Raw genomic sequence first — 115,343 nt, 5'->3', positions numbered from 1 at the left:
CTTCAGAAGAAGCATTCGCAAGTAGCGATGATGAGGGCAGCAAAGCAAATATGATGAATAGCAGATATAACAAGTTTGCACATTTATTAGATGAGAAATGTAAGTATTTATTTAGCCGGATAACACCTTTCGACATACTGAATACCTTAGCGATAATCTAGATCCATACGCTATGAAACTTTCATCTAAACCGTTAATGAGTTCATCCTGAAACTATGACACTAACGATACCGATATACAGGGAGAGTGATACTGTAAAACAAACGAAAAATAAATATTTAGTATTTCATCCTTGATATAAAATCCAGCCAATCTATAAAGTGTTATGTCACTTAGTCTTAAAATTTGCTGAACTACATTGAGTATAGAAGATAAAAAATCCTTAGCAATTAGACTTTTGGTACAAAATTTCAAAAAGGTGAGAATCCCCGCAAAAAACTCAATCGACGACAATCAAACTTAGAACGAAGTCATTTTACGTAAATATCTTATAAAAAATGGCTGAAATATATAAAGAGCATTTAAGATTATCTCTCAAGTATTTCAGCCTTTTTGTCTCAGGCTTACGATAATATACGCCACAATCAGTCACGATGACCTAGTTTCTTACTAAGCCAGTTTGGACTTGAAAAAGGCCAATGTTCTCGACCAAGCGAGTTGTGCATTTTGTTCATCATAGCGCCCGGTCGAATCATTGTGGAAACCGTGCTTCGCTTTGGGGTACATATGCATTACATAATCAACATTCGCAGCCTTTAAATCAGCCTCATACTCAGGCCATGAAGCATTCACACGTTCATCTAATTCGCCGAGTTGGATCATTAACGGCGCTTTAATATTGGCTCTAAGCTCTTTACTTGCGGGTGTTCCATAAAATGGTACGCCAGCATTAATCAGGTCGCTCTCTATTGCGGCTAGGTAATTAACCATATAACCACCAAAACAAAACCCCACAGCGCCTAACTTTCCATTAGATTGCCCATGAGCCTTTAAGAATTTGGCAGCAGCTACAAAGTCATACTGAATTTTTTCACGATCAAGAGTGCGCTGCATCGCCCTACCTTCGTCATCATTGCCAGGGTAACCCCCAAGCGGAAACAACGCATCTGGCGCAAATGCAATAAAACCGGCTTTAGCTAATCGGCGAGCCACATCTTTAACATAAGGGTTTAAGCCTCTATTCTCATGTACCACCAGTACCACAGGAAATTTGCGGTTGTCATTGTCAGCATCTTTGGTCGGCATAACTAAATAGCCGCGCCCTTCCCCGTGGCCTTGCGGCGATGGGAAGTTCTGATAACTCGCGTTAATATCTTCATCATTGAACGACACCTGCTCCGCTAATGCGTAGTTAGGCATCAATGCACCTGTCAGCACTGTCATTGAGTAACCCAGCGCAACTAGACCTGCTAATTTATTCATAAAAGTACGACGATCCATCCCTCCATGGGCATATGAGTCATACCAATCAAAAGCTTCTTCTGGAATATTATTATTTTTCATACTGTTACCCGAAATAAGTTTGCGATTTATTTATACTGTCATGTGAGTTTTTGATTAGATTCACTTGAACAGCTAAATGCGAATAATAATCAAAAATCTAATAGCCTGAATTAATATGCGGTAACTATGATTAAAAAGCAAACAAAGGCGATAATATGAAAAATAAGACAGTAATGGAAATGTGTAGGAAGATCGTCAACGCTTAATAAACTATGATTGAGACAATCTAATTAACATCACCAACCTTCAGCTTCAAAACGTGCAACTCTGGCCTCTGCCTCGGTGCAGTGGGTCACTAATACCAGCTCAGATAGTGTGATGCTTGGAGTCTGTGTAATCAGACGAACCAACTTTTCTTCTAGGGTTTCTAATTTATCAGCATGTCCCAATAACCCAGTTTCAATCTTGTTAATAAGATAATGAAACTCACCATAGCCTTTTTTGTTGAGCTTCTTTGATATTTGCTGATGGGTTGTCAGGTGTGCGGCAAAGGATTGTATATTGATAGCATCACCGGTAATCCCCCAATTTCTTGAGCGACGCACACGTTTAAGTTCGCAATGACATTGCACTGCTATGGCTTTGGCTTCTTTGGCTGTATCTCCACCTATCCGATGGATCAGAGAAGGAAGTGCGATGGTAATATCTTCATTCATATGGGGTTGAATAGTTGACTCAATATCGTTAATTCAGTGCTTATTATACCTTGCTGTCGATAATCATAAAGCTAACGCGTTCTGCAGTTAATTTCGCAATCAGTTTAACCCGCTGTAGTGGTGCCAAACAGCCATAATAACTGAGAAGATATTAGAGATATCAAAGAGAAGATAAGGCAAAGTGGCTATCAAATTTAATAGCCACACAGATAAACTAATCTATCACCTTGGCTAGATCCTCAATAATATTCAGCGCATTTTCTAACTGCGCTTTAGCAAGGTATGGCGCTGGCCCGAAGCGTAATTGGTCACCGCGGCTATCACACAATATTCCTCGTTCTCCTAGGCTAGACACCCACTGATTCGCTTTTGAGCTAGTTAAAGATAGAAAGCCAGCATTATTTACTCGTTGGTGAGTTGGCAGAGCTAAACAGTCATCACTCAGTCCCAAAGCTTCAATCCCTTGCCACAACAACGTAATTTGCTGCTGACTTATCTCCCTCAACTTAGTATCAGTGAGTTTGTGCGCTTCAAAAAAGTCAAAAACTTCTGCTGCGCGGTAATGACTGGTGGGATCATAAGTCGAACCGGCAAATGCGCTTTGCCCCGTTCCATATCCCACCTTCCCAGGTGCTTGATTAAGTACATCAAACTCGGCATACCAGCCCGTTATTATTGGACTAGCTTGATAACCCTGAGGGATCCGTAGCATGCAATTGCCCTCACCTGCTTGGCAATACTTATAGCCACCAGCAACCACAAATGCCGATGTTAATTGCCAAGACTCAAGATTAAATGGCACCACATTGAGTGCATGATAAGCATCCACCAAACAAGGTATATTCAAACTTTTCGCCGCGTTCGCCACTAAACCTACATCATTAAAAATCTCACTGGTGCCAAAAAACACTGCAGATACCATCACGGCGTCAGTGTCATTATCAAGCTGACTAATAATGCGTTCGGCTAAAGTGTTGCTGGGATTAACCGGCACCACTTCAATACTGACATTAAGATCTTTTAAACGGTTTAACTGTCGACGTAACGAATGGAATTCCCCATCGGTAGTGACAATTTTAATGGGTCTATTGAGTGATTGTTTAAAGCAATTAAGATCGGATAAAAAGCGCAATATCAGCTCATGAGTTGAGGAACCTAGCGCAATTTGAGCTTGTGGCTCACCCAGTAATCCTCGATAAAATTGTCGAACTCTATCAGCTTTTTCAAAGGCAAGTTGCCACTTGTCATCAATATGTTTCGCTGCATCATCAAAGCATTGCAACATGCCTCGCTTTGCCACATCAGGCCATGCTTGATGCGAATGTCCCGACAGTAAAATACGTTCACTCACCTTAAAGCTTTCATAGTGAGGCTGCAGTGTTAGCGCAATATCATTAGACATGGTGCTTATCTCCAAAGCATGAGGTTATTATTGTTATGGGTTAAATCAATTGATACAAAAATAAAACTATATTAGTGTGATTAAAGGTGTGTTCTTAGCTCAAAAAGCTCAGGAAAAAAGCTAATATCAAGGGCTTTTTTCAAGAAGGAAACCCCTGAAGAGCCACCAGTGCCCATTTTATTACCGATAATGCGTTGCACTGTATACATGTGCTTAAAACGCCACTGCTGAAAACTGTCTTCAATATCAATCAGTTTTTCGGCGAGTTCATAGAGCTGGAAATGTTCATCAGCATTTTGGTACACACCTAACCAAGCATTTAATACACTGTCATTGCGGCTGTAAGGCTGGCTAAAGTCTCGGTTTAACTGCGCTGACTCAATGATTAGCCCTCTATCATGTAAGGCTTGCAAGGTCACATCATATAAACTTGGCGCATCAAGGATTTGTTTTAGTTCTTGATATGTTTCAGGATCGCTTTCATGCACCTTTAATAATGATTCATTTTTGTTACCCAATAAAAACTCAACTTTACGATAACCAGCGGACTGAAAGCCTGATGAATGCCCTAATGCATCACGAAATTTCAGGTAATCCACAGGCGTAAGGGTTGACAGAATATTCCAGGATTGGGTTAACTGATTAAGGATTTGTTTAACACGAGAGATAACTTTGAATGCATGGCCAAAATCTCCCTGTTGAATGTTAACGACCGCAGCACTTAGCTCATGCCCAGCAAGCTTTAGCCAAAGCTCACTTGTTTGATGGATAACGACAAACAACATCTCATCATGTTGATCAGATAGTGGCTGCTGCGCCGATAAGACTTGGTTAAGTTTAAGGTAATCACCATAGGACATATCATCTTTAAAATCGGTATGGATATCATCTTCCATCGCTCGGTAATTACTGTGCGGACAGCTCATACTCATCACTCCTGTAATTATTTTTATTTATCGCCAACTTTTATTTAATCATGATCACCTACTTAAGTCAGTGCAGGCGAAATATTAAACATACTATCGACTGTATGTTTGAGTTAACAGTCCGAGTACAAACTAGAGAGGCTGCGAGTTTAAGCCTGTAAAGCGCTTTTCAATCATGGGATTAAATATCCAATAAATACTTATTTTCAAAACAATAGATACTTAGACTTGTGTCAATATCATCGCGAAAAATTCAATTTGTTTGTCATTCATAAAGTTGATGCATATCCAAAGCCCTATAATACTCACGCTTATAGTGATGCGTATGGGATAAATCATTAAAAAAATGAGAGAAAATCATTATTACGCCTTGCTTAGCAAACGTAACTTAGAGACTGACAATGTCATTACAACCAATAATGAATAGCATCATGATTTAGTTTGGTATTTGGTCGTTGAAATGAAGCATATTTTCTAGTCGAGATAAAACCTCTTTTAACGCTATAATGCCCCGCATTCATCAGCGTGTTGTCATTGATATTTGACCAATTTAACGCCTTTATTTAACTGTACGAAGTAGAACTGACTCATGAGCCCAGAACGTTTAGCCCGAATAAATCAAATGCTTGATAATCGCCAAATCGACTTAACGATTTGCCTTGATAAAGTCCATAAAACCCAAAATATTGCCGCAGTGGTTCGTACAGCCGACAGTGTTGGTATTCATCAAATTCATGCGGTGTTACCCGATAGCAGTTTATGGGTTTCTGGCAATACAGCTTCTGGGAGCCAGCAATGGGTAGATACCGTTAATCACCGCACATTTGATGACGCAAATAAGATATTTAAACAACAAAAAATGCAGGTGTTAAGCACCACATTTTCTGATACTGCAGTGGACTTTCGTGAAATAGACTATACCCGCCCAACAGCGATAGTGATGGGGAATGAACATGATGGTGTTAGCCAAGAAGCGATAGAATCATCAGACCAACACATCATCATTCCTATGGTTGGCATGGTGCAGTCCCTTAATGTATCTGTTGCTGCAGCTTTAGTGATGTTTGAAGCTCAGCATCAACGCCAGAAAGCCAATATGTATGGCACTCGTCAATTAGATCACCAATACTGCCAAACCATACTATTTGAACAAGGTCATCCTATTTTTGCTAAAGCATGTCGTAGAAAAAACATCCCTTATCCAGCAATAGATGAACTCGGCCAAATCGAAGCTAACGAAGATTGGTGGCAGCGAATGCGTGCACCGTATCAAAAAGAATTAGTGGGTGAATAGATCTAAAGCCTGAAAACAGTAGAACCAATCAGAAAAATCTGACGTTATATGCCTAACGAGAACATGGATGTTCTGTTTTGATTGAATACTGTTTTATTGAGCACTGTTTATATTGAGTAAATATAAGTATTTAACCTAAGTAGTCATTCTCTACAATAAGCGCAAACAGTAACCCTACTTCTACTTCTACTTCTACTTCTACTTCTACTTCTACTTCTACTTCCACTTCCACTTCCACTTCCACTTCCACTTCCACTTCTACTTCTATTCAATTATCAATAATGGCTCCAAAGTAAACCTAGTGTAAATTATAAAAAATTAAAAATTTTTTATTGCACATAAAATCAGCCACTTAAGAAAATCTCGCCTTCCCCACTATCATGATATAAAAACCACTATTCCATGCATATAAAGTCATAGTCATAACCTTACTTATAAGGTTAAGTTCATTTAATCAGCATATCTATTCATTAAGTCCTTCAGTTAGAACATAAATTCAAGCCAATACTATTTTGTTACATTTATTTTACAAATGTAACAACTACAGATACATTGATCGTCGCAGCGAGAGATCTTAGAGTTTTAATCTGCAAAAAATATAATAAACAATTAATTATCCTGACTAACATGGAAGACAGTTATGACTACACGTAAAGTAACAACAGTATTAAGCCTGTCTGTGCTCGCACTTTCGATATCAGCAAGTGTAAATGCAGCTCCTTCTTTTAACCCAGCCTTGCATAGTAATGCATCAAGACTCACCAACGAAAACCCACTCCCTAAACGATATATTGTTAAGTTTAAAACAGCGAGCGCTGTAGCTGCGGGCTTCTCAATATCTTCTAATCCTATTGATGATGCACAATATGTACCGAGATCTAACGAAGTCTTCTCACATTTTCGCGCACTTAATAGCGTCGCAGCGAAAGAAATGAAGCGTATAGGACGCAGTAATAGTTACTCCGTCAAACTCGACAATAAAAATCTACAATCACTCAGATTTCGTGCAGATGTTGATTATGTTGAAGAAGATTTACCGCGTCGTTTACTCAGTGAATCAACACCATGGGGTCAAACCTATGTCGGTGCTACGGCACTGAGTGACAGCCAAGCAGGCAATCGCACCATTTGTATTATTGACTCTGGTTACGACCTTGGTCATAACGATCTCAATGCAAATAATGTTACTGGCACCAACAACTCTGGTACCAATAATTGGTATGAACCTGGTGCAGGTAATGCTCATGGTACTCACGTAGCAGGAACAATTGCCGCCATTGCAAACAATGATGGTGTCGTTGGGGTAATGCCAAATCAAAATGCCAATATTCATGTCATCAAAGTATTTAATGCTTCTGGTTGGGGTTACTCGTCAGATCTCGTTGCAGCAGTTGATATTTGTGTCAGCAACAATGCCAACGTAGTCACCATGAGTTTAGGGGGCGCAGGTTCAAATAATACCGAAAGAAATGCCCTTGCAGCTCACGAAAGTGATGGTGTTTTATTGATAGCAGCTTCGGGTAATGACGGCAACTCAACCCTAAGTTATCCAGCCTCATACGATGCGGTAATGTCTGTTGCTGCTGTTGATAGCAACAAAGATCACGCAGCATTTTCTCAGTACACTGCACAAGTTGAAATTTCAGGGCCAGGTGAAGCGGTACTGTCTACCGTTACCCGTGGTGAAGGCCGATTAGCTGATATTACCGTCAATGGTCAGTCTTATTTTGACAATGGTGTCGTACCTCATAATCGTTATGTTTTGTCAGGTTCAAACCACGTAAGCACGCCTTTCATCGGTAGTGTGACTGGTATTCTTGCAGAGTGTTCAGTCAGTGGTAGTAACTTTAACTGTGGCAATATGAGCAATAAAGTATGTCTGGTTGAACGTGTGGGTAATCAAGGTTCAACTTACCCTGATATTGATGCAGTTAAAGCATGTGAAACTGCCGGTGCTAGTGCCACTATCGTCTACAGTAATAGCGCTTTACCTGGATTACAAAATCCATTCTTAGTCGACAGTAATAACGAAGCACCGATAGTATCTGTGTCAGTTGACCGTGCTACTGGTCTTGCACTTCGTAACGAAATCGGCAGTTCTGTTACTGTCGCCAATACCGATAATGAAGATTATGAGTATTACAATGGCACATCTATGGCAACGCCGCATGTTTCAGGGGTGGCAACCTTGGTATGGAGTTATCATCCTGAATGTAGTGCTACACAAGTTCGCGCTGCATTGAATGCTACAGCTGAAGATTTAGAAACTGCTGGTAGAGACAACAAAACAGGGTTTGGTTTAGTCGATGCTGTTGCAGCTAAAACTTATCTCGACGCATCCTGTAATGGTCCTACCGATCCAGGTAATGGTGGCGGTGATAGTGTTTTAGTGAATGGTGTTGCTAAAACAAACCTAGCAGGGGCGAAGAGTGAAGAGTTATTTTACTCAATCGAAATTCCCGCTGGTGCAACCGACTTAAGCTTTTCAATGAGCGGCGGTACAGGCGATGCAGACTTATATGTACAGTATGGCGCAGCGCCTACAACAGCTAGCTATGATTGCCGTCCTTGGAAAGGCGGAAATGTAGAATCTTGCCCTATTACTACACCGCAGACAGGGACTTACCATGTCATGGTTCAGGGTTATAGTGCATTTAGCGGCGTAAATCTGATAGCTAATTTCACTGAAGATACGGGTGGTGGAACTGGCGGCGGAACAGGTGGTCCAGCAACTTACACGAATAATACTAGTTATAGCATCCCAGATAACAACGCGACTGGGATAACCAGTGCTATATCTGCAGCTAGAACAGGTGATTCAGGTACAGTGACAGTGAAAGTAAACATTAGTCATACCTATATAGGTGACTTGCAAGTTGAGCTTCACAGCCCTACAGGTCAAATTGCAGTATTGCATGACAATACTGGTGGCAGTGCTAACGATATCAATAAAACTTATACCGTTGATATGTCTGGTGTTGAATCTGCTGGTGACTGGGAACTCAAAGCCGTAGATAGTGCTAGAAGGGATACGGGAACTATTAACTCTTGGGAGTTAAGTTTCCTGTAATCACACCTTAAGTCATGTGTTTACGACAAATGCCTATCAGCTAAAACTGGTAGGCATTTTTATGGTCAATTTATAATACGATAAATTAATGTTAACTAATGATCTTCAAGCGCACTTCCACTCACCCTATCCCTTATATCCCATGCGATTAAAGTATCAGTAAAAAATCACACTAAACGATTAAGCCTAACAACCACTTACTGATTACAGCTTAATTTTCTTGCGAATGGTGACCATATTTTTTAAGGCTCCACTTAAGCAACAGTGGCCCAATGAGGGTGGTGATAGCGATGATGACCACTAACTCCGTAAACAATTTATTATCGATAATATTCATCTGTCTGCCCATTTCAGCAAAAACTAAACCCACTTCCCCACGCGGTACCATAGCACTGCCAACAATGAGTTTTGTTTGCCAGTTTCCACCAGCCAAGCCACCTGCAAGTAATTTACTCATAACGGCTAGCAACGAAATCCACATCAACAACAGTATTCCGCTAGCACTATAATCAAGTTGACTTAAATCTAAACTGATACCCACATAAACAAAAAATATTGGCGTAAATACATCGACTAATGCTTTGGTTGAGACTTCCATCTTATGAGTAAAAGCAAAGGGATTAACAAAATAGCGGTTTAACGGCGAGATAAATTGCCTGCTTAATGCCAACCCAACGGCAAAACCGCCGAGTAATGCGGGGGCACCAAATAAATGCGCCGCCCAAGCGAAAAAGCAAACCAAAATCATGGTAATAATCACTTCATAGCCTGAATTATCATTAACGGGTTTTAACGCTCTAGCCAAATACAATAATGCCCGAGCCAAAGGAGGGGTGAAGATTAAAAACATCAGCACTTTGATAATGAGGTATAAGGTACTCATTACATCGAACACGCCATTACTGGCAAAGTTAAACAAAATACTCAGTAATATCACGCCACTAATATCATCGAAAACCGCAGCACCTAAAATAATATTTCCCACTGTTGTTTTAGCATGGTTAGCTCTCACCAAAACACTTAAGGAAATACCGATACTGGTTGCCGTTAGCGCGCAGCCTAGAAAAATAGCGGTAAATGTCGAGTCTGTAAGATAATAAGCGCTGCTCAGTCCCATCACTATCGCAGGAATAATAATGCCCAGAATGGCAACACTCATCGCGCGACTTCCCGCTTTATGTAGCCCCTTAATTGACGTTTCGCAGCCTATGGAAAACAGTAATAAAATAACCCCTAATTCAGCTAACACGGTCAACGTGGGATGAGGAGTAATTACGCTCAGTAATGAAGGTCCTAATAACAAGCCCGCAAATATTTCTCCCACGACCACAGGTAAGCCTAACCGCTGAAAAACACCACCAAAAAGTTTGCCTAAAAACAGAATCAAACATAGAGAAATAACAAACTGGTCAACACTCATATGCCCTCTACATTCATTATTGTTATAGAACAAATATTGAGCGCTTTAATGATGAAGATCAAGGCTAAATGTCAACCATTTGCTATGTTAAATTAACAGCTAGGAGGAAATAAACATGGATAAGTTATTTATCATTTCACAGAAACATCAACAGCAAACCAATGCCATAACTGAGGGGATGGCGTTAGCAACAATGTTGGAATTAAAACCTGAAATCATGTCCTATTGTTACGAGTCATTAAGTGGAGATGCCTACTATAATCCACGTATTGCAGCAGTGGTACGAGCAGAAGTACTTGCAGAAGATAGTGCATCAGTTAAGCAGCAACTCAGTGATCTCAATGCCAGTAATACGTTATTTACCAATATTTGGTGTAAGAACTTATGTGAGCATGCTTGCGAGTATGTGACAGCAGATAAATACGCCATGATGGTTAAGTCTATCCATGAAACGGCAAATTTTCTTCCTATGGACTGGCAACTTACTCGCCATACCAAAGTCCCGTTAATGTTACTGAGTAACAATCCACTTAATCGAGCTGAATCAATTTTAATGGCGGTAGATTTGGGCAGTGATAATACCTCAAAACGAGCCTTAAACCGCACTGTTATAGCTCAAGCACAACGACTGGCCACAGCGACAGGGTTTGACTTACACCTCGGCTATGTCATCCGTTTACCCAAAATACTCCGCGATATGGATCTGGTGAATAGTCGCACCTTAGTGAAAGAGGCCTATCAACGATACCAACTGGAAATTGAGCAATTGGGACTCGATAAAGATCATGTGCATATTATGGCTGGAACAGCAGACCTGTGCCTGTTTGAATTAAGTTGCCGCTTGAAAGCCCAATATTTAGTGATGGGCGCCCGTCAGAAACAAGGCATTCTTGGCTTAGTGTTAGGTAATACCGCAGAGTCAATTTTAACGCGGATCAGAAGTAACGTGTTAGTGGTCCCCCAACGAACTGAAGCTTGATAAATTAATAGGTACAGGAGAGAGAGAAAGGGAGAATTTAGAGTTGAGCAATGGCAGTGTCTCTAATGGGCAAGTGAACTTCGGGATAAATACGTTAGCCATAACAAACAAGCAAATAACAAGGTTGTAGCGGTGTTTTATCAGCTTTAACTGATTACTGTGATATTTGGGCGATTCAAAGATTGAATAATGCCAATAAACTATCTAGGATCAACATATCTGATCGCCAACAAGAATTAACGTAATGACCACTCAGCTTTATTTTATCTACGACTCACATTGTCCTTGGAGCTATGCAACCACACCTTTGGTGAATACATTGCAGGAAGCTTATCCAGAAATGACTGTAAACTTATTACATTGCGCGAATTTCATCGGCAAAGACAGTGCTGGCGAAGAGCAAATGGAAGCAGCAGCAAGAATGAGTGGACTTAAGTTTGGCAGAGATCATATTCGTTATGCAAACAGCCCTAAAAACTCAGTCAAAACAGCAAACTTGATGGGCTGGATCCAAAGTAAACAAGCGGTCAAACAGCTGCCAGTGCTGAATGCTATTCAAAGAGCACACTTCATTGAAGGTAACCCGCTAGACAACAAACACGATTTTAATGCCATCGTTGAAAAGTTTAAGCTATCACCATCAAATAAAGTTTTTAAAGATGAGCTCAGTATGGATGCTGAATACGTACTTGAAGATATTGCTGAAATCCAACAAATCATTGGCACTAATAGTTTTCCTGCAATCATCATTACCGTTAATGATAATGCGATCTTTGTCGACCACTCAAAATACATCAGTAGTCCTCACAGTGTAGTGGCTGCAGTTGAGCAAGAAATCGCTGCATTCAAAAAGTAATATCATTGCTAAGAAAAATAACAAAAACCACGGTATTTACCGTGGTTTTTTGTGTCTAAAAGGTTCTATTCCACGTTAATAGCAGCTGCGCACTAATTTAACCTATGACTAACTTATTCATATAACCTCTTGTTTAACCTTAATGAAACAACAAGGTTTACAACAGTACACTTACCCCATTTCGCGAATTCTCAGGCTAGGATGAGATGTTCTGTTAGAATACCGCGCATATTGACATGACTCATTTGGGATCCATGAAAGAATTTATCATCATTGGCGCGGGACAGTCTGGACTGTCTATGGCTTACAACCTTTCCATTAATAATAAAGATTACCTTATTTTAGATGCGAATGAGCACATTGGCGCACCTTGGCTAAAGCGCTGGGATTCTTTAAAACTGTTTACCCCAACAGAGTATAACCATCTCCCAGGTATGCCATTCCCTTTCCCAAAAGGTTATTACCCCAACAAGTATGAAGTGGCAGAGTATTTAAAGAGTTATGTCGAAAAATTTTCAATGCCGATTGAGTTCAATCAACGCATCACCTCGATAAAGAAAGTGAATGGCATCTTTGAAATAACCAGTGCTACTGCAAGTTATAAAGCCAAGCAAGTGATCATTGCCACAGGGCCTTTCCATACGCCGTTTACACCGCCTTGCCACGCAGATATTGCAGCTGACATCACCCAATTGCATAGTGAAAACTATAAGAGCCCTGCTCAACTGCAAGATGGTGATTGTTTAGTGGTTGGCGCGGGCGATTCTGGCGTACAAATTTTATCAGAAATAGCCGAAACAGGACTTACGGTTCACTTCTCTGGCACTGATAACATTAAAGCTATTCCACAGTCATTTTTGGGTAAAACCCTTTGGTGGTGGTTCACTAAGATTGGCTTTTTATCGGTGACGCGTTATAGCAGAATTGGTAAGTGGCTCAGTAAAGGTGTGCAGCCCGTTATTGGTACCGATGTAAAATCACTGTTAGCAAAAGACAATGTGATTCATATGGGCAGAACATTATCGGCAGATGAAAGCAGTATTACCTTTCAAAAAGGCAGTATTAGCACTATCAAAAATGTTATTTGGGCGACAGGTTTTAAACCTAACTTCTTTTGGATTGAAGATATCTCATTCGATGAAATGAACTACCCAAGTAACTACCGTGGTGTAAGCAGTGATGTTGAGGGGTTATATTTTATTGGCCTGCCTTGGCTATACACTCGAGGCTCTGCAACGTTAGGCGGTGTTTGGAAAGATGCCCAATATCTCATGACACATATTCTAGAAAAGAAATAACTCAGATAATCAGATCCCTGATATTCAATCATATCAGGGATTGATGTTTAGCTAGGTCGAATTACCAATAACCTAGCTAATACTTAATCTAACTAATACCTTGCACTTGAGAAGCTAACAACCAGATTGCCAGCGCAAAGAATATCAGCCCCATAAACTTGTTTTGATAGGTTCTAAACTTTTCATTTTTCAGCAAAGGTTTGCCTAGACTCCCCACTAAAGCCACCAGCAACAAATTAAACAATAACCCCATCAAATTCAACTGCAGGCTTAACACTAACATCAGCTCAAAAGCACTCTTAAAAAAGAATATAGTAAAAATAAATATTACAACAGCTGCAGTAGTTAAAGTAATTTAGGTTTTTGGGTAATCGGTTACTGCAGCTTTATCAAACACTCTGGTTTATCAATTAATCCATCCAAAACACTCGGGAAATAACCTAGTCTTATTAGCTGTTCAATCAAATTATGTTCTGAAATCCCCTCTACAGGATAAAGATTAATATGCTCTATTCCTGATAGATATTCAGAATTTCTTTTATCGAGTATATGTTGAGCCCCATATAAAACGTGAAAACAAATATTTTCATTATTTTTTAATATGTGTGGCCGTAAATCGAGCACACTTTTAGAAAAAACCTGCTGTCTTTTAACAAATAGTTTACCTCTTGGATCCTTGTCCAAAAATTCAGAAGTCAAATTAAAAACAGATGAAAAAGTGCTAACACAAGTTGCATTTAAGGCTATTCCATACCTTACTGCAGCAAAACCACCAGCTGAAGAGCCAATAACAATTACATTTTTAGAATTTAACTTTTTAATCTGTTCCTTTAAATATAGAACTGCACCATCAAAACCATTTTCAACAGATTTAAGCCCGTGATTAAAAAAAGAACGGTTGAAATCTCTTAAATAAATTGAACTGATATTACGTTCAGCGAAAAAACGATCTATTGAAGGAAGAGGTATAGAAGCTCTATGAGCAAGCCCTGTGAATAAAATAACAACAGTATCAGAATTTTCAGCCTCTGCTATGGTTACCTCTTCAAATTTATCATCAATAATTTCTCTTTTTAAATGATGAAACTCAGGTAAATAATGATAAATATTATCCTTTCCTTTGCTAATGTTTTTTAATAATTTTAGCTCCTCCTCATCAAAAAGTTGTAGCAATATCCCTTCAGCAACATTACTTATCTCAATATCTTCATTGGAAATATTTACAGTTGCCCATTGCTTTAAGATTAAAATATATTTAGGTTCTAGCGATAGAGTTAGTGCAAATTGAAACACTTGATAAGGTAATTTATTTTGTTCAATTTTTATAGAAATATAGTCAATCGCAAATTCTATTTTATTAATTTGATGAAAAAAATCAATTACTCTAACAAAGAAATTAGGTTTTCTCCCTAACGAATCAAAACTTTCACAAGCTACACGAACCAAAAGCTCATCTTCAGATAATACTGCAAAATTAAATAAAACATGTTGCAAATGAGCATTTTCGAGAGATTGAGAAGGAATGTTAGGGATAATAGCCTTAGCTTCATCTAAGTTGGAGCTATTTATATAACATTGTAGTAAGTGAATCCACCAAATAGGACCTAACGGTAACTCTCTAGTTAAAAAAATTAATTGCTCTATCTGTGATGATCTATCATCTAAATAAACAGCAAGATGGTATTTAGCTTGTCGAATTAAAACCTCATTCGAACAAAACTCAATTAGCTGCTGTATATGGTACTTTGCTGCATCAATATCATCTAATTCTAAATAAATAAGAACCAAGTCAAAAAGTATCGCTGATCTATTTGGATGGTCCTTGTTAATTTTTGATAATTTCTTTAGTCCTTCAACGGCACCAAAATTTTTCAAAAAATAACGAGCTTCTAGCCTTAACCATTGAATTTTCAACTTATCATTTTTACTAAAGCCATTTAGTAGAAGTGATAACTTATCAAAGTCTTTTTCATTTAAAAGTTTATACCCTTCTTTTATCATTTCCTTCAAAATTAACGCCTTTTGTACAATGAATAACCACCTTAACTCGAGTTAGAAATAATAACACTCAACAAACAAAAAGCCTACATAGCAGCAACAGCAAGCTCAACACCTAAAATAAAAAACCATTGATTTAAATAATTAAAACATAAACTTAAACAATAAAAACATCACTTTAGGTACAATTTATATTGTATTAAACCAAATAGATCTAACTGTCGAAAATAATAATTTTTTGATTGTAAAATCTATCGGACCATTTAAAGCATTCCTGAGGCCATCAACGTACCAAAAACTATGGAGTCATAGTGAATTCTTCTGACAAGTTGGAAACTTATCAAGAATCAAAGAAGACATTGCTAAGAGATTTTCCACATAAAAGTAAGCTAAGTGACATTGAATATTTTAAGGGTTCAAGGCCTTTTACTGTATAAAAAATAACTATTCATATTCTCTATTAAAGCGCAAGGATAAAACTTAATGTTATAAAAATAGAAGTTCTATTATTCATCAATATTATTACAGGTTATCTTCTAAAAAAATAAAAATAGTGAGCAAATAACGGTATAAAAATATCAATAAGAAAACTCAATAGAGTAAGATCATTTTAGTATAAGAATACAACCGATGACTGCATTTCTATATAAGCTGTAACGGACTAATTAACTATTTTATTTGAGATTAATGAACCTAACTAATACCTTGCACTTGAGAAGCTAACAACCAGATTGCCAGCGCAAAGAATATCAGCCCCATAAACTTGTTTTGATAGGTTCTAAACTTTTCATTTTTCAGCAAAGGTTTGCCTAGACTCCCCACTAAAGCCACCAGCAACAAATTAAACAATAACCCCATCACATTAAGCAGTAGGCCTAAAGCTAACATCTGCTCACCAGAACTAGCACTAAGCTGGGTAGAAACAAACTGTGGCAAGAACAACACGAAAAATATCAGCGCTTTGGGATTAAGTAGGTTACTGAATACCGCTCGGCGATAGAGTAATTTAGCCAGATTATTCTGCTGCTTAATTTCTGGTGCATCAGCCGCGCTACTGCGCATGCAGTCCCAGCCCATTTTCAATAAATAAGCGCCGCCCAGAACACGTAGCACTTCTAATGCCATCGGGTTCATCGCCACTAATGCAGAAACCCCCATTGCAGCCAGTAGGGTTAAAATCAGTCCTGAAGTAGCATTGCCAAAGCTGGCATATACGCCCACTTTGCGGCCATAACTCAGGCTAGAACTGGCGATCAAAAGCATGTCAGGCCCCGGAATTAACAATAAGGCGACGACAGTGGTTAAATAAACAGGAAGTAAAGCCAGATCAATCATGATAAATACACGCTATTGATTAAACAGCCGCGGATTCTACAGTTATCCAACATGAATAAAAGTCATCTTGTGTATAAATGAGAGCTAGCGATGGCAGAGTTTGTTTACAGGGAATATTAGGGGACGCTGTAAGTTGCGATATGAGAGGGTAAAAATCAGCTTTAGTGAATAAAAACCAACGGTGATAGCGGCTTTTTGCTTTATCTAAATAGGATAAAGCAAACACAAAACCTATTGTTTATTGGCAGCATACTTCATCAAATTGATATATGAATCCACATAAAAACTATCGCGGTTATTCGCTAAAAACGCTAATAACTCAGCATGTGCTTTGGAAGACACCGATAAGTAATCTCCCCCTACTCCATGGAATACAATATTGACCAATAAGGTCTCTGAAGAAGCATTTCTAATATAATCGATTAACTCCTCTCCTGTTTCTCCTTCAGGATAAATTATCGGTGAAAATCGCTTGTCTGCACCATGGCCTTTTATCGCAGTAAATAGGTGGCTAATTTCACTGAGGTATTCTTGCCCGTCGACGAGCAAATCACCACAAGGAACGGTATAAGTTCGTTCTAATTTACCATCAATGGCTTTAAGGAAAGTATTGGCAAGAGTCAGCTCTTCAACCAATTGGCCCACGCTGTAACTATCAAGATCATGATGCGCAGGTACCCACTCCCGATTGGGTAATGATGCTCGACAAGGGTGATACATGCTGTGGTTACCCAGTTCATGGCCATCTTTAACAGTCGCTCGCCATTCAGCCATGCGAGCATTAATAACCGGAGAGTTTGGCACAATATAAAAAGAAGCTTTAAAGTTATGTTTTTTTAACGCCGGAATGACATTGTCTAACTGGCTATTAAGCGCGTCATCATAGGAAAGGCTTACAGCAAGTTGAGCCCCACCCGGCCAAGTGAATGGCTCACTTGGAGATTCTTCAACAGCAGCAACATTAGCATCAGCAACGACTGCAGTTGAAAGCAGTAATAACCAAAAAAACAATAACGCTTTAATCATTCTTATCAGCCTTTGTTACAATCATTCAAATCCCCTTTTAGCCATATATCAAGCACAGCTTACTTTGACACACTTAACCCAGATGTCACTATTACAATCTACTGACATTATTCAGTCTAAGCCAATAAACGCATATCTATTTTTCTATCTCTAACAAGGACTGAATATCCTACTTTAAAAGCACTATGATTAAAGAGAAGTATCCTTAAGGGGCGTTATCAGTTCAAATAAGATAATCTATTGAGTGCCTTATCAACGTAGTAAACCTAAGAAGCCAATGAAAATGCAGCCTAATGTTGATTTAAATCTGTTAAACATATTTATAGAAGTGTATCGCCTCCAATCCTTCACCTTGGCGGCTGAATCACTCAATATGACACAACCAGGCGTTAGTGGAGCAATAAAAAGACTCCGAGAACAAATTGGAACTGAATTGTTTATTCGTGAAGGGAGAGGGATCACACCGACGGCTACCGCGGTAAAACTTGCCAAGGATATCGAAGTCGGTTTAACTCTGATTAATAACGCCTTAAAAAATATCGACAGTTTTGATGCTCAATCATCACACCAATTTACGGTGATTGCCGATGAACCCGCTATGCACCTATTTCAGTCTCGAGTGGCGAATGATCCATCGATGGGGAATTGCTCGATTAAATTTATCCCCTCTCCTGCAACTGATGATGAGCTGTTTAACTTACTCAATTTTCAAAAAGCGGATCTCGCCATTGATGTTAGTACAACAGATAATACCGCCTTTGCATCTAAGGTTTTCTATCAAGAGCAGATGATGCTGGCTTGTAGAAAGGATCACCCTCTGTTTAAAGAACAAATAACACCAGAGGATTATTATGACGCAGAGCATGTCATTCTCAGATTCAAACGTTCTCGCTCCTCTGTCGCCGACCTCTTAACAACTGAAAATCTAAAACCGAGAAAAGAATCATGCGAAGTAGACTCCATCTTTTCTATGATGGCACTGTTATCAAAAAATGATTGCTTGGGCTTACTCACTAAAAATATTGCTGAAGAGCAGGCTGATAATTTTGGTCTAAAGCTAATCCCCTTCCCTTTTGAATCATCCCCAATGCGCCATCAGATGATTTGGCATAAAAGAAACCAACAATCCCTGCCGCACCAATGGCTCAGAAATAAGCTCAATGAGCTGCTTCCGACAGGCCTTTAAAATCACCAATCTAAAATCACCTCTTTGTGCTCACCTTTAAGCCTAGCGCTGATGGATACGTCTTTTTACAACCTAAATCATCACCAATAGCTATGTTAGATATAGACTTCCATAGCTATATCAAATGATTTAGATTGGGTATATTAACGGCATACACATTAAGTAGAAGCTTAGTGAGCCGATTAGACAGGTCTGATTAACAGCACTGGTTTAGCACTTTCTGACTGCAATGAACGGTTCAGAAACTCACTCTGTAAAGCCTCTTTTATTAGATAACTTTCAACATTGGGTATTATTATGAACAGATCTATCATTGCGTTATCCGTTTTATCAGCCATCTCATTTAACACCATCGCCGCCAATCACGACCACGATGACCACTCAGGTCATGATCATGTTGTTATCTCTGGTGATCTGACTGTAGCAGGCAAGCCAGCTTCACCGCATACGGTAAGCGTTAATAACGATTTCGCAGCTGAGCTTAACTTTAAAGATCAACGTGCATTCGAAAATAATGACCGTGGCTTATTGGTTGAACTAAACAAAGCATCAAAAGCGAGCTTACAAGACCGATACTCTCATTTGCATGAAGGCCAGGCTATTGCAGACAAAGCACCTGAGTCAGTGAATCCATCACTATGGCGCCAAGCACAGCTAAACTTTGCAGCAGCTGGGCTTTATGAAGTTAGAGAAGGTATTTACCAAGTCCGTGGTACCGATCTTTCATCGATGAGTTTCATCCGCGGTAAATCTGGTTGGATTGTTTACGATGTATTGATGACCAAGGAAGCAGCTCAAGCATCGCTGGCATTCTTTTTAGACAATGCACCAGAAAAAGACCTCGACGTTGTTGCAATGATCTATTCTCACTCCCATGCTGATCACTTCGGTGGTTCTCGCGCTATTGCTGAAGCTTTCCCAGAGGTCAGAGTTTATGCTCCTGAAGGTTTCATTAAAGAAACGGTTGATGAAAATGTCTTAGCAGGTAATGCCATGAGCCGCCGAGTTGGGATTCAATATGGTTCAACCTTAGGCCAAGCCTCATCAACCGGTGTGGTTGATGCCGCACTGGCTAACGGCTTCTCTCATGGTGAAGTCACTTTAGTGGCGCCAGATTACACCTTTAACAGCAGTGAAAAGTTTGAAACCTATGAGGTTGATGGCCTAGAAATGGTGTTTATGGACACAGCAGGAACTGAAGCGCCATCAGGTATGGTGACTTATATTCCAAGCATGAAAGCAGTTTGGACTGGCGAAATGATGGTGCAAGGAATGCATAACGTCTACACCCTACGCGGCGCTAAAGTACGCGACTCATTAAAATGGTCAAAAGACATCAATGAGATGATATCTGCTTGGGGTGGTGAGGCTGAGTATTTGTTTGGTTCTCATTCAGCACCGATTTGGGGTAACGAAGAGATCAATCAATATATGGCTCTTCAGCGTGACAACTATGGTTTCGTCCATAACCAAACACTGCGCCTCGCCAACAACGGTATGACTATGCAAGATATCGGCACCTTTATTTATGATGAGCTGCCTGAAGAAATCCGTACAAGCTGGCACACCAATGGCTACCACGGCACTTATTCTCATAATGCCCGCGCAGTCTACAACATGTACTTAGGTTACTTTGATATGAATGCGGCTAACTTAAATCCGCTGCCTATTCACGCTGAAGCGGTTAAGTTTACTGAATACATGGGCGGTGCTGATGCTGTTGTTAAAAGAGCCAAAGATGACTTTAAAAATGGTGAGTACCGTTTCGTGTCTACCGCGCTGAACAAAGTGGTCATTGCTGAACCGACCCACAAAGCTGCACGTAAATTATTGGCAGACTCTTTGGAGCAGCAAGGCTATCAAGCTGAAGGTGCAGGTTGGAGAAATACCTTCTTAACTTCAGCTCAAGAGTTACGTGTCGGTTCAATGCCTGGCACACCAAAGTCAGGTTCTGCTGACGTAATGTCTGAAATGAGCGTGACTAACTTGCTCGACTTTATGGCAGTTAAAATTGTCGCCAAGAAGGCTGCTAAAACCCCGTTCACTATGAACCTGAAAGTAGCCGATCTTAATGAAGTCCATTTTGTTGAAATGTCTAACGGTAACCTTAACAACATTATTGTTGAAAATGTACGTGAAGCCGATGCGACATTGAGTATTAACAAATCAGACATTAATGACATCGTACTGGGTAAAACAACGTTAGAAGCATTATTGAAAAATGGCAAAGCAAACATCAAAGGCGATGCGACAGTACTAAGCAAGCTTGCTGCTGCATCTATTGAATTTGACCCATCATTCGAAATATTACCTCGCCCATTAGCAGGTAACGAAGTTGATGCTCAACTGTATAAGTAACATCATTTAGTACACTTATATGATTTAAAGCCCTTTGCTTAACATTAGCAAAGGGCTTTTTTATCTTTAACAAACCGTTATTTTTGAAGCAAAGAAGAAGCCTTATCCAATACTTATAGCGATGAAACCATGAAACTGTTTTTAGCCTCAAATTTATGACAAAAAAAACCACGGTATATACCGTGGCTTATTAATTTAGTCAGCGATTTTAACGATAAAACGCTTCAACTGTGCCTTTCACTGTCATCAATAGCGGTTGGCCACGACGATCTAACGCTTTGTGTGATGCCACTTTAACCCAGCCTTCACTGATGCAGTATTCTTCAACATCAAAACGCTCTTTACCGTTGATAAGAATACGAATTTCATGCTCGAAAACGGCTTCCACATGATGCGGGCTACGAGGATTAACGGATAGGCGATCGGGTAAAGCGGGTAGTGAACTTGAGTCAGTCATAGTCTTTTCTGTAATGAATAAAGCGTACGCTATTGTAGGCAATACAGGCCTCATGCTCAAGAGCTGTGGTCATAATGTTCGTGACTTAGCCAACATCCAAAACCTTTTCTTCCAATGGATAAAGCTCATCAAAGTGTAATGTAAAGTAAATATGGTTGATAAGATCAACTACATTAAGGTAATTTCCCTTCCACAGAAATCACTGCCATAAATCCAGAGCGGTGAAATCAAGCTTTGTGAATGGAAAATATGAAAATAAAAACTTGGAAAGACAATTTAGTTAAAACCCGTTATGTCATGAATGCATGGCTGCTCATTGGCTTTGTTTTAGTTTGTGCACCAAAGGCAACTGGCATTGCGCTGCATGAATGGTTAAGCCTAGTGTTTATTGTCCCGCTAGTAATTCATTTATTGCTGCATTGGGATTGGTTGAAAGCGCTGCCCAAAAAATTTATTAAACAGCTATCAGGTGAATCGCGTTTTAATGCCATTTGGGATCTTATCTTTTACCTTGCCATGCTAATGGTCATATTAAGTGGTTTTTTAGTCTCAGAGGTTATTTTTCCCCAACTGGGTATCCCGTTAGATATTGAGCCTTTCTGGTCGATGACCCACCATAATTTAGGCAATATGCTGATGCCAATGCTTGGTATTCACTTAGCCATGCATTGGAAATGGATTAAAAGCATGACTAAGAAAATATTCAAAAAAACCAACACTACAAAGGTCTACAAATGAAATACATAACTCATAACTGGAAAAGTCGAAGCGTTATCATTCTCACTATTTCACTGGTCATTAGTGCATTGCTTTGGACTATTTCCATGAGTGAATGGGCTATGGGATTTAATGCCCTTACCAGTGAACCTCACAAAGAGCCCAGTATATCTCCAATTATTATCGGTATTGTGTCACTGGTAAAAGTCACAGTAATGACACTCGTCCCAGCCCTATTATGCTATGGGGTAGCGCGCATTATCGAATTGATAAACCGATTTTTTAAAGTTCGTAACCACAATCAAAATATGAAATCGAAAATAATTTTAACCAAGTAAATATAGTTAAAGATGGGCATTGAAGAATATGAGCAAACCAGTGATTCGCTCATATTCTTCAACATTAATAGCCAAAACAATTATTATCCCCAAGGTTATTTTTTAGTTTCCCTTATTCCGCTTCACTAATCACTAATCACTAATCTGTCATTTTATGATCTCAAGCAAATTACTAGATGCTAATACTTGTTAGTATCGCCGCAAATTTTAGTGGGTAATAAACATGCAATTAGATTTAAATGGTATGACGCCAAAGCAATTTCTTGAGCAATACTGGCAAAAGAAACCATTGGTGATCCGTCAAGGCTTTAAAAACTTTGAAGATCTCCTTTCTCCAGAAGAAATGGCAGGCCTTGCTTGTGAAGACGTGGTTGAATCTCGCCGTGTATTTAAGAAAAATGCTGACTGGCAAGCTGAGTTTGGTCCATTTGAATCTTATGAAGAATTGGGTGAAACAGACTGGACGTTAATTGTGCAAGCACTTAATAACTGGGTACCTGAAGCTGAAGAACTGATCCAATGTTTTGATTTTATTCCACGCTGGCGCTTAGATGATGTCATGGTTAGCTATGCCACTCCAGGTGGTGGAGTCGGCCCCCATATCGATCTTTACGACGTATTCATCTGTCAGGGTTCTGGCCGACGCCGTTGGAGAGTAGGCGACCTTGGACCACACAAAGAGTTTGCAGCACACCCTGCATTACTGCACACAGAAGCATTCGACCCTATTATTGATGTTGAATTGCTACCTGGCGATATCTTATATTTACCACCAGGCTATCCTCATGACGGCGTAACCCTTGAACCATCAATGAGCTTTTCTGTTGGTTACCGCACTGCATCAGCAAAAGATATGATCAGCTCTATGGCCGATCACATCATCGACAAAGATTTGTGTAATGAGCAAATTGCCGATCCTGACCGCGGCTTAAGCGAAAACTCAGGCATTGTTAACAGCAGCGATCTTGAGCGTATCAAACAGCAACTTTTTGCCACTCTTGATGACAAGCTAGTCAGCGAATTTAGCGGTCGTTACCTGACTCAATCAAAGTGTGAACTTGATTTACCTGAAGAGTGTTTAGGCTTCCAAAGCTTAGATGTAACTGAGCAACTTAAGCTGCAGCCTTTAGTTAAACTTGGTGGGCTTCGCACCCTTTATTTTGAAGCTAGCGTGGCTGACGGTGTGCTATACATCAATGGTGAACAACTACAATTATCAGCAGATAAAGAAGCACTTATTGCATTACTATGTGATACCCAAGAGCTTACCGCAGAAGACTTAAGCCCTTGGCTACAAGACAATCAAATGGTTGAGCAATTAACCACATGGGTTAATGCGGGTTATTGGTACTTTGACGAAATAGATTAAGCTGGCCTCATAGTGTACAACCTAGACACTATAAAATAGTTGATATAAATGGTTCAAAGACAACAGTCTCTGAACCATTTTTTCACCTATTATTTAACACTGCTCACTCAAATAATGAATCCTACTCCTATCAAATTTGATCAATAAGCAAAATTAAACCGATAAGTAAGAGATAGCCTGTACGAGGCATAACATAATGATACATCCTTAAAATATCCATATTTTCATATTGTTAAAACTTATAACTGCCCCTATAAAGCCAAGATGACTGATAGTTAATGAAGTAATTTTTACTGAAATGCTAACCTAGCCGCAAATGACTTATTGCGTCATTAGTAACCCTTATAAATCAAAATAAATGCCCTTGATTACCGCCCAATAGATTTAAGGAAACACCATGCTCGATATAATGCTTTCTATTTGGCATCAAGATTTTGATGTCTTACTGGACATGGTTTCAATTCACCATTTGATGTTAATTTTAGCGTTAATTTTGCTGTTAGAATCAAGCTTTGTATTTTTACCATTACCAGGTGATGGCTTGGTTCTTTTTGTCGGTGGATTAGTGGGTCTTGGAGTCGTAGATTTTCAGTATGCCTTTATTTTACTGAGCTTTACTGCCGGATTAGGTTCTATTGTGGCCTATTTACAAGGACGTTTACTTTCTCAGCATCCTATCATTAGTAAAGTTGAAAAATGCCTGCCAGATAACGCATTAGATAGAGCCTCGGGCTTATTAGAGAAATATGGCTTTTTAGCCTTATTTATCTCGCGCTTCATTCCATTTGTAAGAGTGATAACGCCTATGGTTATGGGGATCAGGAAGTTAAGCAGTAAACGTACTATATTGATGAGTTTTTCAAGTTCAATCGTGTGGGTATGTTGCCTGTTATTTGTTGGTCGCTGGGTGATGAATAATCCCATTCTCAGTGAGTATCAAGAGTTACTGAACAAAGCATTTATACTCATTAGTTTAAGTTTAATGATATCTGCGACCGTCGCTATGATCATTCGTTTTATGAGAAAAACGGCTAAAAGTAAACTTGTCTAGCCGCGACTTAATGTGTCGCTGTAGAGAGAAAAATTAGCTATCGCGCCTAAGAATACGATTCATAAAAGATAGATATTAAAAAAGGTTCAGAGACATAAGTCGCTGAACCTTTTTTAATATCACTAACAGAATCATTTACCACAATCACAAAAGACTAAGTTGATAAAAATCAAATACAACGGCTAAAAACACCGTAAAAATCAGTCTATGGTTGATGAATTACTCATTTTTTTACGATAGTTTTCTTCTACCAAATCAAGTCTGGCCGTAAAATCTAACAGATGTTTACGCATTTCAGCTTCGGCTGCAGCTTCATCATTGGCGATGACAGCTTTTATTATGGGATCATGAAGCCCTGCTGGATGCATTTCATCGTGATCGGGTTCAAATTGCTGAGCTGTACCACCGATAACTTTAAGTAGAGATTTGACTATTCCGGCTAAAAACCGATTACCCGACATATCAGCTAAAATGTAATGTACATTTTGACGTAATTGTACTGTTTCAGCATATTCAAGAATATTGACTTCGTTTGCACAGGCTTCTAATAATTTATCAGCCATTTCAGGAGTGCAATTTCGAGCAGCTAAACCTGCAACCATAGGCTCAATCAGTTGCCTGGTATTACATACTTCAGAAAAAGACATCTGATCCATGAGGAACAACTCTTGGCAAACATTGATAAGTCGCTCAAAAGTAATACTCTTAACAAAAGCACCGCCCATTGCCCCTTGTTTTATCTCAACAAGACCACTGGCTTCTAAACCTCTTATTGCTTCACGCACCACAGTTCGACTTACCTGAAAAGACGCTACCAGCTCTCGTTCTGATGGCAGCTTATCACCCGCAACATAATGGCCTTGAAAAATAGCATCTTTGAGTTGTTTACTGATTTCATCAGATGCTTTTAATTGTTTGACTGGCTTAAAGTCCATCACGCTTGGTCCTAAATTTTACAATGACGCTAATCATATCAGTCCATTCAATTCCATAATAGCGACGTTACCCCATATCACTACATACTTACGTTAAAACTTATTTAGCAACGACACACGATCAAGCTGCTGAATTAGTGGTTATTCAACCATTTAAACTATACATAACTCCCTTTCATTTTCGATTAGCACATCGATATGGCATGCAAACCAAAAAGCAGTCGATAACCATCAATGATCAACAGCAACGACTTCTATAGTCACATTTAAAGTCACATAGTTTATCAACACTCTGTACCTCGATTAAAATCATACGGTTATCACCCCCACAAACCACCAGCCAATTGCAAAAAATGAGATAAATTATTGTTTATAAACAAAATGTCAGAGAGTTACTGTTACTAGAATCCTACTGTTAGATATTCCTACCTACACCAGAACATTAGCAAATCACAATCCATTTACTTATTAGATCACAAAATAACTTTTTTTTGAGAGCTGTAGCAAATATGCAACAACTAATACTTTCACAGAAATGTCATATGTCATACATTAGCCCTAAAGAGGTATTGGATTAATGTTTAGCGATTGTCATGCAGCAACTTAATCCCTTCCTAAACCAAAATCGCTACCGCGAAACCTACTTTCTGATGCAAGTAGAACACAGTAGCTCTATGGGTTATGACCGGATCCAGTGTCGCTAATAAGGATGTTGCATCCACCCTGAACCACGAGAGCCAAAGGAGTACGAAAATGAGTCAAGACAATTCACAGAAACCTAAAGTAATGGATCAGTACACAGCAAATGTCCTTCAAAACGGTATTTCACGTCGTAGTTTCCTAACTCGTGCAGCAATGGGAACCAGTGCAGTAGCATTTACTGGCCTCACAGGTGGAACTGCAGCAGCTTCGGAAGCATGTAGTGCATCATCAGCGAAAAGTTCTGATGGCGGCGCAACTCTAGAATTCATGCCAAAGCCAAAGCAGATTTCAGATAGAGATATCGCTTCAACACAAACCTTTGATGTGGTTGTGGTTGGTGCTGGTGCTTCTGGTGTTCCAGCTGCGCTTTCAGCTGCAGAAAACGGCGCTAAAGTTGCGGTTCTGCAAAAACAATCAATTGTTGTTTCTCAAGGAAACACAGGTTCTGGTCTTGATTTAGCAAAATGTGACAAAGCAGGCGTCGAAGCGATGGTATCGCGTTTGATGGCTGACAGTGCCCATCGTTGTCACCCTGAGTTAGTCAGAGAATGGGCTTATAACTCTGGCGAAGCGATTAATTGGGTCATTGATCGTGCTAAGAAAGGCGGCGCTTCAGTAGAAGACCAAGGTACTAAACCACAGCACGGTATCCGTGGAGTGACAGAACATAAACTTAACTTTGTGACCTCATACTTTGGCCCTAAGCCATACACTGCTGGTGACGGTATGCGTGACTTAGCTAAAACAGCAGTTAAAGCTGGTGTTGAGTTCTTTTTCAACATGCCAGCACAGCAACTGGTTCAAGATGTCTCCGGCAAAGTTATTGGTGTTATAGCCAAAGATCGTGATGGTAAGTATCACAAGTACATGGCCAAGAAAGGCGTAATCTTATCTGCGGGTGATTATCAGAACAATGAAGCTATGTGTAACTTCTTTATTCCTGATTTGAAAAACTTTGAACGTAAGCAAATGGATCGTACAGGTGATGGTTTCTCAATGGCTTACTGGGCTGGCGGCGTAATAGAGCCCGTGGGTCACACTAAAATGTTACATGATTTTGATGCGGGTCCTGCTTCAATGTGTGACATGCCGTTTCTAGCGGTTAACCGCAAAGGTAAACGTTTCGTTGACGAAACTGTTGCCATGTCGCTAATGAACAACTATCTGCGTGATGAAGAAAATGCAGGTCACTATTCTCAAATCTTCGATTCAAACTACATGACAGGTGCAGCTGACTGGCCAGGAAAACTTTACTCTCCAGAGCAAATGAAAAAGTACATGCCTGAAGATCCAACACCTAAGAAAGGCGTGTATGCATCTCTGACTAATACCTACGTAGCCAACACCATTGAAGAACTTGCCGTCAAATTAGAGTGTGACCCTAAAACACTTGCAGCCAGTGTTAAGCGTTACAACGAGCTTTGTAAAACTGGTATGGATGACGACTTCGGTAAACCTTCTAGCAAAATGCTCCCAGTACTTAAAGCCCCTTTCTACGGCATCCACCGCCGTATGCGTGTCTCTACTCTTTGTTCAGGCATGTTGGTTAATAAAAACCACCAAGCACTAGATGCTGATGGTAACAAGATTGGCGGTCTTTTCGTCATCGGTAACTTGGGTGGTGGTTTCTACGGCGGAGTTGATTACCCACTAACAGTATTCGGTCTATCACTGGGTCGTTGCTACACCTTCGGTTACTTAGCGGGTAAATACGTAGCGGGTCTATAGGACACAAGGTCAACCAAAAATGGTTGCCTTAAAGTCAGGCAACCTTATGAAATAAATCATGAAAAATATGGAATAAAACAATGAAGAAATTATCTCTGCGCAACATCATGCTTTGTCTTGCATTGAGCGTTTTCGCAAGCGGCGCAATGGCTAAATCTAGCACCTTATTGGACCAAACTCATGCAGCAGAAGGGCTTAAATGTGCAAGTTGCCACGGTAAAGCACAAATCCGTGAAGCTGTGACGATGACTAAATGTATTAAATGTCATAACACCAAAAAATTAGCAGCTAAAACAAAGGATGTTAAACCTACAAATCCACATAAAAATCGTCACTTCGGCACTGAAACTGATTGTGCGAATTGTCATAAAGTACATCAAAAATCAGAAAACTACTGTAGTGGATGTCACGTCCGTTTTGACTTTGTCGTGCCTTAAGCAAACCACTTCAACAACTTAATATCTCGACCCAAAAAGTTAACAATAACTAGGATGAGAACAATGAAGATGAATACAAAATTATTACCATTAGTTGCTGCATGTTTAGCTGCTAGCCCAGCCTTTGCAGCAGACCCTATCGCCAACTTGTTTAACGATGCGACCGTGAAAGGTCAATTTCAAATGTTCGATTTCCAACGTGATTTCGATGGTGATACCACCGATAGACGCGATACCTCATTTGGCGGTTTGTTTTACTTACGTTCAGGTGAAGCTAACGGCATAAGCTTTGGTACTTCCTTTGCTTCAGCTAACCCTATTTGGGATGCTAACAGCGAAGGTATATATGGCTTAGTCGGCGGTGGTGCGCCAGGTTCGATGAACGAACGTGAAACAATTAACCGTCTTCAAGAATATTTTGTGACGGGCAACTGGTACGACACAAAAATTACCGTAGGTGCACAAGAGTTACGCACTCCTATGATGAATCCGTTTCCGTTACGTGCGATCCCATTCACGTATCGTGGCACCAGCATAGTCAATAAATCTGTCGATAACTTGGCTATTTCAGCCCTGTACATAACTGATTATATGGGTTGGACAAATGAATCGTTCGCCAGTGTTGCTGATGGTATTCAAGGTGAATTAGCCCGAAGTGGTGTAATCGTTGACGTTGAAGACAACCCAATTCTAGCGCTGGGTTTTGATTACACTTTACCGTTTGAAGCTGTAAAAGCAAAAGCAGGTCTATGGCACTACACCATGGAAGATGTCTACAATCAGACTCATTTCAAGTTAAATCTTAGTGGTGATATGGGCGCTGCCAATTGGTACTTTAAGCCGTCTTACTTGAAACAAGACTCTATTGGTAATCTAGATAGCAGCACTGCACAATTTGATACCTATCAAGCCGGTTTCCATCTTGGTATGAAATGGCAAGGGTTTGATGCCACAGTGAAATATGTCACCACAGGTGAAGGTAATATCATCGCGCCATTTGGTGATGAGAAAGTCATTATTCAACAAGTTGTACAGTCATCACGTGCAAATGAAGATGCATACGGTGCACAACTCGCTTATCGCTTTGCGCCGAGTTCAGCACTCAATGGTGTAAGTGCTTACCTAAACTACGCAAGCTATGAAATCGATGGTGATTCAAGCCAGGACATTGACGAAACCGATATATCAGTTCGTTATGACCTTGCTGAATACGTAGAAGGATTAAGTGTACGCGCTCGTCATGCCATTGTTAATTATGCAACTGGTGATGATTTAGCTGACACGCGTTTTTACGTCTACTACAAATTCGAGATCTAAGTTCGAAATTTACGTTTCAATTTCATCACTGTACTACCCTTTAAAATTTACTATCTTTGATTAAGCCAGTTGGGTCTTCCAACTGGTCTTTTTTTATCTGCATCCATCTTCGAGTGTAGAGCAAAATCAACTAACGACGATGAGTTGTTTTTTGTTCTATCAGACAGATACACATTCCTTCCTGGTGATAAATATCACGCTTTAGTATAAAAATGCCTAATGTTTACAGTCCAGAAGCCGTTATAGTTGATGCCTTAGATTTGGAACCAACCAAACCAACAAACACACAGCCTAGAAAATAGATGTGTAGGAGCTGTATTCATGAATTTTTTGTCTAACTTATCAATTCGTAATAAGTTAATAACTGCAATACTTTTGGCGGTTATAGTGTCGTCTGGTGTTGTCGCATTTGTAGGGCAAACGAGTGCCAAACAATTGCTATCAGCACGCATAGAACAGTCGGATATGCCTAACCTAGTACAACGCATCCGTAATGCTATTGATGGCGAAATCAACCAGATGAAAGTGATTACGCAATCTGTTGCTAATAACAGCATGATCGAATTATGGATTGAGCAAGGCGAAAGCGCCGAAGGTGAAGAGTATTTACTTCAATATTTAGCGCAAACTGCGCGTGATAATGGTTTTAGGAACGTCTCTTTTGCCGATAAAAACACCCATAAATATTGGAATCAAAATGGTTTTTTACGGGTAATGGACCCTGGTCACGATAAGTGGTTCTTTCGCTTTAAAGACAGCGATGAAAAACAATCAATTAGTATCTATCATGATAGTACTGGTGGCACCGATATTATTATAAATTATAAACAAACCAATGGATTGGGAATGGCTGGAGTATCGAAACCTTATGATGCTATGGTCGCTTACCTCAACAGCTTCCAGATTGAACAAACTGGCTTTGTTTATCTTGTGGATGGTAACGGTGTTATCAAGGTTCACAACAGCATAGGTTATAAAGAAGAAAAAAACCTTGCTGACATATACCCTTCTATTAATAGCCAACAACTGCTAAATAAAAATGACTATGCATTTACAACGGTCGATGAGCAACTCGTTGCATCAAGTTATATTCCAAGTCTGGGTTGGTATGTCATTGCACAGGTACCAACGCAAGAGCTATATGCAGGTCTAAATACCTCACGCAACAACATCTTAATGACCTTTATCGTCATCGCTGGACTCTTTCTACTGATTAGTATTTACCTAGGTAATAGTTTAGTCAGACCCATAAACCAATTGGCTGATACTTTTAAAGAGCTTGGTGAAGGCGAAGGTGATTTAACCCAACGCATCAGCGAGAATGGCAACGAAGAAATGCGCCGATTAGCCCAAGGTTTTAATGCCTTTATCGGAAAATTACATTCTGTTGTGCAGCAGCTCGCATTGACCTCAAATGATGTCAATGCGGCATCAAAGCAAGTTTACACCGATGCACAACATTCTAAAGATTCAGCGGATACCCAGCGTGATGGTGCACACCAAGTGTCAGTTGCCATCAATGAAATGGGCAGCACCATTGCAGAGATAGCTAACAGCGCATCGGTTGCTGCGAATGCGACCACCGAAGCAACACAAAAGGCGCAGCGAGCACAAATTGTGGTCGCAGAATCAAACACCACCATTAAAGAAATGGCCTCTAATATGGAAGGTGTATCAGCTAACATCGTTATATTGGCTGAAAAGAGTGACTCTATATCCAGCGTGTTAGATGTGATCCGTGGTATCTCAGAGCAAACCAACTTATTGGCATTAAACGCAGCAATTGAAGCCGCGCGAGCGGGTGAGCAAGGCCGTGGCTTTGCTGTAGTAGCTGACGAGGTTCGTAATCTAGCCCAACGTACCAATGAATCCACTGATGTCATCCATACGATGATATCAGAGCTTCAAAACGGGGCTAAAGATGCGGTATCTTCTGTTAAAGAAGGTCGCGAACATGCTGAATTAGGCGTTGTAGCATCTGAACGAACTCATCAAGCCCTTGAAGAAATCGTTGAAAATGTTCACCATATTTCTGAACTCAATATCCAGATTGCGACTGCAACTGAAGAGCAGTCAGCGGTGATCAACGAGATCAACCAACACGTGGTGAGTATTGGAGACAGCAGTGAAAGCAGTGCACAAGCCTCTGCCAGTATCGAAAGCTCAAGTGATTCGCTCAAATCGATGGCAAACGACTTAGATGGTTTAGTGGGACGTTTTAAGCTTAAATAATTTCAGCGCTATAAGCGTTAACAATATCCATCGCAATAAAGCCATAAGCCAAACTGCCATAGTTTGGCTTTTTATTACCTGACACATAGATGACGATCTAAGTTAAAGAGTAAACTAAAAGGAGTGAGTTAATCAGTCGATGTTTATTAGAAGGCTCAAAACGTGCCTGTCCAAATCTTTTGAAGTTACTTCCTAATAGAATTTGCTAAGACAATTGGCTGAGCTAATTGAATAAGCTTATCGCAATACTGTTATTGCACTTTTACTGTACTTTTTACAGTACCTTTAAGATGCTGCATGAAGTGTTTAAAGTGTGGCATAAAGTCAGCAAATAAAGAATGTTTGCGATTTTGCATCATCACCGGACCTAACAAGCGCAGTGCTACCCCGACTTTGGTTGCAATCGATTCTTCCAAACCACTACCTTGTTTAAGCTTTTCTACAACATCAAATAGATCTTCCCTGTCTTGATAATCAAACTCTAGCGTCCTAGCCGTTTCTTGATCGACATTCACTTCTTCAATCGTGATGCGATAGCTTTTGTCTTTTCTGATTTTAGGGATCATAGGAAGTACCTTGTATGTATATATTTATGTTTAGAGTGGAATAATTAAGTCGCTCAATTAACTTTTTAAGAAGCGTTCAATTCTAGGTTTTATTGTCATAGAAATAATAACAATCAGGATTAATGCCATCGGCAATGCAGTTAAAAAGCTCTCCAACCATACGGTTAAGAACATCAAAACATTATCAAAACCAACATTATTCAATGTGGTTGTGAGCGCCATAGCAGACTCCATCACCACAGCCATAGAAAGCCCAACCACAAGATTGCCAATTTTGTCACTCACGTTAGGGAACAGTGTTTGTATCAACTTAGTGAGTAATGTCATGACGATGACACCAGCAGGCATAACGGTCACAGCAGCGATTAAAAATGAACTTAACCAATCAGAGAAAAAAGTGTCGCTATAACCGACATTAGCGAATGTCATTACCCCCGTTAAAGAGCCTCCCATTAATGTCATCATCGCCAGCACTAGCAAAACTTTGTAAATTACAGGTGTTTTCTTTACCAGTGAATCTGTAGTGAGTTCAATATCAGAAATGGCAGTTGAAGATGGTGTTTTTTGGGAGTTTGCATTGGCTAGGCCTGTATTTATAGCGCTAGAAGTGGGCATGCCAGCCTGTATATTCATAGTGATTATCCATACATTAAATGCATTAATTTAGTTGATAAAATCAACTATAAACCAAATTAATTGATAATGTCAACTAATTTGATTTATTAATAACCACTTCCTCGTCTCACTAATGTAAAAACCTGATCCCTATAACCAGGCATAAGGACGGAATATTCATATTCCAGTCAAACAAAAATTGAGAACTAAATTAAGATCTAAATGGAGAGAAGAATCGAGGACTAAATGGAAAACGAGACAGAGTTTAATTTAAAAATAAGGCATGTCTAAAAGCCATGATGATAGCGTCTTATCATAATTTTCTTAAGATAATTATATTTCATTTTTCACAAAACAAATCTAAACAAAATAATATTACTCATTAAAAATCAATAATATATATAAAATTTAAGATTAGATCACAAATTAAGAAATTGTTGGAGTTGTTCATAACAACTAAAGTAAATATCGCGTTAATCTATTTATTTTAGACTGCTGCTTGCTTTGTTTTTATCTCGTCATTCCAATGCCTTGAGAGTCTTGCTTATCTTCTTTTATGTTAGAACCGTTATTATAGGTGTTGTTAAATGAATAAGATTGGCCTAACTGGTGAGTTTATCAATCCAGTGATAGAAACTGCTTTTCGAAAAGATGAGTGGGATAAGCTCCGTAACAGAATGGTATTTACCAGTTTTGTAGGCGGTTTAATCTACTTTTTAGCTGTCGTTGGCGATTACATGATTATCACCTCACCGCCCATGTTTCACCTCATAGTGCTGATGAGATTGTCAGTATTGTTAATGAGTTTTGTCGTGTGTATTTGTGGCATAAAACTAAAGCAATACACACCAATTCTGAACCTCGTTCTATGCAACTTGTTGTTGCTATTATTACTGGGTGAATCAGCAGAGTTGGTAATTAAAGGTGATTTAATTGAGTATGGCGGTATTCCAGGTGTCTCCCTCCTTGTGCTGCTCTTTTACCTCAGTTTTCCACCACGCTTTATCAGCATTTTAGCGGTATGTTTGACGGGTTCTGGTGCATTTGTCATCACCACGGCTTTATTAGGCTATGCATCCGTTGAATATATCTACACCTCGGTATTATTTCTAATGGTGGTAAATTGTTTCGGCGCTTATGTTTATTTGCAATTTTCAACCATTCGCCGTCGTGAATTCAGCGCACTTGAAGAGCTTAAAATAAATGCAGAGATTGATGGATTAACCCAAGTCTATAATCGTCGAAAGGTGTTAGAACTGGGCGATAATGATGTCGACAATGCGATTAATCATGGTCATGAATACTCGGTCATTATGGTTGATGTGGATAACTTCAAAAGCATTAATGATACTTACGGCCATGCTATTGGCGACCAAGTATTATCAGAAATCGCCAGCCGATGCCGAAATGTCCTGCGGGAATTTGATATTTTCGGCAGATTTGGTGGTGAGGAGTTTGTCGTTTTTTTACCTCAGACCAACATCAATACCGCACTTATTGTTGGGGAGCGCCTTCGCAATGAAATTTCAGCAACCCCTTTTAACACCAATCAATTTTCATTTTTTGTCACTATTAGCCTTGGTGCTGCGGCATTGACTGAAGTTAAAGAAGCCCCAAGAAAACTGTTAGAAATGGCCGATGAGGCATTATATACAGCCAAGAGAACAGGTAAAAATAAAGTCTGTGCATGCCGTTATCAGTAAAAAATAGACAACTATATGGAGATGATATAAATCATCAAACTGTCAACTTTAAGCCCATATCGAGGCCGCTAGAATAATTTATTCATATGCTAATAACGAGGTAAAAACTGTAAAGTCAGGCAAATAACGTTTAAAGCGATTTTTGTGTCAGTAATAATCGTTGACACAGTTTGACAAAATCTGATGATGTCACAATACCAATCACTTTGTTTTGATCATCAACCACAGGCAGACAGCCAAGTTTGTTATCGATAAAATATTGCACCACAATCGTTAACGGCTCATCTAAACCTAACTTTTGCTCCTGAGTTTCCATAACTTCAGCAATCGGGGTATAACGCTCTTTTCTATCTAATGCGCCTTTGCCATATTTATTGAGCATACTTAATACGCTGGCAATCATCTTTTTGTGGGTCAACATTCCAATGAACTGCCCATTCGTTTCTGAAATCACTGGCAGATGACGAACATTACGACTTTGCATCAGTTGATGAGCATCTTTAAGACTTGCTTCATCACTAATGCAAACAGGTTTGTGAGTCATGATATCGCATACTTTCATTGGCTTATCCCATTATCGATTAATGCTGAAATACTAATCAAAACCTCATTAAATAGCTAGCGATGTGTACTCATGCTTTTGAAGATAAATACAGAGGGTGGCCTAACCTAGAAAACGCCACCTAGCATAATAAACGTCATAAAATAGAGTAGAACAGGCAACACATTGTACGAGGACAAGAATAAATAACCACCATTCAAAGCTACCGAATATGCTTTATTCAGCTCCGCTTATTTTAACTCTTATTTTAAAAGTCAGAATAACAATTGCTCTGCCCTGAAATGCTTAAAATTGATTTACTACAATTCAATCCTCATGTGCAAATCATTGATTTTATGCCTGTAAATTTTTATTTACCTACGACTAATGTCTGAGACTTAAACGCGGTTTATTGATCGCTATGCCTACCGCGTTCAGATAAGGTATTTCTAATTTATACGAAGTAGCACTTTTTAGTGAGTGTGTAATAGGAATAATATGAGCAGTAATTCTGAATCCTTACTTGATCAAAAAAGTGAACCTCAAAATAATAAAACCCAAACAAACGAAGACGCACTGAACTACCAGCAACAACATAAACCCCGTTCAGCGTTTAATAGCCGCGATGAATATTTAGAACACGAATTACAAATAATGGACCCCAAACGCTGGCGTCCTAATCTTCCTTTTAAAGATTATCGCTTTGAACTAGAAGACTCGATTCCAGCCATGGCTGCCACAATCGGTAAAGTGGTGATGGTCGGCGCAATTGCCACCACCTTTGCCACATCCCTAGGACTTGATGAGAGCTTTATATTAGAAAATGTCAGATATGAATTAATCATTGCTTCATTCTTCATTATTATTTTTTCTGGTTTTTTATTACCTACAGCGAACTTAGCGGGCACCCATGGCCCACTCATTCCAATTATTCCTATTGTGGTTGCTGCAGGTGGTCACCCAATGGCTTTTGGGCTACTCATCGGTGCGCTAGGGCTTATCTTAGCGATAAGCAAAGGCGGTAGCATGCTGGCAAACCTAACCAGCAAAGGTGTTTGCGGCGGACTACTGCTGTACCTTGGTTTTGTCGGCACCGCGTCACAGGTTGATAAGTTGTTCAAATGGGCCAACGATATCGGCATGGCGCACATTGCCTTTGTCGTCATTTTTTGTACGATCATTTTATATGCATTGCTTGAACATTGGCGTAAACGTTGGTTAGCAATACCCTTAAGTTGCTTACTCGGCGGCACGATAGCTTTTGCCATGGGCGCACCTTTTGAGTTTCATACAGCACCAGGTTTACCGAACATGAACCCAATGTATTGGTGGGGTGACAATACTGGTTGGATGTTAGGTTTACCGACATTAGAAAGCTTTGTGGTGGTGTTACCTTTCGCAGTGTTAGCCGTTGCTATGTGGTCACCAGACTTTTTAGGGCACCAAGTATTTCAAAAAATAAATTATCCTGAGCGCACTGAAAAAGTACAAATGAACATTGATGACACAATGACCAGTGCTTCAATCCGCCAAACCTTTGGATCATTGCTTGGGGGCGCTAACTTCACCTCATCTTGGGGAACTTATATCGTCCCTGCTGCTATCGCTAAACGCCCTATTCCTGCAGGCGCGTTAGTCACGGCACTGTTTTGTATTATCGCCGCGTTATGGGGTTACCCAATGGATTTAGCCATATGGGAACCTGTAATGTGTGTGGCATTAGTTGTGGGGGTGTTTATACCGTTACTTGAAGCGGGCATGGAAATGACCCGAGAAGGTAAAACAACCCAATCAGCGGCGATAGTGGTGTTCTCATCTGTGCTGGTAAACCCCGCTTTTGGCTGGGCTCTGACCATGTTACTCGATAATCTGGGATTGGTTGGTTGTAAAGACCGTAGCGCAAAATTGACTAAGATGAATCGCTGGATCCTACCGAGCATTATGTTTGTGGTATTAACTGGCGTGATGGCATTAGTTGGCTTGTTACCGGGGATCCCAGCCATCATTCCAGATTTGAAATGATGCGAATTTATTATCATTAAAAAATATCAGGGGTCAGAAGCTGATCCCATTTTAATAGCTAATATCTATCACTGATTTAAATGGATGATTAACAATTTTTACAGGAGTTTGAAGATAACTATTTGCCAACCTAGCCCTATGATGAGTTAACACTCATAAGGATAGTTTGAACTGCTGAGAGATTATTTGTTTAACACAAATTGATCTATTTGATGTTGGGCTAAGGCTTGATCCATTGTGCCCTTGAGTAGTTTGTACATCAAAATAGACGCATCAATTTCAGTTTTACGGTTGGTTAAGCTTTCAATATTCAATCCTAATGGAATATTAAGAGAAATAACGGCGTCTAAAATTTTCAGCAAATTACTGTGATTAACCTTAATTGACTCATACAGAGGATCCGCTGCCGACAAAATACGCTCACTGGTAGCTTCGGGAACAGAGACGCCTAACCAGTTAATAAACTCTAAGGTTTTAGCACTGCCGCAAGGTGAGAATGTTAGAATTATCCTATTCGGCTTAATATTATTGAGCTCACACTCTTCTGCGTAGCTCGTTAACATATCAATAGTGGCTTCGGCGTTATACACCGCCTGAGTAATATAATACTCACAGCCTTTAGTCGCCTTACCTAATAGACGGATGTGTTCATTCTTTTTACTTAAATGGCGCTCAGCAATGGCCACCCCACCGAGGTAAAACTCTTTTGAATGTTCGGATAACACTTGGTAAGCGTCATTTAACGGTAATGAGCTTGCAACCTGAGTCGATGGCGAGCCCACCAGCACTATATCTCTGACATTATTTTGATACCAAGCGCGGGATAACCATTCACTAAACCCTTTTTCATCAAGGCCAGCAACACTCTTATAGGCAATAACAGGCTTACCTGACTTTTGATTAATCAGTTGGGCATAAGTGCCAGAATCATGGGTAGCTTTAAACGGAAAAGGCCTTGGGGTATCAATGCGGCTGGTTTCATCTTGAATATCGTAAATGATCAAACCATCAAAACTAATCTCATCAAGGCGGGCTAACAACTTATCAGCGATAGTACTGACCGATTCGAAATCTGTATCGATTTTTGGTGGGGTTGTACCAATAAAGTAAATCCCACGGTGATGATCGGATGAACGCTGTTTCAATGACTTCTTCATGTTTAGCCGTCTAGATGGATGTTATATCCATTGTGTCTTAAAAAGTGGCCGTTGTTAAGGCTGAATAAGATGATTTTTTGTAATGCTTAAACAAACTAGGTTAGAAAACGATCAAACAGGGTTATTTTTGATGTTAGCCATAGATGCCATGTTCCAATTTGGTTGGGGGATTTATCCCGTTAGTAAGTTCTAGATCTGTTGCTACACTATTAATTAATCCGAAATATTTTGAATTTTTTGAAGGGTGGGCTCCTTCATGTGGGATTCGTATAAAGGGTTGTTAATGGGTAAAAATAGCGTTAATAGCGAGAACTAACTCAACCGATATGGCATGCAGTTCATTAAAACGATAACAACCAACTGAGACAATCAATTTATGCCACATGTTTTTTCAAATAGACGACGTATTTTAAATCTCACCGCCGATAAAAAAGCCCTTAGAGCGCAATTTCGCTGGGAAACAATCAATGCTATTGCTTATAAACTCGGTGGTATCCTTTTTGTTATTGGCAGTTTCTTCTTTTTTCCAAGTCGAGCAGAATATGCAAATATCGGTGGTTATATTTTTCTAGCTGCATCGCTAACTTACTTAGTGGTGAATCTTCATGATATGGCCGAAATAAGGCGTTATTGGAAAAGTCATACCACACATAACCCCGATGAAATATTAGAGTATTTTGCAGGGGCATCTTATCTTTTAGGTACCCTATGTTTTGTGTTTGGCCGTCTCACCAGCTTCCCTCAAGTCGGTTGGCCGTTAATAAGTACCTGGCTGTTTATCATTGGCAGTATGCTATTTGTTGTTGGGGCAGCGGCTAATGTCTTTCTGATTATTAAAGCCGATACGGTAAAATTACTGCAGTTGATGAATCTCACTTCAATTTGTTTTATTGTCGGTTCAGTACTTTACGGCATGGCCTCTATACCTTATTTATGGGCATTTGAATCGCCAAACGATCATTTACTAATTCTTAATTTCCTTGCTTGGCAATATATGATTGGCAGCCTTTTATTCTTATTAGGCGGGGTGTTTAATTATTGGCGGGCGTACTTATTAATACAAGGTCATATAGCAAAACTTCAGCAGTCATAGTAACCGAATTCACAAGTTATCGAGCTCAGGAGCCTAATTCATAGCTCATTAACACCTCTTTTCTATCCAAAAAAAATGTAAAAAACCAAGTTAATAAACCCAGTTAGTAGGTGGGTACATAACTTGGAATATTTTCGAAATAACAAAAAAAAACGCTGTTTACACCTACTTAGTGTTTAAATCCAAACGATTTATGTTATAAAAGAACGATAAAGGTTAAATAAAAATTAATAAAATGTTAAGTGAAAACCCGCTTGTCGTGCAGCCTATGTTAATCAAGACGATTGCATTATTAGTTTGAACGCTGCAAGCATTTTGGGACCTCACAGCAAACTTATATTAACTATACGAAGCTTAAAAAGTACCTAATGAATACTGCACCGATACGTTCAATAGGTGAATTTGCAATGAATAGAATTATAAAATAAAGGGGTTTATATGCGAATCATCCAACTCTTAGCGCTATTAACATTTACTCTCACTTTTTCGCAATCTGCCGCCTCAAATAACGCTAATAACGAAGAACAATCAGTTCTATCGTCCTGCATGTCGCTAAACAAAGAATCTACAGCCATTTCAACTAAGCCCTGCGCCTACTATATTCAGGGATTTCTTGCTGGCTCATTCAACAACACTCAACAGTTTGAGCTTAGAAAAGGTTCAGAAGGATTTGCAGACAGAGCTTACCGCACTCGAGTCGGTAACCTGACATCAAAAAAAGCCCCAACAGAACTATGCATACCAGCTAATGTAACTCGTGATCAGCTACTTGAACGAATAGTCGATAGAACGATTAACGAACTGTCGTCATCGACTAACTCTTTGCAAGGGTTGCAAAGCCAAATTTATCAAGCATTAGTCAAAGAGTCGTCATGCGAACAAGATGACTAACGGGTTAATACAGCCAAAAGTAATAATTTTAAGACACGCTATGTTTTAAACAGCAATTAACTAACACAAAGTATTAATCAATATGAATAAAAAAAATAAAAGCAGTTTTGTTCCAAGCCATAGGCTTAGCCTGATATTAACACTTGCTCTTTTTTGGTGGATTAATTCAAATTACAGTAACCCCCTTTTATTATCACTGGGTGCGGGTTCAATCATGCTGGTTCTTTATATCGCCCAAAAAATGGATGTTATCGACCAGGAAACTCACCCAATTCGTCTCAACGTCAATATGGCAAAGTACACCCTGTGGTTAGTCAAACAGGTGATTCTATCCAACATCAGTGTGGTTAAACATATTTGGATGGGTAATAAGAGCATCAAGCCAACACTCACCACGATAGACACTCGTCAGTGTTCAGATATAAATAAAGTCATCTACGCCAACTCTATAACCCTCACCCCAGGAACCGTAGCAATTGACTTGATTGAGGATCAACTCACTGTTCATGCTTTACATAAGGATGATATCGACACACTAAAAACCGGAGAGATGGATCGCCGGGTAAGGGAGCTTGAAGACTAATGTTAGCTGCTGCCACAATCGCCATTCTTGTTGTTATGTTGCTTGCGATAATTCGCTGTATCGTCGGCCCTACCCTGTACGATCGCATTTTAGCCTTCAATTTTTTTGGCACTAAAGCCATTCTGCTGATTTCAGTTTTGGGCTTTTTAATGGGACGCCCAGAGTTTCTCGACATTGCCCTCGTCTATGCCCTAATTAACTTTATCAGTGTTATCGGTGTGTTACGTTATTCAGATTCAGCCGAGTTCAAAATCACTCCTTATGAAACCCATTCAAACAAGGAGAGTAACAAATGAACTTATTACTCGAAATAAGCAGTGGTTTATGCCTGCTAATTGGCTGCTTCCTGTGCTTTTCTGGTGGAATAGGGATTATACGTTTTCCTGACTTTTACACCCGTATGCATGCTGCAAGCGTTACCGATACCTTAGGTGTAAGTTTAGTGCTGATTGGCTTAATGCTACAAAGCCCCAATGGCTTAGTGCTCATGAAGCTGATTTTGATCTTACTGTGTACGCTATTTATCAACCCATCTGCCAGTCATGCATTAGCAAAAGCAGCACTGCATAATGGCCTGTTACCGCTTCAGGCTAAGCCTGATGATGAGGGAGGGAACACGCCATCGAAGCCTTAGTTGATATAATACTGTTAATATTTTTAGTGGTCATCGCCATCGCAATCGTTCGCACCAGAGATCTATTAGCGGTTGTCATGTTAAGCGGCATTTATGGCTTATTATCAGCCTGTTTTTTCGTGGTACTTGACGCTGTGGACGTGGCTTTTACCGAAGCTTCAGTGGGCGCGGGAATATCTGGCTTACTCATGTTGGCGGCCATTACCATCACAGGTCGAACAGAAGCGCCAAAACGCCATAAACCCTTTCTGGCACTATTTGTGGTACTAGTCACTGGTAGCATGCTGATTTACGGCACCATGGATATGCCTTATTTTGGCGATCCTGATGCCCCTGTGCATCAACATGTTGCTCCTCGTTATATTAATGACTCAATGCAGGAAGTCGGCGTCCCTAATATTGTGACTTCTGTTTTAGGCAGCTACCGTGCATTTGATACCTTAGGTGAAGTCGCCGTTATTTTTACCGCAGGCATTGGTGTGCTTTCATTGTTATCACTGCCAAGGCGCCGTAAAAAGAGCCCATCAGATGAAGCCACCGAAGAGCAGATGCATGAGCGCCATATGGTTGTGCGTGTCGTCAGTAAAGCCCTTATCCCTTTCATCTTGTTGTTTGCTTTATATGTTCAATTTCATGGTGACTTTGGTCCTGGCGGGGGCTTCCAAGCAGGCGTGATCTTCGCAGCTGCAATTATTCTCTACACCATGCTATTTGGTTTAGATACTGCACAAAAGGTATTTAATCCATCGCTAATTCAACTGCTCGCTGCGGTGGGACTTTTGCTCTACGCCTCTGTAGGGGTTGTTTCTATGATAAATGGAGCAAACTTCTTAGATTATAATGTGTTAGCTGATGATCCTATTGCGGGTCAACATATTGGGATACTGGTGATTGAATTAGGGGTAGGTATCACGGTCGCATCGGTCATGCTGAGCATCTTTTTTAACTTTGACGCCCGCAGACAAGCCATTCAAAACAATAACAAACAAAAAGGGGAGCAGGATGTTTCTCGGACTCTATAACTATTGGATCGCAATTTTGCTGATGATGATTGGTTTTTATATCGTTATCGCCCATGGCAACTTGGTTAAGAAGCTGGTTGGACTCACTATTTTTCAAACCTCGGTATTTATCTTTTATATCAGCGTAGGCGTAGTTGAACGTGGCAGCGCCCCCATCTTAGCTGAAGGGATCAGCGACTACTCTAATCCTCTGCCCCATGTGTTAATCCTTACCGCCATTGTGGTAGGTATTGCTACTACCGCGCTGGGTCTGGCACTGGTCATCAGAATCAAAGAATCATATGGCTGTGTCGAAGAAGATGAAATACAAAAACTAGATCAGCTAAACGAGGAAGAATCATAGTGTTAGCTCACCTGCCTATTTTACAAGTCGTGGTGCCGCTAATGGCTGCACCATTATGCTGGTTCTTAAACCGTTCAAAACTGGTGTGGATATTTTCCCTATTGGTCTGTGCTGCGACTTGTGTCAACAGCATACTATTGCTGATAGAAGTCATGAAATCTGGGACCATTATCTACGAACTTGGGGGCTGGGAAGCACCTTGGGGGATTGAATTCCGCATAGATAAACTCAATGCCTTTTTACTGCTGATTATCTCGAGCATTGCTACAGTGGTGATGTTTGCCGCAAACACCAGCATTCAAAAAGAATTGAGTGAAGACCGCCACACCCTATTTTATAGCCTCTACCTGCTATCTTTAACAGGCATGTACGGCATCGTGGCGACTGGCGATGCATTTAATGTGTTTGTATTTTTAGAGATTTCATCCTTGTCTGCCTATGCCTTAATCGCCTTAGGTAATGACAGACGTGCACTTTGGGCCGCTTTCCAATACCTGATTATGGGAACCATTGGTGCCACCTTTATTTTGATTGGTATCGGCATGCTCTATCAAATGACGGGCACGCTAAACATGAGCGATCTCGCCATCAGATTAGTTGATGTTGGCCATACCCGCACAGTGTTTGCCGCATTCGCCTTCTTAATTGTCGGCATCTGCTTGAAGCTGGCTCTATTCCCACTCCACCTGTGGTTGCCTAATGCTTATGCCTACGCACCTTCAATAGTAACGGCGTTTTTAGCGGCTACCTCGACAAAGGTTGCAGTCTACTTACTGATCCGATTTACTTTTACCGTATTTGGCATCAGTTTCTCGTTTACCACCCTCCCCTTACAAAGCATTTTAATGGTGCTCGGATTGGTGGGCGTTTTTGTTGCTTCTATCACCGCGATATATCAGCAAAATGTTAAACATATCTTGGCCTACTCAAGTATCGCGCAAGTCGGCTATATGATCATCGGTTACTCCATTAATACCAGCACAGGCGTGATGGCAACATTACTGCATCTGTTTAACCATGCCTTAATGAAAAGCGCCCTATTTTTAGCATTAGGCGCCGTAATGTACCGCATCGGCAGCGTTCAATTGAGTCAATTCCAAGGCTTAGGGCGACAAATGCCATTAACTATGGCAGCCATTGTCATCGGCGGGTTAAGTCTTATTGGCGTGCCATTAACCGTCGGCTTTATCAGCAAATGGTATCTGCTTATCGCCAGTGTGGAAGCCGGTATGTGGCCAGTTGCCGTACTTATCCTATTGGGCTCGTTACTGGCAATTGTCTATATCTGGCGAATTGTGGAAATGGCTTACTTTAGGCCACCACTGCCCGGGCGCGATACGGTCGAAGAGGCACCTTGGACATTCCTCGGTCCTATTTGGGTTCTCGTCATCGCTAATATCTATTTCGGTATCGATACTCGCCTGAGTGTGCAAGTGGCACAGGCGGCTTCTCAAAGCTTGTTTGGAATAACCCCATGAATCCATCTTTAGCGCTGATGTTACAGCTAACTATCCTATTGCCTCTGCTGGCAACCTTTGCAATAGCAGTGACAGGAAAGAAACCTAATCTTCGTGAGGCTGTCACCATCAGTATCAGTCTTGCGGTACTTTATTGCGTGATAAACCTCTACCAAGCGCTTAAGGCCGGAGAGAGCATTGAGGTCTCTTGGTGGGAGCTTATGCCAGGCTTAGAGATAAGCTTTGTTGTTGAACCATTAGGGATGTTGTTCGCGCTAGTGGCCAGTTTTCTTTGGCTAATTACCACCATTTATGCCATTGGCTATATGCGTGGTCATGGAGAAGATAACCAAACCCGCTTCTACATTTGCTTCGCTTTAGCCATTAGTGCGGTTATGGGGCTGGCCTTTTCAGCCAACCTATTTACCCTATTTATCTTTTATGAAGTAATAACGCTATCAACCTATCCGCTGGTCACACATGCGGGTACAGACAAAGCGAAACAAGGTGGTCGTGTCTACCTTGGTATTTTACTTAGCACCTCAATCGCCTTCTTCCTGTTAGCCATTGTATTAACTTGGTTGACCAGCGGCACTCTTGAATTTACCGCAGGCGGAGTGTTTGACGACAATGTTGATACCACTCTCGCAGGCGCTATCTTAGTGCTATTTATATTTGGTATTGGTAAAGCAGCCATTATGCCCTTTCATCGCTGGCTACCTGCAGCCATGGTTGCACCCACACCCGTAAGCGCCCTGTTGCATGCTGTGGCGGTGGTAAAAGCGGGAGTATTTACGGTACTCAAAGTCTGTATTTTTATTTTTGGACTCGACTTATTACCCACTCTGCCCACCACAGAGTTTTTGCTGTACTTAGCGACGTTCTCAGTATTAGTCGCCTCAATAATAGCGATGCGACAAGACAACTTAAAAGCCAGATTGGCCTACTCTACTGTGAGTCAATTGGGCTATATCACTATCGGAGCACTGCTGGCGACCTCATCAGGTGTTATCGGGAGCGCTATGCATATTGCCTCCCACGCCTTTGGCAAAATCACCTTGTTCTTTTGTGCTGGTGCTATTTTGGTGGCTTGTCATAAATCTAAGGTCAGCGAGATGCGCGGCATAGGTTATACGATGCCAATCACCATGGCCGCTTTTTTCATTGGCAGCCTTAGTATTATCGGCGTGCCACCAGCAGGCGGAACATGGAGTAAATGGTTCCTATTGATGGCTACCGTAGAAACAGGCTATTGGGTCGTCATGGTCACCTTGATGCTCAGCTCTTTACTCAATATCGCCTACCTACTGCCTATCCCTTATCATGCATTTTTCCCTGGTAAGGGCGAGAAGCCAGAAAATAGCGCGATCAAAGAAGCGCCATTGCCCTCTTTGATTGCATTAACGATCACATCATTAGGCTGCTTGATTATGTTCATCCACCCACAGCCCGTTTATGAATTGGCGAAAGCTATCTTGACTGTATCTGGAGTTAGCCATGGACAATAACATCGACAATAACATGGACAATAAAAAGCAGTACATTTTTGATAACCCCAAAAATATCCAGCGAGTGTTATACCTGTTATACGCCTGCTGCACATTACTTGTGGTACTGGATTTTGTTATCCATCGTCATGTTTCTCATAGCTGGGAAAACTTACCTATTTTTTATCCACTCTATGGCTTTGTCGGCTGCGTAATCTTGGTATTGGTCGCTAGCTGGATGCGTACCTTTTTGATGCGTCCAGAAGATTATTATGGACCCGTTGAAGAACTTGATGACAGCAAGATTGAAATAGTAGACGTCAGCGATGGCCACGCCAAAGAAGCTAACGATAACAAAAAAGGTGATCGCAATGTGGATGCTTGAGTTACCGCCCTTTGTCCTGTTTTTAATTGGCGGATTGATCGCTGCTACAACTCGTGGAAAACTCCGCGGCGCATTGATGATTGCAATTCCGATCATCAGCGGATTGCACTTGTGGACCGTACCCGAGGGTATCCACCTGCAATTTATGTTTTTAGACTATCAATTAGTTCCCTACCGCGCTGACAAATTGAGCCTGATGTTTGGCTATATTTTTCATATTGCCGCTTTGATCACCATCATCTATTCACTGCACGTTAAAGATACCGTGCAGCAAGTGGCAGCCATGCTATACGCAGGTAGCGCCATTGGCGCGGTGTTTGCTGGCGACTTGATTACGCTATTTGTGTTTTGGGAGCTTTTGGCATTTACCTCAGTATTTTTGATTTGGGCTCGCCGAACTCCAGCTGCCTATAGTGCAGGAATGCGCTATCTCATCATGCAAGTACTCTCAGGGGTTATTCTGCTAGTCGGTGCGTTGTTTCATATCGCTAAAACAGGCAGCGTCTCCTTTGACTATATCGGCTTAGATGGCATAGCTGGTTGGCTTATCTTTATCGCCTTTGGTATTAAGTGTGCGTTTCCTTTTGCTCATACTTGGCTTACCGACGCTTACCCAGAAGCTACGCCAACGGGTACCGTTATTCTCAGTGCTTTTACCACTAAGGTGGCAGTATATGCACTGGCTCGAGCCTACCCCGGTACAGAGCTGCTAATTTATATTGGCGCAGCAATGACCTGTTTCCCGATTTTCTTTGCGGTAATTGAAAACGATCTTCGCCGCGTACTGGCTTATAGCTTGATAAACCAAGTGGGCTTTATGGTGGTCGGTATCGGTATCGGTACCTCACTCGCATTAAACGGTGCAGTGTCTCACGCCTTTAACGATGTGATCTTTAAAGGCTTGCTATTTATGAGCATGGGCGCGGTATTACACATGACTGGACGAATAAATGGCTCCGATCTGGGCGGCCTTTATAAAACCATGCCCAAAACCACCATACTGTGTATTGTCGGTGCAGCCTCTATCTCTGCATTCCCACTGTTTAGCGGTTTTGTCAGTAAATCTATGGTGATGTCAGCCGCACTTGAAAATGGCAATGACTGGGTTTGGTTAATGCTATTGTTTGCCTCGGCGGGTGTGTTCCACCACGCAGGTATCAAGATCCCCTACTTTGCGTTCTTCGCCCATGACTCGGGCATTAGAGCAAACGATCCGCCAAACAACATGTTGTTGGCCATGTTTATTTCGGCCTGCCTATGTATAGGCATTGGTATCTACCCAGCTGCGCTTTACTCGCTGCTGCCATACGATACTGGCTACAACCCTTATGATGCGACCCACGTACTAGCACAGACACAGCTGTTGCTATTCTCAGCACTGGCCTTTGTTTGGTTAAACCTTAAAGGTAAGTATCCACCTGAACTGCGCTCAACTCACCTTGACGTTGATTGGGTATACAGGCGTTTAGTACCAAATGCTCTGCAGCGAATGTTTGCGGTAATTTGGAAAGTCGATGCTGACGTGCGCCAATCAGTACGTGGCAAGTTAAACCAATGTCAGGCATTTTTAGCACGCCAATACAAAGGCGGTGGTAGCTTTATCTCTACCGACTACCCTTCTGGCAATATGGTGCTTTGGGTAGCGGTTATTCTAGCAACCTATCTGTTTATTGGCTTTGTGAGCTAATAGGACTCATCAAGATAAAAGCTAGCCTGTTTGCTGACGATAATGGTAAATAGGCTAGTTTCAAAGTCTTGGCGTTAACGAAGGATTAAGTGGATAAATAGCCATGCTACCCAAACAAAAAAGCGACCCTAAGGTCGCTTTTTTACTCTCTAAATTCTAAATAAAGCCAGCAACTCATAATCGATAAGTAAGGGCAAAGATAATTGTATGCCATTTTAAGGCAAGAAATTAAATTCCCCCTGACTACTTACTCTTCGTTTGGTCATCGCGTAGTAGTTATTTATAGCTTATTCTATTGATGCTTTGTGCGAGTGCGACAACTCAAATTCTCCCCAATTAAATCAGAAAGTTAACAATTATTTATTAAGCTCATAATTTCGATAGTATTGTCACCATTAGATTTATGTTCAAATCTTTTCGCCTTAAGACCATTTGAGCAGATCACATCCGGTACCTTGTACATCACCATTTCTTTTCGTTCTATCTAAAGCAGGCAAATTAATGAACAGTGGGGCAGAGCCTGACTAATCCCTACTAAATACTAAGCAGAAACTATAAGATATTTATATTAGATTAAAACATTCATAGCATTTGGCGATCACATTTATCGCCAAACAAAAATAACCATGAGCAAATGCCATGAATGCGAAACAAATTTCGTCAAAATGTCTATCATTTGTCACCCAGTTAATGCACAAAATCAATGAATGGTGGTTCGCTTTCTAACACTGGGCTTGGCCGTGATATTGAGAGTAAAGCCATGGAAAAAAGAGATTAAACTCGTTAATAGGCTTTGTAGTAATGACTACTTACATCGTGATATAGATGTCTATATACACCCGCATGACCAGCTTACTCGTCGGAAAATGCAACAACCCATCATCCATATCGATTGGTCAGATCTTGATTACCGAAAATAGTACTTTCTCATTAGAGTCTCGCTTGTAGCTCAAGGGTGATCACTGACACTTTATGCAGAAATACATCCGCTAAATAGAAAAGATAAACCAAACACACATCGACTATTTCTGACCAAACTGAAGACAATGTTACCCCATGATTGCAAGCTCATCATAGTCACCGATGCGGGTTTTCGAATCCCCTCGTTTAAGCAAATTATGTCGCTAAACTAGGATTACGCAGGCAGATTTAGAAACTGAACACACGGCAAAAAGTCTCCAGTAGATAGCTGGTATCCCGTTGAGCAACGCTATGTTCAAGCAACAGCCAGTGCCGAAAGTCTTGGATTTTACTTTTTAGTTGATCAAGTCTCTTTTAAATCACGTTTACTCATTTTCAAGCGCTATGCAAAAGGTCGAAAAGATAAAGTGGTCACGGGTGAAAAAACAAGACGGAGCAAAAGTCGAGTGCAAGTGCAGAGTGAGAAAAAGAGCCTTGGCTATTAGCCACATCACTTTGTAACTCAAATGCTACAGTTAAAAGAATCGTTAAAATTTATGCGACAAGGACGCAGATAAAAGAAAGCTTTAGATATGAAAAAACAGGCCTAAAAATAAATGATAGCGGCACAAGCATCCTATTAAACTCGTGGGATTCCCTCAGACTCTGGCCCCACTCAATCCCAGCATAGATTGGAGTATTTATTGTTAAAAAACCGCTAAGGTATTAATATATAAAAATTTTTATAAAAACCTTTTTAAACCAACCTTAGAGATGATATCATTTTGTTAAAATAACCAGCTTAAAAGGATGTAAGCGTTATGCTTAAAGTTTCAAAAATATTTTCTATAATATTACTCACCTTGATACTCATTGCTTGTGGTAATGAAAATGAAAGCAATGGAGAAGAGATAACTCCACCAACAAATCAGCTACCAGATGTCTATGCAGGTAGTGACAATTCATTAGAAGAAAATATCATAGCTAAGCTTGTAGGTAGCGCAACTGATAATGATGGAACCATAGTGAGCTACCAATGGCTTCAAATAGCTGGAACCCCAGTATCGTTAGACTCTCCAGATAATATCAATACCACATTTAACACACCTGAAGTCACAGTTGATGAAGTCTTTACTTTTGAATTAACAGCAACGGACAATGACGGAGGTGAAGCATCTGACACCGTTGTGATTACTATACTTAACGTTAATCAAGCTCCTGTAGTCGAAGCTGGTGAAAATCAAACAGTTAAAAGTAATGATTTGGTAACACTTACAGGCAACGCTAGCGATCAAGACGGTGAGGTTGTAACCACAGTTTGGAAACAAACTGTTGGTACTGCAGTCATACTTAGAACGCCTAACCAAATCAGTACAGAATTTACTGTTGACCATTTCACCGAGAATGAAGTGCTGAAATTTAGTTTTAGCGCAACCGACTCTTTAGGTGCGCAGTCAACGGAATATGTTGAGGTTTTCGTTAGCGTTACCGATATTACTCCAACTGTATCGGCCGGTGAGGAACAACTTATATTCAATGGTAGTACAGTCTCTTTGATAGGCACTGCTTCGGCTAATAATGGTGGCACAATTGCTAGTTATCAATGGGAACAGGTATCGGGCACGCAGGTTGTATTAGATGCCCCCAACGCTGAAGTCACGACCTTTGAAATACCAGAAGGGCTAACCGATGAAGTACTGATTTTTGAGTTTAAAGCTACTGACAATGCAGGTAATACAGCAGATTCAATAACTAATGTAGTCATTTCCAGTCAAGCTTTACTCGCTGACGTTGGCATACCCGATAATATGTTTGATAGCTGTATTGTTTACAATATTGATGGCTCTGACTTTGGCTTAGAGTATGTGCACGAAGCTAGGTCATTAATCTGTTTTTACGACGAATATGAAGGCTATAGCTCACAATTAAGTTCTTTAGATGGTTTATCTAAGCTGTTTAATCTAAGAAATTTAGGCCTACACTATCAAGGTAACCTTACTAAAGAAGAGTTTGGTCAAATGATCGCTCTAAATGCGCTTGAAAGCTTAACTATTACTGAATCTACATTCCAAGACTTTACTACTATCTCCAATAAAGTTGCGTTAAACCAACTGTCACTTTTGGATACGAGTATTAACAATCTTGAGGGGCTCGGTAAACTTAAAAACCTTACCCAAATTTCAATATCAAATGGTGATATAGACCAAATACCTAACATTCAAAACCTAAAAAGTCTTGAGTCTCTAGCCATCGTTAATAATAATCTGACAGATATTAGTGCAGTTGGTGCACTATCAAACTTAGGCAGTCTCGACTTAAAAGGGAATGCCATCGTTAATTACAGTGCCCTCAACAATCTCAAGCAGCTAACCTACTTAAATTTAAGTGATAATGAACTGAGTGGTTCTTTTACAGTTAATGAATTGCCGAAGCTGCAATCATTGTGGATTGATAATAATGATTTATCAGAAATCACCAATATTACAGAACGTTTTCCTGAATTATGGAGTTTTCGAAGTGTGGGAAATCCGCTAACTGATATCAGTGGGTTAAGTAATAACACGGTATTAAATCAAATCCAAATTGAAGAGTCATTACTTACTGAGTTGCCTGCAATAGAGAATTTACCGGAACTAAATAGTATTAACCTAAGCAATAATGAACTACTCAATAGTGTTGGGCAACTTGAAAACCTACCCGAACTTGAACGTATTCATATACACACAAGTAATATTGATACTTTCCTCGATTTATCAGGCCTTGAAGCATTAAAGTCACTGGCAATAACAAGTTCAAAGATACATGAAATATCTGACTTATCTGGCCATGCTAGTTTAGCCAATTTAGTACTTTCTAATAACCTGATCGAAAGTATTGAAGCTGGCAATCTTCCTACAGCTTTGACTTATCTATCTTTATCAAATAATAAACTCACCACTCTTCCTGTGTTATCAGGATTTGACTCGTTATCTAGTTTGAACCTTGATAATAATGAAATTTCAACTATCACTTTAGGAAGTCACCTGCCTGAGCTCTATTCACTAGACCTAGAAAATAATGGTATTACAAGCTTGGATTGGGTGAGCGATTACAACCCTACTAGCGTAATCAACTTATCATCTAATGGAGTGAGCACAGTCACCGAACTAATTGATTTAACAACCAGTAATTTCTACTTACGCAACACGCAAATATCTTGCGAGGATATAGCTAAACTCCAGGAAACTAAGTGGGTTTGGAGCGATTGCCAATAGTTACCTTATTACTCGTCGTAAAAAATTAATTAAATGGGGCAGATAAGCCGGTTATTGGTGAACTCTGCTCCGGTGTAGCATTTAGTTCACCAACTCCAATAAGTGGGGTCTGAGTCTGACGAATCTCCACGAAATACTAAGCAGAAAAAATAAGATATTTAAATTAGGTTGGAACATTCATGGCATTTGGCGATCACATTGATATCGCCAAACAAAATAACCACGAGCAAATGCCATGAATGCGAAACCAGTTTTGTCACAATGCCTATCATTTGTCACCCCGTTAATGCACAAACTCACCGATAAAGTTTGTACTGTGTAATCGAAAGCTCAATGAATCGTGGTTCGCTTTCTATCACTGGCCTTGGCCGTGATATCGATAGTAAAGCCATCGAAAATATATGATTAAACGCGTTGATAGGCTTTGTAGTAATGAACACTTACATCGTGATATCACGTTTATATACACCCGCATGAGGTGTTTGCTCGTCGGGAAAATGAAACAACCCATTATTCATATCGATTGGTCAGGTCTTGATGACCGCAAACAGCACTTTCTCATTCGGGCATCGCTTGCAGCTCAAGGGCGATCGCTGACACTTTATGAAGAAATACACCCGCTAAATAGAAAAGAGAAAGCTAAAACACTGAAAAATCTCCGATAGATAGCTGGTATCCCGTTAAGCAACACTATGTGCCAGCAACAGCCAGAGTCAAAAGCCTTGTCGTTTAGTTTTGAGGTGAGCAAGTCTCTTTTAAATCACATTTAGTCATTTTCAAGCGCAGCGAAAAAGGTCGAAAAAATAAATTGAACAAGGGTGATAAAGGGAGACGAAGTAAAAAGTCTCGTGCAAATGCAGGGCGAGAAATGAATGATGGTGGCATCAGGAATCAAGATAAATTAAGCGTGCTCTTGCACATAGCCTGCTTATCACAATTTATACTTTACCAGCTTGGTTTGGCCATCAAAGCTGCAAATAACCACAGGCAGTAACGAGTAAATTAGATAAAGAATTGCAATTTTCTCTCAAACCAATTTATTAGCTGAGAGCCTAAAGGATAGGAATTTATAGCAGTTGAAATCACATTTACAATTAGCCTGCAGGATTTAGTGAGGGAACCACAAGCATCCTTTTAAATTCATGGGGTTCCCTCAGACTCTGGCATAACTTATTTTAACCGTATTGGTTAACCTGCTTTAGCTTGGATCCTGTAGGCATGTAGCAAAGGTTCTGTATAACCAGAAGGCTGAGATTTACCTTTGAAGATAAGATCGCAAGCAGCTTTAAAGGCTATCCCGTCAAAGGTAGGTGCCATATTGATATACAGTGGATCAGCTGCATTTTGAGTATCCACCACAGCAGCCATTTTTTTCAGCGCTGTCATCACCTCTGCTTCACTGCATAAGCCATGCTCAAGCCAATTAGCTAAGTATTGCGATGAGATCCGCAAGGTCGCTCTGTCTTCCATCAAACCAACATTATTAATATCAGGCACTTTCGAGCAACCGACTCCTTGGTCAATCCAACGCACCACATATCCCAGAATACCCTGTGCATTATTTTCTAGCTCAAAGGTAATTTGTTGTTGGGTTAATGTTGTCGCTTCATTAAGCAATGGAATCGTCAACAAGTCGTCAATGCTGGCACGTTTACGCTGCTTAATTTGTTGCTGAACTTCGGCAACATTTATTTGATGATAATGGGTTGAATGCAGCACGGCACCATTTGGCGATGGAACCCAGGCCGTATTTGCCCCCGCTTTTGGGTGAGCCACTTTTTGTTCTAGCATAGCCGCCATTTCATCTGGCATCGGCCACATGCCTTTACCTATCTGAGAGCGACCTTGTAAGCCACATTCAAGTCCAATATCGACATTCCAATCTTCATAAGCAGTAATCCATTTTTGCTGCTTCATCACAGATTTGGGGACAAAGGCGCCCGCTAACATTGAGGTATGGAGTTCATCACCGGTACGGTCGAGAAAACCAGTATTAATAAAGACAACGCGCGCTTGCGCGACCCTTATGCACTCTTTCAAGTTGAGTGTGGTTCTGCGCTCTTCATCCATTATGCCGACTTTGATGGTATTACGGGGGAGTATGAGTGCATCTTCTATCTTGGTAAACAAGTCACAAGTAAATTGCACTTCTTCTGGGCCATGCATTTTAGGTTTGACAATATTCACTGACCCTTTACGACTATTACTGCGACCATTATTGTTACCTTTAAGGTCATGCATAGCGGCAAGCACAGTGATCATGCCATCCAATATGCCTTCAGGTACTTCATTGCCATTTTTATCTAGCACGGCATCAATCGTCATCAAGTGACCCACATTACGCACAAATAACAAACTTCTACCGGGTAACGTCACTGTCTCAGTGTCAGCATTCACAGCGCTATAAACGCGATCATCATTAAGCTCTCTAATGACTTCTTTACCATTTTTAGTCAGTGAGGCAGTTAAGTTGCCTTTCATCAAACCTAACCAATTACGGTAAATTTCAACTTTGTCTTCAGCATCAACGGCAGCGACAGAGTCTTCGCAATCCATAATGGTCGTCACTGCGGCTTCAACCAACAGGTCTTTAACCCCTGCATTATCACTACCACCAATAACACTGTCAGGATCAATTTGGATCTCAATATGCAAACCATTATTAACCAGCAAAATAGCACTCGGCGCAGCCGCACTACCTTGGTAACCCACACACTTTTGTGGTTGGGTTAATGTTGTGGTCGTGCCATCTGTTAACTGCATACGTAATAAGTCAGCATCAATAAAATAACGCGTCACATCAGCGTGGCAGCCTTGCACTAATGGCGCTGCAGTATCTAAGTGATGTTTTGCAAACGCGATAACTTTTTCACCCCTTAAAGGGTTGTACTGTTTAGTAAGCTCAGCGCCACCTTGTGGTGATATTGCATCAGTTCCATATAACGCATCATATAAACTGCCCCAACGCGCATTGGCAGCGTTAAGTGCAAAGCGCGCATTTTTTACTGGCACAACTAATTGTGGCCCAGCTTGCGCTGCTATTTCATGATCCACATTTTCAGTGCTAATTTGAAACGCATCACCCTCTGGCACTAGGTAGCCTATTTCGGATAGAAAAGCTTTATATTGGGCAGGGTTAAAGGCTTTAGCAGGGTGCTTTGTATGCCATTGATCAATTTGTTGCTGCAGGTGCTGCCTTTTTTCTAAAATCGTCACATTAACCGGAGAAAACTCGGTAACAATATCTTCAAACTTTGTCCAAAATTCAGCAGAATTAATGCCAATATCAGGGCAGATTTCACGATCAACCAGTTGCCACAATTCTTGCGCTATTTGTAAACCGCCTACTTTAATTCGTGCTGTCATTTTTATCCCTACCCTTAATTCCAGTGCGCTGAACTTAAAAACCATTCAAATCTATTATTAATCGTTAATTCGCAGCAAAACTTTACTTTATATCAAAGCAGCATCATCTATCCAATTTATACTTGTTATCATCAACATTCACCAAATCTATGGCAAAACTGCTGTTTTTGGTTAATTTACAACGTTTCAGTAATTAAAATAACAAGGTTAAACATCCCCTCTATTGATTTCATCTGCCGTTTGAGTGATTAATTGACGCATCCATTTATGTGCTGGATTATGCTGAAGCAAAGGGCTCCAAGCCATAGTCAATGCGATGGGCGGAATAACAAATGGCGGCGCAACAATACTCACCCGGTCATTATTCTCGTGCTGACGAGCCATCTTACTTGGTATTGTTGCGATCAAATCCTGTTGCTCAGCCAACAAACACGCAGCTTGGTAATGGCGAGTAAATACCGTTATTTGCCGTTTTACGCCAATTCGAGTTAATGCTTCATCCACCCAACCTAAGCGCTGAACATCAGCAGGATCCATCCCGACGCCAACACCCATTCCGGTTTTACTCACCCACACATGTTTGGCTTGCAAATAACTGTCTAATGAAAACTGTTCCAAAACTGGATTGTTCTTACTAATCAAGCAACTAAAGTCATCATTCCACAAAACTTTCTGGTGAAATGATTGCGGAATACTGTCGAAACGATTGATTACCATATCGACTCTACCTTGTTCTACATCAGGGAAACTGACGTCACTTGGGGTCATGATATCTAATATAATGTTGGGTGCTTGCGTACGAAGTTTTGCAATTAGCGGAGGAAGTAAGGTCGATTCAGCATAATCACTGGCCATGACACGAAAGACTTTTTCACTTTCTTGTGCATCAAATTCGGTGCGTGGCTGTACGGCTTTTTCCAGCCCGAGAATCAACTGACTGATTACGGGTTGCAATTCATTCGCGCGTTCTGTCGGCGTCATGCCCTGACTGGTGCGAATAAGTAAGGGATCATCAAACAAGGTTCTTAAGCGTTTTAGGCCGTTACTCATTGCTGGTTGGCTAATCCCAAGTTGGTCCGCTGCTTTAGTCACATTTCTTTCACGCAACAAAACATCTAAATAAACAAGGAGGTTCAAGTCGATACGAGACACATTCATAAGATGAATACCGAAAATAGTAAGTATAAATTAGACTTATTTAACCAAATCTAACTATTATTTACAACGTAATCATTTGCCGCTTATCTATTTGTTAAAGGAATATACACATGACTAACTACAGAAGTAATATCGATGAAGCTGCTACCTTGATTAATTCAGAAGGTAGTGCATGGAATGCCATCAACCCAGAATCAGTCGCTCGTATGCGTCTTCAGAATCGTTTTCAAACTGGGTTAGACATCGCAAAGTACACTGCTAAGATTATGCGTGAAGACATGGATAACTACGATAAAGACTCATCGCAGTACACTCAGTCTCTAGGTTGCTGGCATGGTTTTATTGCCCAACAAAAAATGATCTCTATTAAAAAGCATCTATTAACCACCAAACGTCGTTACCTATATCTTTCAGGTTGGATGGTTGCAGCACTTCGTAGTGAGTTTGGTCCATTGCCTGACCAATCTATGCATGAAAAGACCTCTGTCGCGGCGCTGATTAAAGAGCTATACACTTTTCTACGTCAAGCTGATGCACGTGAATTGGGTGGCCTGTTCCGCGAATTAGATAATGCTAACGAGTCAGAAAAAGCGGCGATTCAAGACAAAATTGAAAACTTCGAAACCCATGTTGTACCGATTATTGCCGATATTGATGCAGGTTTTGGTAACGAAGAAGCCACTTACTTGATGGCAAAACAAATGATTGAAGCGGGTGCTTGTTGTATTCAATTAGAAAACCAAGTGTCTGATGTAAAACAGTGTGGCCACCAAGACGGTAAAGTGACCGTGCCACATGTTGAGTTTTTAGCAAAAATTAACGCGGTTCGTTACGCCTTTTTAGAACTAGGCATTGATGACGGTGTGATTGTTGCCCGTACCGACTCATTAGGTGCTGGTCTAACGCAAAAAATTGCTGTGACAAATGAACCTGGTGACTTAGGCGAGCAATACAATGCTTTCCTTCAAGTTGAAACCGTAGATGCAGCCAAACTGAACAACGGTGATGTGGTATTCCAGCAAGATGGCAAACTCGTTAAACCTGCTCGCCTGCCAAATGGTTTGTTCCAGTTTAGAGCGGGTACTGGTGAAGAACGTTGTGTACTTGATTGTATTACTTCACTGCAAAATGGCGCTGACCTATTGTGGATTGAGACAGAAAAGCCTCATGTATCTCAAATTGGCGCAATGGTTAACGAGATCCGTAAAGTTATACCAAACGCAAAGCTTGTGTATAACAACTCACCATCGTTTAACTGGACGCTTAACTTCCGTCAGCAAATATTTGATGCAATGCAAGAAGCAGGACAAGACGTTTCAGCTTACGACCGCGCACAATTAATGAGTGTTGATTACGATTCAACTGAGCTTGCGATACAAGCTGATGAAAAAATTCGTACATTCCAAGCTGATTCAGCTCGTGAAGCGGGTATTTTCCATCACCTTATTACGCTACCGACATACCATACTGCAGCGCTATCTACTGATAACTTGGCTAAAGAGTACTTCGGTGACCAAGGCATGTTGGGTTATGTTGCTAATGTTCAACGTAAGGAGATCCGTCAAGGTATCGCCTGTGTTAAACACCAAAACATGGCAGGTTCTGATATGGGCGATGCACATAAAGAGTACTTCTCTGGTGACCAAGCGCTTAAAGCGTCAGGTAAAGACAACACAATGAACCAGTTTTAACGACTCGTTTTACAGACTTGTTTTACAGACGATAGCGAGCTTTTAAACTCGCGATAACTGACTCCAAAAAGCCTGAAGCAAACCTTCAGGCTTTTTTGTATTTAACTCTCCTGAACAAAAAGAAGTGGGATTACAAACTGATTAAGAGGGTCAGAGTCTGAGTCCGCTTACTCCAAACAATGTTACGCACTCAACCAGCGCTGGCAATTACTCACACTTTGACGCCGTTTTCGCTGTAAATGCTCACAATATTCAGTTAATGCAGGTAACGCCCCTACTGCACCTTTAAATAAGGCTCCAAACTCAGTAGTGATTTTTAACCAGTTTTCAGTAGGAATATTCAACCTATTGAGAATGCCCTGACTACTCGCGCTTATGGCGCCGCGTTTGTCATTACGAATAATCCGCCCAGTATCTTCAACTAGCACAATGTAATCTTTAACGCTAAACATCAAACCATTAGGCATATCCAAGCGTTCATTACCTACAAAAGGCAGTAACTCCGCGGGTTGCTCACCTTTCATGGCTGAGTTGATTCTGCGTTGGATACTGGTGTAATCAGAGGTTTCTGGGGTTGCAGCCATCTTGGCGCGAATAGGGTTTAAGTCCACATAAGCCATGCATGCCAGCACTGCAGCTTCATCTAATAATGCCTGGGATTTAAAGCGCCCTTCCCAAAAACGACCAGTGCAGTTATCTTCTTTATTAGCCATTCGAGCAATGGGTTCACACAAGGAGCGCATAAACCAGCTGATGTCAGTCAAGCGTTGGCGGTATTGAGTAATACAATCATTAACCGTCTTTAACTCAAACTCATTAAGCGCTTCACCTCTAATATATTTATTCGTTAGCAATGTGCCTTTAAAGCCTTTATGCCATTGGGTAAGCACATATTCATCAGACCAGTTTTTAGCTCTATCCGCATCCACTTTTAACACCACATGCAAATGATTACTCATCACTGCATAAGCACATATATCAATGGCAAAAATCGTCGCCAATTCAATAATTCGGCTATCAACCCACTCTCGACGGTGTTCATAGTTATCGCCAGTACTTGCATCAAAACCACACAGAAAAGCTTTACGCACCACGCGTGAACAGCAGTGATAGTAGGGTGTGTCCTCTAAACTTACGAGTGTTTGCCTTGGTCTGGCCATCATCAATCACCGATTATTAAGCAATAAATAAAGCCTAGTTTAGTGTTGACTATTTAGCCAGTTGGAGTGGGTGGCCATGTTATTCTAATGAAAGCTAATTGATGAAAACGAACTCTAATCTACACACTTCTATGAAGTCTCTTAACACACCAATCTACAAACCGATGGTCGCACAAATCAGTCGGCCAAAAACAAAAAGAAGCTGCATGTGCAAAGGCAGACTAACGATACAATCTGTAACAGACTACTTTTTAATGATTTTATTTCAACATTTAGGACAAAACAGTGCGCTAAAGCATTGCAATAAATAGACCCAATAGCGTAATGTATAACCAATAAAAACACACGCAGGCCAAGCTCTTAATCTAATAAGAGAACGCCTTTCAGGGAAGAAGAAGCCAATCATCCGCTTGTAAAACTCAGTTCACTTGAACCACACAAGCACAAAATGAAAAGTTTACTCTAAGCCTGATTATTATTGTAAGGAATTTAAATGACTAAAATCGTAGTGCTTGGCGGTATCAGCGTCCCTTATCAGCAGGATAACCAGACCAAAAAGTGGAATTTTAGTAAAGTATATGATTGGAACTTGGGTAATCATTATGTCCAAGAGTTTGCAAAAGAAGCTGATCTTAAAGTAAGAAGGCGTTCAAAAAATCATGGAAAAATTGGATACCCACCAAAGATAAAGTCCCTTGCATCTTCATTAGAGATACATTTAAAACCTAAAAAAAATATAGATTTTAAAGAGTTAGTTGAAACAGTCCAGAAAACCAATAGTTTAGTTCTCAAGAGCTCAAGAGCTCAAAGTAAGCTTGTGCTCATATTCCTCAAATACAAAAAAGAGCATGAGGACAGCACTAGCACAACTCCAATATTTATTGAAAATTTATTGGTCATGTTATTAAAAGATAAATCTGCTTTAATGTTTGGAAATGATGGAGAACCTCTAGGTACTGAGATCATAGACTTTGATGATGTGATGCAAGCAGCGCTAATTAATATAGATGAATTTACTAATTCCATATCCCAAAAGGAAGATATTGACGTTTCTTTTATTAATGGAGTTGGCGGTACTACTGACTACTTTATAGACTTTTTTGATGCTGAAGATGTAATAAAGAATAAAGAAAGTGTCTCTAATGTTTTAACTGCATTAAATGATTTCTTATTAAAGAAAAAATTAAAAAGAAAGCAAAGAGAGTTATGTGAAAAAAATGTCAAGTCACATATAGAACGTAACGAAAGAAATAAGATATCGACTAAACTACAAGATTTGAGTGGTGTAATTTATAATACGTTAAGAATAGACAAAAGTTTAAACATAAAAAAAGGTTCATTCGAAGATTTTGTACAGAACAACGATTATAAAGTCAATGAAGAATTTAGTGTCAGCAAAAAAGAAAGAGAAACTTTAGAATTTATTACTATGGATACGGATGTTGGTAACCTAAAACTTAAAAAATCGCTGTTTAGTAAAAAAAGTAAAGTTGGAAATATTGTTTTCAACCCACAGAATAATGAACTTACCGTTAAGACAAAAATAGACAACCCCGATATTATTGCTGAATTAATAAAAATCCAGAATGGATAACTTACAAAGAGAAATAATAGAATACTACGCTAAGGGGGTATTCTCTTTTGACGGTGATTACTTTACATCAGTAGGCCTACCTAAAGAAAAGTTTGACATTCTATTCCCATTAGCTATTTATCCAAGTTCTCAATTCATTGCCGACAATGGCACTGTAGATATAGAAGAGATAAATTTTATTTTTAAAGATTATCACAAATTATTAGAACATATCGAATGTCTTGATTTGGACATAATTGATAACTCTTATAATAAAGTTATTTTAGATAGCGATGGTATTATCGAACTAGGTGAGTTTGCTCAACATTATAAGAAATGGATACAGATTTTTGATGAGATTGCAGATCATCAGTACCCTATAAATGATTTAAGCTCAGGTAGAACTTATATTTTCATAGAAAAAAATGATAATCAAAACTCTACAGTTTTAAATATAAATATTGATGACGTGTCAGAGAAAGAGATATGTAAATTAATAAAATCAATAAGTAATCCAAAATTGTTACTTGAATCTTGCTTACAAAAGGATGCACATCAAGGCGAAAAAAAAGCAACTCTAAAAAGTTCATTATTAAAGGTTATTAGAAATAAAAACATTCCACTTATTGAAATACTAAGCCTAGGAGAAACACTTCTAAATACATTTCACAAAAACTACGAAACCTATTTAAGAAGTTTCTCATTTGAGGATTTCATTAAAGACTTAGAAGATGATGTAGGCGATTTTATAAGTAAGGTTGAAGAGCAAATTCAAGGATTTTACGTACAAGCATTGGCTGTTCCTGGAGCAGTAATACTTGCTTCAGCATTCAGAGGGGCTGATAAAGGCATAAGTATAGCTTTATTATTCAGCACCGTCTTAGCGCTTACAATTGTCTTTAGCTCTCTTAAAAGCAAAACCAAATTTATTACACGAGTAACTGAAAATACACTTACAAAATTAAGTATTTATAAAAAAAGAACTACTGATATAAAAAACACCTTTGCACAACAAACAATTTTAGAAAAAATCAATGCTGCAATAAAATCAGTTGAAGATACTGCTGAAGATTGTAAAAGTGAAATAAAAAAGTTAAAAAACTTTATTATTATCTTAGTTTCAACTTATGTCATCGTTGCTGTTCTTTTTGAAAAAATGTAATTTTTATCTCTATAATTATCTAGTTAGACTATATGATCAAGAACTATTAAAACGATACAACAAAATGTAAAAAAGTGAACATCAGACAGTAGAATCGGCCAGAGTAAACTAAATTCGCCAACAAAAAAGCGACCCATCGGTCGCTTTTTTACTTTGATAAATAGCTAAACTTCAACAAAGCCAGCTACTCCTAATGGCGTTACCGCCGATGATAAGACAAGGAAGTTTGAGGTTTTCGCCGCGGAGTTGACTGGTGTCAATGAGCAGCGAAAAGCTTAAACTGAAGCCGTATTATCGAGGCCAAGTAGCCATTATCTTTATTCGTAGTCACCGATTGGCACACAACTACACATCAAGTTTCTGTCACCATAAACATCATCAATACGATTAACCGTTGGCCAGAACTTATTCGCCTTAACCGCTGCTGATGGGAACACGGCTTCTTCACGGCTGTAAGGACGTGAATCAAACGCTGGGTCCATAATGTCTGCCATAGTATGCGGAGCATTGTGCAGTGGGTTGTTGTCTTGTGGCCACTGGCCAGACTCGACTTTAGCCACTTCATTGCGAATGGCTATCATGGCTTCAACGAAACGGTCTAGCTCAACTTTTGACTCTGATTCTGTTGGCTCAATCATTAAGGTGCCCGCTACTGGGAAGCTCATGGTTGGCGAATGGAAACCATAGTCGTTAAGACGCTTAGCAATGTCCATTTCAGTGACGCCTGATGTTTCTTTAAGTGGGCGCAAATCAATAATACATTCGTGTGCTACGCGCTCATTACGGCCAGTAAATAATACTGGGTAATGACCTGACAATTTCTTCATCACGTAGTTAGCGTTTAGCAATGCCATTTGGGTTGATTGCTTAACCCCTTTAGTGCCTAACAACTTAATGTACATCCAGCTGATAGGTAGGATGCTAGCACTGCCGTATGGCGCGGCTGATACTGCGCCATTGTGGTCGCTTTCGCGGCCAGGTTTTACGATTTGGTGACCTGCTACAAACGGCGCTAAATGCTTTTTAATGCCGATTGGGCCCATACCTGGTCCGCCGCCGCCATGTGGAATCGAGAAGGTTTTGTGCAAGTTAAGGTGCGATACGTCAGCGCCGATAAAGCCCGGTGATGTAAGGCCAACTTGAGCGTTCATGTTGGCGCCATCAAGGTAAACTTGACCGCCGTACTGGTGAACGATTTCACAGATCTCGCTAATTGATTCTTCATACACACCGTGGGTCGATGGGTAAGTGATCATGATGCACGATAAGTTGTCTGCAAGCTCTGCCGCTTTTGCGCGTAAGTCTTCAACGTCAACGTTACCGTCTTTATCACAGGCAGTAACGACCACTTTCATACCAGCAAGCTGGGCAGAAGCGGGGTTAGTACCGTGAGCAGATTGCGGGATTAAACAGATGTCTCTGTGTCCTTCGCTGCGTGATTCGTGATATTTCTTAATCGCTAACAGGCCAGCGTACTCGCCCTGTGCACCCGAGTTTGGCTGAATACAGACGTTATCGTAGCCAGTAATGTTAACCAAGTAGTCTGACAATTCGTTAATTAACTGGGTGTAACCTTCTGCCTGGTTTAGCGGGCAAAATGGGTGCATGTTGGCAAATTCAGGCCAGCTTACTGGCAGCATTTCAACGGCTGCGTTTAACTTCATGGTGCAAGAACCCAGCGAAATCATTGAGTGATTTAAGGCTAAATCTTTATTCTCAAGACGCTTGATGTAACGCATCATTTCAGTTTCGCTTTGGTAGCTACTGAATGTTGGGTGAGACAATATCTTGTCGTGACGGATTAGCTCTGCAGGGATTGATTGCACTGCTCCAGCCAGAATTTCAGCATCGAGTATTGCTACGTCTAGACCGTGGTCAGCACCTAAGATGACATCAAATAACTGAGCGATATCGTCACGGGTGGTGGTTTCGTCAAGGCTGATGCCGACGATACCGTCGCTGTCGATACGTAGGTTCATTTCAGCAGTTAATGCACGTGCGTTAACCGCATCAACATCAAGACCTGATAATGAAAGAGTGTCAAACCAAGTGTTGTTAACTAACGCTACGCCTTTGGCTTTTAGGCCGACTGCTAAGATGTCAGTTAAACGGTTAATACGGCTGGCGATATTTTTAAGGCCAACAGCGCCGTGGAATACCGCGTAGAACGACGCCATATTCGCTAATAAGATTTGCGCAGTACAAATGTTTGAGTTGGCTTTTTCGCGGCGGATATGTTGCTCGCGGGTTTGCATCGCCATACGCAGGGCTTTATTACCGCGAGTATCTTTTGATACCCCAATAATACGACCTGGCATTGAACGTTTGTGTGCATCACGGGCAACGAAGAAGGCCGCATGTGGTCCGCCGTAGCCCATTGGTACGCCAAAACGCTGGGCACTACCAAAGACGATATCTGCGCCCATAGACCCTGGTGATTTAAGTAATACCAGTGACATGATGTCGGCAGCAACCGTGATGATGGCTTTCTTTTGTGCAAGTTTAGCAAACAACTCAGTGTTGTCGTTAATCTCACCGAAGCGGTTAGTGTATTGGAATAATGCGCCGAATAGCTCGTAGTTAGCAGCTTCGTTTGCTGGGCCAACGATAACTTCAAAACCAAAACATTCTGCGCGAGTTTGCACTACGTCTAATGTTTGTGGGAATACGTCGTCTGCCACGAAAAAGATGTTGGCTTTTTTGGCTTTTGATACACGCTTGGCCATGGCCATTGCTTCAGCGGCGGCGGTTGCTTCATCAAGTAATGATGCTGAGGCGAGATCAAGTCCAGTTAAGTCCATCGACACTTGTTGGAAGTTAAGAATTGCTTCTAAACGGCCTTGGGCGATTTCTGGCTGGTACGGGGTGTACGCTGTGTACCAACCCGGATTTTCAAACACGTTTCGTAATATGACATTCGGCACTTCTGTACCGTAGTAGCCCATACCGATATAGCTTTTAAAGACTTTGTTTTTGTCTGCTATGCCACGGATGTAGGCGGTGCCTTCTGCTTCGCCACATGAATCACCAATGGTCAATTCTTGCGGTAAACGAATTGAACCAGGCACGGTTTGTGCGGTTAAGTCTTCAAGCGATTCTGCGCCAACAAAATTCAACATTTCTTGCTGTTGAGTTTGGCTTGGGCCGATATGGCGGCTTAAAAACAATTCGTGTTGCTCTAATTGAGTTAGGGTCTGCTTTGTCATGAGAAATCGTGTTCCAAATCTGCCAGTATTTTTGCTGTAGGGCTGAATAGCTGGTCTAGGAAAAAATGTTGTGGTGCAATACTTTAATGAGTAACAAGTGGATCGTTTTTCATTAAAACTTTTTATAGGCTAAACAAAAGAAGCTCCCAAGGGAGCTTCTTTTAGCGTTGACGTTTATTCTTCGTCAATCACTTCTTGGTAACCTGCTGCGTCGAGCAAGTTAGCGGTTTCAGCTTCATCTGATGGCTGAACGCGGAAGAACCAACCTTCACCAAATGCATCGCTGTTTACAAGCTCTGGTGAATCTTCTAATGCTTCGTTTACGGCAATCACGTCACCTGAAATCGGTGCGTAGATGTCAGAAGCCGCTTTTACTGATTCAGCGACTGCGCAATCTTCACCAGCAGTGACGGTATCGCCAACTTCTGGTAATTCTACGAATACCATATCACCTAATAGCTCTTGTGCATGCTCAGTGATACCGACAGTGTAAGTTCCGTCTTCTTCTTTACGGATCCACTCATGAGATGAAGCATATTTAAGTTCAGCTGGAATGTTGCTCATTGTCGTAATTCCTATATCTATAAATTAACGCGTAATCGTTAGTGTTATTCGAGTATTTGGTATAAAGACTTAATCACTACTACTTTATTCATTGGTGATTTTACCTAAAAAATCAATATACCAAAATAGGTTAGTCGTAAAATGCGCTGTGAAATCGGTTTAATTTTAGGAGCCTGCACGGAGTTGATAGTTTTTATGTCAATATCAAGCCAATGAGTACAGGCGACAACAAAGTTAACCTATTTAACCCGCATTTAGCACTAACATTAAAATGCTTGTTTGCCGTTACGTACAAAGCTCGGTGCTATTACTTTAACAGCTACACGCTTTTTACGCATTTCAACTTCTGCCGTATCTGCGATGCCTTTTGGTACTCTTGCCATCGCAATTGAGTAACCTAAGGTTGGCGAGAATGTACCGCTAGTGATTGAACCTTCGTGCTCTACACCGTCTGCATCAGTAAAGAATACTGGCATGCCGTGACGAAGTACGCCTTTTTGTTCCATCACTAGGCCGACTAATTTGTCAGGTCCAGCGGCTTTTATGGCGGTTAATGCTGCGCGGCCATTAAAGTCACGGTCTGTTGGTTCCCATGCGATGGTCCAACCCATGTTTGCGGCTAGCGGGTTGACGGTTTCGTCCATGTCTAAACCATAAAGGTTCATGCCCGCTTCTAAACGCAGGGTGTCACGAGCACCAAGTCCACAAGGCTGTACGCCTGCTTCTAGTAGTGCTTGCCATAAAGCTTCTGCCTCTGCTTCAGGTACGATAATTTCGTAGCCGACTTCACCGGTGTAACCGGTAGTGGCAATAAACAGTGAACCAGCTTGAACACCAAAGAATGGCTTCATGCCTTCAACGGCTACGTTTTGCTCAGCGCTGAATACGGTCGCAGCTTTGGCTTTAGCGTTAGGGCCTTGAACGGCAATCATGGCAAGTTCAGGACGTTCGGTGATCGTCACCTCAAAGCCTGCAGATTGTTTATCCATCCATGCTAAATCTTTTACCCGTGTTGCTGAGTTAACAACCACTCGGTAATGGGTATCAGTTAGATAATAAGTGATAAGGTCGTCAATGACGCCAGCATTGTCATCTAGCATGCCGCTATAAAGCGCCTTACCAGCAACTTTTAGCTTAGCAATATCATTTGCTAATAATTTACGTAGGAATGCACAAGCATCGGTACCGGTCACATCGACAACGGTCATGTGTGATACATCGAACATACCTGCGTTTTGACGCACGGCGTTATGTTCTTCGATTTGTGAACCGTAGTTTAGAGGCATATCCCAACCGTGGAAATCTACCATCTTGCCTTTTGATTCTAAGTGCTTGTTAAAGAGTACAGTTTTATTAGCCATTATTATCTCTTTTTTATGAGCCTTCAGCAGGTAAAACTAATGAAGGCATTTTATAAATGCGCCAAAATTATACCCATAGAGTCAATTTTGTATAGTAGGAAATTTTCTAATCCGAGATTTTAACATTAGTTTAACTAATGCGAGGAATGTAGTTTTTTTACAAGAATTTCATCCACTTCCGCCCATCCCCTGATATATAACAAGTTTTAGGCCGAAGTGCGTTTGAATTTTAGTCGCGACAGAGTTTAGGAAGTTTCACTTTATTGCCTATAGCCTGTTTGATGAACACTGTTTTTAGTCCAGCGACATTATCAACCAGGTTTAAGCCCAGATCTCTAAAGGCTTTTTTGATGGGGTTGTTCCCAGAAAATAGTCTTTTAAAACCTTCCATTGCGCTGATCATTTCAATGGCATCGGCTTTTCGCCAGCGCTCAAGTGCACGTAAGTTAGCATAATCACCAATATCTTTACCTGCATCATGTAATTCGCTAATGGTTTCAATGATGCTAGCGGCATCTAAAAAGCCTAGGTTTACGCCCTGACCTGCTAATGGATGAATGGTATGGGCTGCATCACCAGCCAATAGCAAACGGTGGCGAGCAAAATGACGGGCATATCGCATACGTAGCGGATGAGATTGTCGCTCGCTGACCAGTTCACAAATACCGACGCGACCGTCAGAAGCGGCGGTTAAGGCTTTTGAAAACTCTTCGCTTGATAAGGCTAATAACTCTTCTGCTTGCTCTGGCGATACTGACCACACAATTGAGCTTAAGTTGTCTTCATATAATGGCAATAAGGCTAATGGGCCGTCAGCTAAAAACACTTGGCGGGCGGTAGCATCATGTGGCTCGCTGGTACGAATAGTGGCAACAATGGCATGATGACCATAATCCCAAAAGGTTAATGGAATTTGGCATTGTGTGCGTACCCAAGAATTGGCGCCATCAGCTGCAACCACGAGGGCGGCGCTTAAGTTGTCGCCGTTATCTAGGGTTAACCACGACTCTCGTTCACCAAAGGCGATGCGATCTAAGCGCTGACCTTCAAGGTGAGTAATATTGGATAATTCTGCGGTGCGTTTGGCCAAGGCAAAACTGATTGATTGGTTTTCGATAATTGCGCCCAAAGATGGCTCACTGATACTGGCGGCGTCAAAGGCAATTTTGCCTAAGCCGTCTTTGTCCCACACGGCCATTTTTGAATAAGGCGTAGCACGTTCGGTATCAATATATTGCCAAGCACCTAAATTAGTCAGGAGGCGCTCACTGGCTTTATTAATGGCGCTAACCCGCAAGCGAGGCTCACCTGATACCGCTTCAGTTTGGCCTGCATCGATAACCACGACCTTAAGATTTGCTTCGGCTAAACCGATTGCTGTTGCCAAGCCAACCATACCACCGCCAACAATGGCTACATCATAGGTTTGAGTTTGAAACATGTTAATCCTTCATTCTATTGGGTTATCAATGGGTTTGTTGAATGCGTTTTTATTTCACGGTAAAGAAACTGGTTTATCGTCTTTCAGTCTTCCTTCTTTGCTGCTTTGCTGTCTTACTCAAGCCTTAAACTTAAGCCTTAAACTTAAGCGCTTTTCCAGCCCATAGCCTTATGGGCAATAGGCGCTTTTAATGGCGGACACCAAGATAATAATCTTAACGCTAAACTGCGCCCTGCCACTAATGGCCAGTATTGATTTGAGAAGCCGCGCACTAAAAATTCAACATTGTTAATGGTGGTTTGTCTATCTTGTTCGCGCTTTGCTAGGTAAGCATGAATGATATCGTTATGGCCAAAGTCGAAAGAACTAGCACTTTTATTCGCTTCAGTGCTGGCTTTATTGCTTGCTTTAATGCTTGTTTCAACAGCATCTATTAATCCAACCACATCACGTAAACCCAAATTGAAACCTTGGCCTGCTATTGGATGTAATGTTTGCGCGGCATTGCCAATAAACACAGTGCGATGGTAAATAGGTCTTGGCATATACGATAAGGTTAACGGGTAACTGACGCGTTCACCAACATCTGTAAAGCGCCCGGCGCGATTGCCAAAAGCCTGTTGCAGCTTAGCTAAAAAATCGGCTTTATCGGTGTGTTTCAGTTGCTGGGCTCGCTCAGCATCTAACGCCCATACTAATGACAGTCGAGTTTTGCCATTGATGGTCGCCATAGGTAATAAGGCTAATGGCCCAGTATCGGTAAAGCGCTCATAGGCCCAACTATCATGGGGCTTGTCGGTTTGTACATTGGCCACCAGCGCCACTTGTTCAAATTCAACTTGGGTGACATCTTGTTTTAATGCCTGGCGTACTTTGGAATTTGCACCGTCTGCAGCAACTAATAATTGAGTGCGAATTTGCTGACCATTATCGAGGGTTAATGTGTGACCATCTGTGTCTAGCTTGGCAAGGCTTGCTGGGCAATATAGCTTAATATCTGCTTGTTGAACTTGTTCAAACAAGACTTTACCGACTTTAGCCAGCTCAACCACTTGTCCCATTGACGGTAAACCAAATTGCTCAGCATTGAGTTCGGTCATGCCAAAGTGGCCGCGATCTGAGATATGAATATTTTCAATGTCAGTTCCAAGGCTTTCAATGCTTGGCCAAATACCCAACTGAGTTAACTCAAACACCGAACCGTGAGCAATGGCAATGGAGCGAGAATCAAATCCCGGATGATTATCATCGGGTTTTACCGCTTCAATTAGGGCGATAGAAATAGGACGATTTAAAAGACCTGCATGTTTAGCGGATAATTTTTCTGATAATTTGGCTAAACCCAGCGCTAAACTGGCACCAGCCATAGCGCCGCCAACAATGGTGATATCGACCTGTTGTGGCAATGCTGATTTGGCAGTCGTTGCTGTGGCAGTCGTTGCTTTGGCAGTCGAAGGTTGGGCAGCATTAGTATTCGCGTTTAACTCAGTCATAAAGCCTGTTCTTTTTGTTATGGTTGCTGTTGGTCTTGGTGCAAGTTTTGCTGTTGCTCTTAGTGTTAGTCTTGATGCTAGTTTTGCTGTTGCTCTTGGTTTTGATACTGGTATTAGCTTTTTCGATATGATTAACGATCATTGCGAATCGACTTTCACTATAAAGTGAAGCAACGGCGTTATTACCATAGGCAAGATAGCCCATGGTAATAAGCGATAATCTGTTATCTATGTTGAACTAGTGTAATGGCGCTGCGGCTTCTTCATCTATTGGCATTTCTGGGCCAAATTCTGAATAACATAATATCGCGGCCATTCTGACAAACTCGTGCAGCTCAATAAAGGCGGCTTCAGATTCATCGTCATCGCTTACATCAAACTCAACTTGGGCAATAGCACCTAAATCTTGAATAATTTCACGTACGTCAGTTGAAGCACCATTTAGTTTTGGCTGAATAAGTGCAATAGCGGTTAGGTAGCTTTGCACCCATAATGCTAAACACTCTAGGCGTGTGCTAAGCGGCTCTTCTTCTTCGGGTAATAACGGCGTAAATCCATATTCAGCATCACCTAAACGGGTGGCGGTGTCTTGGAATAACTCATTGATTAATTGCTGCAGATCACTGCTAACAACTTGTCCGTCATTCATTAACTCAAGTAATGGCTTTTGCCAAGCGAACTTTGCTTGCTCTACCCCACCACAAATCAAGCCGACTAATGCGCCATGCACCTCAACGGGATGCTGACCAATTTCAGCTGAATCTAATGCTTTTTTAAGATTTTCAATACATAAAGAAGGAGGGGTTGCCATGATATTTTTCCGTTTATATTCGATCAGATGCAATGCTAGCAGAGTTAATATCTGCTACCAAACTCTTCGGTGTAATTTGGTAAGTATAAACCCAAATAAGTTAAAGATCTGTCCTGTGAATCTCAGTTACGCGTTTATTCAGTTACTAGAACGGTTAACCATCAGTCATTATTCAATCACTTAGCCTGCTTTAATAACCCAAGCTAATATTATTGGTCTCGAATATAACGCAATCAACTAAGCGATTTGTGCCAAAGCGAGTACTCTTAAGTGCGTCACCTTTTGCTGAAAATGAAGATAAGCGGGATTGGTATCAGGTTAGTTGATGTACTGCGCGTAAGTTGAATCGTAACTTAGTGATTAATTATGCTCAGACAACAAGCAAATAAGCCCTAAAGGCATCGAGTTACCTTGCACTTTTAATAGTAGCGCTATATAGTCCGCAAATAGACTTAAAACCGTTATCCTGTGTGATAAAAGCGTTAATGCTAACGCGTTATAGCTAGGTAAGTCGTTAACCTGCTACAATTTTTATTTTTTGACAAATAAGGATCTTCAGCGAAGCATGAGTAATAGTGCCATTGATATCTCCCTTTTAGGGCGCACCTACTCGATTAATTGTCCAAGAGGACAAGAGGATGCTTTGCGCTTGATTGCCAAAGGCGTCGAGCAGCAGCTTTCTACGCTTAAAACACGTACCAACAATTTAAGTCGCGAAGAATTAGCCATTATGGCCGCGCTAAATATTGGTTACGAGTTGCATGAAGAGCAGCAGAAGAATAAGCAGTATATGGCGCAAATGGATGAGCGTATTTCGTTATTACAATCAACGTTAGAAAACTCGCTGATTGAACGAACAGCTAAGACCGACTAAGAAAGATTAAGAAAGATTAACAATTTTAGAGTTATGTACTACGGTGTGTTTTCCCACTAAAGGTACCTGATTCAACCCTGTTTTGTTCCCTGGGATATTCGCTTGCTGGTTAAGTCCCTGTGCCGATACTTACAAACCCAGGGTGAATGCTTTCATTGACATTGTGCATGCTCGGCTCGTATCGAGAAGCCTTAGGATATGAACATTTACCCGTCTTGAACCTACGGTTCAAGGGCTGCGCCACGGTCGGTATCTTGGGGAACAATCTAATAATTTAAACCACCTTCTCGGTGGTTTTTTTATGTCTTTTTTAAACGTGATCACTCAAGTTAATAATGCTAATCCCTTGTTCTGAGTTATGCTCAAATGTAGCCCCAAGAGACCTGCATCATCTCAAGTTAACATCAGCCACTCAAACCACAAGCTAGATACAAAATCACACCCATTTACAACAATAATACCTACAAATATGAGTAGGATCGCAATTAAACCTAATACACTTGTTAAATTTAAAGTTGTTATTGTTTTAAAGAAAGCTATACGGTATAAACATTTGTAATATTAATAACTTGTAAATATGGATTATGACAAGTCGCGCCCTTTGTTCTGCTGCTTTTTACACCACCTTTTTTTGTTCACTCTTATTTTTGTCAGCATGTAAATCCACTCCTGAACCGGTGAAATCAACTTATATTATTCCTGCTGCACTCACGCACTTACCTGCTGATAGTGCCAATCAAGGTTTAGATATTATTGATATTCAACTTGCCCTTGGAGATCGTAACTTATATCTCACTAAGAATGGCAATATCAAATTATTAGACACTTCCCAATGTCAGTTAGATATTTCAGCTCACCGTGGTGATTTTCGTCAGCCAGAAAGCAGCTATAACGCTATCGCCTCTGCATTAAATGACAACTTCAACAGTGTTGAAATTGATGTGATGTTGCTTAAGGACGGCACTTGGGTCAATCATCATGATAGCCAAACTGGCCGTGCGACAGTTCATTACACGGGCGAACGCTATAAAGTTGAACGCATGAATCGCAAAGAGTTTGCACAATTAAAGCTTCGCGATAAAGACACCAATGCCTTACTTGATGAACGCCCTATTAGCGCAGCTGAAGCTTTTAAAGTCTTTGCGGCGTACCGGATGCCTAATCAAAAACTCAATGTCGAAGTTAAATCTGAGGCTAATGGCCAAGAATTAGTTGAACTCGATAATATGCTAAGAAAATATATTGGTGGTGACGGCTTTTATTATTCAGCCGCAGACCAAGATATCTTATATAAACTTCGTGGCATTAACCCTTACGTTTACCTTGGCTTTATTCAAGGTGGACACCCTACCAGTGTCGAAAAGTTGAGTGCTGACTTGCGAAGAGGTGTTAAAAATGATGCTTATTACCTCGATAATCAAAACAATATTGAATTAGCAGGCCGCTACGGTACTAAGCGTTATCGTTCTCGATATAAGGATTACACCAGCAGTTCGTCATTAAGAAAACTGCACAGTAAATTGGGGAGTAATTCCGGGATCCATCTTGATATCCGCAGCTACACACAACACTCAAGTGTGCAAAGCCGTGCTAAGAGTTTAGGGATGAAGGTATACACCTACTCGCTTAATGGCACCGATTACCATCAATCACAATTACTTAAACTCGGAACCAATAAATTACCTGATGGGGTCATTGTTGATGCTACGCCATACAAAATATGCCAACGCTTATTCACCGCAGCTGTTCCCGCTAAGCGCTATCAACCGCTGAGTAATGTAGGCCGTTACATTGCCTCATTGCCACAAGATGCCGACTTTGACCGCTTTGATGAAATGCTCGGTTACCAGCAAGAAGGCTATTATTTGTCGCTCGCTTCAGGCCTTAAATCTATCTATAGCAATAAGACCAAACAAGTGACCAATAACACACCAACACCCTTGCTAGAGCATGGTTTCCCTACGATTACTGATGAAAAAATTGATACCAATACAGGCGACACCATCATTTTGACGCTGCCCAATGGCAACACTAAATAACAATACTAATAATAAAAGCCCTTGAAACATTATGACTGAAAATAAACAGAGCCCATTTGCAACCAACTTGCTGAATAAGACCCCGACGCAGCAAAAGATGCAATCTGCCGAAAAAGAACTAAAAAAAGTCCAGAAAAAGCAAAAGACTATCGCTGATAAAACTGAAAAAGCCCAAACTGTTGAAGCGCAAATAACCAAAATGGGTAAGCCTTTTTGGTGGATGCTATTGATGTTTATTTGCTCGGTGGTTTATCTATTTCCAGAAGCGGTATTCAACGCTGCGTTAACTGATGTTGCCGGTGGACGAAACTCAAGCGAAGCCGATTTACGTGCTGTTGAGTTATTTGGCCGAACAATCAGTGGCATTGGTGTCACTTTACTACTGGCTGATTTACTCCTTAAAGGCAAACGCGTCGCGAAGGTCGGCCGCGCATTAGGTTATTTTACTTTGATTGCCCTTATTGTCTGGCCAACGGTATTTTTCGGTCAGAAATGGATGGTCGATCATTTTATTATCGATGCTTCTACACCTGAAGAACGTCAGCAAGCTTACTTATCGCAAGTATTACGTAGTGCCTTGATCGAGAACTCGATTCAATTTGAAGGTATTGATTACGACCCCAATAGAGAACATAACGCTACGGAAAAAACCTTTTTATCTGTATTTGGTGGGCTAGTGTATGCCGACGATAAACTGGTGGCAGATTTAAAACAGAAAAAACGCATGATCATGGAAAAGTTTGTACGCGACCGTGCGATGGCTAACTTTGATGAACATTACGGTAATTACGATGATTTTCGTCAAACCTTACGCGGTAAATACACTGAATATGCCGAAGGTTCTAACAAGTACAACAAAGCGCTTGCCAGCTCACCAAAACGTGCGGATGAGTATTGGCTAGAGACACAAAATCAAGTGAAACAAGGCTGGGAACAGTATCAAAAAGGCGTTAACGCTTATGAGGCGCGAGTAGAATCTCGAGCACAAAAGATTGCTCCTAAAATGCATGATTTTTTTGAGCGCCGGAATAAATGTGCTGATAAGAAAAAAGGCAGTAGCAAAGATCGCTGCTTTGAGCGTCTACAAAACGGTTATGACAAAGAAATTGCCAAATATAGCATCCCTTATATTCCACCTGATGACTGGTTAATCCGAGAAGAAATTTCGACGTCAGAAAACGTCGGCAACTCGATTTTAACCGGCATCATGACCTTTGGTTTGTTTACAGCCATGCAAGCGGCTGATGCTGTCACCGGTGGCGATGCTGGCTTCAAAGATCATCGCATGGTGTACACCAATGATGTGAACCATTATAAAAACGTCTTAATGGTGAAAATGGAACCTGATTTTATCAAGGAATCAGGTGGATACCCTCTGGGCATTCAATCCATTCATGCTTTTAGAGTCCACGAACTCACCAGCATAAAAGTGAATAAAAAGCTTAAACAAAAAGGCCTAAATTTACATGCCTCTTGGTCATTAACAGACCGTAATAGCTTTGATAATGCCGTGGATAAAAAGGTTCGCCAACAAGCGAATGCAGAGTGGCGTTCTGCAATGAAAAAACAAGGGAATGATATGCCGCCAAACCTTAGCTGGCAGCAATTCCAAAAAGAAGCTGATGTCCAAAAGCGTATTCAACGCCAAATGAAGGAACTGTATGTTAGCCCGACTTTAGCAGATTGGAATAACCGTGAATTTAAACAAAACATCATTGAACCCAATATCGCCCGAAAAACGACTGAATACCTGAATGTACTTGAGGCTCAAAAAGCTGAGTTTGCAGATGGCGGCGCTTTTGAATCGACGGCTAAATCTGCGTTACGAGCCACCATTATCCCGCCCATTTCAATGTCTATCAGCTTAGCGTTAGTGCTACTGACAGTATTAAAGCTACCAATGAAAGCAGTTGAATTGGTGCAAGTAAAACGCGCTGTTTCCCGCAATTCAGATCAAGACTCAAATGAGAAAAGCCATAAAGCAAAGGCCTTTATAAAGCCCGCCGTTTCGGCAACCTTGTTAATAGCCATTTTCGCAGTGCCATTAACCATGGGCAGTAACCAATACACTATGAAAGGCTCGGCATTACATTACTTTTTTGAGCAAATGGAAAAGAATGATTCAGCCACTATTTCATTTGCCCTTAAGTGGTTACTGGTCACCCAACCTATTGTGCAGCCTATTGGTTCATCCATTGATAAAAGCTTATTTATTACTGATGGGTTTGATGCCATCAGTGAGCCGATTAACCGTTTCGATTTAGCGATGATGCCAGAACATGACTCGACATCAACTGGCAGTAAAAAGAAGCCATCAGCAGCGGTACTACTTCCTTTAACCATTAGCACTAATGTCGCAAACGCTAATGTCGCTGTAATGAATATTAAGCCTAAGTATCAAGCAGGCATGATGTTACCTGCGGGAGGATACGACATTAAAGTAACAGCCCCAGGGCGCACAGCCATAAGAAAATGGGTGTATTTAAAAGATAATGAAACTGACTTCAACATCAATTTGTAAACGTCTGTATTTATTAGAATAGAGTATTAAGCAGCTAGCAGCCACGCATTGATTTATAGGAAGTATTTCGTGAGTAAATTACAACAATTTCAAGATTTTATTCGAAAAAATGGTAAAGAACTCACTGGTGTAGATGTACCAGTGACGTTAACCAATGAAGAAGCTAAACTGCCACAGCTTAAATTTACCTTCGGCTGGACGGTTGAAGTTGGTGTCACTAAACATGAACATGGTGGCCACTGTCCTTCTGGAATAAACGCTGGCTCTGCATCAAATGCCAGTAGTTATGCGAATGATAAAGCGAAAGAATATGTAAGTGGTCAAAACTCACTGTTTAATGACCGCTTCTTAAAAATTCTTGGCCCTGATATTTCTGAAAACTTCCTTATCAAAAATCGTGGTTTACAATCTGCACCCGAAACCTATGTTGGTAGCAAGGTTTGTTATAGCTGTAACGGCTCAGGTACCAATTCTTGTTATAGCTGTCATGGTTCAGGCAGTGATACTTGTTATAGCTGTAGTGGTAGTGGCCGTACCCAAGTTACTCGTCATGAAAACAACCGTACTGTCTATACAACAGAGTCATGTTCAGCATGTTGGGGAAGTGGTAAGAAAACCTGCTCTTCATGTGGTGGTTCAGGGACAGTAACTTGTAGCACTTGTAGCGGTGGTGGTTATCTTTACTTCAGTTATAGCATTGATGGGGAAGCCAAACGCAGTACCCAATGGGCTTATACTAGTAGCGATTATCATGAATGGACTTCTGACTTTGTTAAGAAAACAGGTTTAAAAGTGGTTCATAGTCTTACAGAATTAACTGAAGTTGATGTAGATGAGGCATTAGGGGGTTGCACCTTTATTTACGCTTTTACCGCTAAACTGCCAACACTACAATTTACTGCGAATATTGACAAAATTGATACGCAACTATGTTTTGCTGGTCGTAATAATATTACTCATAATGCTGGCGGCGTATACGACCCTGCTGTTTGGAGTATTGCTAAAGAGCTTGCTGGCGGAAATAAGTTTGATGACAAAACAGCACTCGCCACACCCGCTATCAAAGATATTATTGAAGCAAATGAAACTAATACCGCTATCGCATTATTAGATGAAAACTGGGTTTCTAGCGATATTAAAGATGCGGTGGTGTCGAATTATCAAACCTTAGTAACACAGCTTAAGAAGCAAAGCGTAAAAGGCATTGGCCCTAAAATGATTGGCGGCTTATTCAAATATGCTTTTCTATTCCTCACCTTAGGGATGTTGGTGTCATTGTTATTTCCAACCTTTGCCGAAGACACCAGTTATCGTATGAATATACTAAATTTACCGGAATGGTTCATGGCATTACTGACGATGAAATTTGGTTTGTTTGGACTACCAGCCTATGCCAATTATGGTTTTGTATTTGGCTTACTATGGTTAAGCCTTAAAGCGGTTGATAAGTGGTATTGGAAGAAAATTGGCCGTGCAAAAACTTGGATGCTGGCCCTTACCATTACTGTGTTTTTGCCTCATATCGGTTTTACGATTTTTTATAACGGCATGGAGCTTGTGACGAACCATACGCCAAAGTTAGCAAATGCCTTGGTTGGTGGTGCCTTATTCGTCGGTGCTTACTTGTTGGTGCTAGGCGCTAAATGGCCCAATAAATGGTATACAAAAATATTAGGAATTATTGTGGGAGCCGTACTTTATTGTGGATTACAGTATGGCTTATTTCTAATAAATCCTTCTTTTGGGCTTATTGAAGTACAAGAAAGCTACCCTCAATCAGTGAGTTCCTTGCTTGCTGTAGGCGCTCGATTCATGGAACACAATATTATTGAATGGGTACTGCTAACGATCTGTTTCGCGTACTTCCTGACCCGTCGTCAATTTTGGTTAAAAGCTAAAACGGCAGTGGCTGACTATGACAGTCCTGTGTTGCTTAAATCGATGAATATGGAAAAGTAGCCTGCCTTTGCGCAATTGTTATGATACTAAAAATGCAGTTTATGCTTGCCATAAGCTGCATTTTTTATGCATAACATCGATTAATGATTAGCTATATAAGTATTTGCTAGTTAGCCGTTGATTATCTTCTTTGAAATTTTCAAATATCACGCTAACCTGCAAACTGTTTATTTATTTGTTCATGATGCCTTTTTATCTTTTATTTATAAGTGATGGAGTACTTCCTATCTATGAGCATGACGCGTTTTATGACTGGTTCTAATGAACTACAAGCAACTCAAGCAACTGGCCAAACCTTAATTACCTACTTTTCTTCTAGCAGCCAGGCTTCTGAGTCAGACGCTGTGTTATCTAATCAAGAGATAGCTCGAAAAATCTACTCAGGTAAAAATACCGATATCACGGATTCATTTACTGACCCGACATTACCAGAACCTATTTTCGACAGTAATGATATGAGTCGTGACAGTATTCGTCGTCATATCAGACAGCAGCGCAATGGCATTTCTGAAGCAGATCAAAACCAGCTAGCCTTAATTGCTAGCCGTCATTTATTAGCTGAAATTCAACGTATTTCGGCTAAGCGAGTGGCTTTATATTTGGGTTTTGATGGTGAACTGGCCACCAGCAAGCTCATTAATGCATTATGGAAATTGGATATTGAAGTGTACTTACCTCGCTTACATCCTTTTGCCGTAGGTCACTTGATGTTTACTCGCTACACCTCAGATACAGTGTTAATTAACAACTGCTATAACATCGCTGAACCTAAGTTGGATATTCGCCACACAGTGACAATTAATCAGCTTGATATGATTGTCACGCCATTGGTAGCCTTTGACGATAAAGGTAATCGCATGGGTATGGGCGCCGGCTTTTACGATCGTACTTTGGCGCAAGTAAAAGACAATAAGCCTTTAGCCGTTGGCTATGCCCATGATTGCCAACAAGTGAGTTTTTTACCTGTTGAGTATTGGGATGTGCCCTTACCAGTGATTATCACTCCCACAAGACGTATAGCAATGACGGGGCCTTAACATCCCTAGATTTCATGAATAGATATCATGAATAGATTTATTAACAGACCAAGGGCTTAACTTATCTCACATCCAAGCCCTTACTGTTAAAAGCGCTATGACTCGCCCCTCCAGCGTTAACCACTTTACTGTGACTGAAGTAATCTGTAATCCTCCTCACTTTGAACGCGCAAAGCTGTGCAACTCAACTATGATTATACGGCGGCTGACTTTGAACATGTCACGACGCCAGTCATCACCAGTATTGGTTATAGCGATTTAAGACAGGCTGTTATCACTGTATTTGTGGTTAAATTTAAAGAATACGAGGATAAATTACGCTATGAAAATCTTACACGTCGGCGCATTAACTCTTAGTTTATTATCAGGTAATCTTGTAGCAGCAAGCATATGTGAACAATACAACTCAGCATATGACGTCCATAACACAGATGCCCAAAAACTAGTGGATTATAAAATCACTAAAGCAGCAACATTAATCATCATTGATCAATACGGCCAAGCGCGCTTTGATGACATCATCCGCTATTCCGTTGCCACCTGGAATGGATCAGGCCCTTTCAACTTGATGCTCAAAACCACAAGCCATGAATGTAACCTTGATATGAACGCCGACCTTGGAAAATTACTCGCTGATACATTAGTTGCTGATTACGACAGCAGAGTGAAATATTAATAAAAGCGTTGAATGTTGAATTTTAAATAGACGGACAACTGAGTCCGTCAAATTCATTGATTATCCTCTACTAGTCCTTTAATGACCCAAATAGTCCTTTAATGACCCAAAGCCCTAATGGCTGTTTGCATATCTTCCTCTGTTGTCACCCAGTTACTGATAGCAGCGCGAATAATGGGTTCACCATTCCAAACCCCTGGGGTAAAGAATATTTCGCCTGTTTGATTAAGCTTTAACATGCACTCATTGGCACTCATCGCTGTTAAACTTTCCTCAGCTAAATTCGCTTTAGGTTTGAATAACACCACGTTAAGTTCGCAAGGTTTAACCAATTCATATAAATCTGATGCCTCTAGCCATTGAGCTAATTGCTTCGCTTGGGCGACGTTGCGGCTAACTTGCGCTTTGATGCCTTCTTTTCCATATGCCTTTAAAGTTGCCCATACAGGGAAAGCCCTAAAGCGGCGTGAGTTTTCAATGCCCAGAGACATAAAGGCCACTTCGTTAGCATCGCTCATCATATAGGGTGCATCGACTTCACAGCTTGCTTGCAATAACCCTTGATGCTGCGTTAAAAACACCCCGCAATCATAAGGAACATTTAACCACTTATGACAATCAAGAGTGATGCTATCAGCAAACTCTAGCCCCTTAGTTTTGCCCTCAGCCCCATGCATTAATCGCTCGAATATGCCAAACGCGGCATCAACATGCAGCCAAGCATTATATCTTTTGCATAAATTGGAAATCGCGATTAAGTCGTCATAATCCGTTCCTGTTACCGTTGCTGCACTGGCAATAACAATGATGCTCTTTGGGCTGTTTTCAGCTTTCATGATGACAAGTTGTTGTTCAAGTGAATTCACATCCATGGCTTCTGACTCAGCTAGGCAATCAACTTTATGCCAACTGTTTTGGCCAAAACCTGCCATGCCTAAACTTTTCACCATACTGGCGTGAGGCGTAGCACTAAAAATAGCAACATCTAACTGACTCATGCCTTCAAGGGCGACATTGATGCCTTGCTGCATGCCAGTAAATTGCCTTGCAGTAAACGCACCCAGTAAGTTAGCTGAGGTAGCGCCCGTGGTCACTATGCCCTTAAAGCTGTCTGGTAATTCAAATAGCTGACATAACCACGACAGTGCTTGGCGCTCAATCGAGCTGGCTATCGAGTCACCTCCCTTGGCCACATTTTGATTGTAAGTGGTCACTAACCAATCCGCATAGGTGGCAACAGGGTTTGCACCACCAGTGACAAAGCCCCAATACCTGCCACCATTACTGGCTGATAGATTGGGTTGGATAGCCGAATCAATGTAGTTCACTAGCTCACTAAACTCACTGCCATTTTCAGGAAGCGGTTCGGTGGCGATTTCTAAGGTTTTACTGGCAACATTTCGACTTGGAAGGCCGTTATGAAATTCATCAAACTGTCTTTTAAATGCATCAAACAACTGTTGGTTGGTTTGTTGTGTAAACGTCATATTGGCCTCTTGCAAGTTTCTTTTTTTAACCTGCCGTGATTAAACTGGCTAGTATCAAACTTTAGCCTTGAGTATCTAATTAGTGTAATGTTTGCCAAAATAGATAACAGACACAGATTTTAAAAAATTTTAGATAACAGATGACTAGTACAAGTATGAGTGCGAGTGCGAGCAACTAAGAGAAATTGTGTAGTGGCGAGTAACTAAGAGTAGTTAAGAGTAGTTAAGAGTCACTTATTGAGTCTTAAAAAAAGTAGAGAGCTGAATGATTAAATATCGCCATGTTGCCGAACAATTCATATGCCGTATTAATGCAGGTCAACTGGCTGTGGGGCTTAAGTTACCGCCTTTACGAAAGCTGATGACCCAACATGATATCAGTATGACCACTGCACTTAGCTGTTATCGGTATTTAGAGCAACAGGGCTATGCTAGCGCTCAAGACAAGAAAGGCTTTTATGCCAATAAACCTTATCATGCCAGCAATACTCTGACCTTTCCACGCTTTAGCCCTGAGATAAAAACACTCAAATCCGAGCCCAATAAAATCGGTATGACCACCATCGCTAATAGTTTTGCCACCGCAAGTTTAGATAACCAATTGATTGACAGCCAATGCCTTAAACAGAGTCTCACCAGCGCCACCAAACATAGCCTATTCGATTTAGCTTATGAGCCTCCTCAGGGCAATATCAATTTGCGACAACAATTAGCCAAACATTTCACTCTTCAAGGTTTTACCAGTCATGCAGATGAGTTAGTGATTACTAACGGCTGCTTAGATGCGGTAGTGACGGCATTGAATACCTTTTGCAAGGCAGGTGATGTGGTCGCGGTTAGCTCGCCTTGTTACGTGGGGATTTTAGAAATTCTGTCGCTATTAGAGTTAGCCGTCATTGAAATACCGACGACCCATGAAGGTATTAACTTAACTCAGTTAACGGACATCATCGAGAACAACAAGATAAAAGCCTGCATTTTTACAGCGAATCATCAAAACCCTACGGGTCACAATATTAATAACCAGCAAAAACAGCAATTAGCCAGTATCGCCGCGCAATATCAACTGCCAATTATTGAAGATGATATTTTTAGAGAACTTAATCATCGCGGTGAAATCCCACTGCCGATTAAGCATTTTGATGAACAAGGCTGGGTGTTATGGTGCAGCAGCTTTTCAAAAACAGTAGCCCCAGGGCTAAGGCTTGGATGGTGTAAACCTGGGCGATTTATCTCGGAATATATTCAGCAGCGCCAGGTTAAAACCTTGGGCGTAAATCAACCCATTCAACTGGCAATGGCGGAGTATATTGCTAAAGGGCATTACGCGAGACACTTAAAGAAAACCAACAAACTGTTAAGCAATCACTGCATCACTTACCTTACCTATTTGCGCCAGTATTTACCCGCAGATAGTGAAATGATTATGCCCAATGGCGGGCTGGTTTTATGGGTTCGAGTGCCCAAGCTTGATAGCGCTAAATTGATGTTGGCTTTGCATCAATTTAGTATTTATATAAAAAGTGGTCATGAGTTTTCAACCACTGCGCTGTATAACGACTGCTTTAGGCTCAACATCGGCCTTATCCCCAGTGAGAGTAGCCTTAAACAGCTGGATAAAGTCATTGAATTGATTATGCTGCAATCTAGCACTAATACTTAAAACTGTGCTTAAAAATATGCATAAAATAAAAGTCTCGCTAAAGCAGGCAATGACAGCATTTAGATGTAAAAAAGCCTAGTGATAATCCACTAGGCTTTGGTCATTTTCGATATTATCTTTCAAATCATCAACAGGCCTTAAGCCAAATGCTCTAAGCATTAACCGAACATGAGCTAAGCCAAATGCCTGCCACCATCTACAGCAAAGCTGCGACCTGTGACGTATTGACTGGTGGATAGGTAATCAACCAACTCAATAATCTCAATATTACCGGCTTCTTTTGGCAATATCGCTTTAGCTAAGGCTTTTGCTTTGTAAGCATCGTCATCACCTTCATTAAACAAGATCATTGCAGGTGCAATAGAATTGACCTTTACCATAGGGGCCAATTTAGTGGCAAATGATAGCGTTAAATTATGCATCGCCGCTTTGCTGGCTGCATAAGCGATATGCTTTTTACTGCCTTTTTCAGCCACATAATCGGTGATATGGATGATATTAGCACTGCCGATATTGCCACTTGCAGAGGCGATTAATTTGTCTGCCAGAGCCAAGTTAATTTGGTAAGGCGCACTGACATGAATATTCATCATTCTGGTCATGATATCGGCTGAGGTCATTCCTTGCTTGGGCTTATCATTATGCCAATCTGAGGCATTATGAATAATGCAATTGAGCTCAGAATGAGTGTCATTAATTCGCACTAACATGTCGTCAATTTCAGCTGGTATACACAAATCACATTGATAGAGATCTGCCCCTAATTCGGCAAGTTCATCAATGGAGGGGTAATGGGTTCTAAATGTACCGATGACATTCATGCCTTTAGCAAGAAAGTCCTTAGCCAAGGCGTAGCCAATACGCTTACCTACACCAGTAATGAAAATAGTTTGCTTCATTGCAGTTCTCTTATAATGATTTTGACTTGAAGGCGAAGCCATAAATTAAGGCCACTAGCTTCTTATACATGATTCTATTGATAATCTCATGTAAAAGAAGCCAATGGCTAAGGTAATATGCTGTAATTTATGAGGGACTAATTCTTGGCAAAGAATTCCGCTCTTGAGGTTGGGTCTGTTTTAAAGCAGCCACCTAAAGCGGATGTTTTAGTATGAGATTGCGTATCCATAATACCGCGGGATTTAACGCAGTAATGGGTCGCATTGATACTGATAGCGACGTCATCAGTTTCCAGTAACGTTTGCAACGCCACCAGCACTTGTTGCGTTAGTCGCTCTTGTACTTGTGGCCGCTGGGCAAAGAATCTGACTATACGATTTATTTTTGATAATCCGATAATTTTACTACCGGGAACATAGGCCACATTCGCCACGCCATCAATGGTAATAAAGTGATGTTCGCAGGTACTGACCACACTAATATCGCTGACTTTGACCATTTCCTCTACGCCCATTTTGTTTTCAATTTGGGTGACTTTCGGGAAGTGGTTGTAGTCTAATCCTGAAAAGATTTCATTAACATACATTTTGGCTATTCGATTGGGGGTTTCACACAAACTGTCATCGGTTAAATCCAGCCCAAGGGTCGAGATGACTTCAGTCATCAATCCTTGTATGCGCGCCACTTTTTGCTCGCTAGTCATTAAATTTTCAACGACTGGGGTTTCTAGACCTCGCTCAATAAGTACTTGTTGCACTTTACGTGCTTCTTCAGAAATCATGTGTTTTCCTTATGGCAACTCGTGCCAAATTAAAACTCACTTTATTTTCGCTGCTCTAATGATAATGAAACAGAGTCGGCAAAACGTAATGCGTGTGGTTTGTCGATTGTTACGCGTGACATAGTAATAGACGGGTGTTCGCTACAAATAGCCAGTACATCCGCAACCAGTTTTTCTAATAATAAAAAACGACCCTCTTCAACATGCTGAATCACTTTCTTGGTGATTATCTTGTAGTTAAGGGCATCAGCAACATCATCAGTTTGAAATGACTTGTCTGCTGGGTATTGAATCTCGATATTAATAACAACATCTTGCTGCTTTTCACGTTCATCAGGATTGAACCCGATAAAAGTACGTAAACGTAGATTGGTAACTTTAATCATTGCTTGGCTGATTGACATAGAGAGCCTTATTTTGAATACGTTTTTTATGTACATTTTATTGTGTACACAAGCGCTATACGTGGAAACACACTATTAAGATCAAATAAAAAGAGCCAACTTTTAAAAAAGCTGACTCTTATATTTATAGCGATAAATGACTCACATTGCGAACTAAAACTCTTTGTAGTTACGGTACTTAACTTTGAAGATAATCAAATAGAACACAGGAACAATGATTAACGTCAAGATTGTCGCCACACCGAGACCGAACATCACAACCGCCGCTAATGACTCGAAGAACGCATCAGTAAGTAGTGGTAATACCCCGAGGATAGTGGTGATCGCCGCCATACAAACCGGTCTTACACGGCTAACGGTAGAGCTAAATACCGCTTCAAAGATTTCAATGCCGTTATTAATTTCAGTGTTAATTTGATCAAGCAATACGATACCATTTTTAAGTAACATACCTGACAAACTCAACATTCCCAGTAGCGCCATAAAGCTAAAGGGCTTATCAAGAATCAATAAACCTGAGGTAATACCGATAATCGCTAACGGTACACACAGCCATATGACTAACGGTTTACGTACTGAATTAAATAGGAATACCGTAATTAAGAACATAAACAAGAAGCCAAATGGCAAGGTCGAAAATAACGACTCTTGGGCATCATTTGACGATTCAAATTCACCGCCCCATTGAAGCTCATAACCCACAGGCAACTCAAGTGCATCGACCTTAGGCTTAATCTTAGAGAATAGTTCAGCAGGTAAGATATCGTATTCAAAATCAGTATCTGCAAACACGGTTAAGGTACGTTTACGATCACGGCGTTGAATAATCGGATCTTCAAACTTGATATCAAAACCATCAACCACTTGTTGTAATGGCACAAATGCCGCTAATGCCGGACTCCAAATACGGATACTTTCCATTGAGTCGATATCGATACGCTCATCTTCCGGTAAACGACCAACAATAGGCAGTAAAGTTGTCCCTTCGCGGTACACCCCGATTTGGGTTCCGGTGAACGAAAACTTAATTGCTTCATCCACTTCACTTTTAACAATCCCTAAGCGTCTTGCCTGGGTTTCATTAAAACGTGGCGCAATGTATTTAACCCGTTCACGCCAATCATGACGGACGTTAACAGTGGCTGGCGTGGCATTGAATATCTCCACTATTTGCGCAGCTATGGTTCGCAGCACATCAGGATCGGCACCACTAATACGGGCTTCAATTTTGGCATCTGTTGAAGGACCAATTTCTAAACGTTTAAACTTAAGCTGCGTCTGTGGGAATTTAACTTCTACCTTGCTTCTAAAATCGGTCATCACCTCTGTCAGCGTTTCAAATGCTGAAGTACGAATAGATATTTGCGCATAAGACGCATAATTTTTTTCTGGTGAGTAGGTCAATAGAAAACGTGGGAAACCTTTACCAATACTTGAGGCAACATATTCAACATTGTCTAACTCACTAGCAATTGATTCCATTCCTTCGACAACCGTTTGAGTTTCACGGATATCGGTACCTTCAGGCATCCATATATCCACTAAGAAAATCGGCGTCGTTGAAGGTGGAAAAAACGACTGCTTAACATAAGCAAAGCCATAAATAGAAATACAAAATGCAACCAAGACTGACACAACGCTGACCCAGCGATGCTTCATACATAAATCGAGGATCATTTTATAGAACACAAAAAATGCGCCGCCATAAGGGTCTTTAAGTTCACCATCGACTTTTTCACCTTCTGCACCAAAGAACATTTGCGCAAAAAATGGCGTGATAGTAATTGCGGTAATCCAAGATAAAAATAGTGAGAATAGTAATACCCAGAAGAGTGAACCTGCAAACTCACCGGTCGCATCGGGCGATAAACCAATGGGTGCAAAGGCAGTAATCGCAATCACTGTCGCGCCTAATAATGGCCACATAGTTTGCTTAACAATACCTTGTGCGGCTTCTAAGGTTGTTTGGCCCTTTTGCCTACCAATGAGTATCCCTTCGACGATGACAATGGCGTTATCCACCAACATCCCTAAAGCAATAATCAATGCCCCTAACGAGATGCGCTGCAGTTCAATTTCAGCTTGTAACATCAGCATGAAAGTACCGAGACAGGTTAAAAATAGAATTAACCCAATCAATACACCAGACTTAAAGCCCATAAAGACGAGTAGCACGCCAATAACAATGGCAACAGCGGCGATGAGGTTCCATACAAAGCTACCAACGGACACATCAACTTCATTAGGTTGGTTGTACATGGTTTCAATCACCATGCCCGCAGGACGGACGCTTTCAATGCTAGCGAGCTTGGCATCAATCGCCTTACCGACTTCAACAACGTTAACCCCTGTTGAAAATGCTATGCCGATATTAATCGCGTTGTGTTGATTGAATGTCAGAATGTTAGTGGGGATGTTTTGAAAACCACGTGACACGGTAGCAACATCTTTAAGATAAATGAGCTTATTGCCCTGAGTACCAGGAATAATCAGTTCTTCTAATTCACTGACAGACTTAAATCCGCCACTGGTACGAATTTTTAAGTTGTCGGCCGAAACACGGATATTACCAGCATCGGAAACCATGTTTTGCGAGTTAAGTAAGTTTTTAATCAATGACGGATCAATGTTAGAACTGGCCACTTTGTTTAGCGACATTTCAACAAAGACTTGTTCTTGTTGATTACCTGCAAGGGAGACTTTACCCACCCCAGGCACTAATTCTAATTCACGTTTTACGTAATCAACATAATCTAGAATATCCCGATAGCTGTAATCAACACCACTGACCATCAGCATGATGCCGTATACATCACCAAAGTCATCGTTCACCATTGGCGCTTGCACACCGGGTGGCAAACTTGACGACATGTCATTCACTTTACGGCGCAGTTCATCCCAAATTTGTGGCAATTCATCTGGACCATAGTTATTTTTCATGGTCACTGTAATTTGTGACATACCAGAAGTGCTTAGTGAACGGATTTCATCCACATAAGAAAGCTCTTGAATCGCTTTCTCAATGGGATAAGTCACCTCTTCTTCAACTTCTGTTGAAGTCGCGCCTGGATATAGGGTAACGACCACTGCATCTTTAATGGTAAATGGCGGATCCTCTAACTGACCTAAACCGGTAAATGCCATTAGGCCACCGATGAGTAGAATCAAAGTAAACATCCAGCTAATAACGGTATTTTTTACAAAGTAGCCTGCAATATTCATTTAACGATTCCCTTTGCTTCAGCTGATACCATGACGAATGAGTCAACACTATAAATAAAATTCATCAGCCTATACTCCCTCAACAACGTGAACTTGCTGACCTGCAACTAAGCGCCCTGCACCTGTTTTGATAATAACTTGACCATCAACAAGGCCAGCGACAACTTCAATTTTATCGCCAACTATGACCCCTAGAGTCACTTTTTGATATTTAATCGACTGGTCATTTTCGTCATAAAGCCAGACACCGCTATCTTGTAAATCGATATTGCTGCCATCTTGCATCACAACTGATTCAATCGGCACGAGGAACTCACGGCTATAGGTATAAGTTAAGTTACTTAAATTAACTTTAACTTTAGCTGGCATGCCTTCTAGCACTTTATATTTAGGATCTAAATCAACCGCTATAGTAGCGATGTAGGTAGAAGTGGTAGGATCTTTCTCAGTATTCACTTCTAAAAGATAACCATTGAATGTGGTATTAGGAAACGCTTCAAAGCTGACCTCAAGTAACGATTTTTTCTCACGGTCAGTCATTTTTTTGGACACTGCAATGAGCATATCAGGCACTTGCACATCGACTTCAATTCGCTCAATCTTTTGAACACTTAAAACTGAAATGCCCGGTTGTACGTTTTCAAATGACTCGACAAAGACATCACTAACCATACCTGTAAATGGCGCTCTTAATTCTGTGTACTGTAAATTAAGTTCAGCTTGTCTTGCTTCGGCTTTAGCCACTAAATATTGCGCATTCATTTGATCGTAATCAGACTCAGCCATAAGCTGTTTTGCCACTAACTGTTTAGCACGCTCAGCTTGTTTAAAGTTAACTTCCATTCTGGCGTTACGGTCACTTAAGGCGAAGTTAAAATCACGTTTTTCTAACACTGCGAGCAACTGCCCTTTCTTGACCATTTGACCTTTAGAGGCCGGTAATTGGGCTATTCGCCCTTCGACGCGAAATGACAAATTAGTGAGATCCTGTGCTCTCGCCACCCCATTAAACTCTCTTATCACTTTGTCCTCGATATGCGGCAAGGCATATGTGGTCACTTTGGTGATATTTGGGGTAATCTCTGGAGCAGGTTCACATGCGGATAAAGCCGTTGTGGCAATCACCAAAGCAGATATTTTTAACAGGTTATAGTTAAATTGAGTTTTCATATTATAACCCTCTCTCTTTAATCCATTGCACCGCAGCCTGACCGTCTTTAAGCTCAGAGGCCCCAGCAATCACTAGCCAGTCACCGTCATTAATACCCGACATTAATCGCGTCCCTTGTAATGTGACAGGTACTCTAGCCACCGAACGATCATTAGGAGACCAACGGAAGACAAAGGCTTGTTCATTCTCAATAATCACCGCTCCTGCTGGAATGATGGGATGGGAATCTGCAGTTCTCGCTGGCAATTTAACTTTAACTTGCGCAGACATACCCGGTAAGACGTTAAGTTGCTCTGGCATAGGCAAGGTTAAAATGAGGGTGTAACTGCCTGTGGTTGGATCGGCAACGGTCGTTAACTCTTTAAGGCTGGCAGTGTACCAGTGATCTCGACTATCAAATTTCACTTCTACATTCTGCATTTCTTGAAAGCTAGTATCGGCCTTTTGTATTGCGCCGATAAATTGCTCAGGCAACTGGAAGCTAATATCAATGGCAGACTCGGTTCTAATCCCCATGACTTCTTCTTGAGCTTGCACAAACTCGAATGCACGTTTACTGCGTTTTGAAATGATGCCTTCGTACGGTGCCAGTAACTTGGTGTAAGTGACATCCGCCTTTGCTTTGTCTAGTGCCGCTTGGGCAATGGTAAAGTCACTTTTAGCTTGGTCATAATCATTACGAGATACCACCCCTTGATCAACTAAGGACTCATTACGCTCAAATAACACTTTAGCCAACTCAAACTGTGCTTGTGCCACTGCGAGCTGCTGAATATAAATCGCGCCATCTAGGCGAGCCAGAACTTGCCCTTGCTCGACCGTATCGCCTGGTCTAACAAGAATTTCAGCTATCTCACCCGCCACACGAAACGATAATGCCGCTTTTTCTGACGCTCTCACTTCTCCGGGAAGAAACCGTTCTCGAAAGTCATTGCCAATATCAATTTGTTTTACTTTTACAGGACGAGGGACTTCATGATGCGTGACAGCATCATTGTCTGCAGCAGAACTATGAAAGGCGATAAATTGACTAGAATATGTCACGAGGGTGAAAGCGAGAACAGAAGTAAACTTACTGAGTTTCTTCATCTTTTGATCCATCAAAGAGTTACAATTACTATGATAGTAACATTCAAAAACAGATAGTAATAGCTGCTTAATTCCTCATAAAAGAACTAAACTGTGAATTAGCACGTATGTAACTGAGTGGCATTTAACCGTGCTTTTGAACAGTCATTGAGGTGAAGATATGGAACTTAGAATTTTTTACGATAGTGCATGTCCATTGTGTAGCAATGAAATGGAACAACTTAAGTACCATGATCGCCTGCACAAGATTGAGCTTGCTGATTTAAACCAAGAAGGTTTTGCAGAAAAGTACCCACATATTGACCTAGAAAAAGCCAACAAGGTTTTACATGCTGAGACTAACCACGGTGAGATTTTATTAGGTCTAGATGTAACAGCTAAAGCCTGGGCACTGACCGGAAAACACAAATGGGTACAGTTATTAAGATTGCCTTGCATCAAACCACTCGCTGATCTGGCTTATCTTGGCTTTGCTAAGAACCGCTATAAACTATCTTACCTGTTAACGGGTAAGCAGCGCTGTGAAGATGGTAGCTGCAGTATCAAATAGCATTTGTTAATCAATGATGAAAATCGATAAAGGAGCTTATATTGAGCGAGTTGAATTCAATTCAGTCTAACGTTGGTTCTAGTGCACTCATAATTGGTGCATCTTCTGGGATAGCAACCGCTTTGCTCGCCAAAATCACAGATAAAGCTGCTATTGGCGAATCAGATATAACCCAGATAATCACTGTTAGCCAGTCTTCAGAAACTATCGAATACCCTATTGTTGATGTTGGTAATGATAGTGATGTTGGTAGCGGTAATAATCCGATATCGTATCAGCATTTTAAAAGTGACTATTCAGTCAGTTCCATCGCCGATATCTGCCAACAATTAACACCTTACAAAGGCGCTTTCTCACGCATTTTTATTTGTAATGGTCGACTCCACAATATCCAGAATCAGCAACAAACAGAGGCTATAGACAATCCATCGATTAATACATCGATGACATTCGCCCCCGAAAAGCGCTTGGAAGATTTTGACCCTATAGCAATGCAGGCTCTGTTTGAGTCAAATACCATTACCCCTATGCTGTGGTTACAACATCTTGTCAAACTCGCCAATGGTAAACAACCTTGTATTATCAATATACTCAGCGCACGCGTTGGCAGTATTAGTGATAACCGTTTAGGGGGTTGGTATAGCTATCGCGCCTCCAAGGCCGCACTTAATATGCTAATTAAAACCACCGCTATTGAATACGCTCGCCGTGCTAAAAACGTTAAATTAATCGCGTTCCATCCGGGCACCACAGACACCGCATTATCCAAACCTTTTCAGGCTAACGTGCCAAGTGGAAAATTGTTCTCCACTGAGTTCGTGGCGTCGCAATTACTTAATATCAATAAGGCGATTAAAGAAATGGATAACGATAAGCATAGAGATGAACAAGCTGATTTAGACAGTATTAGCTTCGATGGACAAGCCAGTTTTATTGATTGGCAAGGTAAACAGATCAGTTGGTAAAAGCAGCTTGCTATAAACAGTTTTTGGCACTGTGATTTGATGAAAACACCGTTATTCATCATTAAGCACTAAGCACTAAGCGACACAAACAAAAATGCGAAGCCTGAGGCTTCGCATTTTTAATGGTAAAGATTAAATCACTAAGCTCAACTTACTTAACGAACTCAACACCAAGTTTGATATCTGCGTTTAATGTATCAAGCATTGCATCACGTGCATTAGCTTCAAATGCGCTAACGTCACCGTATGCTAATACTTTTTCTACGCCGTTCTTACCTAGTACAACAGGTTGTGCGAAGAATTCTGCATGTTCACTGCCGCCATCTACGTAAGCACATTCAACAACGTTAGCTTCGCCTTGCAAGCCGCGAACTAAAGATAGACCAAAGCGACATGCCGCTTGACCCATAGAAAGAGTCGCGCTACCGCCACCGGCTTTAGCTTCAACAACTTCAGTACCTGCATTCTGGATACGTGTAGTCAGTGCTGCAACTTCTTCATCAGTAAAGCTTACGCCTTCAACTTGAGAAAGAAGTGGAAGAATAGTCACGCCACTGTGGCCACCGATAACGTTGATGTTTACATCAGCAACGTTTAGACCTTTAAGATCAGCGATGAAAGTTTCAGAGCGGATAACATCCAGTGTAGTCACACCGAATAAACGGTTTTTGTCGTAAACACCTGCTTTTTTAAGTACTTCAGCAGCAATAGCCACTGTAGTATTAACCGGGTTAGTGATCACACCAATTAATGCTTTAGGACAAGTCGCCGCTACTTTTTCAATAAGGTTACGTACGATACCAGCATTGATATTGAATAAATCTGAACGATCCATACCAGGCTTACGAGCAACACCAGCAGAGATAAGAACAACATCAGCACCAACAAGTGCATCAGTAGGATCTTGACCAGCAAAACCAGTCACTTCAACATCTGTAGGGATGTGGCTTAAATCGACAGCGACACCTGGTGTAACAGGAGCAATGTCATACAGAGACAACTTTGAGCCTGCAGGAAGTTGAGTTTTTAATAGTAAAGCTAGGGCCTGGCCAATACCGCCAGCAGCACCAAGTACAGCTACTTTCATAATTATCTCCAATAACGTTCTAGTGTTTAACTTCTCAATTTATGATTCGCAGTCTGTGACATAGATCATATTTCTTGTGGCGTCACATTACTGCATCACGAGCATAATTTCAATTATCCCTTAGTAGATCCTTATTCTATGATATGTATAAAAATAGTGACTATTTAGGTACCTAAAGCTCAGAGTGAATTTTTATTCACGAATTTAGCTTATTTCTTGACTTAGTTCGTTTAACTATTCAAAATGAGCATGTTTTTTGAATATAATCTATTCTTTTTGAAAATTACTATAAGACGAAAAAAATATGCCAGCGACGAAGAATCAGGATGAACTTGTAAAGACGTTTAAGTCGATTTTAAAGGAAGAACGCTTTGGTAGCCAAAGTGAAATAGTGAACGCGCTGCAAGGTGAAGGTTTTGGCAATATTAACCAGTCAAAAGTCTCTCGTATGCTTAGCAAGTTTGGTGCTGTTCGAACCCGTAATGCTAAGCAAGAGATGGTTTATTGCTTGCCTGCTGAATTAGGTGTGCCAACTGCCGGAAGTCCAGTTAAAAACCTGGTACTCGATGTTGATCATAACCAAGCGATGATAGTGGTAAGAACCAGCCCTGGTGCTGCACAGCTTATTGCGAGATTACTCGACTCAATAGGCAAGCCTGAAGGTATCCTGGGTACGATTGCCGGTGATGACACTATCTTTATTTGCCCATCTAGTATCAAAACTATTGACGATACGTTAGAAACGGTTAAGTCATTATTCGGTTTTACTGATTAGCAGTTGCAGATAACAACCCGATAATTATTATTATTTCAGTTTGAAGCTAAATTTACTTTCAAACTGAAAACAAAAAAGCAATGCCGAGGCATTGCTTTTTTTTATGGCTTATTCTTATTAAAAATTAACTTTATATAACGTCATTTTTAATAAAAATTGCTTTAAATTAATCGCGTGCGTAGTTTGCTAAAAAATCCAGCGAAGGCGCAAAGAATGATGAACCAGCAACAGCTTTAGTAAACTGCATTAGGTGATCATGATTACCATGACCATCCCCATGTACCATACTTCGAAGCATTTCTTCAAAATTGGTTGGAGTACGGCAAGTAGAAATAAAGATTAGCCCTTGTTCTTTAAGCGAACCAAACGGCATACTTTGTCTCAAGATTTCCATCGAGTTACCTTGATCATCTTTAAGGTTTACACGCTTAATATGACTGGTTAATGGCTTATCTTCAGAAGCATATTCAATATCATCTTGCTTGGTACGCCCGATGATATCTTCTTGTTTCTTCTGCGGTAAACGATTCCATTTACTCAGGTTATGGGCAAATTTTTGCACATGGATATAACTGCCACCTTTGAAGCTAACATCTTCTTCACCCACTAAAGCCACTTCTTGACGATTACGGCCTTTCGGGTTTTCAGTGCCATCAACAAAACCAGTAAGATCACGGCTATCCATAAAGCGGAAACCACGTTCTTCTTCAATTAGCTCAACTAAGCCTTCAAACATTTGGTTAATTTCGTTGGCCACCAAATGCAGGATATCGTAGCGGTCACAACGGATATGGATAAAAAGATCATACTCAATCGCTGGCGCGTCACGGTTACCTTCTTGCATTGCAGGAAAAGGACGTAAATTATTTGGTCGCTGGTCGCTAAAAAGGGTATCCCAATAATTGGCGCCTATTGCAACGAAGCCGTTGAAAGCACTATCAGTATATTGATCAGTGAGTTCATAAATATATTGAGCAACATTAGCTAAGCAAGGGCGTAATTGAGCTTCGATACCGTCATTTGCATTAAACATCAAGTAGACACTATGCAAATTACCTTCAGCACAAACACCTAACTGTTCGCGTGGCATATTTTGAGTTTCCATGTTGGAATCAATCACCTTTATCAAATATAAGATTATTTGATTGTAAGGTAATTGAGCAATTAATTCCTTGTGCTCAAGACCAATTATTTACCAATTTTGATATTGGTCACTAAAAAATGACTAATGGATGTGGTGCAATTGATAAATTTACTTTTTGACCTAATGTCAGTTCGGTTAATTGACTTCGTACTTCGAGCGTTTGTTGTCCTACCTTAACCCAATAATGACAAATTGTACCGAGGAAACGACGCTCAACAATTTCACCATGACCTTGAGAAGCAGGTTGAAGATCAATTTGTTGCGGTCGAAGCAGCAATTGCCCTTGATAATTTGATGCTTGGCTAACGGGTTTAGTGCTTTCAATCAGCCCCAGAATTGATGACACCTGCAATTGGCTTTTAACCGTTACAGTTAAGTAATTACCTGCCCCTAAAAACTCAGCGACATAACGCTCTTTAGGTTCGCCATATAATGTTTCAGCCAAACCATGTTGTATGATGGCGCCATCTTTAAACAATGCTAACTTGTCAGCAAATACAAAAGCTTCATCTTTACTGTGGGTAACAAATACCGCACTCACATTACGCTGCTTTAGAATCTGTCTTATTTCTAACATCATTTCATTTCTGACTTGTGCATCAATGTTAGAAAAAGGCTCATCAAGTAGCAGCAATTCAGGCTCATAAGCTAATGAGCGGGCAATAGAGACTCTTTGCTGTTGACCACCCGATAACTCATGGGGGAAACGCGCTTCAAGTCCTTCTAGCTTCACTAACTGCAACATTTCTTGCAGCCGTTCTTTTCGCTGGTTTTTGTCTAAGCCTTTCACACCAAACAATACATTTTCACTAACCGTTAAATGCGGAAATAAAGCATAGTCTTGGAATATCATCCCGATGCCGCGATGCTCACTGGCCACAAACGTATTGTCACCACTTAAGCATTCACCATTAATCGAAATAGTGCCCTGACTGATTGCTTGTAAACCCGCAATTGCACGCAGCAAGGTGGTTTTACCACAACCGCTTGGACCAAGTAGCGCAACGATCTCACCTTGCTCTAAAGTTAAATCTAACCCATGGAGTATGACCTGTCCTTGGTAGTCACTTTTTACATTCTGAATAGTCAATGTGGACATATTAGCTCTCTTGCTCCAATGAACGGTTTAGATAAATTAGCGGTATTAATCCCACCAGCACAATAACAATAGCAGCCAAGGCGCCATGTTCTAATTGCTCATCGGAGACAAACTGAAATACATGGGTTGCCAGATTTTCAAAACCTATCGGCCTTAGCAATAAAGCGGCCGGTAACTCTTTCATACTTTCGATGAAAACTAACAATGCACCAGCAAATATCCCTTTGCGCAATAACGGTAAATGAACTCGCCAAAGCAGCCTTGTCGGCTTTTGCCCCATAGTGATGCTAGCCATATCGAGTGATGGAGAAATGCGTTTATAACTGTTCTCAATGCTGCCTATGGATATCGCGACAAAGCGAACGCAAAAGGCAAAAATTAACGCGATGACACTGCCAGTAAATAGTAGTCCTGGGCCGCGAGCCCCAAAGTAGTCATAGACATCATTAATCGCAAAATCTAAATAGGTTAACGGGACTAGAACACCGATAGCGAGGACAGTGCCAGGAATGGCATAGCCAGTGCTACTTAATCGTGAAGGTAAAACATCCGCTTTACGAGGGCTTACACGTCTAACAAACATGAGAATGAGCGCCAAGATGACACAAATAAAACTCACTACTACGGCAATATATAAACTGTTAAAACTGTATTGCCAAAAGCGGCTATTCCAACTTTCGTCAAAATAGTCAATCGCATAGCCCGTTAATACAATAAAGGGTACTAAAAAGGCCAATAAAATAAGTATGCTGCAATAAGCAAATGACAGCCAAGCTTTTAGCCCTTTGAGTTGATAGCGGTCTGATTCAGTTAATTTAGCCTGCTTTTGATAAAGTTCTTGTTTACGCCTAGCAAATCGCTCGAATCCTACCATGGCAAAGATTACCAATAGCATAATGGCTGATAACTTCGCTGCTGCCGATAAGCTGCCATAACCGAGCCAAGTATCGTATACCGCGGTGGTTAATGTTGGCACAGCAAAATAGCTTACGGTAGCAAAATCAGCTGCGGTTTCCATTGCCACTAATGCCATACCGACAGCGAGTGCGGGTCTTGCCATAGGCAAACCTAAACGCCAGAAACTTTTCCACGGACTACAACCCATTATTCTAGACGCATGCAACAGGCTTGAGGATTGTTCCATAAACGCCGTTCTTGCTAACAAGTAAATATAAGGGAATAGCACCAGAGACAGCATGATTGACGCACCTGTTAAGCTGCGAATATCAGGGAAGTAGTAGTCTTGAGGTGATGTCCAACCGAAGAATTGCCTTAAAAAACCTTGTACAGGGCCGGCATAATCGAGCATATCGGTGTAAACGTAAGCAACGATGTAAGCAGGCATCGCTAATGGTAATAACAGCGCCCATTGGAAATATCGTCTTGCGGGGAAGTTACACCTTGCCACCAACCAAGCAGCAGGGACTGCTATCACCAATGAACCTAGGCACACCTTCAACATCAGCAACAAACTGTTACTAATATAAGTCGGTAAAACGGTATCCATTAAGTGACTAAAAACAGCTTCGTCAGGGAGTGTAGCTTGTACTAAAAGTGCAAAAAGCGGCAATATTAATATTACCGCAATCGCATAACCAGCGAACGACCAGCCTCTGGTTAAGCCTAAGATCATAAATACTTTCCAGTCTATGCCGCGCTATTATTTCACGCGGCGAAATAAAGCATCCTTACAGATCAAATTTTACTTCATCAAGTAGCTTCACTGCCGCTTGATGGTTTTCAGCTAATTTATATATAGGAAGACTATCGGCTTTAAAGTCACCCCAAGAAGCAACCATTTCAGAAGGCGCGACATTGGCTTTAACCGGATATTCCATATTAACTTCTGCGTAAGATTTTTGAGCTACATCAGATGATAAAAATTCCATCAATTTTATAGCATTATCTTTGTTTGGCGCAAACTTAGCTAGTGCCATACCAGAAACATTAATATGAGAACCGCGATTATCTTGATTTGGAAAGTTGATTTCTGATGCATCAGCCCAGCTTTTTTGCTTAGGATCTACCAGCATTTTACCAAAGTAATAACTATTACCTAATGCGATATCACATAAACCTTCTTTAACAGCGCGTACTTGAGCACGATCATTACCTTGAGGTTTGCGGGCTAAGTTAGCCTTCACACCTTCTAACCATGTTTTAGTTTCAGCTTCACCGTGATGCGCAATCATTGAAGCAACGAGTGCGATGTTATAAGGATGTTTAAAGCTACGAGTACAGATTTTACCTTTGTACTCTGCAGAGGCTAAATCTTCGTAGTTGATATCTAGCTTACCGAGACGGTCTTTTGAAGAATACACATTACGCACACGCATGGTTAATGCATACCAATCATTATTAGGTGAACGGTATTGCTCAGGAATATTACTGCTTAGCGTGTCGCTGTTTACATCAACAACCAGTTTTTTATCCACTAATTCCATTAAGCGTGAAAAATCAGATGTTAATACAACGTCAGCAGGAGATAGACGACCTTCACGGGCGATACGTTCGGCAATACCGTCTTTAGCAAAAACCACATTCACTTTAATGCCAGTGTCTTGGGTAAATTGTTCTAAAATGGGTTCAACTAGAAAAGCTTGACGGTAAGAATATATTGTTAAGTCATCAGCGGCGGTTGCTGTCATTGAACTGACTGACGATACTGCTGCTAATCCTAACACTGCTAGACTCTTTAACGATTTCATTCCAAATTCTCCTTGGCGTTGCATGACTTATTGCGCTAAAGGCTGTTGGAAACCCAAACTTAAGCAGTAAATTTGGGTTTATAAATTCATAACAGCTTTAGTAATTGCTTATGGAAATGATAATAATTATCAATTACAAGGGAGGATAATAGATCAGTGTGCAAGGAGCAAGTGTTGTTTAAGCAGATTAAGTATTTAAATAGAATCTATAATCCGAAAAGGTTGAGATTGCTGGAATTGCCGAAATTTCTGTGTGACGTTTGGCTATGTGAATATACGCAAAAGTTGTTTAAGGGGTCTAATTGGTTAAATCTCTTTTAACTAAATATCCCAGCTTAATCTCTTTCAGAGATTAATGGCTTAAGCTGAAAGGGATGAGTATTCAATAATTTTGATCTCAGTATTTAACGACGAACATCAAACGCTGTAATTGCTGCTGTTTCTGATTAGAGACTGACAAACTTGAGTTACCAATACTTTTCAACCGTCACTTGACCGGGAGCTCGACGTAAATTCTTTACTAAGCCTTTTTCAGTCAATATGGTTTGCGCATCTGAAATCATTCCAGGATTACCACAAATCATCACTTGCGAGTCATCTTGGGACAATGACAGGCCTGCGGCCTGTTCAATGACCCCACTACTTAAACCATCCGGAATACGACAAGATAATGCACCTTTGCTTGCTTCTCTGGTGACACAAGGAATATAGATAAACTGATCAGGATATTTTTGCTGTAAGGCTTGTATCTGCTTTAGATATGCTAGGTCTTCATCCTTTCTCACGCCATAAACCAACACCACTTTTTCAAAACGTTGCCAAGGCTCTTCAGTTTCCATAATAGACATGAATGGCCCTACCGCTGTGCCAGTAGCAAGGAACCAAAGATGTGGCCCTTGTAAAGCGCCTGTAGGGATTTCATCTAATGTCATAAAGCCCGAAGCTTTTGTGGTGACTTCAATGGTATCGCCTACTTTTAGCGCCTGTAAATCAGGAGATAGTTGGCCATCCTCTACTGCGACAGCGAGCACTTCGACGTAATCTTTGCCTGGCGCATTAACTAATGAGTAAGCTCTCGCAATGCGCTTTTCATCTCTAATTTGGCTCAATTTAATAAACTGGCCGGCAATAAATGGTTCAACATCGGCGCGAATACGAAGCGAAAATAGTTTGTCATTCCAATCTATACGTTCAATAACGGTACCTGTTGTCCACATAGGGTTATTTCCTTGAATTTATATCAATCATTCTTCTGCTGCTGGTAGCGTCTTTAGCCTAAATGCCTCAAGACCTTCCTGTATTAAACTATAGGTATTATCTACCTCTTCGGCAATCTCACCTTCGAGCACTTTCAAACCAGATAATATGTCAGTGGCCTCTTTAAAGCCTTGATCAATGGCGCCTGAAATTTTTTCCATGAAAGTATCTAGTTGTTGCTCAAAGTCCATATCACTATTTTGCTGCTGATGAACTGAAAAGAAATTGGTCGCAAAGCTCACAATTCTTTCTGCTGTTGCTTCTGGAGAGTTATCAATATCAGTCTCTACCATTTTTTGAATGGCGTTCTCACCCATTGTGGGGGCAAGTTCAACATTAATGGCATCAATAGCGGCGCGATATAGCAGGGTCATTGACTGATCACCCGCTTCAATACTGACTTTTTCATTTGCCGCGAGAATACTGCTATTTTTCAAATCACGACTAATTTGGCTAACGGATTTTCCAGCACTATCAGCTAAAGAGCCTGCAGCTAAAGCATTATCCGCTTTTTTAGACTGTGCGTTATCACTCGCTGTCGTATTCGCTTGAGTATTATTTCTTGTCTTAGCGTTAATTTGAGTAGGGTTGTAAATATCCATCAGTTGCTCCACATACATTTACGGATAACATACTATCGGCAAGCTTCGCTAATACATTAACCATTGATTCATGTTAGTCATAGAATAAAAATTACTCATAAGCCATACTGAGGATAGTCAAAAAACAGCAATATTGGTTAATTTCAATGATTAAATATCGTTTTAAACCACTAGCTACTAACGATAATATGTCTTTGATAAACGTCTAAATCAACATTTTTAAGGAACAAAAATGCAGCAAAATTGGTTTATTGTGGGCTTAGAGATTTTCACTGGCTTATTTCTTGCGAGTATCGCACTGTTTTTTATTGCCATCGTTTATATGTATATCAGTGATAAATTACAAACTAAACAGGCCATTCGCCATAACTACCCCGTCATAGGCCGATTTCGCTACTTATTTGAGAAACAAGGTGAGTTTTTTAGACAGTACTTCTTTGCACAAGATAGAGAAGAACTTCCTTTTAATCGCGCTGAAAGAAGCTGGATTTATCGCGCAGCAAAAAACGTTGATCGCACTATCGCCTTTGGTTCAACGCAAACCCACGATAAGGCCGGCACCATCATGTTTATGAACGCCGCATTTCCTAAAATCGATTCCGATGAGCATGTAGATGAACTTATCACTATTGGCGAAGGCTGCATTCACCCATATTCGACGGCAAAAACTTGCCATATTTCAGCCATGAGTTTTGGAGCATTATCTCGACCGGCTGTTACGGCACTATCCCATGGTGCTGCTGAAGCTGGTTGCTGGCTTAATACTGGCGAAGGTGGCTTGAGTGAGCATCACTTAAAAGGTCATTGTGATTTAGTCTTTCAAATTGGCACAGCTAAATATGGCGTACGGGATGAAGATGGTAGGTTAGATGATAACAAGCTTAGAGAAATCGCGGCCCATGATAGTGTCAAAATGTTTGAGATTAAGCTAAGCCAAGGGGCTAAACCCGGCAAGGGCGGAATATTGCCTGGTGTAAAAGTCACTGAAGAAATTGCTGCGATAAGAGGCATACCAGTAGGCGAAGATTCTATCAGCCCAAATGGGCATGCTGAGTTCACTAACATTGCCGATATCCTGGATATGATTTCCCATGTGAGGATCATTACTGGGAAACCTACAGGTATAAAAGCGGTATTAGGTGACGAACAGTGGTTAAAAGATTTATGTGATGAGATACAACTGCGTGGGATTGAACATGCACCGGATTTTTTTACGCTTGATAGCGCTGAAGGCGGTACAGGCGCTGCGCCGCAAATATTAATGGATCATGTGGGCTTACCGATTAAAGAAAGTCTTCCTATCGTCATTAACCTGTTTAGACAAAAAGGCCTTAAACAACGTATTAAAGTTATTGCGAGCGGCAAAATGGTGGTGCCCTCGCAAATAGCATGGGCTCTGGCAACGGGTGCTGACTTTATCGCCTCAGCACGGGGAAATATGTTTGCTTTAGGGTGCATTCAAGCATTGCAATGCAACAAAGATACTTGCCCAACCGGCATTACTACTCACAATAAACATTTACAACAAGGTTTAGACCCACGCAATAAATCGACCCGAGTAGCAAGCTATAACAAGTCGTTACACTATGATTTAAAGATCATCGCCCACTCTTGTGGTGTCAGTGAGCCTAGGCTGTTAAGTCGTCATCACGCCAGAATAGTTACAGAAAGTGGTATTTCCGTTTCATTAGACAAATTTTACCGACAATATTAGCAAACGTTAATAGCTGATTGCATTGACGAACTTATTTATTAGGCTGGCTAATTTGCGTTTTAATAGACAGGTTTAATGAATGGTATAAATGGACTGGTCTGCAGCATATAGGGGGTTAATTAAGCAAAAATAGATTTTTAAGATTTTCTATTAGACTTATTGCTAATAAATTAACCAAATCTAATTTTGAATATGTTCACAATTCAGTGTAAAATATTGATCTTGATCATGTTTTAGGTAAAGGACTTTCATTTGAAAGCATCACAGTCATTAATGACATCAAATCATGCTGGTAAGACAATGTCGGTTACCTGTAATAATTGTGACCGTTTGTCTGAAATTGAAGGAGAGAAAGTGTGCTTTGACCAAGGTGAGATCAACCGTCTTACTTACGATACACGCTCTGATTCAATTATCCGCATGGTATGTAACAGCTGGGCAAAAAACTAAAATACTCCCTCTCAATTAAAGCTATTACTATCATTTCAGCATAGTGATCCTCGAAGGGAATATCATTTTCCAAAAAAAGAAAGTTATTGTTAAGCTTAGCGATTAACAATAACTCACTTTATATAAGTATATCTGCGGTACTATCATCAGCTTTCAATAAACTATCTTCGCTTTCACTATCATTAATTTTAGCTAACGTAAGCCCACGTGTAGTAACAATTAACCCTGCGCATAATTCATCATAAACTGTTTGTAGTTCATCCTGATTCATTTCTCGCGTTTCAAGCGTTGCCATAATTGCAAACCAATCAGTGGTAACTTTGTGCTGTGTACCTTCTAGGGCTGCGATTAAAGAAATGTTTTGCACCAACGACCTCCATACTTTGATTTAATTACCAGATAATGTCCTATTTACCTAAACGATCTCAATCCTTTCAAGGCAATTCTCGTTAATTATACACAAAAATGCCCCTATCAAAGAGATAAAACGTATTCAACGAATGGATCAAAGTTTTATTGCTTGCTCATTTTGAATTCGCCATAGTTTGGCGTACACCCCATTTTGCGCTAACAGTGCTTTGTGAGTCCCGTGTTCAGCCACTTTGCCATCACTTAACACCACAATTTTATCAGCATCGATAATGGTTGAAAGTCTGTGTGCCACCACTAAACTGGTGTGCCCTTTTGCTGCATCTTTAAGCGCTGTAAGGATCGCTTGCTCTGACTTACTGTCTAAAGATGAGGTTGCTTCATCAAACACTAAGATTGGCGCACCTTTTAATATGGCCCGAGCAATCGACACTCGCTGCTTCTCGCCACCAGAAAGCTTCAGCCCACGCTCACCAACTTTGGTCTCCCATCCTTGTGGCAATGCTTCGATAAATTGAGTCAAGTTAGCTAACTCAACAGCCTGTTTCACTTCAGTTTCCGTAGCTGTTGGACGTCCATACTGAATGTTTTGGAAAATGGAATCATTAAACAGCACCGTATCCTGTGGCACGATTGCAATAGATTGCCTTAATGCTTGCTGGGTAAGATCCTTGATATCAGTACCATCAATGCTGATAGAGCCTTTATCCACGTCATAGAATCGAAACAGCAGCTTTATAAGGGTTGATTTACCTGCACCACTTTCACCGACTACAGCCACTTTCTGGCCAGCTGGTACAGTGAAGTTTAAATCTTTGATTATCGTCCTGTCATCGTAATCAAAGCACACATGGTTAAATGAAAGCGCACCAACAGATGGACTAATATTAGAAGCCCTTTCGCTATTTTTAATGCTAGGAATTTTGTCCAATAAATCAAACATACGTTCAATATTGGCTAAAGCGCCCCGAATTTCACGATATACAAAGCCTAAAAAATTCAGAGGGATGAATAGCTGCATCATAAAAGCATTGATCAGTACGAAGTCACCTAAGGTCATATTACCTGCAGTCACCTCAAATGCGGCTAACCACATCATTGAAGTCATTGCCGTTGCAATAATTAATGCCTGTCCCGCATTCAAGGCAAATAAAGATAAACGATTTTTACGTTTAGCCACTTCCCATTGCTCTAATGCAGAATCATAGCGATTTGATTCGTATTGTTCATTATTAAAATACTTAACCGTTTCATAGTTTAATAAACTATCAATTGCCCGCGTATTTGAAAGAGAGTCAGCTTTAGCAGCGTCACGAACGTAGCCAGTTCTCCACTCTGTCGCCACCACTGAATAACCAATATAGGCGACCACCGCAACAAGGGTAATTAAGGCAAAACCAATACCATAATTGAAAAAGAAAATACCGATAACTAGCGCAATTTCTAATAATGTTGGGACAATATTAAACACCATAAAGCGCATGAGAAAACTGACGCCACTGGTGCCACGTTCAATATCACGGGATAAACCACCGGTTCGGCGATCTAGATGAAAATCAAGATCCAGCTTATGTAAGTGTTCAAATACCGCGAGACCCAAACGTCGAATTGCTCTTTCAGTTACCCGGCCAAATAAGGTATCTCTGATTTCACCGATGACGACATTGAGAAAACGCACTGCACCGTATGCGAGAACTAAAGCAAGCGGTACGGCGACAATAACCTCAGTGCTTTTCCCGTCTAAACTATCGACAATATCTTTCAAAATAAACGGTAAGCCAACACTGGCAATTTTAGCAATCACTAAGCACAGCATAGCTAACGTGATACGACCTTTGAACTCAAATAAATAAGGTCGTAAAAGGCCAATAACTTTCCAATTTAAACTGCCTACAGGCCCATCAAAATATGCCGACGGTCTCATTAATTTTCACCATTATTATTTTCGTTAGTTCGATATTAAAAATATATACAGCCGAATGTTCGCTATTCGACAAATTAACATTTTTGTTAGCATTTTAGTGTTTTTTAATAGATCAAGCAGTAAACATAGATCGTTTTCACTGAGTGAAACTTGTAAAAAGATCCTTTGCGGTGACCAACAGATAGCACTTTAATGCTATTGAAACGTATTTTTACTACCTAAAAGTCTATACTTTGTAAAAAAATCATCAAAAACATTAAAAATAAGCTTGTTTACAGTTCTGCAACTAAAAAGAATTTGATACTCTTTAAGCGATACTTTTTGGCGATTTATACTAGCCAACCACCTTTATTCCATTTCAAAGGAAGCAGTATGTTAGATGCAGCAAAAATCCAGCACCCACCATTACCATTAATTCAAACTTGGGTATGGATGATGATTGAATCAGGAAACCCTGAACTTCAGGATAAAGGAAGAAATAATCTTATCTCAGCTTTTGGTAGCCTTGCAAAAGCTAATGAATATTTATCAAACACCAATAAATAAGGCGCTCATAGCGCCTTATTTATGTCACAGATGAAATGAAGAAGCTTTAGCCGCGACGATTCAATACACTTTGGTTCAATGTTGCTAAAAGTTTCTCTGTATCATTCCAGCCAATGCAAGCATCGGTAATGCTTTGACCGTAACAGAGCTCTTTACCAACCACTAAGTCTTGGCGTCCTTCTTCAATATTGCTCTCAACCATCACACCAAAAATATTGCTATTGCCGTTACTTATTTGCCCAGCAACATCTTCAGCAACCAGCATCTGCTTATTAAAGTCTTTACTGCTGTTAGCATGGCTAAAATCTATCATGATATTAGTAGGTAGTTTTGCTTTGGTTAACTGCTCTTCAATTACGTTCACATGGCTTTGGCTATAGTTAGGCTCTTTGCCGCCACGTAAAATAATATGACAGTCTGGATTACCTTTTGTCGATACGATGGCTGAGTGACCAAATTTAGTAACAGATAAGAAATGATGTGGTGCATTAGCAGCCCCAATAGCATCTATCGCCACTTTAATAGTGCCATCAGTACCATTTTTAAAACCAACTGGACTTGATAAACCAGATGCAAGTTCACGATGAACTTGTGATTCCGTTGTCCGTGCTCCAATTGCTCCCCAACACATCATATCCGCGACATATTGCGGCGTTATCATGTCAAGAAACTCACCCGCTGCTGGCACACCAGATTCGTTCAAATCAACTAATAACTTACGTGCAGTTCTTAAACCATCATTAAGTTTAAAACTGTTGTCCATGTAAGGATCATTGATCAACCCTTTCCAACCAACCGTAGTACGAGGCTTTTCGAAGTAAACACGCATCACAATTTCTAGTTGATCTTTAAATTGCTCGCGTAAGGCAATTAAACGCTTACCATAATCTAAAGCCGCGACAGGATCGTGTATTGAACAGGGGCCAATAACAACAAGTAAGCGATCATCTTGTTTGTTTAAAATTCTATGAATGCTGTCTCGCGCATTAAACACTGTTGCTGATGCTGCTTCTGACGCCGGAAATCGCTCTAAAATAGCAATAGGTGGCAATAGTTCTTTTATTTCATCAATTCTAACGTCATCATTTTGGTAATACATAGTTTATACAACTCCAGCAAACAGTTATTTGTGCCAACTCTAATCGTTGAGCAGTAAAGCATTACGAACAGCCTTATAATTCAAACATTACCATACAATAAAACGTCCAAGCCATGGTTTTATCAAAATTAGTTGTTTAAATCACTGTTATTAAATAGCTTTAAATTTACATATTAAAAATATCTAACAAATTCATTCATTTCGATAAAACCGTCTATTTTAGCTTATTCAAAATAAATAACGTAAACCGCATTTTTGCCCCTATAAAACTGTATTGAGCAGCAATAAAAAGCCACTTCTCCTCTTTCAAAGGTTAGAAATGGCTTTTTCATGATAATTAGACTGAGATGTCATCCCTGAATAACTAGTGCCTCATCATGGCTTGTAGTTTTCCCTTATAACGATGTTGATTATTTACATCTAGACTTAAATCAATGGCTTTTTCCATACTCTTTTTCGCTCGTCTTTCATCACCCGTTGCCCAATAAGCCCGTGATAAGCCGAAGTAAAATTCATGCCTATAATCTGCTCTTTCAACCGCCCGTTTATACCATACAAGGGCCTCTTGATATTGTTTCTCAAAATAGGCTTGTTGAGCCATATCAAAGTAATAGAAAGGATTATTGATTCTCGCTAGCTCAAGTACTTTATGAACCTCTTTCCATTCCTCTAACCTGTTCTGTTCTCCTAAAATAATCGCGAGGTTATACAAGGTAGTCACATTTTCAGATTCTAATTTAAGGACATGTCGATATGCTGTTTCTGCTTGTGCGTCTAAGCCTTTATGGCGGTATATAACCGCAAGCGTATTAATACTATTGACGTAATATGGATCCAGATCAATGGCACGCTTTATTAACGCATAGGCCAAGTCATAGTCATTTCTCACCAAGGCTTCAGCGGCGACGTTGTTAAAATACATCCCAGCTAAAGTCTCTCTGCTAATTTTTTTGGTTCGGTATGCCCGCACAGAGCGTTCAGGTAAGAAATCGACTAATATTTCAGAAGTTTGTATGTTAATGGTATTGGGTTCATCACGATGCAGTAATTTCATATTCACGTGCCCATTGACCAAGTAAAAACCGCCTCGTCTATCCCAAATAGGCTCTACATCAATATCTTGAAATTTTACAGGTACATTAAATGCTTCAGCAATTGCGGTTGAAAGAATGACTAATGACATGCAATTACCCGCTCTCTCTAAAGCAGTCACACTGGCCATTCGAGTGTAGTGATCGCGATATTCAAAACCGCCATCTTGGGCATTAATATATTCAGCCAGCCATAGATTAATGGCTTTTTTCTGTCCATTCGTACCTGCTGAACGCGCATAATCTCGCTGAATTTCTGTAACCATCTCTTCAGGAAGCTCGAAAACCTCTGCTGTGGTAGGAATCATTACAGGTCTAAAATAACTGTCGTTATAAAGTACTGTCGCCTTTGCTACACCACTTTTAGATGTAGAGGTGCTTGAACAACCAGAAAAGATAAAAGAAAAAATCAAACAAAAACAAAGGCTAATAGTCCTGAAATTAACAATGCTAGAATAAAGTGATATTTCTGGGGATGCTTCATTATTTTGTAACATTATTCTGCTCCTCATTTATGCCATTGATTAAGCATAGATGCATGTACAGAAAATGCGATTTTTGAAGGGTTACAAAAGATGTAGAAAGGGGATCAAAAATATCTACACGATAATGTTATTTTGATTGCTCAGGAGAATCTATTTGAATAAACACTTCTTGATCTTGATAAGAATATGGCCGGTAAGCTCTGCCTGAACAATTGAAATAACGATAAGGCACTGCTATAGGCAAGCAGCCAATAGGCAGTGCTTGTAATATTTGGATCTGTTGCTGCATTCTCAACATCTCTTGCCATTGGTGATCTTGTTGAACTTGGTCCCGCACGGCAAAAGCATCAAAAGGTTCTGAAGACTTTCTTACAACAACTTTGCCAGCATCAGCAATAAAACTCACGGTTACCAGGCTACAAATCACTAATGTCTGAAAGTACTTATTCATCTGTGAGTCCTCAAAGTCGTCATCTTAAAATAATAAAAAAGCAGAACCTAATGGTTCTGCTTTTAGTATTAACACGCTTAAACTTTAAAGCAATTAATTATCCAGCTGATTTGATAGATACAAACTCTGGGTAGGCATCAACACCACAATCTGATGCGTCCATGCCGTTGTATTCTTCTTCTTCACTAACACGGATTCCCACTGTTGCTTTGAGGATATACCAGACAACAAATGAGGCTGCAAACACCCAACCAAATATCACAGCAGCACCATATATTTGCGCACCAAAGGTCGCATCAGCATTTGATAATGGTACTAACATTAGACCAAGGAAACCTGCAACACCATGTACCGAAATAGCACCTACTGGGTCATCAATTTTAATACGGTCAAAGGCAACAATTGAAAAGATAACCACACCACCGGCAACGATACCGATTACACCAGCCATTAAGAATGAAGGTGATAACGGATCTGCGGTAATAGCCACTAGACCTGCTAACGCGCCATTAAGTATCATGGTTAAATCTGCTTTACCCCAAACAATCTTACATACCATTAAGGCAGAAACAGCACCAAATGCAGCAGCAGAGTTAGTATTTACAAAAATCTTAGCCACTGCAGAAGCATTTTCAGCATCAGACACTAACAGTTGTGAACCACCGTTAAAGCCAAACCAACCCATCCATAAAATGAACATACCTAATGTTGCCATTGGCAAGTTTGAACCAGGGATCGGGTGAACCTCGCCATTTGGACCATATTTACCTTTACGCGCACCAAGCAATAACACACCTGAGATTGCCGCTGCGGCGCCAGCCATATGAACAATACCACTACCAGCAAAATCAACGAAACCAGCTTGTGAAAGGAAACCACCACCCCAAGTCCAGTAACCTTCAATTGGGTAAATAACTGCAGTCAGTACTACAGAGAACAGTAAGAAAGACCAAAGTCTCATACGTTCAGCAACAGCACCTGAAACAATTGACATCGCAGTAGCAACGAACACCACTTGGAAGAAGAAATCAGACTCTAAAGCATGATCAGCATCACCCGCTTGCGAACCAATTAATGACCCAAATGACGGTAACCAACCACCCTCGATGTTATCCACATACATGATGTTGTAACCAACTAGCAGATACATCACACAGGCTATTGAATACAAGCACACATTTTTAGTTAAAATTTCTGTGGTGTTTTTTGAACGAACTAAACCGGCTTCAAGCATTGCAAAACCGGCAGCCATCCACATGACTAATGCACCAGATATAAGAAAATAAAATGTATCTAGTGCGAAACGCAATTCAGTTACTGTTGCACCTAACGCTGCTAACTCTTCCATTACATTCCCCTTTAAAGTGCTTCGTTATCAAGTTCACCCGTACGGATACGGATTGCTTGTTCAAGATCGGTAACGAATATTTTTCCATCACCAATTTTTCCGGTATGCGCTGCTGAAGTAATTGCTTCAATCAACATATCCAAGTTTTCTGATTTAGTCGCAATTTCTAATTTTACTTTAGGAAGAAAATCGACTTGATACTCTGCACCACGATAAAGCTCAGTGTGACCTTTTTGACGACCGAAACCTTTTACCTCGGTAACCGTCATCCCTTCAATACCCATGCCAGCAATAGCTTCACGGACATCATCTAATTTAAATGGCTTGATGATTGCGCTGACGAGTTTCATCTCGACCTCCAAAAATGTAATTGTTGTAATTTTGTTGTTAATTACAATTCAATCATCAGGCCAATAATTCAAGTTATTGTAAAATAACAAAAATAATAAAATTCTTGTTGAAAGCACTCACAAAAACGCACCAGACCAGTGCAGTCATATTTAGGTGCGCACAATTTTAGAGCGGCATTCTTTATCAAATGACATGGCTAACTTTATTAACTAGTTGCGTAATTTTAGGAATTTATAGGGTCAGTTGTATGGGCTTGTGGACTGATAAATGGAAGTTGGTAGAGAGATTTATAGGTACTTTCTGAGTGATTAATTTAAGCTTATAGAAATATTCATAGGTACTTGTGGAGTGAGTGTTGAGCCAGCAGACAGAGTTTCTTAATTTAATAGCCAACCATGTAGACCTGAGCATTATTTACGATTAATGAAAATAAAAAAGGCCCTCATAGGAGAGCCTTTCTATAAATGAATTACCATTTGATAATTATAAGTTACCAGCTGTTTCTGTTGTTTCGGCAGAGTTAGCCACTTCTTCAGTGCCCTCTTCCGCTAAAAGATCAGCAAGTAAACTATCAACTTGGGTTTTGTTAACGACTTCATCTTCTGCTGGGAGCGCTTCAGTCAGTGTTTCAGCAACAACATCTTCTACAGATGCCACAACTTCATCAACTTGCTCTGCAACATCAGTTTCAGCAGAATCAATATCTGTCATCACTTCTGATTGCTCTTGCACTAATGAATTATCAAGCTCTTCTGTTGAAGTAAACAGCTCTTCTTCAGCATCATCAATTGAAGCGGTCGCTAATGTTTCAGTTACGACTGCAACATCTTGCTCAACAGATACCTTTGCTGCAGGGGCTTTTACTACAACTGCGGTCTCAGCTTTAGGCTGAACAATCTGCATTAATTCATCTTTTTTATACACACCACCAGCAATAGCAGCAACGGCTATTGCAGCGACAAATAACTTACCGCCAGAACCAGATTTTTTTTCTTCAGCCTTTTTGGCAGCAGCGGCTGCAGCTAATTGAGCTTGAGGATTAGGTTGAGGCTTTATTTCAAGTTTAGACTTCGGCTTAACTTCTGCTTCAACATTCTGCTTAGGTTCAGGACTAACTTTAGCTTCACTACGCAGTGTATCTTGAGCAACTGGGCTAACATCAGCTTTGACTTGTGGTTTTATTTCGGTCTTAGCTTGCGGTTTGATATTAACTATTGGTGCAGGAGTTGATGAAAATTCTTCTTTCAACTCTACTTGCTCTTGAATAGTTTCGGCTACAGGCTCTATAGGCTCTGGTTGTAGATTATTAAAATAACCAGTGCTTGCAGCTTGAGCTATCGGCGCCTCTGCAACAGGCGCATCAGACTTTGGGAAGGCATAGGCTTCGCTAGACTGTTCTTCAAATAATGCTTTATCTTCAACTGACGCTTCAGGTAATACCCCTTCTTCAGGACCTTTAGTACGCGCACCTAAAAATTGACCACCATCATAAATTTCCATTTTATGGCTAGATACATCACCTTCAACTACACCAGAGCTGACAATAACTAAGCTATTACAATGTAAAATGCCTTTAAAGACACCTGACACTCTTAGTTCTTGACAAAAAAGCTCACCGTCAATCTCACCACCAACTTCAATTTTAATTTGGTCTGTTGAACGAATAACACCTTTGACTTTACCAGCAACCAAAACAGGTCCTAATACAGTCATATCCCCATCTAGAGAAGTATCAGGGCCAATAAAAGTTACCCCATTTCCTTTGTTATTCATACCAATCAGTTTCCTTTATTATATATTTTGACGTTATAGTAAACCAACTAAGTTAAAACAACAAATAACATTGCATTTACATAACTTTTACCTAATAACCCTCAATTTTAACTTTGTTAGCTGAAACTTATAGTTTAAAATACATTTATAAAACAGCATCAGCTTAACTAAAAATAGCTATTGAACGGATTATCAATAGTCGTTGTAAATAACAAGGATGAGTTAGCATGATTTTTTCTGATATATTTTTTAAACAACTTCCCGATCCTCTGTCACAACAGCTTTTTCAAATTAGTGCATTGCTAAATATTAAAACCGTATGTAACGACCCATTAAATTTTAAATGGTTAGAGACTGATGAAAAGCAAAAAATACTCATTCATTATTTAGAAGATCCACATCAGCATGCCGCATTAATTTCTTCAGATATTATTGCCAGCGGCAAACATTTAGTTTTTTGCCCACACGTTGATACTGAAGCTGAAGCCTTGCTCATATCAAATGGCTTTCATGGTGCTTTAAAGGTCAACGCATCGGTCGTTGATATTATTGAAGCACTAAAGAGTATTGATAGTAATAAACTCTATTTTAGTCATGATGCAATGTCTCGTTATATTCAAACGAGAAAGCGTCAGCCTAATACACAACGACAAGCGGAATTACTTTCTGTCACCACAAAAAAAGAACAGCAAGTGTTAACCCTAATATGCCAGGGCATGTCTAATGACCAAATTGCTGACAATTTGAGTATTTCGGTCAATACGGTGAAAATGCATATCCAAAATATCTTCAAGAAAACAAAAATATCCAGCCGAGGTCAACTATCCTATGCCTTTGCGCAAGTTTAAAAAACAAACAAAGGTTAACGCATTAGCATTAGCCTTAGCCTTAGCCTTTATGACATTAAGTGAATAACAACGATAGCTGATATACTTTTGGCACTTATAATTAACCTTGTGAATATCGTTTGATGAATCTGAGCCTAATTGATATTTATCGCGCCAAATTAGTGCAAAAATCAAACGAAACTAACTTGTTTGTTGATGACCCTGCTCAAAGTACCGCTTTGAAAACCTTGAATCAGTTATTTGTCGATATTGAGACTAATCAGCCTTTACTAAAAGGTGTTTACTTATGGGGTGATGTGGGACGCGGTAAAACATTTTTAATGGATTTGTTTTATCAAAATATCAGCTCTACGAAGAAATTAAGACTGCACTTCCACCGTTTCATGGCCAACATTCACCAGCAACTTAATACTAGTTTAGGGATTCAAGATCCTCTGGTGCACATAGCCAAACAGCTTGCTAAACAATATCAATTGATTTGCTTTGATGAATTTTTTGTATCAGATATTGGTGACGCTATTATTCTAGCAAGGTTGTTTGAAAACTTATTTAACCAAAATGTTATTTTAGTTGCCACCTCAAATATTGAAATATCGCGACTTTACGAAGGCGGATTACAACGAGAACGTTTTTTACCCTTTATTGATATTCTAAATCATCACTGCAACCAAGTTCACTTATCAGGTGAAGTCGATCATCGAATTGAACATAATCATATTGATAAAGACTCACAACTTTCGCTCAAAATGTGCTTTTCTCAAATAGATTTCTCTGAGCTTGTGACAAAAAATAATAACCAAACTAACGAAATAATATCGACTGATGGCACAGTGACTATTTGCAATAGACAAATCACTTATACCGCCGTTCATGGCAATACCATTTGGTTTGATTTTACAGCTATTTGTGAAGGCCCGAGATCCCAACTTGATTATATTCAACTAGCAAGTCAGTTTACTCATATCATT

The 115,343-nt window shown here is 40.5% G+C and carries 94 protein-coding genes, 1 other RNA gene and 3 pseudogenes (2 of these 98 running past the window's edge); 50 read left to right on the top strand and 48 right to left on the bottom strand.

Going from position 1 to position 115,343, the window contains the following annotated elements; translation table 11 throughout:
- From FPK91_RS17945 to kynA, 5 genes are all read right to left on the bottom strand, one after another.
- On the bottom strand, positions 1-136 hold the beginning of the coding sequence (locus FPK91_RS17945) for an EAL domain-containing protein (protein WP_144212997.1). The gene continues 3,119 nt to the left of window position 1, outside the view; only the first 136 of its 3,255 coding nucleotides appear in the window; the start codon lies at positions 134-136; its stop codon lies beyond the left edge, outside the window.
- A 473-nt stretch (positions 137-609) separates the two neighbouring features.
- Positions 610-1,503: a dienelactone hydrolase family protein gene (locus tag FPK91_RS17940; RefSeq protein ID WP_144212995.1), complete on the bottom strand. Its 894-nt coding sequence runs from the start codon at positions 1,501-1,503 to the stop codon at positions 610-612.
- 236 nt (positions 1,504-1,739) lie between these two features.
- Positions 1,740-2,159, bottom strand: a complete 420-nt coding sequence (locus FPK91_RS17935) for a ribosome recycling factor family protein (RefSeq protein WP_144212993.1) — start codon at positions 2,157-2,159, stop codon at positions 1,740-1,742.
- Positions 2,160-2,373: 214 nt separating this feature from the next.
- Positions 2,374-3,561 (bottom strand): aminotransferase class V-fold PLP-dependent enzyme, encoded by a 1,188-nt coding sequence (locus FPK91_RS17930; protein ID WP_144212991.1) that lies wholly within the window; start codon positions 3,559-3,561, stop codon positions 2,374-2,376.
- Between the two features lie 80 nt (positions 3,562-3,641).
- Complete coding sequence (gene kynA / locus FPK91_RS17925) at positions 3,642-4,487, bottom strand: tryptophan 2,3-dioxygenase (protein WP_144214551.1); 846 nt, start codon at positions 4,485-4,487, stop codon at positions 3,642-3,644.
- 589 nt (positions 4,488-5,076) lie between these two features.
- Between kynA and trmH the strand changes: the two genes are divergently transcribed.
- Positions 5,077-5,781 carry a tRNA (guanosine(18)-2'-O)-methyltransferase TrmH gene (trmH, locus tag FPK91_RS17920; RefSeq protein WP_144212989.1) on the top strand — a complete coding sequence of 235 codons (705 nt, stop codon included), beginning with the start codon at positions 5,077-5,079 and terminating at the stop codon, positions 5,779-5,781.
- A gap of 130 nt (positions 5,782-5,911) precedes the next feature.
- Here the strand turns inward: trmH and FPK91_RS21190 are convergent, their stop codons facing one another.
- The gene (locus tag FPK91_RS21190) at positions 5,912-6,037 is read right to left on the bottom strand and encodes a hypothetical protein (protein ID WP_264371770.1); all 126 of its coding nucleotides are present in this window, start codon (positions 6,035-6,037) and stop codon (positions 5,912-5,914) included.
- A 384-nt stretch (positions 6,038-6,421) separates the two neighbouring features.
- Between FPK91_RS21190 and FPK91_RS17910 the strand changes: the two genes are divergently transcribed.
- Positions 6,422-8,851, top strand: coding sequence for a S8 family serine peptidase (locus tag FPK91_RS17910; RefSeq protein ID WP_144212987.1), 2,430 nt, complete (start codon positions 6,422-6,424; stop codon positions 8,849-8,851).
- A gap of 211 nt (positions 8,852-9,062) precedes the next feature.
- Here the strand turns inward: FPK91_RS17910 and FPK91_RS17905 are convergent, their stop codons facing one another.
- Positions 9,063-10,271 (bottom strand): cation:proton antiporter, encoded by a 1,209-nt coding sequence (locus FPK91_RS17905; RefSeq protein ID WP_144212985.1) that lies wholly within the window; start codon positions 10,269-10,271, stop codon positions 9,063-9,065.
- A 115-nt stretch (positions 10,272-10,386) separates the two neighbouring features.
- Between FPK91_RS17905 and FPK91_RS17900 the strand changes: the two genes are divergently transcribed.
- The 3 genes from FPK91_RS17900 to FPK91_RS17890 all read left to right on the top strand — a co-directional run bounded on the left by FPK91_RS17900 (position 10,387) and on the right by FPK91_RS17890 (position 13,404).
- Positions 10,387-11,250 carry a universal stress protein gene (locus tag FPK91_RS17900; protein WP_144212983.1) on the top strand — a complete coding sequence of 288 codons (864 nt, stop codon included), beginning with the start codon at positions 10,387-10,389 and terminating at the stop codon, positions 11,248-11,250.
- Between the two features lie 244 nt (positions 11,251-11,494).
- Positions 11,495-12,106: a protein-disulfide isomerase gene (locus FPK91_RS17895; RefSeq protein WP_144212981.1), complete on the top strand. Its 612-nt coding sequence runs from the start codon at positions 11,495-11,497 to the stop codon at positions 12,104-12,106.
- A 254-nt stretch (positions 12,107-12,360) separates the two neighbouring features.
- The gene (locus FPK91_RS17890; RefSeq protein ID WP_144212980.1) at positions 12,361-13,404 is read left to right on the top strand and encodes a flavin-containing monooxygenase; all 1,044 of its coding nucleotides are present in this window, start codon (positions 12,361-12,363) and stop codon (positions 13,402-13,404) included.
- 88 nt (positions 13,405-13,492) lie between these two features.
- Here FPK91_RS17890 and FPK91_RS17885 read toward each other — a convergent pair.
- From FPK91_RS17885 to FPK91_RS17870, 4 genes and pseudogenes are all read right to left on the bottom strand, one after another.
- Positions 13,493-13,702: pseudogene (locus FPK91_RS17885) on the bottom strand (LysE family translocator); the annotation flags it as partial.
- 77 nt (positions 13,703-13,779) lie between these two features.
- Positions 13,780-15,414: a tetratricopeptide repeat protein gene (locus tag FPK91_RS17880; protein ID WP_144212978.1), complete on the bottom strand. Its 1,635-nt coding sequence runs from the start codon at positions 15,412-15,414 to the stop codon at positions 13,780-13,782.
- 681 nt (positions 15,415-16,095) lie between these two features.
- On the bottom strand, positions 16,096-16,737 hold the full coding sequence (locus tag FPK91_RS17875) for a LysE family translocator (RefSeq protein ID WP_193559173.1): 642 nt from the start codon (positions 16,735-16,737) through the stop codon (positions 16,096-16,098).
- A 231-nt stretch (positions 16,738-16,968) separates the two neighbouring features.
- Positions 16,969-17,763: a polysaccharide deacetylase family protein gene (locus FPK91_RS17870; protein ID WP_144212974.1), complete on the bottom strand. Its 795-nt coding sequence runs from the start codon at positions 17,761-17,763 to the stop codon at positions 16,969-16,971.
- A 277-nt stretch (positions 17,764-18,040) separates the two neighbouring features.
- On the opposite strand from FPK91_RS17870, the gene FPK91_RS17865 reads away from it, so the two are divergent.
- A complete protein-coding gene (locus FPK91_RS17865) occupies positions 18,041-18,949 on the top strand; it encodes a LysR family transcriptional regulator (RefSeq protein WP_144212972.1) in 909 nt (302 codons plus the stop codon).
- A 297-nt stretch (positions 18,950-19,246) separates the two neighbouring features.
- The gene (locus FPK91_RS17860; RefSeq protein WP_144212970.1) at positions 19,247-21,307 is read left to right on the top strand and encodes an alkyl/aryl-sulfatase; all 2,061 of its coding nucleotides are present in this window, start codon (positions 19,247-19,249) and stop codon (positions 21,305-21,307) included.
- A gap of 208 nt (positions 21,308-21,515) precedes the next feature.
- Here FPK91_RS17860 and FPK91_RS17855 read toward each other — a convergent pair whose 3' ends face one another.
- Positions 21,516-21,764: a DUF3297 family protein gene (locus tag FPK91_RS17855; protein WP_144212968.1), complete on the bottom strand. Its 249-nt coding sequence runs from the start codon at positions 21,762-21,764 to the stop codon at positions 21,516-21,518.
- A 249-nt stretch (positions 21,765-22,013) separates the two neighbouring features.
- On the opposite strand from FPK91_RS17855, the gene FPK91_RS17850 reads away from it, so the two are divergent.
- The 4 genes from FPK91_RS17850 to FPK91_RS17835 all read left to right on the top strand — a co-directional run bounded on the left by FPK91_RS17850 (position 22,014) and on the right by FPK91_RS17835 (position 25,239).
- On the top strand, positions 22,014-22,502 hold the full coding sequence (locus FPK91_RS17850; protein ID WP_227006611.1) for a cytochrome b/b6 domain-containing protein: 489 nt from the start codon (positions 22,014-22,016) through the stop codon (positions 22,500-22,502).
- The gene (locus tag FPK91_RS17845; protein ID WP_144212966.1) at positions 22,499-22,819 is read left to right on the top strand and encodes a hypothetical protein; all 321 of its coding nucleotides are present in this window, start codon (positions 22,499-22,501) and stop codon (positions 22,817-22,819) included. Before FPK91_RS17850 ends, FPK91_RS17845 begins: the two co-directional genes overlap by 4 nt.
- 223 nt (positions 22,820-23,042) lie before the next feature.
- Entirely contained in the window at positions 23,043-24,188 is a 1,146-nt protein-coding gene (locus FPK91_RS17840; protein WP_144212963.1) for a cupin domain-containing protein, read from the top strand.
- Positions 24,189-24,585: 397 nt separating this feature from the next.
- Positions 24,586-25,239, top strand: coding sequence for a DedA family protein (locus FPK91_RS17835; protein ID WP_144212961.1), 654 nt, complete (start codon positions 24,586-24,588; stop codon positions 25,237-25,239).
- 200 nt (positions 25,240-25,439) lie between these two features.
- Here the strand turns inward: FPK91_RS17835 and FPK91_RS17830 are convergent, their stop codons facing one another.
- The gene (locus FPK91_RS17830) at positions 25,440-26,174 is read right to left on the bottom strand and encodes a FadR/GntR family transcriptional regulator (RefSeq protein ID WP_319593224.1); all 735 of its coding nucleotides are present in this window, start codon (positions 26,172-26,174) and stop codon (positions 25,440-25,442) included.
- A gap of 753 nt (positions 26,175-26,927) precedes the next feature.
- On the opposite strand from FPK91_RS17830, the gene FPK91_RS17825 reads away from it, so the two are divergent.
- From FPK91_RS17825 to FPK91_RS17810, 4 genes are all read left to right on the top strand, one after another.
- Positions 26,928-28,604 (top strand): FAD-dependent oxidoreductase, encoded by a 1,677-nt coding sequence (locus FPK91_RS17825; protein ID WP_144212957.1) that lies wholly within the window; start codon positions 26,928-26,930, stop codon positions 28,602-28,604.
- 80 nt (positions 28,605-28,684) lie between these two features.
- On the top strand, positions 28,685-29,041 hold the full coding sequence (locus FPK91_RS17820) for a cytochrome c3 family protein (protein ID WP_144212955.1): 357 nt from the start codon (positions 28,685-28,687) through the stop codon (positions 29,039-29,041).
- A 63-nt stretch (positions 29,042-29,104) separates the two neighbouring features.
- Complete coding sequence (locus FPK91_RS17815; protein WP_144212953.1) at positions 29,105-30,358, top strand: OprD family outer membrane porin; 1,254 nt, start codon at positions 29,105-29,107, stop codon at positions 30,356-30,358.
- Between the two features lie 321 nt (positions 30,359-30,679).
- On the top strand, positions 30,680-32,590 hold the full coding sequence (locus FPK91_RS17810; protein WP_144212951.1) for a methyl-accepting chemotaxis protein: 1,911 nt from the start codon (positions 30,680-30,682) through the stop codon (positions 32,588-32,590).
- A gap of 251 nt (positions 32,591-32,841) precedes the next feature.
- Here FPK91_RS17810 and FPK91_RS17805 read toward each other — a convergent pair whose 3' ends face one another.
- Positions 32,842-33,156: a DUF3861 domain-containing protein gene (locus tag FPK91_RS17805; protein ID WP_144212949.1), complete on the bottom strand. Its 315-nt coding sequence runs from the start codon at positions 33,154-33,156 to the stop codon at positions 32,842-32,844.
- A 57-nt stretch (positions 33,157-33,213) separates the two neighbouring features.
- Positions 33,214-33,789, bottom strand: coding sequence for a DUF2798 domain-containing protein (locus tag FPK91_RS17800; protein WP_227006610.1), 576 nt, complete (start codon positions 33,787-33,789; stop codon positions 33,214-33,216).
- 569 nt (positions 33,790-34,358) lie between these two features.
- On the opposite strand from FPK91_RS17800, the gene FPK91_RS17795 reads away from it, so the two are divergent.
- The gene (locus tag FPK91_RS17795) at positions 34,359-35,474 is read left to right on the top strand and encodes a GGDEF domain-containing protein (protein WP_144212947.1); all 1,116 of its coding nucleotides are present in this window, start codon (positions 34,359-34,361) and stop codon (positions 35,472-35,474) included.
- A 130-nt stretch (positions 35,475-35,604) separates the two neighbouring features.
- On the opposite strand, the gene FPK91_RS17790 is transcribed toward FPK91_RS17795, so the two are convergent.
- Positions 35,605-36,036, bottom strand: coding sequence for a CBS domain-containing protein (locus tag FPK91_RS17790; protein WP_144212945.1), 432 nt, complete (start codon positions 36,034-36,036; stop codon positions 35,605-35,607).
- A 477-nt stretch (positions 36,037-36,513) separates the two neighbouring features.
- Here FPK91_RS17790 and FPK91_RS17785 point away from each other — a divergent pair, with 477 nt between their 5' ends.
- A complete protein-coding gene (locus tag FPK91_RS17785) occupies positions 36,514-38,037 on the top strand; it encodes a DUF3360 family protein (protein ID WP_144212943.1) in 1,524 nt (507 codons plus the stop codon).
- A gap of 182 nt (positions 38,038-38,219) precedes the next feature.
- On the opposite strand, the gene FPK91_RS17780 is transcribed toward FPK91_RS17785, so the two are convergent.
- The gene (locus tag FPK91_RS17780; protein WP_144212941.1) at positions 38,220-39,194 is read right to left on the bottom strand and encodes a methylenetetrahydrofolate reductase; all 975 of its coding nucleotides are present in this window, start codon (positions 39,192-39,194) and stop codon (positions 38,220-38,222) included.
- Positions 39,195-39,570: 376 nt separating this feature from the next.
- Here FPK91_RS17780 and FPK91_RS17775 point away from each other — a divergent pair, with 376 nt between their 5' ends.
- The 14 genes and pseudogenes from FPK91_RS17775 to FPK91_RS17710 all read left to right on the top strand — a co-directional run.
- Positions 39,571-40,287, top strand: coding sequence for a YrhK family protein (locus tag FPK91_RS17775; protein WP_144212939.1), 717 nt, complete (start codon positions 39,571-39,573; stop codon positions 40,285-40,287).
- Positions 40,288-40,725: 438 nt separating this feature from the next.
- The gene (locus FPK91_RS17770) at positions 40,726-41,178 is read left to right on the top strand and encodes a hypothetical protein (RefSeq protein ID WP_144212937.1); all 453 of its coding nucleotides are present in this window, start codon (positions 40,726-40,728) and stop codon (positions 41,176-41,178) included.
- Positions 41,179-41,260: 82 nt separating this feature from the next.
- Positions 41,261-41,761, top strand: a complete 501-nt coding sequence (locus tag FPK91_RS17765) for a Na+/H+ antiporter subunit E (protein ID WP_144212935.1) — start codon at positions 41,261-41,263, stop codon at positions 41,759-41,761.
- Positions 41,761-42,057, top strand: a complete 297-nt coding sequence (locus tag FPK91_RS17760) for a monovalent cation/H+ antiporter complex subunit F (protein ID WP_144212933.1) — start codon at positions 41,761-41,763, stop codon at positions 42,055-42,057. The genes FPK91_RS17765 and FPK91_RS17760 overlap by 1 nt, the downstream gene beginning before the upstream one ends.
- Complete coding sequence (gene mnhG / locus FPK91_RS17755; RefSeq protein ID WP_144212931.1) at positions 42,054-42,395, top strand: monovalent cation/H(+) antiporter subunit G; 342 nt, start codon at positions 42,054-42,056, stop codon at positions 42,393-42,395. Before FPK91_RS17760 ends, mnhG begins: the two co-directional genes overlap by 4 nt.
- Positions 42,396-42,421: 26 nt before the next feature.
- Positions 42,422-43,417, top strand: coding sequence for a Na(+)/H(+) antiporter subunit B (locus FPK91_RS17750; RefSeq protein ID WP_264371769.1), 996 nt, complete (start codon positions 42,422-42,424; stop codon positions 43,415-43,417).
- Positions 43,398-43,760: a cation:proton antiporter subunit C gene (locus tag FPK91_RS17745; protein WP_144212927.1), complete on the top strand. Its 363-nt coding sequence runs from the start codon at positions 43,398-43,400 to the stop codon at positions 43,758-43,760. Before FPK91_RS17750 ends, FPK91_RS17745 begins: the two co-directional genes overlap by 20 nt.
- Positions 43,760-45,238, top strand: coding sequence for a monovalent cation/H+ antiporter subunit D family protein (locus tag FPK91_RS17740; RefSeq protein ID WP_144212925.1), 1,479 nt, complete (start codon positions 43,760-43,762; stop codon positions 45,236-45,238). Before FPK91_RS17745 ends, FPK91_RS17740 begins: the two co-directional genes overlap by 1 nt.
- Positions 45,235-46,725: a monovalent cation/H+ antiporter subunit D family protein gene (locus FPK91_RS17735; RefSeq protein WP_144212923.1), complete on the top strand. Its 1,491-nt coding sequence runs from the start codon at positions 45,235-45,237 to the stop codon at positions 46,723-46,725. Before FPK91_RS17740 ends, FPK91_RS17735 begins: the two co-directional genes overlap by 4 nt.
- Positions 46,715-47,089 (top strand): hypothetical protein, encoded by a 375-nt coding sequence (locus FPK91_RS17730; RefSeq protein ID WP_227006609.1) that lies wholly within the window; start codon positions 46,715-46,717, stop codon positions 47,087-47,089. Before FPK91_RS17735 ends, FPK91_RS17730 begins: the two co-directional genes overlap by 11 nt.
- Positions 47,076-48,776, top strand: a complete 1,701-nt coding sequence (locus tag FPK91_RS17725) for a Na(+)/H(+) antiporter subunit D (protein WP_144212921.1) — start codon at positions 47,076-47,078, stop codon at positions 48,774-48,776. Before FPK91_RS17730 ends, FPK91_RS17725 begins: the two co-directional genes overlap by 14 nt.
- Before the next feature lie 639 nt (positions 48,777-49,415).
- Positions 49,416-50,313, top strand: a pseudogene (locus tag FPK91_RS17720) (IS4 family transposase); the annotation flags it as partial.
- 184 nt (positions 50,314-50,497) lie between these two features.
- Positions 50,498-52,930 (top strand): leucine-rich repeat domain-containing protein, encoded by a 2,433-nt coding sequence (locus FPK91_RS17715; protein ID WP_144212919.1) that lies wholly within the window; start codon positions 50,498-50,500, stop codon positions 52,928-52,930.
- A 235-nt stretch (positions 52,931-53,165) separates the two neighbouring features.
- Positions 53,166-53,921 (top strand): annotated as a pseudogene (locus tag FPK91_RS17710) (IS4 family transposase); the annotation flags it as partial.
- A 197-nt stretch (positions 53,922-54,118) separates the two neighbouring features.
- Here FPK91_RS17710 and FPK91_RS17705 read toward each other — a convergent pair.
- Both FPK91_RS17705 and FPK91_RS17700 read right to left on the bottom strand, forming a co-directional pair.
- Entirely contained in the window at positions 54,119-56,296 is a 2,178-nt protein-coding gene (locus FPK91_RS17705) for a malate synthase G (RefSeq protein WP_144212917.1), read from the bottom strand.
- Positions 56,297-56,503: 207 nt separating this feature from the next.
- On the bottom strand, positions 56,504-57,454 hold the full coding sequence (locus FPK91_RS17700) for a LysR family transcriptional regulator (protein WP_144212915.1): 951 nt from the start codon (positions 57,452-57,454) through the stop codon (positions 56,504-56,506).
- A gap of 110 nt (positions 57,455-57,564) precedes the next feature.
- On the opposite strand from FPK91_RS17700, the gene FPK91_RS17695 reads away from it, so the two are divergent.
- Entirely contained in the window at positions 57,565-59,145 is a 1,581-nt protein-coding gene (locus FPK91_RS17695) for an isocitrate lyase (RefSeq protein ID WP_144212913.1), read from the top strand.
- Positions 59,146-59,327: 182 nt separating this feature from the next.
- Here the strand turns inward: FPK91_RS17695 and FPK91_RS17690 are convergent, their stop codons facing one another.
- Positions 59,328-60,305: a transposase gene (locus FPK91_RS17690; RefSeq protein WP_144214543.1), complete on the bottom strand. Its 978-nt coding sequence runs from the start codon at positions 60,303-60,305 to the stop codon at positions 59,328-59,330.
- 493 nt (positions 60,306-60,798) lie between these two features.
- Between FPK91_RS17690 and FPK91_RS17685 the strand changes: the two genes are divergently transcribed.
- Positions 60,799-61,899, top strand: coding sequence for a nucleoid-associated protein (locus FPK91_RS17685; RefSeq protein WP_144212911.1), 1,101 nt, complete (start codon positions 60,799-60,801; stop codon positions 61,897-61,899).
- Positions 61,892-63,040 (top strand): hypothetical protein, encoded by a 1,149-nt coding sequence (locus FPK91_RS17680; protein ID WP_144212909.1) that lies wholly within the window; start codon positions 61,892-61,894, stop codon positions 63,038-63,040. The genes FPK91_RS17685 and FPK91_RS17680 overlap by 8 nt, the downstream gene beginning before the upstream one ends.
- Before the next feature lie 317 nt (positions 63,041-63,357).
- Here the strand turns inward: FPK91_RS17680 and gcvP are convergent, their stop codons facing one another.
- The 6 genes from gcvP to FPK91_RS17650 form a co-directional block, all read right to left on the bottom strand.
- Complete coding sequence (gene gcvP, locus FPK91_RS17675; RefSeq protein WP_144212907.1) at positions 63,358-66,246, bottom strand: aminomethyl-transferring glycine dehydrogenase; 2,889 nt, start codon at positions 66,244-66,246, stop codon at positions 63,358-63,360.
- Positions 66,247-66,420: 174 nt separating this feature from the next.
- Positions 66,421-66,810, bottom strand: a complete 390-nt coding sequence (gcvH, locus tag FPK91_RS17670) for a glycine cleavage system protein GcvH (protein WP_144212905.1) — start codon at positions 66,808-66,810, stop codon at positions 66,421-66,423.
- Positions 66,811-67,076: 266 nt separating this feature from the next.
- The gene (gcvT, locus tag FPK91_RS17665; RefSeq protein ID WP_144212903.1) at positions 67,077-68,171 is read right to left on the bottom strand and encodes a glycine cleavage system aminomethyltransferase GcvT; all 1,095 of its coding nucleotides are present in this window, start codon (positions 68,169-68,171) and stop codon (positions 67,077-67,079) included.
- Between the two features lie 229 nt (positions 68,172-68,400).
- Positions 68,401-69,612: an FAD-dependent oxidoreductase gene (locus FPK91_RS17660; RefSeq protein ID WP_144212901.1), complete on the bottom strand. Its 1,212-nt coding sequence runs from the start codon at positions 69,610-69,612 to the stop codon at positions 68,401-68,403.
- 143 nt (positions 69,613-69,755) lie between these two features.
- A complete protein-coding gene (gene ubiH, locus FPK91_RS17655; protein ID WP_264371795.1) occupies positions 69,756-70,979 on the bottom strand; it encodes a 2-octaprenyl-6-methoxyphenyl hydroxylase in 1,224 nt (407 codons plus the stop codon).
- A gap of 364 nt (positions 70,980-71,343) precedes the next feature.
- Positions 71,344-71,916, bottom strand: a complete 573-nt coding sequence (locus FPK91_RS17650) for a UPF0149 family protein (RefSeq protein WP_144212897.1) — start codon at positions 71,914-71,916, stop codon at positions 71,344-71,346.
- A gap of 565 nt (positions 71,917-72,481) precedes the next feature.
- On the opposite strand from FPK91_RS17650, the gene zapA reads away from it, so the two are divergent.
- The 7 genes from zapA to FPK91_RS17615 all read left to right on the top strand — a co-directional run bounded on the left by zapA (position 72,482) and on the right by FPK91_RS17615 (position 81,022).
- The gene (gene zapA / locus FPK91_RS17645) at positions 72,482-72,790 is read left to right on the top strand and encodes a cell division protein ZapA (protein WP_144212894.1); all 309 of its coding nucleotides are present in this window, start codon (positions 72,482-72,484) and stop codon (positions 72,788-72,790) included.
- Between the two features lie 83 nt (positions 72,791-72,873).
- Positions 72,874-73,055, top strand: a non-coding RNA gene (gene ssrS, locus FPK91_RS17640) — 6S RNA.
- A 319-nt stretch (positions 73,056-73,374) separates the two neighbouring features.
- Positions 73,375-74,829 carry a glycerophosphodiester phosphodiesterase gene (locus tag FPK91_RS17635; protein WP_144212892.1) on the top strand — a complete coding sequence of 485 codons (1,455 nt, stop codon included), beginning with the start codon at positions 73,375-73,377 and terminating at the stop codon, positions 74,827-74,829.
- 31 nt (positions 74,830-74,860) lie between these two features.
- A complete protein-coding gene (locus FPK91_RS17630; RefSeq protein WP_144212890.1) occupies positions 74,861-77,350 on the top strand; it encodes a hypothetical protein in 2,490 nt (829 codons plus the stop codon).
- Between the two features lie 69 nt (positions 77,351-77,419).
- Positions 77,420-79,309, top strand: a complete 1,890-nt coding sequence (locus FPK91_RS17625; RefSeq protein WP_144212888.1) for a DnaJ-like cysteine-rich domain-containing protein — start codon at positions 77,420-77,422, stop codon at positions 79,307-79,309.
- 230 nt (positions 79,310-79,539) lie between these two features.
- Positions 79,540-80,346 carry a 5-formyltetrahydrofolate cyclo-ligase gene (locus FPK91_RS17620; protein WP_227006608.1) on the top strand — a complete coding sequence of 269 codons (807 nt, stop codon included), beginning with the start codon at positions 79,540-79,542 and terminating at the stop codon, positions 80,344-80,346.
- Between the two features lie 322 nt (positions 80,347-80,668).
- Positions 80,669-81,022, top strand: a complete 354-nt coding sequence (locus FPK91_RS17615) for a hypothetical protein (RefSeq protein WP_144212886.1) — start codon at positions 80,669-80,671, stop codon at positions 81,020-81,022.
- A 98-nt stretch (positions 81,023-81,120) separates the two neighbouring features.
- Here FPK91_RS17615 and FPK91_RS17610 read toward each other — a convergent pair whose 3' ends face one another.
- Positions 81,121-82,509: a pyridoxal phosphate-dependent decarboxylase family protein gene (locus FPK91_RS17610; RefSeq protein WP_144212884.1), complete on the bottom strand. Its 1,389-nt coding sequence runs from the start codon at positions 82,507-82,509 to the stop codon at positions 81,121-81,123.
- A gap of 265 nt (positions 82,510-82,774) precedes the next feature.
- Between FPK91_RS17610 and FPK91_RS17605 the strand changes: the two genes are divergently transcribed.
- Positions 82,775-84,172: an aminotransferase-like domain-containing protein gene (locus tag FPK91_RS17605; RefSeq protein ID WP_144212882.1), complete on the top strand. Its 1,398-nt coding sequence runs from the start codon at positions 82,775-82,777 to the stop codon at positions 84,170-84,172.
- 173 nt (positions 84,173-84,345) lie between these two features.
- Here the strand turns inward: FPK91_RS17605 and folM are convergent, their stop codons facing one another.
- The 6 genes from folM to FPK91_RS17575 all read right to left on the bottom strand — a co-directional run bounded on the left by folM (position 84,346) and on the right by FPK91_RS17575 (position 91,739).
- A complete protein-coding gene (gene folM / locus FPK91_RS17600; RefSeq protein WP_144212880.1) occupies positions 84,346-85,071 on the bottom strand; it encodes a dihydromonapterin reductase in 726 nt (241 codons plus the stop codon).
- Positions 85,072-85,208: 137 nt separating this feature from the next.
- Positions 85,209-85,853, bottom strand: coding sequence for a GTP cyclohydrolase I FolE (folE, locus tag FPK91_RS17595; RefSeq protein WP_144212878.1), 645 nt, complete (start codon positions 85,851-85,853; stop codon positions 85,209-85,211).
- A gap of 41 nt (positions 85,854-85,894) precedes the next feature.
- A complete protein-coding gene (gene folX, locus FPK91_RS17590; protein ID WP_144214539.1) occupies positions 85,895-86,251 on the bottom strand; it encodes a dihydroneopterin triphosphate 2'-epimerase in 357 nt (118 codons plus the stop codon).
- 159 nt (positions 86,252-86,410) lie between these two features.
- Entirely contained in the window at positions 86,411-89,479 is a 3,069-nt protein-coding gene (locus FPK91_RS17585) for an efflux RND transporter permease subunit (protein ID WP_144212876.1), read from the bottom strand.
- Positions 89,480-89,548: 69 nt separating this feature from the next.
- On the bottom strand, positions 89,549-90,649 hold the full coding sequence (locus FPK91_RS17580; protein ID WP_144212874.1) for an efflux RND transporter periplasmic adaptor subunit: 1,101 nt from the start codon (positions 90,647-90,649) through the stop codon (positions 89,549-89,551).
- Position 90,650: 1 nt separating this feature from the next.
- The gene (locus FPK91_RS17575; protein ID WP_227006607.1) at positions 90,651-91,739 is read right to left on the bottom strand and encodes an efflux RND transporter periplasmic adaptor subunit; all 1,089 of its coding nucleotides are present in this window, start codon (positions 91,737-91,739) and stop codon (positions 90,651-90,653) included.
- Positions 91,740-91,899: 160 nt separating this feature from the next.
- Between FPK91_RS17575 and FPK91_RS17570 the strand changes: the two genes are divergently transcribed.
- Together FPK91_RS17570 and FPK91_RS17565 are read left to right on the top strand one after the other, a co-directional pair.
- Positions 91,900-92,289 (top strand): thiol-disulfide oxidoreductase DCC family protein, encoded by a 390-nt coding sequence (locus tag FPK91_RS17570; RefSeq protein WP_144212870.1) that lies wholly within the window; start codon positions 91,900-91,902, stop codon positions 92,287-92,289.
- 41 nt (positions 92,290-92,330) lie between these two features.
- Positions 92,331-93,254: an SDR family NAD(P)-dependent oxidoreductase gene (locus FPK91_RS17565; protein ID WP_227006606.1), complete on the top strand. Its 924-nt coding sequence runs from the start codon at positions 92,331-92,333 to the stop codon at positions 93,252-93,254.
- A 151-nt stretch (positions 93,255-93,405) separates the two neighbouring features.
- Here FPK91_RS17565 and mdh read toward each other — a convergent pair whose 3' ends face one another.
- Positions 93,406-94,341: a malate dehydrogenase gene (mdh, locus tag FPK91_RS17560; RefSeq protein ID WP_144212868.1), complete on the bottom strand. Its 936-nt coding sequence runs from the start codon at positions 94,339-94,341 to the stop codon at positions 93,406-93,408.
- Between the two features lie 304 nt (positions 94,342-94,645).
- Between mdh and argR the strand changes: the two genes are divergently transcribed.
- Entirely contained in the window at positions 94,646-95,116 is a 471-nt protein-coding gene (gene argR, locus FPK91_RS17550) for a transcriptional regulator ArgR (protein ID WP_144212866.1), read from the top strand.
- A gap of 166 nt (positions 95,117-95,282) precedes the next feature.
- Here the strand turns inward: argR and FPK91_RS17545 are convergent, their stop codons facing one another.
- The 6 genes from FPK91_RS17545 to FPK91_RS17520 all read right to left on the bottom strand — a co-directional run bounded on the left by FPK91_RS17545 (position 95,283) and on the right by FPK91_RS17520 (position 101,926).
- The gene (locus FPK91_RS17545) at positions 95,283-96,221 is read right to left on the bottom strand and encodes a Dyp-type peroxidase (protein WP_144212864.1); all 939 of its coding nucleotides are present in this window, start codon (positions 96,219-96,221) and stop codon (positions 95,283-95,285) included.
- A gap of 109 nt (positions 96,222-96,330) precedes the next feature.
- Entirely contained in the window at positions 96,331-97,359 is a 1,029-nt protein-coding gene (locus FPK91_RS17540; RefSeq protein ID WP_144212862.1) for an ABC transporter ATP-binding protein, read from the bottom strand.
- 1 nt (position 97,360) lies between these two features.
- Positions 97,361-98,992, bottom strand: coding sequence for an ABC transporter permease (locus FPK91_RS17535; protein WP_144212860.1), 1,632 nt, complete (start codon positions 98,990-98,992; stop codon positions 97,361-97,363).
- 55 nt (positions 98,993-99,047) lie between these two features.
- Complete coding sequence (locus FPK91_RS17530) at positions 99,048-100,067, bottom strand: Fe(3+) ABC transporter substrate-binding protein (protein WP_144212858.1); 1,020 nt, start codon at positions 100,065-100,067, stop codon at positions 99,048-99,050.
- Positions 100,068-100,534: 467 nt separating this feature from the next.
- Positions 100,535-101,284 carry a ferredoxin--NADP reductase gene (locus tag FPK91_RS17525; protein WP_144212856.1) on the bottom strand — a complete coding sequence of 250 codons (750 nt, stop codon included), beginning with the start codon at positions 101,282-101,284 and terminating at the stop codon, positions 100,535-100,537.
- A 27-nt stretch (positions 101,285-101,311) separates the two neighbouring features.
- Entirely contained in the window at positions 101,312-101,926 is a 615-nt protein-coding gene (locus FPK91_RS17520; protein WP_144212854.1) for a DUF5610 domain-containing protein, read from the bottom strand.
- 232 nt (positions 101,927-102,158) lie between these two features.
- On the opposite strand from FPK91_RS17520, the gene FPK91_RS17515 reads away from it, so the two are divergent.
- Positions 102,159-103,640 carry an FMN-binding glutamate synthase family protein gene (locus tag FPK91_RS17515; RefSeq protein WP_144212852.1) on the top strand — a complete coding sequence of 494 codons (1,482 nt, stop codon included), beginning with the start codon at positions 102,159-102,161 and terminating at the stop codon, positions 103,638-103,640.
- A gap of 252 nt (positions 103,641-103,892) precedes the next feature.
- A complete protein-coding gene (locus FPK91_RS17510) occupies positions 103,893-104,090 on the top strand; it encodes a hypothetical protein (protein ID WP_144212850.1) in 198 nt (65 codons plus the stop codon).
- A 118-nt stretch (positions 104,091-104,208) separates the two neighbouring features.
- On the opposite strand, the gene FPK91_RS17505 is transcribed toward FPK91_RS17510, so the two are convergent.
- On the bottom strand, positions 104,209-104,457 hold the full coding sequence (locus tag FPK91_RS17505; RefSeq protein ID WP_144212848.1) for a hypothetical protein: 249 nt from the start codon (positions 104,455-104,457) through the stop codon (positions 104,209-104,211).
- A 138-nt stretch (positions 104,458-104,595) separates the two neighbouring features.
- Positions 104,596-106,383 carry an ABCB family ABC transporter ATP-binding protein/permease gene (locus FPK91_RS17500; RefSeq protein ID WP_144212846.1) on the bottom strand — a complete coding sequence of 596 codons (1,788 nt, stop codon included), beginning with the start codon at positions 106,381-106,383 and terminating at the stop codon, positions 104,596-104,598.
- 372 nt (positions 106,384-106,755) lie between these two features.
- Here FPK91_RS17500 and FPK91_RS17495 point away from each other — a divergent pair, with 372 nt between their 5' ends.
- Entirely contained in the window at positions 106,756-106,929 is a 174-nt protein-coding gene (locus tag FPK91_RS17495) for a hypothetical protein (RefSeq protein WP_144212844.1), read from the top strand.
- A 46-nt stretch (positions 106,930-106,975) separates the two neighbouring features.
- On the opposite strand, the gene aroG is transcribed toward FPK91_RS17495, so the two are convergent.
- The 6 genes from aroG to FPK91_RS17465 all read right to left on the bottom strand — a co-directional run bounded on the left by aroG (position 106,976) and on the right by FPK91_RS17465 (position 113,527).
- A complete protein-coding gene (gene aroG, locus FPK91_RS17490) occupies positions 106,976-108,028 on the bottom strand; it encodes a 3-deoxy-7-phosphoheptulonate synthase AroG (protein ID WP_144212842.1) in 1,053 nt (350 codons plus the stop codon).
- 364 nt (positions 108,029-108,392) lie between these two features.
- Positions 108,393-109,616, bottom strand: a complete 1,224-nt coding sequence (locus tag FPK91_RS17485; RefSeq protein ID WP_144212840.1) for a tetratricopeptide repeat protein — start codon at positions 109,614-109,616, stop codon at positions 108,393-108,395.
- 115 nt (positions 109,617-109,731) lie between these two features.
- Entirely contained in the window at positions 109,732-110,055 is a 324-nt protein-coding gene (locus FPK91_RS17480) for a hypothetical protein (RefSeq protein WP_144212838.1), read from the bottom strand.
- A 97-nt stretch (positions 110,056-110,152) separates the two neighbouring features.
- Complete coding sequence (locus FPK91_RS17475) at positions 110,153-111,403, bottom strand: ammonium transporter (protein ID WP_144212836.1); 1,251 nt, start codon at positions 111,401-111,403, stop codon at positions 110,153-110,155.
- A gap of 11 nt (positions 111,404-111,414) precedes the next feature.
- On the bottom strand, positions 111,415-111,753 hold the full coding sequence (locus FPK91_RS17470) for a P-II family nitrogen regulator (RefSeq protein WP_144212834.1): 339 nt from the start codon (positions 111,751-111,753) through the stop codon (positions 111,415-111,417).
- A 484-nt stretch (positions 111,754-112,237) separates the two neighbouring features.
- A complete protein-coding gene (locus FPK91_RS17465) occupies positions 112,238-113,527 on the bottom strand; it encodes a bactofilin family protein (RefSeq protein ID WP_144212832.1) in 1,290 nt (429 codons plus the stop codon).
- Between the two features lie 227 nt (positions 113,528-113,754).
- Here FPK91_RS17465 and FPK91_RS17460 point away from each other — a divergent pair, with 227 nt between their 5' ends.
- Together FPK91_RS17460 and zapE are read left to right on the top strand one after the other, a co-directional pair.
- Positions 113,755-114,375: a helix-turn-helix transcriptional regulator gene (locus FPK91_RS17460; RefSeq protein WP_144212830.1), complete on the top strand. Its 621-nt coding sequence runs from the start codon at positions 113,755-113,757 to the stop codon at positions 114,373-114,375.
- A 122-nt stretch (positions 114,376-114,497) separates the two neighbouring features.
- Positions 114,498-115,343, top strand: partial view of a cell division protein ZapE gene (zapE, locus tag FPK91_RS17455; RefSeq protein ID WP_144212828.1) — the 5' portion only. 303 nt of this gene lie beyond the right edge of the window; the window shows 846 of its 1,149 coding nt (coding positions 1-846); it begins with the start codon at positions 114,498-114,500; its stop codon lies beyond the right edge, outside the window.

It is taken from the genome of Shewanella donghaensis (assembly GCF_007567505.1).
Classification (GTDB): Bacteria; Pseudomonadota; Gammaproteobacteria; order Enterobacterales; family Shewanellaceae; genus Shewanella; species Shewanella donghaensis.
Note: the sequence above shows the minus strand (reverse complement) of the source record. Positions and strands in the feature narration are given on the sequence as shown.

What these genes read in the sequence shown, in the direction of transcription:
- FPK91_RS17460 (WP_144212830.1), top strand. Translation starts at nt 113,755, where the DNA reads ATGATTTTTTCTGATATATTTTTTAAACAACTTCCCGATCCTCTGTCA.
- FPK91_RS17785 (WP_144212943.1), top strand. Translation starts at nt 36,514, where the DNA reads ATGAGCAGTAATTCTGAATCCTTACTTGATCAAAAAAGTGAACCTCAA.
- FPK91_RS17650 (WP_144212897.1), bottom strand. Translation starts at nt 71,916, where the DNA reads ATGGCAACCCCTCCTTCTTTATGTATTGAAAATCTTAAAAAAGCATTA.
- FPK91_RS17690 (WP_144214543.1), bottom strand. Translation starts at nt 60,305, where the DNA reads ATGGCCAGACCAAGGCAAACACTCGTAAGTTTAGAGGACACACCCTAC.
- FPK91_RS17735 (WP_144212923.1), top strand. Translation starts at nt 45,235, where the DNA reads ATGAATCCATCTTTAGCGCTGATGTTACAGCTAACTATCCTATTGCCT.
- FPK91_RS17860 (WP_144212970.1), top strand. Translation starts at nt 19,247, where the DNA reads ATGAACAGATCTATCATTGCGTTATCCGTTTTATCAGCCATCTCATTT.
- trmH (WP_144212989.1), top strand. Translation starts at nt 5,077, where the DNA reads ATGAGCCCAGAACGTTTAGCCCGAATAAATCAAATGCTTGATAATCGC.
- mdh (WP_144212868.1), bottom strand. Translation starts at nt 94,341, where the DNA reads ATGAAAGTAGCTGTACTTGGTGCTGCTGGCGGTATTGGCCAGGCCCTA.
- FPK91_RS17615 (WP_144212886.1), top strand. Translation starts at nt 80,669, where the DNA reads ATGAAAATCTTACACGTCGGCGCATTAACTCTTAGTTTATTATCAGGT.
- FPK91_RS17890 (WP_144212980.1), top strand. Translation starts at nt 12,361, where the DNA reads ATGAAAGAATTTATCATCATTGGCGCGGGACAGTCTGGACTGTCTATG.
- FPK91_RS17870 (WP_144212974.1), bottom strand. Translation starts at nt 17,763, where the DNA reads ATGATTAAAGCGTTATTGTTTTTTTGGTTATTACTGCTTTCAACTGCA.
- FPK91_RS17685 (WP_144212911.1), top strand. Translation starts at nt 60,799, where the DNA reads ATGACTAAAATCGTAGTGCTTGGCGGTATCAGCGTCCCTTATCAGCAG.
- folE (WP_144212878.1), bottom strand. Translation starts at nt 85,853, where the DNA reads ATGATTTCTGAAGAAGCACGTAAAGTGCAACAAGTACTTATTGAGCGA.
- zapA (WP_144212894.1), top strand. Translation starts at nt 72,482, where the DNA reads ATGAGTAATAGTGCCATTGATATCTCCCTTTTAGGGCGCACCTACTCG.
- FPK91_RS17765 (WP_144212935.1), top strand. Translation starts at nt 41,261, where the DNA reads ATGAATAAAAAAAATAAAAGCAGTTTTGTTCCAAGCCATAGGCTTAGC.
- FPK91_RS17530 (WP_144212858.1), bottom strand. Translation starts at nt 100,067, where the DNA reads ATGAAATCGTTAAAGAGTCTAGCAGTGTTAGGATTAGCAGCAGTATCG.
- argR (WP_144212866.1), top strand. Translation starts at nt 94,646, where the DNA reads ATGCCAGCGACGAAGAATCAGGATGAACTTGTAAAGACGTTTAAGTCG.
- mnhG (WP_144212931.1), top strand. Translation starts at nt 42,054, where the DNA reads ATGAACTTATTACTCGAAATAAGCAGTGGTTTATGCCTGCTAATTGGC.
- FPK91_RS17835 (WP_144212961.1), top strand. Translation starts at nt 24,586, where the DNA reads ATGCTCGATATAATGCTTTCTATTTGGCATCAAGATTTTGATGTCTTA.
- FPK91_RS17715 (WP_144212919.1), top strand. Translation starts at nt 50,498, where the DNA reads ATGCTTAAAGTTTCAAAAATATTTTCTATAATATTACTCACCTTGATA.
- FPK91_RS17570 (WP_144212870.1), top strand. Translation starts at nt 91,900, where the DNA reads ATGGAACTTAGAATTTTTTACGATAGTGCATGTCCATTGTGTAGCAAT.
- gcvT (WP_144212903.1), bottom strand. Translation starts at nt 68,171, where the DNA reads ATGGCTAATAAAACTGTACTCTTTAACAAGCACTTAGAATCAAAAGGC.
- FPK91_RS17515 (WP_144212852.1), top strand. Translation starts at nt 102,159, where the DNA reads ATGCAGCAAAATTGGTTTATTGTGGGCTTAGAGATTTTCACTGGCTTA.
- FPK91_RS17770 (WP_144212937.1), top strand. Translation starts at nt 40,726, where the DNA reads ATGCGAATCATCCAACTCTTAGCGCTATTAACATTTACTCTCACTTTT.
- FPK91_RS17845 (WP_144212966.1), top strand. Translation starts at nt 22,499, where the DNA reads ATGAAATACATAACTCATAACTGGAAAAGTCGAAGCGTTATCATTCTC.
- FPK91_RS17540 (WP_144212862.1), bottom strand. Translation starts at nt 97,359, where the DNA reads ATGTCCACATTGACTATTCAGAATGTAAAAAGTGACTACCAAGGACAG.
- aroG (WP_144212842.1), bottom strand. Translation starts at nt 108,028, where the DNA reads ATGTATTACCAAAATGATGACGTTAGAATTGATGAAATAAAAGAACTA.
- FPK91_RS17620 (WP_227006608.1), top strand. Translation starts at nt 79,540, where the DNA reads ATGAGCATGACGCGTTTTATGACTGGTTCTAATGAACTACAAGCAACT.
- FPK91_RS17660 (WP_144212901.1), bottom strand. Translation starts at nt 69,612, where the DNA reads ATGTTTCAAACTCAAACCTATGATGTAGCCATTGTTGGCGGTGGTATG.
- gcvP (WP_144212907.1), bottom strand. Translation starts at nt 66,246, where the DNA reads ATGACAAAGCAGACCCTAACTCAATTAGAGCAACACGAATTGTTTTTA.
- FPK91_RS17605 (WP_144212882.1), top strand. Translation starts at nt 82,775, where the DNA reads ATGATTAAATATCGCCATGTTGCCGAACAATTCATATGCCGTATTAAT.
- FPK91_RS17935 (WP_144212993.1), bottom strand. Translation starts at nt 2,159, where the DNA reads ATGAATGAAGATATTACCATCGCACTTCCTTCTCTGATCCATCGGATA.
- FPK91_RS17635 (WP_144212892.1), top strand. Translation starts at nt 73,375, where the DNA reads ATGACAAGTCGCGCCCTTTGTTCTGCTGCTTTTTACACCACCTTTTTT.
- FPK91_RS17855 (WP_144212968.1), bottom strand. Translation starts at nt 21,764, where the DNA reads ATGACTGACTCAAGTTCACTACCCGCTTTACCCGATCGCCTATCCGTT.
- FPK91_RS17905 (WP_144212985.1), bottom strand. Translation starts at nt 10,271, where the DNA reads ATGAGTGTTGACCAGTTTGTTATTTCTCTATGTTTGATTCTGTTTTTA.
- FPK91_RS17485 (WP_144212840.1), bottom strand. Translation starts at nt 109,616, where the DNA reads ATGTTACAAAATAATGAAGCATCCCCAGAAATATCACTTTATTCTAGC.
- FPK91_RS17730 (WP_227006609.1), top strand. Translation starts at nt 46,715, where the DNA reads ATGGACAATAACATCGACAATAACATGGACAATAAAAAGCAGTACATT.
- FPK91_RS17705 (WP_144212917.1), bottom strand. Translation starts at nt 56,296, where the DNA reads ATGACAGCACGAATTAAAGTAGGCGGTTTACAAATAGCGCAAGAATTG.
- FPK91_RS17610 (WP_144212884.1), bottom strand. Translation starts at nt 82,509, where the DNA reads ATGACGTTTACACAACAAACCAACCAACAGTTGTTTGATGCATTTAAA.
- FPK91_RS17725 (WP_144212921.1), top strand. Translation starts at nt 47,076, where the DNA reads ATGTGGATGCTTGAGTTACCGCCCTTTGTCCTGTTTTTAATTGGCGGA.
- FPK91_RS17500 (WP_144212846.1), bottom strand. Translation starts at nt 106,383, where the DNA reads ATGAGACCGTCGGCATATTTTGATGGGCCTGTAGGCAGTTTAAATTGG.
- FPK91_RS17795 (WP_144212947.1), top strand. Translation starts at nt 34,359, where the DNA reads ATGAATAAGATTGGCCTAACTGGTGAGTTTATCAATCCAGTGATAGAA.
- folM (WP_144212880.1), bottom strand. Translation starts at nt 85,071, where the DNA reads ATGAAGCAAACTATTTTCATTACTGGTGTAGGTAAGCGTATTGGCTAC.
- FPK91_RS17800 (WP_227006610.1), bottom strand. Translation starts at nt 33,789, where the DNA reads ATGAATATACAGGCTGGCATGCCCACTTCTAGCGCTATAAATACAGGC.
- FPK91_RS17535 (WP_144212860.1), bottom strand. Translation starts at nt 98,992, where the DNA reads ATGATCTTAGGCTTAACCAGAGGCTGGTCGTTCGCTGGTTATGCGATT.
- FPK91_RS17480 (WP_144212838.1), bottom strand. Translation starts at nt 110,055, where the DNA reads ATGAATAAGTACTTTCAGACATTAGTGATTTGTAGCCTGGTAACCGTG.
- FPK91_RS17700 (WP_144212915.1), bottom strand. Translation starts at nt 57,454, where the DNA reads ATGAATGTGTCTCGTATCGACTTGAACCTCCTTGTTTATTTAGATGTT.
- FPK91_RS17745 (WP_144212927.1), top strand. Translation starts at nt 43,398, where the DNA reads ATGTTTCTCGGACTCTATAACTATTGGATCGCAATTTTGCTGATGATG.
- FPK91_RS17815 (WP_144212953.1), top strand. Translation starts at nt 29,105, where the DNA reads ATGAAGATGAATACAAAATTATTACCATTAGTTGCTGCATGTTTAGCT.
- FPK91_RS17790 (WP_144212945.1), bottom strand. Translation starts at nt 36,036, where the DNA reads ATGAAAGTATGCGATATCATGACTCACAAACCTGTTTGCATTAGTGAT.
- FPK91_RS17465 (WP_144212832.1), bottom strand. Translation starts at nt 113,527, where the DNA reads ATGAATAACAAAGGAAATGGGGTAACTTTTATTGGCCCTGATACTTCT.
- FPK91_RS17520 (WP_144212854.1), bottom strand. Translation starts at nt 101,926, where the DNA reads ATGGATATTTACAACCCTACTCAAATTAACGCTAAGACAAGAAATAAT.
- FPK91_RS17895 (WP_144212981.1), top strand. Translation starts at nt 11,495, where the DNA reads ATGACCACTCAGCTTTATTTTATCTACGACTCACATTGTCCTTGGAGC.
- FPK91_RS17850 (WP_227006611.1), top strand. Translation starts at nt 22,014, where the DNA reads ATGAAAATAAAAACTTGGAAAGACAATTTAGTTAAAACCCGTTATGTC.
- FPK91_RS17470 (WP_144212834.1), bottom strand. Translation starts at nt 111,753, where the DNA reads ATGAAACTCGTCAGCGCAATCATCAAGCCATTTAAATTAGATGATGTC.
- FPK91_RS17525 (WP_144212856.1), bottom strand. Translation starts at nt 101,284, where the DNA reads ATGTGGACAACAGGTACCGTTATTGAACGTATAGATTGGAATGACAAA.
- FPK91_RS17680 (WP_144212909.1), top strand. Translation starts at nt 61,892, where the DNA reads ATGGATAACTTACAAAGAGAAATAATAGAATACTACGCTAAGGGGGTA.
- FPK91_RS17910 (WP_144212987.1), top strand. Translation starts at nt 6,422, where the DNA reads ATGACTACACGTAAAGTAACAACAGTATTAAGCCTGTCTGTGCTCGCA.
- FPK91_RS17760 (WP_144212933.1), top strand. Translation starts at nt 41,761, where the DNA reads ATGTTAGCTGCTGCCACAATCGCCATTCTTGTTGTTATGTTGCTTGCG.
- FPK91_RS17830 (WP_319593224.1), bottom strand. Translation starts at nt 26,174, where the DNA reads ATGGACTTTAAGCCAGTCAAACAATTAAAAGCATCTGATGAAATCAGT.
- FPK91_RS17780 (WP_144212941.1), bottom strand. Translation starts at nt 39,194, where the DNA reads ATGAAGAAGTCATTGAAACAGCGTTCATCCGATCATCACCGTGGGATT.
- FPK91_RS17545 (WP_144212864.1), bottom strand. Translation starts at nt 96,221, where the DNA reads ATGGAAACTCAAAATATGCCACGCGAACAGTTAGGTGTTTGTGCTGAA.
- FPK91_RS17775 (WP_144212939.1), top strand. Translation starts at nt 39,571, where the DNA reads ATGCCACATGTTTTTTCAAATAGACGACGTATTTTAAATCTCACCGCC.
- FPK91_RS17840 (WP_144212963.1), top strand. Translation starts at nt 23,043, where the DNA reads ATGCAATTAGATTTAAATGGTATGACGCCAAAGCAATTTCTTGAGCAA.
- FPK91_RS17940 (WP_144212995.1), bottom strand. Translation starts at nt 1,503, where the DNA reads ATGAAAAATAATAATATTCCAGAAGAAGCTTTTGATTGGTATGACTCA.
- FPK91_RS17495 (WP_144212844.1), top strand. Translation starts at nt 106,756, where the DNA reads ATGTTAGATGCAGCAAAAATCCAGCACCCACCATTACCATTAATTCAA.
- kynA (WP_144214551.1), bottom strand. Translation starts at nt 4,487, where the DNA reads ATGAGCTGTCCGCACAGTAATTACCGAGCGATGGAAGATGATATCCAT.
- FPK91_RS17580 (WP_144212874.1), bottom strand. Translation starts at nt 90,649, where the DNA reads ATGAAAACTCAATTTAACTATAACCTGTTAAAAATATCTGCTTTGGTG.
- FPK91_RS17575 (WP_227006607.1), bottom strand. Translation starts at nt 91,739, where the DNA reads ATGAAGAAACTCAGTAAGTTTACTTCTGTTCTCGCTTTCACCCTCGTG.
- FPK91_RS17900 (WP_144212983.1), top strand. Translation starts at nt 10,387, where the DNA reads ATGGATAAGTTATTTATCATTTCACAGAAACATCAACAGCAAACCAAT.
- FPK91_RS17865 (WP_144212972.1), top strand. Translation starts at nt 18,041, where the DNA reads ATGAAAATGCAGCCTAATGTTGATTTAAATCTGTTAAACATATTTATA.
- FPK91_RS17810 (WP_144212951.1), top strand. Translation starts at nt 30,680, where the DNA reads ATGAATTTTTTGTCTAACTTATCAATTCGTAATAAGTTAATAACTGCA.
- gcvH (WP_144212905.1), bottom strand. Translation starts at nt 66,810, where the DNA reads ATGAGCAACATTCCAGCTGAACTTAAATATGCTTCATCTCATGAGTGG.
- FPK91_RS17820 (WP_144212955.1), top strand. Translation starts at nt 28,685, where the DNA reads ATGAAGAAATTATCTCTGCGCAACATCATGCTTTGTCTTGCATTGAGC.
- FPK91_RS17825 (WP_144212957.1), top strand. Translation starts at nt 26,928, where the DNA reads ATGAGTCAAGACAATTCACAGAAACCTAAAGTAATGGATCAGTACACA.
- FPK91_RS17585 (WP_144212876.1), bottom strand. Translation starts at nt 89,479, where the DNA reads ATGAATATTGCAGGCTACTTTGTAAAAAATACCGTTATTAGCTGGATG.
- FPK91_RS17805 (WP_144212949.1), bottom strand. Translation starts at nt 33,156, where the DNA reads ATGATCCCTAAAATCAGAAAAGACAAAAGCTATCGCATCACGATTGAA.
- FPK91_RS17695 (WP_144212913.1), top strand. Translation starts at nt 57,565, where the DNA reads ATGACTAACTACAGAAGTAATATCGATGAAGCTGCTACCTTGATTAAT.
- FPK91_RS17930 (WP_144212991.1), bottom strand. Translation starts at nt 3,561, where the DNA reads ATGTCTAATGATATTGCGCTAACACTGCAGCCTCACTATGAAAGCTTT.
- FPK91_RS17630 (WP_144212890.1), top strand. Translation starts at nt 74,861, where the DNA reads ATGACTGAAAATAAACAGAGCCCATTTGCAACCAACTTGCTGAATAAG.
- ubiH (WP_264371795.1), bottom strand. Translation starts at nt 70,979, where the DNA reads ATGGCTGGTGCCAGTTTAGCGCTGGGTTTAGCCAAATTATCAGAAAAA.
- FPK91_RS17475 (WP_144212836.1), bottom strand. Translation starts at nt 111,403, where the DNA reads ATGGAAGAGTTAGCAGCGTTAGGTGCAACAGTAACTGAATTGCGTTTC.
- FPK91_RS17875 (WP_193559173.1), bottom strand. Translation starts at nt 16,737, where the DNA reads ATGATTGATCTGGCTTTACTTCCTGTTTATTTAACCACTGTCGTCGCC.